This window comes from Bacillus sp. TH17 (assembly GCF_016651125.1).
GTDB classification, from domain to species: Bacteria; Bacillota; Bacilli; order Bacillales; family Bacillaceae_G; genus Bacillus_A; species Bacillus_A mycoides.
In genome coordinates, this window is the sequence record NZ_JAEKEN010000001.1 from 5,011,609 (window position 1) to 5,126,951 (window position 115,343).

At 37.3% G+C, this 115,343-nt stretch carries 104 protein-coding genes, 23 tRNA genes, 6 rRNA genes, 3 pseudogenes and 3 riboswitches; of the genes and pseudogenes, 104 read left to right on the top strand and 32 right to left on the bottom strand.

What is annotated here, in order from left to right:
* Positions 1 to 152: 152 nt before the first annotated feature.
* The 3 genes from JFT95_RS25850 (at position 153) to JFT95_RS25860 (ending at position 2,573) form a co-directional block, all read left to right on the top strand.
* Positions 153 to 581, top strand: a complete 429-nt coding sequence (locus tag JFT95_RS25850; protein WP_002029335.1) for a DUF2521 family protein — start codon at positions 153 to 155, stop codon at positions 579 to 581.
* Between the two features lie 66 nt (positions 582 to 647).
* A complete protein-coding gene (gene cwlD, locus JFT95_RS25855; protein ID WP_002009721.1) occupies positions 648 to 1,361 on the top strand; it encodes an N-acetylmuramoyl-L-alanine amidase CwlD in 714 nt (237 codons plus the stop codon).
* Between the two features lie 144 nt (positions 1,362 to 1,505).
* Positions 1,506 to 2,573 (top strand): Mrp/NBP35 family ATP-binding protein, encoded by a 1,068-nt coding sequence (locus JFT95_RS25860; RefSeq protein ID WP_002029334.1) that lies wholly within the window; start codon positions 1,506 to 1,508, stop codon positions 2,571 to 2,573.
* Positions 2,574 to 2,626: 53 nt separating this feature from the next.
* On the opposite strand, the gene gerD is transcribed toward JFT95_RS25860, so the two are convergent.
* A complete protein-coding gene (gerD, locus tag JFT95_RS25865; RefSeq protein ID WP_002009716.1) occupies positions 2,627 to 3,241 on the bottom strand; it encodes a spore germination lipoprotein GerD in 615 nt (204 codons plus the stop codon).
* Positions 3,242 to 3,380: 139 nt separating this feature from the next.
* Here gerD and kbaA point away from each other — a divergent pair, with 139 nt between their 5' ends.
* Entirely contained in the window at positions 3,381 to 3,992 is a 612-nt protein-coding gene (kbaA, locus tag JFT95_RS25870; protein WP_002124701.1) for a KinB signaling pathway activation protein KbaA, read from the top strand.
* Positions 3,993 to 4,116: 124 nt separating this feature from the next.
* Here kbaA and pdaB read toward each other — a convergent pair whose 3' ends face one another.
* Positions 4,117 to 4,881, bottom strand: a complete 765-nt coding sequence (gene pdaB / locus JFT95_RS25875) for a polysaccharide deacetylase family sporulation protein PdaB (RefSeq protein WP_002029332.1) — start codon at positions 4,879 to 4,881, stop codon at positions 4,117 to 4,119.
* A gap of 192 nt (positions 4,882 to 5,073) precedes the next feature.
* Here pdaB and JFT95_RS25880 point away from each other — a divergent pair, with 192 nt between their 5' ends.
* From JFT95_RS25880 to JFT95_RS25980, 22 genes and pseudogenes are all read left to right on the top strand, one after another.
* Entirely contained in the window at positions 5,074 to 5,292 is a 219-nt protein-coding gene (locus JFT95_RS25880) for a hypothetical protein (RefSeq protein WP_002139933.1), read from the top strand.
* 224 nt (positions 5,293 to 5,516) lie between these two features.
* Positions 5,517 to 7,068: ribosomal RNA gene (locus JFT95_RS25885) — 16S ribosomal RNA — on the top strand.
* A 146-nt stretch (positions 7,069 to 7,214) separates the two neighbouring features.
* A 23S ribosomal RNA gene (locus JFT95_RS25890) occupies positions 7,215 to 10,136 on the top strand.
* A gap of 91 nt (positions 10,137 to 10,227) precedes the next feature.
* Positions 10,228 to 10,343 (top strand): 5S ribosomal RNA (gene rrf, locus JFT95_RS25895).
* Together the 16S, 23S and 5S rRNA genes with 9 tRNA genes alongside form the textbook arrangement of a ribosomal RNA operon.
* 9 nt (positions 10,344 to 10,352) lie before the next feature.
* Positions 10,353 to 10,427 (top strand) — tRNA-Asn (locus JFT95_RS25900).
* A 4-nt stretch (positions 10,428 to 10,431) separates the two neighbouring features.
* Positions 10,432 to 10,504 (top strand) — tRNA-Thr (locus tag JFT95_RS25905).
* Positions 10,505 to 10,527: 23 nt separating this feature from the next.
* Positions 10,528 to 10,602, top strand: a tRNA-Glu gene (locus tag JFT95_RS25910).
* Between the two features lie 5 nt (positions 10,603 to 10,607).
* Positions 10,608 to 10,683: transfer RNA gene (locus JFT95_RS25915), tRNA-Val, on the top strand.
* 16 nt (positions 10,684 to 10,699) lie between these two features.
* Positions 10,700 to 10,783: transfer RNA gene (locus JFT95_RS25920), tRNA-Tyr, on the top strand.
* A gap of 65 nt (positions 10,784 to 10,848) precedes the next feature.
* Positions 10,849 to 10,923 (top strand) — tRNA-Gln (locus JFT95_RS25925).
* A gap of 5 nt (positions 10,924 to 10,928) precedes the next feature.
* A tRNA-Lys gene (locus JFT95_RS25930) sits at positions 10,929 to 11,004 on the top strand.
* Positions 11,005 to 11,009: 5 nt separating this feature from the next.
* Positions 11,010 to 11,081 (top strand) — tRNA-Gly (locus tag JFT95_RS25935).
* Positions 11,082 to 11,091: 10 nt separating this feature from the next.
* A tRNA-Ala gene (locus tag JFT95_RS25940) sits at positions 11,092 to 11,164 on the top strand.
* A gap of 124 nt (positions 11,165 to 11,288) precedes the next feature.
* Complete coding sequence (locus JFT95_RS25945; RefSeq protein ID WP_078185454.1) at positions 11,289 to 12,434, top strand: glycerate kinase; 1,146 nt, start codon at positions 11,289 to 11,291, stop codon at positions 12,432 to 12,434.
* Between the two features lie 270 nt (positions 12,435 to 12,704).
* Complete coding sequence (gene rocF, locus JFT95_RS25950) at positions 12,705 to 13,598, top strand: arginase (protein ID WP_002009861.1); 894 nt, start codon at positions 12,705 to 12,707, stop codon at positions 13,596 to 13,598.
* Between the two features lie 249 nt (positions 13,599 to 13,847).
* Positions 13,848 to 14,669: a diadenylate cyclase CdaA gene (gene cdaA, locus JFT95_RS25955; RefSeq protein ID WP_002191712.1), complete on the top strand. Its 822-nt coding sequence runs from the start codon at positions 13,848 to 13,850 to the stop codon at positions 14,667 to 14,669.
* Positions 14,662 to 16,161, top strand: a complete 1,500-nt coding sequence (locus tag JFT95_RS25960; RefSeq protein ID WP_201053521.1) for a CdaR family protein — start codon at positions 14,662 to 14,664, stop codon at positions 16,159 to 16,161. The genes cdaA and JFT95_RS25960 overlap by 8 nt, the downstream gene beginning before the upstream one ends.
* Positions 16,154 to 17,500, top strand: coding sequence for a phosphoglucosamine mutase (gene glmM, locus JFT95_RS25965; RefSeq protein ID WP_002091472.1), 1,347 nt, complete (start codon positions 16,154 to 16,156; stop codon positions 17,498 to 17,500). Before JFT95_RS25960 ends, glmM begins: the two co-directional genes overlap by 8 nt.
* Before the next feature lie 285 nt (positions 17,501 to 17,785).
* Positions 17,786 to 17,970 (top strand): annotated as a pseudogene (locus JFT95_RS30165) (hypothetical protein).
* Between the two features lie 12 nt (positions 17,971 to 17,982).
* Positions 17,983 to 19,785, top strand: a complete 1,803-nt coding sequence (gene glmS, locus JFT95_RS25970) for a glutamine--fructose-6-phosphate transaminase (isomerizing) (protein WP_063218217.1) — start codon at positions 17,983 to 17,985, stop codon at positions 19,783 to 19,785.
* A 111-nt stretch (positions 19,786 to 19,896) separates the two neighbouring features.
* Entirely contained in the window at positions 19,897 to 20,055 is a 159-nt protein-coding gene (locus JFT95_RS25975; protein WP_235610166.1) for a hypothetical protein, read from the top strand.
* Positions 20,056 to 20,202: 147 nt separating this feature from the next.
* Positions 20,203 to 22,176, top strand: coding sequence for a S9 family peptidase (locus JFT95_RS25980; protein WP_201053522.1), 1,974 nt, complete (start codon positions 20,203 to 20,205; stop codon positions 22,174 to 22,176).
* Positions 22,177 to 22,357: 181 nt separating this feature from the next.
* On the opposite strand, the gene JFT95_RS25985 is transcribed toward JFT95_RS25980, so the two are convergent.
* Both JFT95_RS25985 and JFT95_RS30245 read right to left on the bottom strand, forming a co-directional pair.
* On the bottom strand, positions 22,358 to 22,864 hold the full coding sequence (locus JFT95_RS25985) for a DoxX family membrane protein (protein WP_201053523.1): 507 nt from the start codon (positions 22,862 to 22,864) through the stop codon (positions 22,358 to 22,360).
* A 159-nt stretch (positions 22,865 to 23,023) separates the two neighbouring features.
* Positions 23,024 to 24,325 carry a DUF5068 domain-containing protein gene (locus JFT95_RS30245; protein ID WP_201053524.1) on the bottom strand — a complete coding sequence of 434 codons (1,302 nt, stop codon included), beginning with the start codon at positions 24,323 to 24,325 and terminating at the stop codon, positions 23,024 to 23,026.
* Between the two features lie 500 nt (positions 24,326 to 24,825).
* On the opposite strand from JFT95_RS30245, the gene JFT95_RS25995 reads away from it, so the two are divergent.
* Positions 24,826 to 25,602, top strand: coding sequence for an SDR family oxidoreductase (locus JFT95_RS25995; RefSeq protein ID WP_002124715.1), 777 nt, complete (start codon positions 24,826 to 24,828; stop codon positions 25,600 to 25,602).
* A 48-nt stretch (positions 25,603 to 25,650) separates the two neighbouring features.
* Here the strand turns inward: JFT95_RS25995 and JFT95_RS26000 are convergent, their stop codons facing one another.
* The 4 genes from JFT95_RS26000 to JFT95_RS26015 all read right to left on the bottom strand — a co-directional run bounded on the left by JFT95_RS26000 (position 25,651) and on the right by JFT95_RS26015 (position 29,101).
* Positions 25,651 to 26,319, bottom strand: coding sequence for a methionine ABC transporter permease (locus JFT95_RS26000; RefSeq protein WP_002124718.1), 669 nt, complete (start codon positions 26,317 to 26,319; stop codon positions 25,651 to 25,653).
* Complete coding sequence (locus tag JFT95_RS26005) at positions 26,294 to 27,334, bottom strand: methionine ABC transporter ATP-binding protein (RefSeq protein ID WP_002187533.1); 1,041 nt, start codon at positions 27,332 to 27,334, stop codon at positions 26,294 to 26,296. Before JFT95_RS26005 ends, JFT95_RS26000 begins: the two co-directional genes overlap by 26 nt.
* 12 nt (positions 27,335 to 27,346) lie before the next feature.
* The gene (locus JFT95_RS26010) at positions 27,347 to 28,159 is read right to left on the bottom strand and encodes a MetQ/NlpA family ABC transporter substrate-binding protein (protein ID WP_000756967.1); all 813 of its coding nucleotides are present in this window, start codon (positions 28,157 to 28,159) and stop codon (positions 27,347 to 27,349) included.
* 85 nt (positions 28,160 to 28,244) lie between these two features.
* Positions 28,245 to 28,358: riboswitch (SAM riboswitch) on the bottom strand.
* An 80-nt stretch (positions 28,359 to 28,438) separates the two neighbouring features.
* Positions 28,439 to 29,101, bottom strand: a complete 663-nt coding sequence (locus JFT95_RS26015; protein WP_201053527.1) for an NAD(P)-dependent alcohol dehydrogenase — start codon at positions 29,099 to 29,101, stop codon at positions 28,439 to 28,441.
* Between the two features lie 145 nt (positions 29,102 to 29,246).
* Here JFT95_RS26015 and JFT95_RS26020 point away from each other — a divergent pair, with 145 nt between their 5' ends.
* The 6 genes from JFT95_RS26020 to JFT95_RS26045 all read left to right on the top strand — a co-directional run bounded on the left by JFT95_RS26020 (position 29,247) and on the right by JFT95_RS26045 (position 36,030).
* Positions 29,247 to 30,011, top strand: coding sequence for a DUF6612 family protein (locus tag JFT95_RS26020; RefSeq protein ID WP_098168412.1), 765 nt, complete (start codon positions 29,247 to 29,249; stop codon positions 30,009 to 30,011).
* 112 nt (positions 30,012 to 30,123) lie between these two features.
* Positions 30,124 to 31,560 (top strand): FAD-binding oxidoreductase, encoded by a 1,437-nt coding sequence (locus tag JFT95_RS26025; RefSeq protein ID WP_201053529.1) that lies wholly within the window; start codon positions 30,124 to 30,126, stop codon positions 31,558 to 31,560.
* The gene (locus tag JFT95_RS26030; RefSeq protein ID WP_002091456.1) at positions 31,557 to 32,090 is read left to right on the top strand and encodes an MFS transporter; all 534 of its coding nucleotides are present in this window, start codon (positions 31,557 to 31,559) and stop codon (positions 32,088 to 32,090) included. Before JFT95_RS26025 ends, JFT95_RS26030 begins: the two co-directional genes overlap by 4 nt.
* A 90-nt stretch (positions 32,091 to 32,180) precedes the next feature.
* A complete protein-coding gene (locus JFT95_RS26035) occupies positions 32,181 to 33,899 on the top strand; it encodes a DUF3981 domain-containing protein (protein WP_033709756.1) in 1,719 nt (572 codons plus the stop codon).
* 117 nt (positions 33,900 to 34,016) lie between these two features.
* A complete protein-coding gene (locus JFT95_RS26040) occupies positions 34,017 to 35,276 on the top strand; it encodes a multidrug effflux MFS transporter (RefSeq protein WP_033716294.1) in 1,260 nt (419 codons plus the stop codon).
* 250 nt (positions 35,277 to 35,526) lie between these two features.
* The gene (locus JFT95_RS26045) at positions 35,527 to 36,030 is read left to right on the top strand and encodes a hypothetical protein (RefSeq protein WP_002140130.1); all 504 of its coding nucleotides are present in this window, start codon (positions 35,527 to 35,529) and stop codon (positions 36,028 to 36,030) included.
* Positions 36,031 to 36,048: 18 nt separating this feature from the next.
* On the opposite strand, the gene JFT95_RS26050 is transcribed toward JFT95_RS26045, so the two are convergent.
* On the bottom strand, positions 36,049 to 36,201 hold the full coding sequence (locus JFT95_RS26050) for a DUF3951 domain-containing protein (protein WP_002029357.1): 153 nt from the start codon (positions 36,199 to 36,201) through the stop codon (positions 36,049 to 36,051).
* 394 nt (positions 36,202 to 36,595) lie between these two features.
* Positions 36,596 to 36,701, top strand: a riboswitch (SAM riboswitch).
* Between the two features lie 137 nt (positions 36,702 to 36,838).
* Here JFT95_RS26050 and JFT95_RS26055 point away from each other — a divergent pair.
* Genes JFT95_RS26055 through JFT95_RS26075 form a run of 5 tightly spaced genes read left to right on the top strand, consistent with a single transcriptional unit; the run spans position 36,839 to position 42,138 of the window.
* Positions 36,839 to 37,756, top strand: a complete 918-nt coding sequence (locus JFT95_RS26055) for an ABC transporter permease (RefSeq protein WP_201053531.1) — start codon at positions 36,839 to 36,841, stop codon at positions 37,754 to 37,756.
* A 16-nt stretch (positions 37,757 to 37,772) separates the two neighbouring features.
* Positions 37,773 to 38,777, top strand: a complete 1,005-nt coding sequence (locus JFT95_RS26060) for an ABC transporter permease (protein ID WP_201053532.1) — start codon at positions 37,773 to 37,775, stop codon at positions 38,775 to 38,777.
* Positions 38,734 to 39,744: an ABC transporter ATP-binding protein gene (locus JFT95_RS26065; protein WP_201053533.1), complete on the top strand. Its 1,011-nt coding sequence runs from the start codon at positions 38,734 to 38,736 to the stop codon at positions 39,742 to 39,744. Before JFT95_RS26060 ends, JFT95_RS26065 begins: the two co-directional genes overlap by 44 nt.
* Positions 39,741 to 40,514: an ABC transporter ATP-binding protein gene (locus JFT95_RS26070; protein WP_201053534.1), complete on the top strand. Its 774-nt coding sequence runs from the start codon at positions 39,741 to 39,743 to the stop codon at positions 40,512 to 40,514. Before JFT95_RS26065 ends, JFT95_RS26070 begins: the two co-directional genes overlap by 4 nt.
* 13 nt (positions 40,515 to 40,527) lie before the next feature.
* Positions 40,528 to 42,138: a peptide ABC transporter substrate-binding protein gene (locus JFT95_RS26075; RefSeq protein ID WP_201053535.1), complete on the top strand. Its 1,611-nt coding sequence runs from the start codon at positions 40,528 to 40,530 to the stop codon at positions 42,136 to 42,138.
* Between the two features lie 24 nt (positions 42,139 to 42,162).
* Here the strand turns inward: JFT95_RS26075 and JFT95_RS26080 are convergent, their stop codons facing one another.
* Positions 42,163 to 42,630 (bottom strand): YusW family protein, encoded by a 468-nt coding sequence (locus JFT95_RS26080; protein ID WP_201053537.1) that lies wholly within the window; start codon positions 42,628 to 42,630, stop codon positions 42,163 to 42,165.
* 215 nt (positions 42,631 to 42,845) lie between these two features.
* Between JFT95_RS26080 and JFT95_RS30030 the strand changes: the two are divergent.
* Positions 42,846 to 43,058 (top strand): annotated as a pseudogene (locus tag JFT95_RS30030) (hypothetical protein).
* Positions 43,059 to 43,104: 46 nt separating this feature from the next.
* Here JFT95_RS30030 and JFT95_RS26085 read toward each other — a convergent pair.
* The 4 genes from JFT95_RS26085 to proC form a co-directional block, all read right to left on the bottom strand.
* Positions 43,105 to 44,745, bottom strand: coding sequence for a peptide ABC transporter substrate-binding protein (locus JFT95_RS26085; RefSeq protein WP_061674533.1), 1,641 nt, complete (start codon positions 44,743 to 44,745; stop codon positions 43,105 to 43,107).
* Between the two features lie 506 nt (positions 44,746 to 45,251).
* Positions 45,252 to 46,892, bottom strand: coding sequence for a peptide ABC transporter substrate-binding protein (locus JFT95_RS26090; RefSeq protein ID WP_201053538.1), 1,641 nt, complete (start codon positions 46,890 to 46,892; stop codon positions 45,252 to 45,254).
* Between the two features lie 135 nt (positions 46,893 to 47,027).
* Positions 47,028 to 47,132, bottom strand: a riboswitch (SAM riboswitch).
* A 148-nt stretch (positions 47,133 to 47,280) separates the two neighbouring features.
* Positions 47,281 to 48,114 (bottom strand): aldo/keto reductase, encoded by an 834-nt coding sequence (locus JFT95_RS26095; protein WP_201053539.1) that lies wholly within the window; start codon positions 48,112 to 48,114, stop codon positions 47,281 to 47,283.
* Between the two features lies 1 nt (position 48,115).
* On the bottom strand, positions 48,116 to 48,919 hold the full coding sequence (proC, locus tag JFT95_RS26100) for a pyrroline-5-carboxylate reductase (protein ID WP_002091431.1): 804 nt from the start codon (positions 48,917 to 48,919) through the stop codon (positions 48,116 to 48,118).
* 196 nt (positions 48,920 to 49,115) lie between these two features.
* On the opposite strand from proC, the gene pnuC reads away from it, so the two are divergent.
* A complete protein-coding gene (gene pnuC, locus JFT95_RS26105) occupies positions 49,116 to 49,766 on the top strand; it encodes a nicotinamide riboside transporter PnuC (protein ID WP_002091429.1) in 651 nt (216 codons plus the stop codon).
* A gap of 67 nt (positions 49,767 to 49,833) precedes the next feature.
* Here the strand turns inward: pnuC and JFT95_RS26110 are convergent, their stop codons facing one another.
* From JFT95_RS26110 to modA, 3 genes are all read right to left on the bottom strand, one after another.
* Entirely contained in the window at positions 49,834 to 50,685 is an 852-nt protein-coding gene (locus tag JFT95_RS26110) for a GRP family sugar transporter (RefSeq protein ID WP_002009926.1), read from the bottom strand.
* 297 nt (positions 50,686 to 50,982) lie between these two features.
* A complete protein-coding gene (modB, locus tag JFT95_RS26115; protein ID WP_002029397.1) occupies positions 50,983 to 51,657 on the bottom strand; it encodes a molybdate ABC transporter permease subunit in 675 nt (224 codons plus the stop codon).
* A 5-nt stretch (positions 51,658 to 51,662) separates the two neighbouring features.
* Complete coding sequence (gene modA, locus JFT95_RS26120) at positions 51,663 to 52,460, bottom strand: molybdate ABC transporter substrate-binding protein (protein WP_002140142.1); 798 nt, start codon at positions 52,458 to 52,460, stop codon at positions 51,663 to 51,665.
* A gap of 131 nt (positions 52,461 to 52,591) precedes the next feature.
* Between modA and JFT95_RS26125 the strand changes: the two genes are divergently transcribed.
* The gene (locus JFT95_RS26125; protein ID WP_088038182.1) at positions 52,592 to 53,539 is read left to right on the top strand and encodes a helix-turn-helix transcriptional regulator; all 948 of its coding nucleotides are present in this window, start codon (positions 52,592 to 52,594) and stop codon (positions 53,537 to 53,539) included.
* A gap of 65 nt (positions 53,540 to 53,604) precedes the next feature.
* Here JFT95_RS26125 and JFT95_RS26130 read toward each other — a convergent pair.
* Both JFT95_RS26130 and JFT95_RS26135 read right to left on the bottom strand, forming a co-directional pair.
* Positions 53,605 to 53,685: pseudogene (locus JFT95_RS26130) on the bottom strand (DUF3948 family protein); the annotation flags it as partial.
* Between the two features lie 427 nt (positions 53,686 to 54,112).
* Positions 54,113 to 54,979, bottom strand: coding sequence for a LysR family transcriptional regulator (locus JFT95_RS26135; protein WP_201053540.1), 867 nt, complete (start codon positions 54,977 to 54,979; stop codon positions 54,113 to 54,115).
* 127 nt (positions 54,980 to 55,106) lie between these two features.
* Between JFT95_RS26135 and JFT95_RS26140 the strand changes: the two genes are divergently transcribed.
* From JFT95_RS26140 to JFT95_RS26160, 5 genes are all read left to right on the top strand, one after another.
* The gene (locus tag JFT95_RS26140; protein ID WP_061689439.1) at positions 55,107 to 56,075 is read left to right on the top strand and encodes a DMT family transporter; all 969 of its coding nucleotides are present in this window, start codon (positions 55,107 to 55,109) and stop codon (positions 56,073 to 56,075) included.
* 21 nt (positions 56,076 to 56,096) lie between these two features.
* Positions 56,097 to 56,237: a YrzO family protein gene (locus tag JFT95_RS26145; RefSeq protein WP_002063481.1), complete on the top strand. Its 141-nt coding sequence runs from the start codon at positions 56,097 to 56,099 to the stop codon at positions 56,235 to 56,237.
* Between the two features lie 88 nt (positions 56,238 to 56,325).
* The gene (locus JFT95_RS26150; protein WP_002135468.1) at positions 56,326 to 56,622 is read left to right on the top strand and encodes a transposase; all 297 of its coding nucleotides are present in this window, start codon (positions 56,326 to 56,328) and stop codon (positions 56,620 to 56,622) included.
* 8 nt (positions 56,623 to 56,630) lie between these two features.
* Positions 56,631 to 56,993, top strand: coding sequence for an IS3 family transposase (locus JFT95_RS26155; protein ID WP_201052560.1), 363 nt, complete (start codon positions 56,631 to 56,633; stop codon positions 56,991 to 56,993).
* Positions 56,990 to 57,511, top strand: a complete 522-nt coding sequence (locus JFT95_RS26160; protein ID WP_201052561.1) for an IS3 family transposase — start codon at positions 56,990 to 56,992, stop codon at positions 57,509 to 57,511. The genes JFT95_RS26155 and JFT95_RS26160 overlap by 4 nt, the downstream gene beginning before the upstream one ends.
* 98 nt (positions 57,512 to 57,609) lie before the next feature.
* On the opposite strand, the gene JFT95_RS26165 is transcribed toward JFT95_RS26160, so the two are convergent.
* Entirely contained in the window at positions 57,610 to 57,705 is a 96-nt protein-coding gene (locus JFT95_RS26165) for a DUF3948 family protein (RefSeq protein ID WP_002124767.1), read from the bottom strand.
* Between the two features lie 336 nt (positions 57,706 to 58,041).
* Here JFT95_RS26165 and JFT95_RS26170 point away from each other — a divergent pair, with 336 nt between their 5' ends.
* Positions 58,042 to 58,647, top strand: a complete 606-nt coding sequence (locus JFT95_RS26170; RefSeq protein WP_002091412.1) for a lysophospholipid acyltransferase family protein — start codon at positions 58,042 to 58,044, stop codon at positions 58,645 to 58,647.
* A gap of 165 nt (positions 58,648 to 58,812) precedes the next feature.
* Here the strand turns inward: JFT95_RS26170 and JFT95_RS26175 are convergent, their stop codons facing one another.
* Positions 58,813 to 58,905: a DUF3948 family protein gene (locus tag JFT95_RS26175; protein WP_012260201.1), complete on the bottom strand. Its 93-nt coding sequence runs from the start codon at positions 58,903 to 58,905 to the stop codon at positions 58,813 to 58,815.
* A gap of 305 nt (positions 58,906 to 59,210) precedes the next feature.
* On the opposite strand from JFT95_RS26175, the gene JFT95_RS26180 reads away from it, so the two are divergent.
* From JFT95_RS26180 to JFT95_RS26200, 5 genes are all read left to right on the top strand, one after another.
* Positions 59,211 to 60,188: a LacI family DNA-binding transcriptional regulator gene (locus tag JFT95_RS26180; protein ID WP_201053541.1), complete on the top strand. Its 978-nt coding sequence runs from the start codon at positions 59,211 to 59,213 to the stop codon at positions 60,186 to 60,188.
* A 160-nt stretch (positions 60,189 to 60,348) separates the two neighbouring features.
* Positions 60,349 to 60,678, top strand: coding sequence for a PH domain-containing protein (locus JFT95_RS26185; RefSeq protein WP_002139893.1), 330 nt, complete (start codon positions 60,349 to 60,351; stop codon positions 60,676 to 60,678).
* A gap of 117 nt (positions 60,679 to 60,795) precedes the next feature.
* Positions 60,796 to 61,632 (top strand): YitT family protein, encoded by an 837-nt coding sequence (locus JFT95_RS26190; protein ID WP_002009911.1) that lies wholly within the window; start codon positions 60,796 to 60,798, stop codon positions 61,630 to 61,632.
* A gap of 249 nt (positions 61,633 to 61,881) precedes the next feature.
* The gene (locus tag JFT95_RS26195; RefSeq protein WP_002029403.1) at positions 61,882 to 62,238 is read left to right on the top strand and encodes a YxeA family protein; all 357 of its coding nucleotides are present in this window, start codon (positions 61,882 to 61,884) and stop codon (positions 62,236 to 62,238) included.
* Positions 62,239 to 62,983: 745 nt separating this feature from the next.
* On the top strand, positions 62,984 to 63,754 hold the full coding sequence (locus JFT95_RS26200; RefSeq protein WP_201053542.1) for a TatD family hydrolase: 771 nt from the start codon (positions 62,984 to 62,986) through the stop codon (positions 63,752 to 63,754).
* 32 nt (positions 63,755 to 63,786) lie between these two features.
* Here JFT95_RS26200 and JFT95_RS26205 read toward each other — a convergent pair whose 3' ends face one another.
* Positions 63,787 to 65,436 carry a DUF2334 domain-containing protein gene (locus JFT95_RS26205; RefSeq protein ID WP_061689749.1) on the bottom strand — a complete coding sequence of 550 codons (1,650 nt, stop codon included), beginning with the start codon at positions 65,434 to 65,436 and terminating at the stop codon, positions 63,787 to 63,789.
* A gap of 248 nt (positions 65,437 to 65,684) precedes the next feature.
* On the opposite strand from JFT95_RS26205, the gene JFT95_RS26210 reads away from it, so the two are divergent.
* Positions 65,685 to 66,218, top strand: coding sequence for a transglycosylase SLT domain-containing protein (locus tag JFT95_RS26210; protein ID WP_201053543.1), 534 nt, complete (start codon positions 65,685 to 65,687; stop codon positions 66,216 to 66,218).
* Between the two features lie 11 nt (positions 66,219 to 66,229).
* On the opposite strand, the gene JFT95_RS26215 is transcribed toward JFT95_RS26210, so the two are convergent.
* Together JFT95_RS26215 and JFT95_RS26220 are read right to left on the bottom strand one after the other, a co-directional pair.
* A complete protein-coding gene (locus JFT95_RS26215) occupies positions 66,230 to 67,024 on the bottom strand; it encodes a DUF4931 domain-containing protein (protein WP_201053545.1) in 795 nt (264 codons plus the stop codon).
* Between the two features lie 134 nt (positions 67,025 to 67,158).
* Complete coding sequence (locus JFT95_RS26220) at positions 67,159 to 67,287, bottom strand: hypothetical protein (protein WP_002029408.1); 129 nt, start codon at positions 67,285 to 67,287, stop codon at positions 67,159 to 67,161.
* Positions 67,288 to 67,707: 420 nt separating this feature from the next.
* Between JFT95_RS26220 and JFT95_RS30035 the strand changes: the two genes are divergently transcribed.
* Together JFT95_RS30035 and abc-f are read left to right on the top strand one after the other, a co-directional pair.
* A complete protein-coding gene (locus tag JFT95_RS30035) occupies positions 67,708 to 67,842 on the top strand; it encodes an RAxF-45 family protein (RefSeq protein ID WP_307838408.1) in 135 nt (44 codons plus the stop codon).
* 124 nt (positions 67,843 to 67,966) lie between these two features.
* Positions 67,967 to 69,853 carry a ribosomal protection-like ABC-F family protein gene (gene abc-f, locus JFT95_RS26225; protein WP_201053546.1) on the top strand — a complete coding sequence of 629 codons (1,887 nt, stop codon included), beginning with the start codon at positions 67,967 to 67,969 and terminating at the stop codon, positions 69,851 to 69,853.
* Positions 69,854 to 70,315: 462 nt separating this feature from the next.
* On the opposite strand, the gene JFT95_RS26230 is transcribed toward abc-f, so the two are convergent.
* Entirely contained in the window at positions 70,316 to 70,513 is a 198-nt protein-coding gene (locus tag JFT95_RS26230; RefSeq protein ID WP_000369259.1) for a hypothetical protein, read from the bottom strand.
* A 234-nt stretch (positions 70,514 to 70,747) separates the two neighbouring features.
* Here JFT95_RS26230 and JFT95_RS26235 point away from each other — a divergent pair, with 234 nt between their 5' ends.
* The 6 genes from JFT95_RS26235 (at position 70,748) to JFT95_RS26260 (ending at position 78,372) form a co-directional block, all read left to right on the top strand.
* Positions 70,748 to 72,451: an ABC transporter substrate-binding protein gene (locus JFT95_RS26235; RefSeq protein WP_201053547.1), complete on the top strand. Its 1,704-nt coding sequence runs from the start codon at positions 70,748 to 70,750 to the stop codon at positions 72,449 to 72,451.
* Positions 72,452 to 72,694: 243 nt separating this feature from the next.
* The gene (locus tag JFT95_RS26240; protein ID WP_201053548.1) at positions 72,695 to 74,422 is read left to right on the top strand and encodes an ABC transporter substrate-binding protein; all 1,728 of its coding nucleotides are present in this window, start codon (positions 72,695 to 72,697) and stop codon (positions 74,420 to 74,422) included.
* Positions 74,423 to 74,525: 103 nt separating this feature from the next.
* A complete protein-coding gene (locus JFT95_RS26245; RefSeq protein ID WP_002091399.1) occupies positions 74,526 to 75,482 on the top strand; it encodes an ABC transporter permease in 957 nt (318 codons plus the stop codon).
* A gap of 13 nt (positions 75,483 to 75,495) precedes the next feature.
* A complete protein-coding gene (gene opp4C, locus JFT95_RS26250; protein WP_000451066.1) occupies positions 75,496 to 76,419 on the top strand; it encodes an oligopeptide ABC transporter permease in 924 nt (307 codons plus the stop codon).
* Between the two features lie 10 nt (positions 76,420 to 76,429).
* Positions 76,430 to 77,410, top strand: coding sequence for an ABC transporter ATP-binding protein (locus JFT95_RS26255; RefSeq protein WP_002091396.1), 981 nt, complete (start codon positions 76,430 to 76,432; stop codon positions 77,408 to 77,410).
* The gene (locus JFT95_RS26260) at positions 77,407 to 78,372 is read left to right on the top strand and encodes an ABC transporter ATP-binding protein (protein ID WP_061689741.1); all 966 of its coding nucleotides are present in this window, start codon (positions 77,407 to 77,409) and stop codon (positions 78,370 to 78,372) included. Before JFT95_RS26255 ends, JFT95_RS26260 begins: the two co-directional genes overlap by 4 nt.
* A gap of 121 nt (positions 78,373 to 78,493) precedes the next feature.
* Here JFT95_RS26260 and JFT95_RS26265 read toward each other — a convergent pair whose 3' ends face one another.
* A complete protein-coding gene (locus JFT95_RS26265) occupies positions 78,494 to 79,366 on the bottom strand; it encodes a Cof-type HAD-IIB family hydrolase (protein WP_201053549.1) in 873 nt (290 codons plus the stop codon).
* Between the two features lie 464 nt (positions 79,367 to 79,830).
* On the opposite strand from JFT95_RS26265, the gene JFT95_RS26270 reads away from it, so the two are divergent.
* The 14 genes from JFT95_RS26270 (at position 79,831) to uvsE (ending at position 93,016) form a co-directional block, all read left to right on the top strand.
* Positions 79,831 to 79,950 (top strand): DUF3948 family protein, encoded by a 120-nt coding sequence (locus tag JFT95_RS26270; protein WP_002009865.1) that lies wholly within the window; start codon positions 79,831 to 79,833, stop codon positions 79,948 to 79,950.
* A 43-nt stretch (positions 79,951 to 79,993) separates the two neighbouring features.
* Positions 79,994 to 80,104 (top strand): DUF3948 family protein, encoded by a 111-nt coding sequence (locus tag JFT95_RS26275; RefSeq protein WP_001058534.1) that lies wholly within the window; start codon positions 79,994 to 79,996, stop codon positions 80,102 to 80,104.
* A gap of 35 nt (positions 80,105 to 80,139) precedes the next feature.
* Positions 80,140 to 80,256, top strand: coding sequence for a DUF3948 family protein (locus tag JFT95_RS26280; protein ID WP_000654250.1), 117 nt, complete (start codon positions 80,140 to 80,142; stop codon positions 80,254 to 80,256).
* Between the two features lie 35 nt (positions 80,257 to 80,291).
* Positions 80,292 to 80,408, top strand: a complete 117-nt coding sequence (locus JFT95_RS26285; protein WP_002029425.1) for a DUF3948 family protein — start codon at positions 80,292 to 80,294, stop codon at positions 80,406 to 80,408.
* A gap of 42 nt (positions 80,409 to 80,450) precedes the next feature.
* A complete protein-coding gene (locus JFT95_RS26290) occupies positions 80,451 to 80,561 on the top strand; it encodes a DUF3948 family protein (protein ID WP_001083697.1) in 111 nt (36 codons plus the stop codon).
* Positions 80,562 to 80,871: 310 nt separating this feature from the next.
* Positions 80,872 to 81,990 carry a 4-hydroxyphenylpyruvate dioxygenase gene (gene hppD, locus JFT95_RS26295; protein WP_002140158.1) on the top strand — a complete coding sequence of 373 codons (1,119 nt, stop codon included), beginning with the start codon at positions 80,872 to 80,874 and terminating at the stop codon, positions 81,988 to 81,990.
* Between the two features lie 66 nt (positions 81,991 to 82,056).
* On the top strand, positions 82,057 to 83,013 hold the full coding sequence (locus JFT95_RS26300) for a fumarylacetoacetate hydrolase family protein (RefSeq protein ID WP_201053551.1): 957 nt from the start codon (positions 82,057 to 82,059) through the stop codon (positions 83,011 to 83,013).
* Positions 82,979 to 84,151, top strand: a complete 1,173-nt coding sequence (locus JFT95_RS26305; RefSeq protein ID WP_201053553.1) for a homogentisate 1,2-dioxygenase — start codon at positions 82,979 to 82,981, stop codon at positions 84,149 to 84,151. The genes JFT95_RS26300 and JFT95_RS26305 overlap by 35 nt, the downstream gene beginning before the upstream one ends.
* 257 nt (positions 84,152 to 84,408) lie before the next feature.
* Positions 84,409 to 85,824, top strand: a complete 1,416-nt coding sequence (gene bcaP / locus JFT95_RS26310; protein WP_201053555.1) for a branched-chain amino acid transporter BcaP — start codon at positions 84,409 to 84,411, stop codon at positions 85,822 to 85,824.
* Between the two features lie 107 nt (positions 85,825 to 85,931).
* Entirely contained in the window at positions 85,932 to 87,206 is a 1,275-nt protein-coding gene (locus JFT95_RS26315; protein WP_201053557.1) for an MDR family MFS transporter, read from the top strand.
* A 300-nt stretch (positions 87,207 to 87,506) separates the two neighbouring features.
* Entirely contained in the window at positions 87,507 to 88,595 is a 1,089-nt protein-coding gene (locus JFT95_RS26320; protein WP_002009961.1) for a D-alanine--D-alanine ligase, read from the top strand.
* A gap of 60 nt (positions 88,596 to 88,655) precedes the next feature.
* Positions 88,656 to 90,032 (top strand): UDP-N-acetylmuramoyl-tripeptide--D-alanyl-D-alanine ligase, encoded by a 1,377-nt coding sequence (gene murF / locus JFT95_RS26325; RefSeq protein WP_201053559.1) that lies wholly within the window; start codon positions 88,656 to 88,658, stop codon positions 90,030 to 90,032.
* Positions 90,033 to 90,338: 306 nt separating this feature from the next.
* The gene (gene cshA, locus JFT95_RS26330; RefSeq protein WP_060751507.1) at positions 90,339 to 91,961 is read left to right on the top strand and encodes a degradosome RNA helicase CshA; all 1,623 of its coding nucleotides are present in this window, start codon (positions 90,339 to 90,341) and stop codon (positions 91,959 to 91,961) included.
* A gap of 92 nt (positions 91,962 to 92,053) precedes the next feature.
* The gene (gene uvsE / locus JFT95_RS26335) at positions 92,054 to 93,016 is read left to right on the top strand and encodes a UV DNA damage repair endonuclease UvsE (RefSeq protein WP_088038197.1); all 963 of its coding nucleotides are present in this window, start codon (positions 92,054 to 92,056) and stop codon (positions 93,014 to 93,016) included.
* Positions 93,017 to 93,181: 165 nt separating this feature from the next.
* On the opposite strand, the gene JFT95_RS26340 is transcribed toward uvsE, so the two are convergent.
* Entirely contained in the window at positions 93,182 to 93,730 is a 549-nt protein-coding gene (locus tag JFT95_RS26340; protein WP_002139859.1) for a rhomboid family intramembrane serine protease, read from the bottom strand.
* A gap of 91 nt (positions 93,731 to 93,821) precedes the next feature.
* On the opposite strand from JFT95_RS26340, the gene acpS reads away from it, so the two are divergent.
* The 6 genes from acpS to JFT95_RS26370 all read left to right on the top strand — a co-directional run bounded on the left by acpS (position 93,822) and on the right by JFT95_RS26370 (position 99,765).
* Complete coding sequence (acpS, locus tag JFT95_RS26345) at positions 93,822 to 94,181, top strand: holo-ACP synthase (RefSeq protein ID WP_002009969.1); 360 nt, start codon at positions 93,822 to 93,824, stop codon at positions 94,179 to 94,181.
* Positions 94,182 to 94,337: 156 nt separating this feature from the next.
* Positions 94,338 to 95,288 (top strand): LolA family protein, encoded by a 951-nt coding sequence (locus JFT95_RS26350; RefSeq protein WP_201053698.1) that lies wholly within the window; start codon positions 94,338 to 94,340, stop codon positions 95,286 to 95,288.
* A 117-nt stretch (positions 95,289 to 95,405) separates the two neighbouring features.
* Entirely contained in the window at positions 95,406 to 96,575 is a 1,170-nt protein-coding gene (gene alr / locus JFT95_RS26355) for an alanine racemase (RefSeq protein ID WP_061675821.1), read from the top strand.
* 311 nt (positions 96,576 to 96,886) lie between these two features.
* A complete protein-coding gene (locus JFT95_RS26360) occupies positions 96,887 to 97,174 on the top strand; it encodes an antitoxin EndoAI (protein ID WP_000004570.1) in 288 nt (95 codons plus the stop codon).
* 4 nt (positions 97,175 to 97,178) lie between these two features.
* Complete coding sequence (gene ndoA / locus JFT95_RS26365) at positions 97,179 to 97,529, top strand: type II toxin-antitoxin system endoribonuclease NdoA (RefSeq protein ID WP_000635965.1); 351 nt, start codon at positions 97,179 to 97,181, stop codon at positions 97,527 to 97,529.
* 67 nt (positions 97,530 to 97,596) lie between these two features.
* Positions 97,597 to 99,765, top strand: a complete 2,169-nt coding sequence (locus JFT95_RS26370) for a Tex family protein (RefSeq protein ID WP_201053699.1) — start codon at positions 97,597 to 97,599, stop codon at positions 99,763 to 99,765.
* 58 nt (positions 99,766 to 99,823) lie between these two features.
* Here JFT95_RS26370 and JFT95_RS26375 read toward each other — a convergent pair.
* Positions 99,824 to 101,178 (bottom strand): IS3 family transposase gene (locus tag JFT95_RS26375; RefSeq protein WP_157404958.1). Its coding sequence is split into 2 segments (ribosomal slippage): positions 99,824 to 100,725 and positions 100,725 to 101,178, totalling 1,356 coding nucleotides; the frame shifts between segments, so codons are not numbered across the junction.
* A gap of 65 nt (positions 101,179 to 101,243) precedes the next feature.
* Positions 101,244 to 101,360, bottom strand: coding sequence for a cortex morphogenetic protein CmpA (gene cmpA, locus JFT95_RS26380; RefSeq protein ID WP_001143642.1), 117 nt, complete (start codon positions 101,358 to 101,360; stop codon positions 101,244 to 101,246).
* Between the two features lie 210 nt (positions 101,361 to 101,570).
* Here cmpA and JFT95_RS26385 point away from each other — a divergent pair, with 210 nt between their 5' ends.
* From JFT95_RS26385 to tsaD, 22 genes are all read left to right on the top strand, one after another.
* The gene (locus tag JFT95_RS26385; RefSeq protein WP_016095131.1) at positions 101,571 to 102,026 is read left to right on the top strand and encodes a SprT family protein; all 456 of its coding nucleotides are present in this window, start codon (positions 101,571 to 101,573) and stop codon (positions 102,024 to 102,026) included.
* Between the two features lie 114 nt (positions 102,027 to 102,140).
* Positions 102,141 to 102,215, top strand: a tRNA-Asn gene (locus tag JFT95_RS26390).
* 3 nt (positions 102,216 to 102,218) lie between these two features.
* Positions 102,219 to 102,309 (top strand) — tRNA-Ser (locus JFT95_RS26395).
* 8 nt (positions 102,310 to 102,317) lie between these two features.
* A tRNA-Glu gene (locus JFT95_RS26400) sits at positions 102,318 to 102,392 on the top strand.
* A 4-nt stretch (positions 102,393 to 102,396) separates the two neighbouring features.
* A tRNA-Val gene (locus tag JFT95_RS26405) sits at positions 102,397 to 102,472 on the top strand.
* A 24-nt stretch (positions 102,473 to 102,496) separates the two neighbouring features.
* Positions 102,497 to 102,573: transfer RNA gene (locus JFT95_RS26410), tRNA-Met, on the top strand.
* 3 nt (positions 102,574 to 102,576) lie between these two features.
* Positions 102,577 to 102,652: transfer RNA gene (locus JFT95_RS26415), tRNA-Asp, on the top strand.
* 87 nt (positions 102,653 to 102,739) lie between these two features.
* Positions 102,740 to 102,814, top strand: a tRNA-Gln gene (locus JFT95_RS26420).
* 5 nt (positions 102,815 to 102,819) lie between these two features.
* Positions 102,820 to 102,892: transfer RNA gene (locus JFT95_RS26425), tRNA-Lys, on the top strand.
* A gap of 16 nt (positions 102,893 to 102,908) precedes the next feature.
* Positions 102,909 to 102,991 (top strand) — tRNA-Leu (locus tag JFT95_RS26430).
* Between the two features lie 96 nt (positions 102,992 to 103,087).
* Positions 103,088 to 103,164: transfer RNA gene (locus tag JFT95_RS26435), tRNA-Arg, on the top strand.
* Positions 103,165 to 103,167: 3 nt separating this feature from the next.
* A tRNA-Pro gene (locus JFT95_RS26440) sits at positions 103,168 to 103,244 on the top strand.
* Position 103,245: 1 nt separating this feature from the next.
* Positions 103,246 to 103,316 (top strand) — tRNA-Gly (locus JFT95_RS26445).
* 76 nt (positions 103,317 to 103,392) lie between these two features.
* Positions 103,393 to 104,944 (top strand): 16S ribosomal RNA (locus JFT95_RS26450).
* Positions 104,945 to 105,090: 146 nt separating this feature from the next.
* Positions 105,091 to 108,012: ribosomal RNA gene (locus JFT95_RS26455) — 23S ribosomal RNA — on the top strand.
* A 102-nt stretch (positions 108,013 to 108,114) separates the two neighbouring features.
* A 5S ribosomal RNA gene (gene rrf / locus JFT95_RS26460) occupies positions 108,115 to 108,230 on the top strand.
* Between the two features lie 12 nt (positions 108,231 to 108,242).
* Positions 108,243 to 108,319 (top strand) — tRNA-Met (locus JFT95_RS26465).
* Positions 108,320 to 108,322: 3 nt separating this feature from the next.
* Positions 108,323 to 108,398, top strand: a tRNA-Asp gene (locus JFT95_RS26470).
* Positions 108,399 to 108,572: 174 nt separating this feature from the next.
* Positions 108,573 to 109,046 (top strand): tRNA (adenosine(37)-N6)-threonylcarbamoyltransferase complex ATPase subunit type 1 TsaE, encoded by a 474-nt coding sequence (tsaE, locus tag JFT95_RS26475; protein WP_113938562.1) that lies wholly within the window; start codon positions 108,573 to 108,575, stop codon positions 109,044 to 109,046.
* Positions 109,027 to 109,719 (top strand): tRNA (adenosine(37)-N6)-threonylcarbamoyltransferase complex dimerization subunit type 1 TsaB, encoded by a 693-nt coding sequence (tsaB, locus tag JFT95_RS26480; RefSeq protein WP_060748956.1) that lies wholly within the window; start codon positions 109,027 to 109,029, stop codon positions 109,717 to 109,719. The genes tsaE and tsaB overlap by 20 nt, the downstream gene beginning before the upstream one ends.
* A 13-nt stretch (positions 109,720 to 109,732) precedes the next feature.
* Positions 109,733 to 110,176 carry a ribosomal protein S18-alanine N-acetyltransferase gene (gene rimI, locus JFT95_RS26485; protein WP_002063534.1) on the top strand — a complete coding sequence of 148 codons (444 nt, stop codon included), beginning with the start codon at positions 109,733 to 109,735 and terminating at the stop codon, positions 110,174 to 110,176.
* Positions 110,176 to 111,192 carry a tRNA (adenosine(37)-N6)-threonylcarbamoyltransferase complex transferase subunit TsaD gene (tsaD, locus tag JFT95_RS26490; protein ID WP_061675825.1) on the top strand — a complete coding sequence of 339 codons (1,017 nt, stop codon included), beginning with the start codon at positions 110,176 to 110,178 and terminating at the stop codon, positions 111,190 to 111,192. Before rimI ends, tsaD begins: the two co-directional genes overlap by 1 nt.
* A 412-nt stretch (positions 111,193 to 111,604) precedes the next feature.
* On the opposite strand, the gene JFT95_RS26495 is transcribed toward tsaD, so the two are convergent.
* On the bottom strand, positions 111,605 to 113,527 hold the full coding sequence (locus JFT95_RS26495; RefSeq protein WP_242487622.1) for an ABC-F family ATP-binding cassette domain-containing protein: 1,923 nt from the start codon (positions 113,525 to 113,527) through the stop codon (positions 111,605 to 111,607).
* A gap of 187 nt (positions 113,528 to 113,714) precedes the next feature.
* Here JFT95_RS26495 and JFT95_RS26500 point away from each other — a divergent pair, with 187 nt between their 5' ends.
* Positions 113,715 to 114,344 (top strand): redox-sensing transcriptional repressor Rex, encoded by a 630-nt coding sequence (locus JFT95_RS26500; protein WP_000372704.1) that lies wholly within the window; start codon positions 113,715 to 113,717, stop codon positions 114,342 to 114,344.
* A gap of 29 nt (positions 114,345 to 114,373) precedes the next feature.
* Here the strand turns inward: JFT95_RS26500 and JFT95_RS26505 are convergent, their stop codons facing one another.
* Together JFT95_RS26505 and JFT95_RS26510 are read right to left on the bottom strand one after the other, a co-directional pair.
* Positions 114,374 to 114,565 carry a YdiK family protein gene (locus JFT95_RS26505; RefSeq protein WP_001246201.1) on the bottom strand — a complete coding sequence of 64 codons (192 nt, stop codon included), beginning with the start codon at positions 114,563 to 114,565 and terminating at the stop codon, positions 114,374 to 114,376.
* Positions 114,562 to 115,311: a CPBP family intramembrane glutamic endopeptidase gene (locus tag JFT95_RS26510; RefSeq protein ID WP_044440795.1), complete on the bottom strand. Its 750-nt coding sequence runs from the start codon at positions 115,309 to 115,311 to the stop codon at positions 114,562 to 114,564. The genes JFT95_RS26505 and JFT95_RS26510 overlap by 4 nt, the downstream gene beginning before the upstream one ends.
* Between the last annotated feature and the right edge of the window lie 32 nt (positions 115,312 to 115,343).

A 115,343-nucleotide genomic window follows, 5' to 3' on the forward strand; every position in this document is an offset into this window, starting at 1 on the left:
CTACAAACCCCAACCATTTTGGTTGGGGTTTTTTTATGTTTAATTCTTCTTTTGTAATTTTTTTAGCTTGGAATATTTTAGTGCTACCGTCCTACGTATGCTTCTTCTTTAGAAGTTTAGACTAATACGTATTAGGGAGGTTTATAAGTACTATGAATGTCATTGTCAGCTTACAAGAAAAACAAAAAGAAAAGCAGTTAAAATACGAGCGGAAGATGCTGCGAGAATTATCATTAAAAACATTGCGTTTAAATATTCGTGATGCCTTTCAAATGCAAGAACTTCATCGTCAGTATGAAGATTATTGCATTGAACTAGGGATAGAATCTTATTTATTAGGAGCGAGATACAGTAAATTTGGTTATCATGGCGAATCATTCTTTGATGTGAAATATAGGGCTTTAGAAGAAGAACAACAATTAACTGAAACGTTATTTCAATTTTTAACGAGTATGACTATACGTGAAATTAAGTTGCAAGACGAGGAATTGCTTTTTGAATCTTGCCAGCAGTTTATCGGCTTGTGGTGGCAGGAAGGCTATGAAAAAGGCGAAAGAAGATATCGATTAAAGCTACACTAAGACAAGCATAAACTTTCCTCTTGTCCCATATAAGTAATTAGAGGGACTAGCTGGAGGAGGAAAGGTATGAAGAGAATTCGAATTATCTCTTTTGCGCTCGCTGCGGTTGTTTTGTTTTTTTTAGTTAAACAAGAATTTCAAATTACAAAATCGTGGCGAGCTTGGAATTTACCCTTATCAGGGAAAGTGATTGTACTAGATGCTGGGCATGGTGGGCCAGACGGAGGGGCTGTTGGTGGAAAGGATATTGTAGAAAAAGATATTACACTTGAGATTACAAAAAAGGTACAAGATTATTTACAAGAACAAGGTGCTTTAGTTATTTTAACGCGTGAAGGAGATTATGATTTAGCTAATAAAGATACAAAGTCATATAGTAGACGTAAAGCAGAGGATTTAAAAAAGCGTGTTGAGATCATTAATAAGCCTGATGTAGACTTTTTTGCGAGTATTCATTTAAATGCCCTAACTAGTAGTGGATCTAAGGGCGCACAAACGTTCTACTATCGTTCTTCGATTGAAAATGAACGGGCTGCGAAATTTATACAAGCTGAATTGAGAACAAGCTTAGAAAATACGAATCGTTCTGCTAAAACAATTCCTCACGTGTATTTATTGAAGTATGCCAAAACACCAGGTGCTTTAATTGAGGCTGGCTTTTTATCGAATGTGAATGAAAGATATATGTTAAATTCGGAGAAATACCAACAAAAAGTAGCTGCTGCAATATATCGTGGTATATTACGTTATTTTACGGAAAAAGGAAATCCTCCAGAATAAGGAGGATTTTTTCGAGTTTCTCTCGTTAACGAAGTTTTCCGAAAATATGTTATACTGGAAATGTAAACGCATTTATTTCAAAAATAAAGATAGATAAATTTAATTAACAATACGTTATTTTTCATACAGGGGGCTGGGCTAATTATGGTAACAAAAGAGCAGGTAGTGGAAGCATTGGAAGGGATTGTAGATCCGTTTATACATAAAACGTTAAAAGAAACAAATGCAATTAAAGAGGTGACAGTCAAGCCTGAGAAGGAACATGTAAGTGTTAAAATTGCAATTGTAAAGACGGGTACAGCGGAACAAATGCAGTTGCAGTCTGGAATTGTAAAGTTAGTAAAAGAACTTGGAGCAACAACAGTTGGACTTCGTTTTGCAGAATTTACAGAAGAGGAATTAGCTCAGTTTGCACCACCGCAAGAGGAAGAGAAAAGTGAATCCTTATTATCACCGAACTCAAATACAACATTTTTAGCAGTGGCAAGTGGAAAAGGTGGAGTAGGGAAATCAACTGTTTCTGTTAACCTTGCAATTGCTTTAGCTCGTTTAGGCAAAAAGGTTGGTATCATCGACGCGGATATTTACGGTTTTAGTGTACCGGATATGATGGGTATAGAAAAACGTCCAATCGTAAGAGGTGATAAGATAATACCAGTGGAGCGTCTAGGCGTGAAAGTAATCTCAATGGGATTCTTTGTAGAAGATAACGCACCTGTTATTTGGAGAGGACCGATGCTTGGGAAAATGTTAAATCACTTTTTCACAGAAGTAGAGTGGGGTGATTTAGATTACTTAGTATTGGACCTACCACCAGGTACGGGTGATGTTGCTTTAGATGTACATTCGATGTTGCCGGCTTGTAAAGAGATTATTGTAACAACGCCGCATCCAACAGCGGCATTTGTAGCAGCGCGCGCTGGAGCCATGGCTTTACGTACAGAACATAGTATTCTTGGTGTTGTTGAAAATATGGCGTATTTTGAAAGTAAAGCAACTGGTGAAAAAGAGTATGTGTTTGGAAGAGGTGGAGGAGATAAATTGGCTACGGAACTCCAAACGGATATACTTGGCCGAATTCCACTTCAACAACCTGATTGGAATAAAGAGGACTTTGCGCCGTCAGTATATGAAGATACACATACAACGGGTCTCATTTATCGTACGATAGCTGAGACAGTTATTGATAAAACAGCTGTCGCGCAAAACTAAAGTAGTAATGAGTGGACAATATATACATTGTCCACTCAGTGCTATAATTTTTATTATTGTTCTTTGTTCCCATCTTGAGAACCGCCTTCACCACCTGCGCCTTTCTTATCAGACCCGCCTTTTTCGGCTTTTTGTACACCTTTACTAATGATGTCAATCATCTTAGCTTGGAAGAGAGGACTTTCGGCAGTTTCAGTTAGTACTTGCTGTAAATATTGACGATATTCTTTACTCTTCATTGTTTGTAACATGATTTTCTCTACTTCAGGATTTTTCATAATCTCTATAACACCTGATTGGTATTCAGGATCTTTTAGTAAAGTTTTCATTAAGTTTGTTTGTTCTTTTCCCATACTTTTAGCAAATTTCGATGAGAACTCAGGGTCTTTAAAGAGCTTTTCCCAGAATTGTTGCCCTTTTTCAGATACCAGTGCATCTTCAATCGTTTTCTTTACTACTGTTTCATCTAGTATGAGTGCTTGTTTCATTTTTTCATCAGTTAATACATCTTGGATCGCTTTTTTTCCTTGATCGGTTTTTAAAATATCAACAATCATTTTTTTTGTTTGATCATAATCAAGTTCGGATTTTGCTTCTTTTTCTTGTGCACATGCCGCTAGTGCTATAAATAGAAAAGAAGAAATCAAAACGAGCAGCATCCGTTTCATAAGTTGGAGCTCCTTTCAGCAAAGTTCTCTTTTTTTAATATAAATCTCTTTAAGGAATTTATACATTAACATGGCTAGCTTTTTGAAATTGTCATTGTTACAATTTAATTAGAAATATAAGAATAATGGGGGATGTGTTGTGAATAGCCGCAAGTGGGTACGACTATTTTTTACGACGTTGTTTCTTGGTGGGATTAGCACAGTCTTTATTGGTTTTGTTTTAGAGTGGGACAAGTACGCTAAATTTTTTCAAAATTTCGACGGAAAAGAGATTTTAGCAATTTCCTTTTGGTTGATGGGCGTAGGGTTTATTTTTAGTGTTATAAGTCAAATGGGGTTCTTTGCGTATTTAACGATCCATCGTTTTGGATTAGGGATGTTTCGGTCATCTTCTTTATGGAATACAGTGCAACTGTTCTTTATTGCGTTCGTATTATTTGATTTCGTTTATCTAAGGTCAGTACTTGTTGCAAATGGGGAAGTTTCATTAGGGAATAACATACTTGTTGCTGGGATGTTATTTGTGTTTGGGGCAATTGTCGCTTATATAAAGAGTAAAGAAACGAATAAAAAAGCATTTGTTCCCGCTCTGTTCTTTATGGTTGTTGTAACAATTCTTGAATGGGTACCAGCGCTCCGGATTAATGATACAGATTGGTTATATTTAATGGTGATACCACTTTTATTATGTAATTCATATCAGTTACTTGTATTGCATCGTTTAATTGGACAAAAGAGTAAGTCAGCTTAATGAGGAGAGTGGATTTTTAATTATCCAGATTCTTATCGTCTGTAAATGCTAGGATAAAAAAGCTCTGCTATCTTAACAAAAGATAGCAGAGCTTTTTATGTGTGAAGAACCGTGTAGAAAGGAACTACTTAATATCTTCACTTTTTGTACTTGTGTTGGAAATAAGTTGTGATACAGATGTTTGTTCATATCCGTCGCTCTTTAATTTTTGTAAGAGTAATGGTAAAGCCTTATTTGTTTGAAGGGCAGAATCAGAAGCATGTAATAAGACGATATCTCCACCCTTTAAATTGCTAGAGACTGTGGAAATGATTTTATTTACGCCGGGATTTTTCCAGTCATTTGAATTGTTACTCCAATGAACGATGGTGTATCCGAGTGATTCCGCTATTTTAAGAGTTGTTTTGTTAAAATCGCCACTAGGTGGACGTAATAGCTTGACTTGTTTTACGCCAAGTTTCGTAAAAACATCTTGTGCCCGCAAAAGATCTCGTCGTATTTCATTTGCTTCTAGTGAAGTGTAGGATGTGTAATTATAGCCCATACTACCAATCTCATGTCCATCTTTCATGATGCGTTCGACAATATCAGGGTGTCTTTCAGCCCATGCAGCAGAGAGAAAGAAGGTTGCATTCTTAATTTCTCTTTCTTTGAGTGTATTAAGGATTGGAATAGCTTTTTTGTCCCCCCAGCTAATGTCAAACGTGAATGCAACTTGTTTTTTTGCAGTGTCCCCTTTGTAAATCACTTTAGGGCCAGTAGCAGTTGAAAAAGCAGATTCATGTGAATATGTTTTTAAAAAGAGTAGCCATGCTGTAAATAAGGAAAGTACGACTATTAAGCTAATGTGTTTAAATGTTCTTTTACTCGTAATAAAAAAGAAAAACATAATATTACGCCCCTTTGTCCAATCCTTTTCAGTTACATATATGCTTTAAATTTAAAAAAGAGAACAAGGGATTAATATCGTAAGTGGTGGATATAATGAGTGATAGAATTTTGTTTTTGGTGATACATTATTGATAATTGAAAATGAGTGGGGCGTTTATCGGTACACGTAAGGAGTTATTGAGGTGATAATTTGCTTGGGATTATGTTGACGAAGGAAGAGAAAAAAGAAATGGAATACATACTGAAGAGAGAGTTAGAGGAACTTTTATTTGATTTTGAAGATGAGCGTATACATAGCGTTGTAAAAAAGGCGATGGAAGAAAGGTATAAAATCATTTTTTGTTTATTTCGGAGAGTTGCTAATAGGGAAGAATGTATTCGTTATGTAAGAAAAAGAATTTTTTATTAAAAAGTGTTGACGCTAAGAGTAAGGATATGATAAATTAATAAACGTCGCTGATGCAGAAACGCAGAAAACGACAAAAAAGAAATTAAAAAACTTAGTTGACATCGAAAAATGAAGATGTTAACATAAGGAAGTCGCAAATGAGCGACTAAGTAGTTCTTTGAAAACTGAACGAAACAAACAACGTGAACGTCAATTTTTATTTTTAGATGCTAGACAAACTAACTTTATTGGAGAGTTTGATCCTGGCTCAGGATGAACGCTGGCGGCGTGCCTAATACATGCAAGTCGAGCGAATGGATTAAGAGCTTGCTCTTATGAAGTTAGCGGCGGACGGGTGAGTAACACGTGGGTAACCTACCCATAAGACTGGGATAACTCCGGGAAACCGGGGCTAATACCGGATAATATTTTGAACTGCATAGTTCGAAATTGAAAGGCGGCTTCGGCTGTCACTTATGGATGGACCCGCGTCGCATTAGCTAGTTGGTGAGGTAACGGCTCACCAAGGCGACGATGCGTAGCCGACCTGAGAGGGTGATCGGCCACACTGGGACTGAGACACGGCCCAGACTCCTACGGGAGGCAGCAGTAGGGAATCTTCCGCAATGGACGAAAGTCTGACGGAGCAACGCCGCGTGAGTGATGAAGGCTTTCGGGTCGTAAAACTCTGTTGTTAGGGAAGAACAAGTGCTAGTTGAATAAGCTGGCACCTTGACGGTACCTAACCAGAAAGCCACGGCTAACTACGTGCCAGCAGCCGCGGTAATACGTAGGTGGCAAGCGTTATCCGGAATTATTGGGCGTAAAGCGCGCGCAGGTGGTTTCTTAAGTCTGATGTGAAAGCCCACGGCTCAACCGTGGAGGGTCATTGGAAACTGGGAGACTTGAGTGCAGAAGAGGAAAGTGGAATTCCATGTGTAGCGGTGAAATGCGTAGAGATATGGAGGAACACCAGTGGCGAAGGCGACTTTCTGGTCTGTAACTGACACTGAGGCGCGAAAGCGTGGGGAGCAAACAGGATTAGATACCCTGGTAGTCCACGCCGTAAACGATGAGTGCTAAGTGTTAGAGGGTTTCCGCCCTTTAGTGCTGAAGTTAACGCATTAAGCACTCCGCCTGGGGAGTACGGCCGCAAGGCTGAAACTCAAAGGAATTGACGGGGGCCCGCACAAGCGGTGGAGCATGTGGTTTAATTCGAAGCAACGCGAAGAACCTTACCAGGTCTTGACATCCTCTGAAAACTCTAGAGATAGAGCTTCTCCTTCGGGAGCAGAGTGACAGGTGGTGCATGGTTGTCGTCAGCTCGTGTCGTGAGATGTTGGGTTAAGTCCCGCAACGAGCGCAACCCTTGATCTTAGTTGCCATCATTAAGTTGGGCACTCTAAGGTGACTGCCGGTGACAAACCGGAGGAAGGTGGGGATGACGTCAAATCATCATGCCCCTTATGACCTGGGCTACACACGTGCTACAATGGACGGTACAAAGAGCTGCAAGACCGCGAGGTGGAGCTAATCTCATAAAACCGTTCTCAGTTCGGATTGTAGGCTGCAACTCGCCTACATGAAGCTGGAATCGCTAGTAATCGCGGATCAGCATGCCGCGGTGAATACGTTCCCGGGCCTTGTACACACCGCCCGTCACACCACGAGAGTTTGTAACACCCGAAGTCGGTGGGGTAACCTTTATGGAGCCAGCCGCCTAAGGTGGGACAGATGATTGGGGTGAAGTCGTAACAAGGTAGCCGTATCGGAAGGTGCGGCTGGATCACCTCCTTTCTATGGAGAATTGATGAACGCAGTTCATCAATAAACGTTGACTTGTTTTGTTTCGTTCAGTTTTGAGAGAACTATCTCTCAAGTTTAAATGTATGTTCTTTGAAAACTAGATAACAGTGTAGCTCATATTTTTTTAATTTTAGTTTGGTTAAGTTAGAAAGGGCGCACGGTGGATGCCTTGACACTAGGAGTCGATGAAGGACGGGACTAACGCCGATATGCTTCGGGGAGCTGTAAGTAAGCTTTGATCCGAAGATTTCCGAATGGGGAAACCCACTATACGTAATGGTATGGTATCCTTACCTGAATACATAGGGTATGGAAGACAGACCCAGGGAACTGAAACATCTAAGTACCTGGAGGAAGAGAAAGCAAATGCGATTTCCTGAGTAGCGGCGAGCGAAACGGAATCTAGCCCAAACCAAGAGGCTTGCCTCTTGGGGTTGTAGGACATTCTATACGGAGTTACAAAGGAACGAGGTAGACGAAGCGACCTGGAAAGGTCCGTCACAGAGGGTAATAACCCCGTAGTCGAAACTTCGTTCTCTCTTGAATGTATCCTGAGTACGGCGGAACACGTGAAATTCCGTCGGAATCTGGGAGGACCATCTCCCAAGGCTAAATACTCCCTAGTGATCGATAGTGAACCAGTACCGTGAGGGAAAGGTGAAAAGCACCCCGGAAGGGGAGTGAAAGAGATCCTGAAACCGTGTGCCTACAAATAGTCAGAGCCCGTTAATGGGTGATGGCGTGCCTTTTGTAGAATGAACCGGCGAGTTACGATCCCGTGCGAGGTTAAGCTGAAGAGGCGGAGCCGCAGCGAAAGCGAGTCTGAATAGGGCGTTTAGTACGTGGTCGTAGACCCGAAACCAGGTGATCTACCCATGTCCAGGGTGAAGTTCAGGTAACACTGAATGGAGGCCCGAACCCACGCACGTTGAAAAGTGCGGGGATGAGGTGTGGGTAGCGGAGAAATTCCAATCGAACCTGGAGATAGCTGGTTCTCCCCGAAATAGCTTTAGGGCTAGCCTTAAGTGTAAGAGTCTTGGAGGTAGAGCACTGATTGAACTAGGGGTCCTCATCGGATTACCGAATTCAGTCAAACTCCGAATGCCAATGACTTATCCTTAGGAGTCAGACTGCGAGTGATAAGATCCGTAGTCAAGAGGGAAACAGCCCAGATCGCCAGCTAAGGTCCCAAAGTGTGTATTAAGTGGAAAAGGATGTGGAGTTGCTTAGACAACTAGGATGTTGGCTCAGAAGCAGCCACCATTTAAAGAGTGCGTAATAGCTCACTAGTCGAGTGACTCTGCGCCGAAAATGTACCGGGGCTAAATACACCACCGAAGCTGCGAATTGATACCAATGGTATCAGTGGTAGGGGAGCGTTCTAAGTGCAGTGAAGTCAGACCGGAAGGACTGGTGGAGCGCTTAGAAGTGAGAATGCCGGTATGAGTAGCGAAAGACGGGTGAGAATCCCGTCCACCGAATGCCTAAGGTTTCCTGAGGAAGGCTCGTCCGCTCAGGGTTAGTCAGGACCTAAGCCGAGGCCGACAGGCGTAGGCGATGGACAACAGGTTGATATTCCTGTACCACCTCTTTATCGTTTGAGCAATGGAGGGACGCAGAAGGATAGAAGAAGCGTGCGATTGGTTGTGCACGTCCAAGCAGTTAGGCTGATAAGTAGGCAAATCCGCTTATCGTGAAGGCTGAGCTGTGATGGGGAAGCTCCTTATGGAGCGAAGTCTTTGATTCCCCGCTGCCAAGAAAAGCTTCTAGCGAGATAAAAGGTGCCTGTACCGCAAACCGACACAGGTAGGCGAGGAGAGAATCCTAAGGTGTGCGAGAGAACTCTGGTTAAGGAACTCGGCAAAATGACCCCGTAACTTCGGGAGAAGGGGTGCTTTCTTAACGGAAAGCCGCAGTGAATAGGCCCAAGCGACTGTTTAGCAAAAACACAGGTCTCTGCGAAGCCGTAAGGCGAAGTATAGGGGCTGACACCTGCCCGGTGCTGGAAGGTTAAGGAGAGGGGTTAGCGTAAGCGAAGCTCTGAACTGAAGCCCCAGTAAACGGCGGCCGTAACTATAACGGTCCTAAGGTAGCGAAATTCCTTGTCGGGTAAGTTCCGACCCGCACGAAAGGTGTAACGATTTGGGCACTGTCTCAACCAGAGACTCGGTGAAATTATAGTACCTGTGAAGATGCAGGTTACCCGCGACAGGACGGAAAGACCCCGTGGAGCTTTACTGTAGCCTGATATTGAATTTTGGTACAGTTTGTACAGGATAGGCGGGAGCCATTGAAACCGGAGCGCTAGCTTCGGTGGAGGCGCTGGTGGGATACCGCCCTGACTGTATTGAAATTCTAACCTACGGGTCTTATCGACCCGGGAGACAGTGTCAGGTGGGCAGTTTGACTGGGGCGGTCGCCTCCTAAAGTGTAACGGAGGCGCCCAAAGGTTCCCTCAGAATGGTTGGAAATCATTCGTAGAGTGCAAAGGCATAAGGGAGCTTGACTGCGAGACCTACAAGTCGAGCAGGGACGAAAGTCGGGCTTAGTGATCCGGTGGTTCCGCATGGAAGGGCCATCGCTCAACGGATAAAAGCTACCCCGGGGATAACAGGCTTATCTCCCCCAAGAGTCCACATCGACGGGGAGGTTTGGCACCTCGATGTCGGCTCATCGCATCCTGGGGCTGTAGTCGGTCCCAAGGGTTGGGCTGTTCGCCCATTAAAGCGGTACGCGAGCTGGGTTCAGAACGTCGTGAGACAGTTCGGTCCCTATCCGTCGTGGGCGCAGGAAATTTGAGAGGAGCTGTCCTTAGTACGAGAGGACCGGGATGGACGCACCGCTGGTGTACCAGTTGTTCTGCCAAGGGCATAGCTGGGTAGCTATGTGCGGAAGGGATAAGTGCTGAAAGCATCTAAGCATGAAGCCCCCCTCAAGATGAGATTTCCCATAGCGTAAGCTAGTAAGATCCCTGAAAGATGATCAGGTTGATAGGTTCGAGGTGGAAGCATGGTGACATGTGGAGCTGACGAATACTAATAGATCGAGGACTTAACCATATAATATGAAGCTAATGTTATCTAGTTTTGAAGGAATATATATTTAAAATTCCTTTGGACATTCTCAAAAGAATGTGTATAATGATAAAAGTCTGGTAATGATGGCAGAGAGGTCACACCCGTTCCCATACCGAACACGGAAGTTAAGCTCTCTAGCGCCGATGGTAGTTGGGACCTTGTCCCTGTGAGAGTAGGACGTTGCCAGGCTTATATTATTCCGCAGTAGCTCAGCGGTAGAGCTATCGGCTGTTAACCGATCGGTCGTAGGTTCGATTCCTACCTGCGGAGCCATTATGCTTCCATAGCTCAGCTGGTAGAGTACTTCCATGGTAAGGAAGAGGTCACCGGTTCAAGCCCGGTTGGAAGCTTGGGAAAAGTTTTGTTTTTTTTTGGCCCGTTGGTCAAGTGGTTAAGACACCGCCCTTTCACGGCGGTAACACGGGTTCGAATCCCGTACGGGTCACCACTTTTGGAGGATTAGCTCAGCTGGGAGAGCACCTGCCTTACAAGCAGGGGGTCGGCGGTTCGATCCCGTCATCCTCCACCATATATTTTTAAATGTCGGAGGGGTAGCGAAGTGGCTAAACGCGGCGGACTGTAAATCCGCTCCTTTGGGTTCGGCAGTTCGAATCTGCCCCCCTCCACCATTTTCTTTAAAATAACCTGAGAGGGTTTATTTTTTTGAAAAGATAACCATACTAGTAAATATTAATGGGCTATAGCCAAGCGGTAAGGCAACGGACTTTGACTCCGTCATGCGCTGGTTCGAATCCAGCTAGCCCAGCCATTTACGAGCCATTAGCTCAGTTGGTAGAGCATCTGACTTTTAATCAGAGGGTCGAAGGTTCGAATCCTTCATGGCTCACCATTTTCGCGGAAGTAGTTCAGTGGTAGAATACAACCTTGCCAAGGTTGGGGTCGCGGGTTCGAATCCCGTCTTCCGCTTAATTACTAAGGGGCCTTAGCTCAGCTGGGAGAGCGCCTGCCTTGCACGCAGGAGGTCAGCGGTTCGATCCCGCTAGGCTCCATATAAATAGGAAAAGCTTACATCAAATGATGTAAGCTTTTTTTGTGTTTAAATTCCACTCAAAAAGGAAACTTTTCCGTATATCGTTTAAAATGAAAAAAGGGATTGAATAAGGGGGGATAATTATGAAAGTTGTCATTGCATCGGATTCATATAAAGAAAGCCTGAAAGCTATAGAGGTATGTGAAGCTATTGAAAGGGGCTTTGCAGCAGTTTTTCCTAAAGCAGAGTACGTTAAAGTACCAATTGGAGATGGAGGTGAAGGAACGGTCGAATCTCTTGTTGGTGCTACAATGGGGGGAATTATATCACTTAATGTGACAGGGCCGCTTGGGGAGAGTGTGCAAGCCTATTATGGTATGTCTAAGGATAAGGAGACAGCATTTATTGAAATGGCGGCAGCATCAGGATTACAACACGTTCCAATTGAAAAGAGAAACCCACTTATTACAACGACAAAAGGGACAGGTGAACTGATATTACATGCATTAGATCAAGGAGCTAAACACATTATTTTAGGGCTTGGAGGAAGTGCTACAAATGATGGTGGGGCAGGTATGTTGTCTGCTTTAGGCGTAGAGTTTATTAATAGGAAAGGTGAAGTAATTGAGCCCTCTGGAGGAACATTACATTTGATTACTGCTCTTAACCTTTCTCGTATGGATACACGTTTGAAGGATATAAAGCTAGAAGCAGCATGTGATGTCGACAATCCATTAGTTGGACCAAAGGGAGCATCTTTTGTATTTGGGAGACAAAAGGGTGCGAATGTAGAGATGATGAAAGAGCTAGACGGGAATTTAAAACATTATGCTAATATACTTAAACAGTACGTATCTTTTGATGTGTCCCTAATACCTGGTGCAGGGGCAGCTGGAGGAATGGGAGCCGCTGTCGTTGCAGTATTAAAGGGACAGCTAAGAAAAGGGATTGAAATTGTATTAGATTATATAAATTTTGATAAGTGTATAGAGGGTGCCGATCTTATTGTAACTGGTGAGGGAAGGATAGATGAACAAACAGCTTATGGAAAAGCTCCTGTTGGTGTCGCGAAGCGGGCGAAATGTCGTCATATTCCTGTAATTGCTATTGGTGGATCTGTATCCTCGAATTATACGACTGTTTACGAAAAGGGAATTGATGCAGTGTTTAGTATTACGGCTAGCCCAATGACATTAGAAGAAGCATATAAAGCGGCAGAAGAGAATATCGAAATGACAGCAAAAAATATTGCAGCAGTGTGGAAACTAGCATCAGAAAAACGCTTCTAAGTGTAGAAGTGTTTTTTAAATTCAGTTATTTGAGGATATTTTGTGTAATTCTAGGTATTGATGGAGAAAGGCACGGATAAAAATATTAGCTGATAGAAAAGTTAGTTGGTTCATTAAGTTAACTTTATACATAGAATAGTTTAAAAATCGGGAATCCAACGTAAATATAAGTGAATAAAATGTATATCCATGCAGAAAAATGTCGAGTTGAGTCAGACTATATAAAAGATTTAAAATATTTAGTGAAGGCATAAAAGGGGGATACTATCTATGAAAAAAGAAATCTCAGTTATTGGAGTTCCAATGGATTTAGGACAGATGCGTCGCGGGGTTGATATGGGACCAAGCGCGATCCGTTATGCAGGGGTAGTTGAAAGAATTGAACAAATTGGATATGACGTAAAAGATATGGGAGATATATGTATAGAGAGAGAAAAAGAAGTAGATGAAAATACAAAGTTACGAAACCTTACTCAAGTTGCAACTGTATGTAATGAACTAGCGACTAAGGTTGATCATATTATAGAAGAAGGCCGTTTTCCACTTGTATTAGGCGGTGATCATAGTATTGCTATTGGTACGCTAGCTGGTGTGGCGAAACATTATAAAAATTTAGGTGTTATTTGGTATGATGCACACGGTGATTTAAATACAGAAGAAACATCACCATCTGGAAATATTCACGGTATGTCACTTGCTGCAAGTTTAGGTTATGGACATTCTTCACTTGTAGATTTATACGGGGCATACCCGAAAGTAAAAAAAGAGAACGTTGTAATTATAGGTGCACGTGCATTAGATGAAGGGGAAAAAGACTTTATTCGTAATGAAGGCATTAAAGTATTTTCAATGCATGAAATTGATCGTATGGGTATGACGGCTGTTATGGAAGAAACAATTGCTTACTTATCTCATACTGACGGTGTTCATTTATCATTAGATTTAGATGGTCTTGATCCTCATGATGCACCAGGAGTTGGGACGCCTGTAATTGGTGGTTTATCGTATCGTGAAAGCCACCTAGCGATGGAAATGTTAGCAGAAGCTGATATTGTTACATCTGCTGAATTTGTTGAAGTAAATACGATTTTAGATGAGAGAAATAGAACAGCAACAACAGCGGTTGCTTTAATGGGTTCTTTATTCGGTGAAAAACTAAAATAAATGTAAGAAAAGCAACTGAGAAGTTGCTTTTTTTATTTGAAAATAGGCGTATAATAATGACTTATATTATACTGTAGGATAAGAAAGTTTGACATCTTACCAATTTAAGCTAAAGGGGGGGCGTTTGTAATTGTCGTTTGGTTCATGTATGGTATAATTAACTAGTTGTTGGAAATACATACAGATAGAGCATAAAATAATATTTCAATATATGGATAGAATTGCTCGTAAGTAGGAGGAAGGGTTAGCATGCCTTTTGAAGATACGACCATTTTGAAATATCTTAGTACGGCATTAGATATTGCTGTTGTATGGTTTATTATATATAAGCTAATTCTTATAATTCGGGGCACGAAGGCTGTGCAACTTTTAAAAGGTATTACAGTTATTATTGTCGTCCGGATGATTAGTATTTTACTTGAATTGCATACGCTATATTGGCTAACGGAACAAGTATTAACGTGGGGATTTTTAGCCGTTATTATTATCTTCCAGCCAGAATTGAGAAGAGCACTTGAGCAGCTAGGACGGGGTAGCTTATTTTCGCGTGTGGGAACTCACGAGGACGATGAACCTGAAATTGTTGCAACAGCGATAGCGAAAGCAACGGAATATATGGGAAAACGTAGAATTGGTGCACTAATTACTTTGTCAAAAGAGACTGGGGTGGATGATTATGTAGAAACGGGTATTCCGCTAAATGCAAATGTGTCATCGGAATTACTCATTAATATTTTTATCCCTAATACCCCTCTTCATGATGGAGCAGTAATTATGCAGGGAAGTACAATTAAAGCAGCAGCATGTTACCTTCCGTTATCAGAAAGCCCATTTATTTCTAAGGAGTTAGGAACTAGGCATCGCGCTGCAATGGGAGTTAGTGAAGTCACTGATAGTATTACAGTAGTTGTGTCGGAAGAAACAGGCCAAATTTCTTTAACGAAAAACGGGAAGTTACATCGTGATTTGAAGACAGAACAGCTGAAGGACATGTTGTTAGCAGAATTTAGTGGGAATGAAAAAACGACTTCTTCGTCTTTATGGAATTGGAGGAGAAAGCGTCATGGATAAGTTAATGGAGAATCATTGGTTTTTAAAAGGAATCTCATTACTATTGGCGTGTATGCTTTTCATGTCAGCAACTTTAACTGAAAAAAATACGACATCGAGTATATTACCTTTCGTAAATGAAACGAAAGAAACATTAACTGATTATCCTATTACCCTGAAGTATGATGAAGAGAAATATATTGTAAGTGGTATTCCATCAGGTGGAGTCAAGGTGAAGTTGGAAGGTCCAAAATCAGCAGTTGCTACAGCAAAAGCAAAAAAACAATTTGATATACCAGTTGATTTGAGAGATAGCGAAAAAGGGACTTATGAAGTTTCTTTGAAAACGAATGGGCTTCCAGATGATGTGAAAGGAACAGTTCAGCCATCAACAATTAAAATTACTCTACATGAAAAAGCGAGAAAATACGTTCATGTAGACTTAAAATTATCAAATGAGGATCAAATGCCAGCGGGTTCTACTCTCGAAAAATCAAACATTAAACCTGATACTGTTGAGGTAGTTGGGACGAAAGAAGAAATTGAAAGTATTTCATCTGCTAAGGCGTATATTGATTTAAAAGGTGTTAATAAAACTGTTACAAAAACAGCCGAAGTTACATTATACAATAAAGAAGGAAAACGTTTAAATGTAAGAACGAGTCCATCTAAAATTAGTGTAACATTGAATGTGGCGACGCAAGCTACGGCCAATAATACTGAAAAAACTGTTCCTGTGACGTATACGAAAAAGGGGAGTTTGCCAGAAGGATTGACTGTTACAAATATTAGCGTTGAGCCAAGAGAAGTAACGATAGCAGGTCCAAAAGACATTTTGGATAATATACAATCTATAGAGGGGGTCGAGGTAGATTTTAGTCAATTGACGGATTCTACAACATTCGATGCCTCTGTTTTATTGCCAAAAGGTGTAACAAGTGCAAAACCAAATCAAGTGAAGGTTTCCGTAGGGGTACAAAAGGTAAAACAAACGAAAAGTAAAACTATTGATGGTATCCCGATTCAAAAAAGTGGAATTCCGAATGATGTTACTGCGCAGCTACTTTCGCCACAAGATGGAAAGATAAGCGTTGATATTTCAGGAGAAGCAAGTATAGTAGATAAAATAACAGCTGCTCAAATAACAGCGGCGATTAATCTGCAAAATGTATCTCCGGGGACGAAAGATGTTTCTATTCAAGTGAGTGGTCCTGGTAATATTTCGATAGAAGCAAAACAAAAAAGTGCTAAAGTCACAATTGTGAAGAAAGAAAAGCCGGATAAAGAAGTACAGGGTAATATTGAACAACCAGATTCAAAAAACAATCAAGAAAATCAAACTGAAAAACCAAAAAATCCTGAACCAGATCCAGAAAAGGATCAGGAAAAAGATAAAGAAAAAGAAAAAGACAAAGACAAAGAAAAAGACAAAGAAAATGGCCAAGAACCAAGCCAAGAACCAACAGTAGATAATCAAAAAGAGCACGAAAAAGGAGCGAATAATAATGGGTAAATATTTTGGTACAGACGGAGTACGTGGGGTTGCAAATAAGGAATTAACACCTGAATTAGCTTTTAAAATAGGACGTTTTGGCGGCTATGTATTAACAAAAGATACAGATCGTCCAAAAGTAATTATTGGCCGTGATACACGTGTATCTGGACATATGCTAGAAGGAGCTTTAGTAGCAGGCCTATTATCAACTGGAGCGGAAGTAATGCGCCTTGGTGTTATTTCTACACCAGGTGTGGCTTATTTAACAAAAGCTTTAGGGGCGCAAGCAGGTGTTATGATCTCTGCATCTCATAACCCAGTACAAGATAATGGAATTAAGTTCTTCGGTTCAGATGGATTTAAATTAACAGATGAGCAAGAAGCAGAAATTGAAGCGTTATTAGACAAAGAAGTTGATGAGCTACCACGTCCAACAGGTACTAACCTTGGACAAGTGAGTGATTACTTTGAAGGTGGACAAAAATATTTACAATACATTAAACAAACTGTAGAGGAAGATTTCTCTGGTTTACATATTGCTTTAGATTGTGCACATGGTGCTACATCTTCTTTAGCTCCATATTTATTTGCAGATTTAGAAGCTGATATTTCAACAATGGGAACTTCACCGAACGGTATGAATATTAACGCTGGAGTAGGTTCTACGCATCCAGAAGTGTTAGCTGAATTAGTAAAAGAAAAAGGTGCTGACATTGGTCTTGCTTTTGATGGTGACGGAGACCGTTTAATCGCAGTAGACGAAAAAGGAAACATCGTTGATGGCGATCAAATTATGTTTATTTGCGCGAAGTATATGAAAGAAACTGGTCAATTGAAACATAATACAGTTGTTTCAACAGTTATGAGTAACTTAGGTTTCTACAAAGCGCTTGAAGCAAACGGTATTACAAGTGATAAAACAGCAGTTGGTGATCGCTACGTAATGGAAGAGATGAAACGTGGTGGATATAACCTGGGCGGAGAACAATCAGGTCATATTATCTTACTTGATTACATTACAACTGGTGATGGAATGTTAAGTGCACTTCAACTTGTAAACATCATGAAAATGACGAAAAAGCCATTATCTGAGCTTGCAGGTGAGATGACAAAATTCCCACAATTACTAGTAAACGTTCGTGTAACAGATAAAAAACTAGCATTAGAAAATGAGAAAATTAAAGAAATTATTCGTGTTGTAGAGGAAGAAATGAATGGAGACGGTCGTATTCTTGTTCGTCCATCTGGAACAGAACCACTTATTCGTGTAATGGCAGAAGCACCGACACAAGAAATTTGTGATGGGTATGTACATCGTATTGTAGAAGTTGTGAAAGCTGAAGTTGGCGTTGAATAATTAGCTGGTTTTATTTAAAAGGAGCACAAAAAGTGCTCCTTTTTCATATGTTTTATAGACAATGAAAAAAATTTCATTGACGATTTATATTGTTTGTTATACGATGGTCTTGTTCTTTTTCTCAAAGGAAATATTGTAAATTATAAAAGCGCCAGAACTACAAGTAGTGTAGTTGACGAGGTGGAGTTTATCGAGATTTCGGCGGATGACTCCCGGTTGTTCATCACAACCGCAATCTTTTACTTAAAACATTAAGGTGACTTAGTGGACAAAGGTGAAAGTGTGATGAGAGAAAAGGAACGGATGAATACTAGCTGTATAAGTATATACGGACTTTAACCCAATCGAGAGGAAGGTGAAAGCCGTTACAAGCTTACAGGGCTAGCAATATGTAATCCGTTTTTTTAATATAAATAAATGGTATCGGACTATGTCGTTACATGTTCGCAAAGCAGTGTAAGCATTTGTAACGGCGACTAAACATGTGTGGAATCGTAGGATTTATTGGAGAGCAAGATGCAAAGGAAATTTTATTAAAAGGTTTAGAAAAGCTAGAATATCGCGGATATGATTCAGCAGGTATTGCAGTACAAGCAGAGAACGGTGTTGTTGTATACAAAGAAAAAGGCCGTATTGCAAAACTTCGCGAAGTCGTAGAAGAGAACGTAGCAGCAAGCGTGGGAATCGGTCACACACGCTGGGCTACACACGGTGTTCCAAGCAAACTAAACGCGCATCCGCATCAAAGTACATCAAAACGCTTTACACTAGTTCATAACGGTGTAATTGAAAACTATGAGTTAGTGAAAAAGGAATATTTACAAGATGTAACGTTCGTAAGTGAAACAGATACAGAAATTATCGTGCAACTTATGGAACAACAAGTGAGCACAGGACTAAGTGTAGAAGAAGCGTTCCGTAATACGCTATCTCTTTTACATGGCTCTTATGCAATCGGATTACTTGATGCTGAAAATCCAAACATGATTTATGTTGCTAAAAACAAAAGCCCGCTATTAGTAGGTGCTGGTGATAACTTTAATGTTATTGCAAGCGACGCTATGGCGATGTTACAAGTTACAGATCAATTTATCGAGTTAATGGATAAAGAAATGGTAATCGTAACAAAAGAAAGCATTACAATTAAAAACTTACAAGGTGAAACGATTGAACGTGCACCGTTTACAGCGGAATTAGACGCAAGTGATATTGAAAAAGGAACGTATCCTCATTTCATGCTAAAAGAAATCGACGAGCAACCACTTGTAATCCGTAATATTATTCAAAAGTACCAAGATGAAAATGGGGAAATTGAATTAGATCAAGATATCCGTAACGCAATTTTAGATAGCGATCGCATTTACATCATTGCATGTGGAACAAGTTATCATGCAGGTCTTGTTGGAAAGCAATTCATTGAGAAATTTGCGAAAGTACCAGTTGAAGTACATGTAGCAAGTGAATTCTCTTACAACATGCCATTATTAACAGAAAGACCATTCTTCATTTACATTTCACAAAGTGGTGAAACAGCTGATAGCCGTGCAGTACTTGTGCAAACAAATGAAATGGGTCATAAAGCATTAACAATTACAAACGTACCTGGTTCTACGCTTTCTCGTGAAGCTGATTATACACTTCCGTTATATGCGGGACCAGAAATCGCAGTTGCATCGACGAAAGCATACACAGCACAGCTTGCAGTACTTTCAATCTTAGCGGCTGACATTGCAAAAGCAAAAGGTGAGGTTCTTGATTTCGATTTAACACATGAATTAGGACTTGTAGCAAATGCAATGGTAGTACTTTGTGATCAAAAAGAAGAGATGGACGCATTAGCAAAACAATTTTTAGCAACAACGCGTAACTGCTTCTTCATCGGACGTAGCGTAGACTTCTTCGTAGGTTTAGAAGGTGCGTTAAAACTAAAAGAAATCTCTTACATCCAGGCAGAAGGATTTGCTGGAGGAGAATTAAAACACGGTACAATTGCCTTAATCGAAAACGGTACACCAGTTATCGCACTTGCTACACAAGAGCACGTAAACCTTGGAATTCGTGGTAACGTGAAAGAAGTAGTAGCACGCGGAGCTAACCCATGTATCATCTCAATGAAAGGCTTAGAAATGGAAGGTGACAGCTTCGTATTACCAGCTGTACACGAAGCACTAGCACCGCTAGTAGCAGTTATTCCATTCCAACTTATCTCATACTACGCAGCGCTTCACCGCGAATGTGACGTTGATAAGCCACGTAACTTAGCTAAGTCTGTTACTGTTGAGTAGGAGATTGGTAGAGTAACTAGATTATTGTAAATTTAAAATAAAGTCACGACGTTTATAAAAAAGTTGTGAAGCTTTGCCCCTTTGGATATGATTATCTAAAGGGGCATTTTTGTGTCGAAAAAAAGAACATCTAAAATCGATAAGTGGATTAAAGAGGGGCAAGGAACTGGCAGTGGGAGAGATTATCAGCCTTGTCTTGAAATTCAAGATGATCCCTCATTAGATCGGTCAGTGGGATTTGAAAAGTATAAAAACCGGCAGACAGCATGAGGTTTTATCGGATTTGGGACGGAACTACTTTTATTTAACTGAATTTTCTGTTGTTATTTCAGATATTCGTTGATGGAAAAAAACACTGATTAAAGTTTCACTTTATTGAACAAATTAGATTACTAGACATTACAAGGGGGTTTATTAATGAAGGTGAAAGAAAAAACATATTTAAGTATAGAAGAGATTATTTCATTACCAACCTTATCAGGTGCAAATATAAGTGATGACGGCAAAAACGTAGCATTTGTTAAGAAGACAGCTAACTGGAAAGACAATACATATAGGAATCATGTATGGATATATGAAAAAGATAAGAAGCAGAGTTACCTATTAACAACTGGGGATATAGATAGTATACACCCATTATGGTCCCCAGATTCTAGGGATATCGCATACCTTAGCCCAGTTGGTGACGGAGATAATAAGAAAAATCAAATCTTTGTTAAGTCAATAGATGGTTATAGTGAGTTACAAATTACTGATGAGAAAGAAGGGGTCAGTACATTCAAATGGGAGCCTACTGGTAAAGGTTTTTATTATGTTGCACAGTCAAAAGAATGTGAGGAAATAAAGAAACGTAAGGAACTATATGGGGATTTTCAACATATAGGTAAGGAACATCAGAATAATTGTTTATATTACATTGAAATAGAAAAAGTGATACAAAATGATAAAGGGGAACGCGAGATTAGCGGTGTTTATCAATTAACTGATGGTAAGGATTTTCATATCCATGAATTTGATATTTCAAATGATGGGAAAAAGGCTGTATTTATGGCTACACCAAGCTCAAATATGGGAGATTATATGAATGGTGATCTATATATATTAGATATTGAAGCTGGAGAACTACAAAAGATGAATATAGATAAGTTGTTAGGAGGGAGCGTCTGCTTTTCCCCTGAGGGCAGCAAAATATGTTACTCAGCAAGCATAAGAGAGAAGGATTACTATAGAAACCATATACAAGAAAGTACATTAGAGATATATGATATGAATACTGGAGAGGTAATTCAGCCTCTAACAAACTTTGATAGTACGGTTATGCCATTACAGTGGACAGCTAAAGGAATTTTAATTAGATGGCAGGATAAAACGAATTATCTTATTGGGTTGCTATGTGAGGATGGCACTGTAGAAATGTTAAGTGAAAACGTAGATGGCTTTATAATGGATGCCTCTATAACAAGGGATGGACATCATATATCCTATAGTAAGGCTATAACAAATGAAACCTTTGAAATCTATTTAGACGATAAAAAAATAACGGATGAAAATAGCTTTTTTAAAGGAAAGCTGAAAAGTAACAGGGAAATAATCTCATGGAAAAGTAGTGATGGTCTTGAAATAGAGGGTGTTTTATCAACCCCAGTAGATTTTGATGCCAACAAAAAATATCCTTTATTAGTAGTAATCCATGGTGGTCCGGCTTGGGCATCCTTCCCAATATTTTCAGATTGTTTTAATGAAAAATATCCTATTGAGCAGTTTATCGAAAAAGGCTTTATCGTTTTAGAACCAAACTACAGGGGAAGTTCTGGTTATGGTAATGAATTCTTAAAAGCAAACTATAGAAAACAGGGGATTGCTGACTACGAGGATGTTATATCTGGAGTGGATAAACTAGTTGAAAAAGGGATTGCAGATAAAAATAGAGTAGGGGTTATGGGATGGAGTAACGGGGGATATATATCAGCTTTCTGTTCTACATATAGTGATAGATTTAAAGCTATCTCAGTTGGGGGCGGAATCACTAACTGGGGTACCCATTATGTAAATACAGATATCCCTTACTTTATTAGAATGTATTTAGGAAATACTCCATGGAATGATCCAGAGATATATAAGAAAACATCACCAATGACATATATTAAATCAGCCTGTACGCCCACTTTAATCCAACATGGCGAAAAGGATGCAAGAATTCCAACTCTAAACGCACATGAACTATATGAAGGATTAAGGGACATGGAAGTTGATACAGAATTAATTATATTTATAGGAATGGCATATAGCCCTGATCAGCCGGGAATGAATGTAGCTATTATGAAACAGAATCTGATGTGGTTTTCACACTATATTCTTGGGGAAAGTATGAAAGGTTTTAGGGTTTTATAATGGCTTGTTTTAGTCTTTAAGCTTTTTAGATGCTTGAAATAAAGTCGTACACATTTATCCGGTTATATATGATTGAGTTTAACATTTCGGATAAGGCAAACTGTGAAATATTTTGGTGTAAATAAGAAAAGAGCCTGAATGTAGGCTCTTTTCTTATTTATATTTAAAAGATGAACTGTTCTTATGCAGTTTTACTTAATTTATATGCTTCACGGTTATTTTTTTTGAAAAGTTTTGGGAAAACATAACCATCTAATCCAATACGTCCAGCATTCTGTCCTGTAACTAAAATGAACATAGTTAAAATAAGTAGGTTTGGGTTTACACTAACAGTTCCGCTTAATAAAAATGAAAGGTTCATTATGATGCCGAAAAATGCAGCTGTTTTTGTTAATCCACCTAAAATCAAACCTAGTCCTACTAAAATTTCTCCCCATTGAACTAAAAAGCTAAATAGGTCTGCGTTTGGAAGAACAAAATGTTGAAGAAAATCTGCCCACCAACCTTGTACTGCAGGGTGGTCACCTGATGCTTGAGCGATAGCTCCTTTTAGAAAACCACTTGCATCAAAAGACTGTCCAAAAACTTTTCCTATTCCAGCAGCGAGCCATGCATATCCTATGTAAAGTCGTAAAAATAATAATATGAAAGTAGCGCGTTTATCAGTTCTTAAAAAATTGATAACCATTGAAATCCCTCCAATGTATTGTATTTACATGTTTATTATATATCCATTGTGAATAAATTCACAATGGATAAAGTGTGAACAAAAATGGTGTTTTTATAAAATAAAAAAGGCATATAACAATCATATGTTATATGCCTTTTCTATTATATGTTTAGTAATCTATTTAGGTAATGTAAATTTAGCTTTTTTACCCTGTGAAATATCTTTTGCTTCTTTATTTCTCATAGGTCCTAACTCAATCTCGAAGCTTTTGTCTTTCAAAATCTTTTCATACTGCTCTTGGTCTAAAATATATACTTGCAGCAATTCTCCAGATGTTCCAGTTTTAACTGCAGCGTTATAGTCGTAATTTAATAGCATACCTTCATTAATCGTATATTGTGTACCATCATTCACTCTTAATGTAGAGCTTATAGGAGATAGTGAAACGTCTTGAGCATCTTTGTTATCAAGCTTGAATTTTACTGTTAACAGAACAAGACCGTTTTTAAAATTTGCAAAGCGTGGAGCTTCGACGGAATTTGGTGTGAATTGAGTGAATTGGTATCCGTCTAATGTAACATTAACAGCGCCTAATTCTTGGCTGTTATTAATACTTGATTTCTCTTTTAACATTTTTTTATCGCCCATGTTATTAGCTGTAGCTTTATCTTGGTAGAAAGTGTTATCTGTTGCAACCTTTTCAGCACCTTGTTTGTTTAAACTTAATGAAAAGCTTCCAGGACTTCCGATTGGAGCATCAAATTTTCCTTTATTAGCTTGTGCAGTTGGGACTGTGACTGAGACCGTTGAGAGATTTGAAATTTTTGCTAGATCATCTTTTCCGAATGGATAAGCGATATAACCAGAAATAGTTTCTCCTGCTTTTACTAAGTAATCATTCGTTGGAGCAAGCTTAGTTGGTAGCTGATCTTCTGTTGGAATTAAATCTCTATAGTTACTATATGCTTTCTGAGCACCAGTAAATGACATGTCCAATGCTGGCATATAATAAATATCTTTAGCTGAACTATTTTTTACGCTGTAGTTCACAAGAATAACTCCGCCCTCTGTTTGACGATTAAACGGAATGTCGAAGTTTGTATGGAATCCATTTAATTCAACTAATGTATAACCATTCATTGTTACTGAAACATCTTCAGCTTTATAGACTTGTGGTTCCTTATTTTCAAAAAGAACTTTTGTTTTACCACCTGTTTCTTTTTCCATATAGGAAATCAGCTTAGAGTAATCGCTTGAGCTAGTAGCTGTATTTTCAGGCTTTTTATCTTCAGCTTTTTTATCTTCGGATTTTTTTTCTTCAGGTTTATTTTCTTTCGTTGTATCCGTTTTTTCTGTTTTGTTTTCTTGCGTTACATCTTCTTTTTGTTCTTTATTTGTCGTATCGCTTTGACCACAGCCAGTTATTACAAAAGCTGCTACGATTAGTGTAGAAAATAAAGAAAGTAATTTTTTTGACATGTTTCTTCCCCCTATTTGTTTAAAACCAGTTGGGTCTGTATAATCAGACCCTTTATATCTCTCACATTAGCCCCACGTTTTATTATAAGAAAGTGAACCAGTATTTACCAGTGTTTTTCTGATTGTTTTTATTATTTTGATATCTTAATGGTTATTTTTAATAGAAACATAGTTAAAGCTTATATAGGTAATTACAATATTTTTCCGCCAAAAGAGAGAGAAGATTATCTTTTCTATTTTAAATATTGAATCTTTTTGTTAGAGTAAATAATAGAGATATATTGAAAGGGGACAAAGACTCGATATGTGGATGAACTTGTAATGATTAGAAATTAGATAGATGAATTTTTCTCTCATAAGTGAGGGTTTATTTAGCTATCTGTAAATCATTCAAGGACTGCATATTTAGCTTGTACATCCCCTTTGTAAGGGTAGATGCCTATGTGGGGAAATTTATATCTCTTATATAAAATATGCGTCCTTTAAACTTGGAGGAGTATATGATGAATCAATTGAAAAATAAAGTAGCTGTTGTTACAGGTGTTAGTCGTCTAGACGGTATAGGAGCAGCTATTTGCACGGAGTTAGCAGAGGCTGGATACGATATATTTTTTACGTATTGGACAGAATACGATAAAGAGATGCCTTGGGGCGTTGATAAAAATGAACAAATACAATTAAAAGAAAAGTTGATACAAAACGGTGTCAAAGTATCGAGCATGGAGTTAGATCTAACTCAGAATGATGCATCAAATCAGCTTATAAATAAAGTTACTGAACAATTAGGGTACCCGCATATATTAATTAATAATGCAGCATATTCTACAAATAATGATTTCTCTAATTTGACTGCTGAAGAACTAGATAAGCACTACATGGTAAATGTTCGTGCGACTACATTGTTAAGTAGTCAATTTGCCCAAGGTTTTGATAAGAAATCTGGTGGTAGAATTGTGAATATGACGTCGGGACAATTTAAAGGACCTATGGCAGGAGAATTAGCGTATGCAACAACGAAGGGAGCAATTGACGCTCTTACTAGTACGTTGTCAGCGGAAGTGGCCCATTTAGGGATAACAGTGAATGCAATTAATCCAGGTCCAACTAGTACAGGATGGATGACTGAGGAGATAAAGCAAGGATTAAGACCGATGTTTCCTTTCGGCAGAATTGGTGAGCCAAAGGATGCAGCAAGGCTTATTAAGTTTTTAGTGAGCGAAGAAGCCGAATGGATTACAGGGCAAGTTATTCATTCAGAAGGTGGATTTAAGAGATAATTTTATAATTAAAAAGAAGGTATCTCATTTCAATGAGATACCTTCTTTTTAATCTTTCTTCAATCTTCGTGCAACACCATTCCCTAAAGACTGTAATCCTTGAACGAGGATAATCAAAATAAAGACGGTTGCATACATTACTTCAGGTTCGTAGCGTAAATGTCCGAATCGATATGCTAAATCACCAAGGCCGCCAGCACCGACAAGTCCAGCCATTGCTGTTGCACCGATTAAGCCGATCGTTGCGATTGTTAATCCAAGTACGAGAGACGGGCGAGCTTCTTTAACCATAACGTGCCAAATGATTTTTAAAGTAGAGACTCCCATTGCTTGATATGCTTCAATGACACCGCGATCCACTTCTAATAAAGCAGTTTCCATTAAACGGGCAATGTAAGGGGCTGTGAAGACAACAAGTGGTACGATAACACCTTGCACGCCAATGGACGTTCCCATTAGAAACTTTGTAAAAGGTAAAATGAAGAATAATAGAATGATAAACGGAAGAGAACGAATGATATTAATAACTGTATTAAGAATAGGATAGATAATTTTATTTTCTCGCTGTCCACCAGGTCTCGTTAAAACAAGTGTGACACCGAGTGGTAATGCAATAAGAATAGAGATAAGTAGTGAAATAGATGTCATTTGAAATGTTTGAATTGTTGCTTCCCATATTACGTTACCCCACTCATCCAAAAAGGACTTGTTTCCCATAATCTGTTCTACCTCCTTCTACGATGATCCCTTGTTCTTGTAAAAATGATAAGGCACGGTGTACTTCACTTTTTTCACCTTGCATATGAACGATCAGTTTTCCATATGCCTCATGTTTTAACTGTGTAATATTGCCTGATAAAATATTAGGATATACGTGGAAACGTTTTGTAGCGACAGCTAACGCTGGTTCTCCTGAAGCGGTTCCTATAAATGAAAGTGTTACGATTTCCCCGGTGCTTTGTAGTTCTTTCTGTACCTCTTCTGGAATTTTAGCTGCAAACGCGCTATTTACAAATTTCTTCGTTGTTACATGTTGTGGATTTGTAAAAATGTCCTTCACTGTTCCACTTTCAACGACAGATCCATGTTCCATTACAGCAACTTGGTCACAAATACGCTGGATGACATTCATTTCGTGTGTAATTAGCAAAATCGTAATTCCGATTTCTTCGTTGATCTTTAATAATAAATCAAGAATAGAATCGGTCGTTTCCGGATCTAATGCGCTCGTTGCTTCATCACTTAATAAAACTTCAGGCTCATGAGATAGTGCGCGAGCGATCGCTACACGTTGTTTTTGACCACCAGATAATTCACTTGGGTAGGCATCTTTTTTATTAAAGAGATCAACAATGCGTAAATACTTTTCTACCCTTTTTTCAATTTCATTTTTGGGAAGACCAGATAGACGTAAGGGTAGTGCGATATTTTCATAAACGGTAACGGTTTTAAGTAAATTGAATCCTTGAAAAATCATGCCGATCTTTTTTCTCGCCTTTGCGAGTTCTTTTGTCGATAAGGTTGTTAACTCTTGTTCATTTACAATGATATCTCCTGTCGTTGGTTTTTCTAATAAATTTACACAACGGATTAATGTACTTTTACCAGCGCCACTATATCCGATGATTCCAAATACTTCGCCCTTTTTTACTTTAAGGGAAGTTGATTTAAGAGCCTCAACATTCCCTTTTTTTGTTGTAAATACTTTGGAGACATTTTTTAATTCAATCATTATAGTCAGCTCCTACCAAGACGGTAAAACAGAACCATCGAATTTTTTCTCAATGAAATCTTTTACTTCTTTAGATTGATAAGCTTTCTTTAATTTATTAACAACAGCATCATCTTTATTTTCAGTACGAACAACGACCCAATTCACATATGGTGAATCTTTTCCTTCGCGGAAAATAGAATCTTTCGCTGGGCTTAATTTTGCACCTAATGCAAAGTTTGTATTAATTGCAGCTGCCTTTACTTCACTTAGTTGTGTTGGTAATTGAGATGCCTCTAATTCAACAATCTTTAAATTTTTCGGGTTTTCAATTACATCTTTTGCAGTCGCTTTTTCTGTAGCTTTTGGATCAACCTTTAAAACACCTGCTTTTTCAAATAGCTTTAAAGCACGAAGCTCATTTGTTGGATCATTTGGGACAGCGATTGCATCGCCCTCTTTTAATTCTTTTACATCTTTTAAGCTTTTAGAATATACACCCATAGGGAATGTTACTGTGGAAAATACTTCAGTTAATTTCATGTTGCGTTCAGCTTTAAATACGTCTAAATAAGATTTAGTTTGATAGCTATTTACATCGAGGCTTTTTTCATCTAAAGATACGTTTGGTGCTACATAATCATTAAATACCTTTACATCAATTTCGAGACCATCTTTTGCTGCCACTTCTTTTACCTTTTCAAAAATTTGTTCATGCGGTCCGCCTGTTACACCGACAGTAATCTTTTTCTCATCTAATGCTTTTACCTCTTTATCAGAATTAGCACCACACGCACCTAACAATAATACAGCTCCGCTTACAATACTTAATAATACCTTTTTCATCTATAATTCCCCCTTAATATACGTTCCAAAATAAAAAGCACCTCTCAAAAATAAGAGAGGTGCCGAATAGACGAAATGGGTTCCTCTCTTATCTTCCAAAACGAAAATTGTTCTGCAGGAATTAGCACCTTAGCTTATACGTTCTAAGCTCGGTTGCCGGGCATCATCGGGCCAGTCCCTCCGCCACTCTTGATAAGAGTATGTGTATGTAGTTTTTAAATATGGTACTAATAGTAAATCTTACAAAAAGAATTGTCAATATTATTTTCTGAATATATTTTATTTTAAGGTAATCGAAACGTTCCCTTTTTTATGTCCCTTTTCCACATACATATGAGCTTCAGCAATTTCTTCTAATCGGTAAGTTCTATCAATAACGGGCTTTAGTTTTTCCGTTTCGACTAGTTTTTTTAATAGAATCATATCCTCTTTACTTACCTTGGCCATCATTCCATTAACAGATACATATTTTCCATTGGGTGTTAATGTATTTGTACAAAGGGATTTTTTATACTTCCCAACTGCATCAAATATAATATCGTAGCATTTGCCTTGCTTAGTAAAATCTTCTTTCGTATAATCAATTACTTTATCAGCTCCTAAAGATTGCACGAGTTCAAAATTTGAATTACTACAAACAGCCGTAACGGTCGCGCCGAAATATTTAGCAAGTTGTACAGCAGCTGTTCCTACTTCCTCGATTTCACCGGATAACTCTACGCCGAGTACAGGTTTTCTCGGTTTTCTGAAACCTAATATGATCCGCATAGGAATCCAAAATAAGAGGGGGGTATTAAAGCCGCGTATTCTACAATCTCCAGTCGTTACACTTGTTGCGTGAATTTTAATTAATACTTCGTTCTTTTTAGGTGTAGGTTTCTCTATATTTTGAAGCTGAAGAACGTTAGGTGGTCCATACTGTGTGCAAATGATCGCCTTCATAATGACCTCCTGAAATGAGTTGTTGTTATTTACATCATATTTAAAACCTTCATTAAACATGTCGCTATATAGCGAATAAAGATTAAAAATTATATAGATTTCGTAGGAAAAGAGGTGATATTATTTTGAGAAAGGGGGCGACATTATGAAAAAAACTATTTTTATTTCAAGTTTAGTGCTTGCAATCAGTCTGGGGGTAGGGTGTAGCAATGAGAAAACAACAAAGACTGATGAACCGAAAAAAGAAGCCATGCAAAAAGAAAAGGAATTAGCAGCGAAGGATGTTTTCAAGAAAACGAACGAAGCTTTTAAAAATGAAGAAAATGTAACGATGACATATGATGTAGGGATAAAAGCTGAGGGAACAGAGATGGATATATTAAAGGCTAAGATGCAATTAGAGCCAAAGACAAAGAATTCTCGTTCTGAAATGAATATTTCTGGTACAGATGTTGTAGTGTATACTGTGGATGGTAAAGTTGCTGGTGAGGTGAAAAACCCTAATACAGGAGAAGTTATAACCGTACCAGAGGAGCAATTAAACGCTGGTGGAATGAAAGCGACTCAAGATATTATAGATAATTTAGAAGTACCAGCAGTAGTTTTAGATAAAATGAAGATGGAGAAAAGCGGAGATAAATATAAACTGAAATTTACATTAAAAGGGCAAGAAACAGAAAGTATGTTAACTAGCATGGATGAAACGCAGAAGAAAATGTTACAAGCACAAAATGCGAAGATAGAAGAAGTGGATGCAGAATATATCATTACAAAAGATTTTAAATATGAATCAGCGAAGATAGATATGATTATGAGTAGTAATGGTAAGGATAAGGCACACATTATTACGAATGCAAAATATACATCGTACGAAAAGTTTGACCCAATACAATTGCCGGCAGCAAAGTAACAGTTTTGATCAGGGGGGACCTAAAATAAGGTGCCCTCTCTTTTTTATACTTTCTTCTTAGGAAAATAGGTACAATATGAAGAGGGAAAACTGTGGAAGAGGAGAGTGTCATTTGAAAAAAAGAAAGATAGCGGTGGTCATTGTAGCTTATACAGTGTTGCTTGCGACATCTATAAATACATATAAAGAGCAACTAGAACATCCTATTATGAGCGATGTAGGAAAGTTGCTTCCAACGAAAATTAAACGTGTTGAAAATGCTGATGATGAACGTTCATTAAAACAGTTAGTGCAAGATGCAAATGTTTCTGGAGAGAAGATTTCTATTGCAGGTATGCAACATAGCCAAGGCGGACAGACGTATTATCCGAACGGTACGATGCTTGATATGAAAGGATATAATGAAATATTAGAATTCGATCCGGAGAAGAAGAGGATTAGGGTGCAAAGCGGTGTCACATGGAATGACATTCAAAAGAAAATCAATCCATATGGTCTTGCAGTTCAAGTGATGCAATCTCAAAATATTTTTACTGTTGGTGGTTCATTAAGTGTAAATGTACATGGGCGTGATATTCGTCATGAAGCATTGATTGATACAGTAGAGTCGTTCAGATTGTTAATGGCAGATGGTACGGTGCGTAATGTAAATAGAGAAGAAAATGCTGACTTGTTTCCATATGTAATTGGGGGATATGGATTGTTTGGTGTAATTTTAGATGTGACGCTACAGTTAACAAACGATGAATTGTATGAAACGCATACGAAAGTACTAGATTATAAAGAATACTCTTCATACTTTAAGAATAAAGTGCGAAGGGATGAGAATATACGTATGCATTTAGCACGTATTTCTGTTGCCCCAAATTCATTTTTAAAAGAAATGTATGTAACAGATTATGTACTGGCAGAAGATCAACAGAAGCTGGGAGAGTACAGCAAATTAAAAGAAGAAAATATTATAGCTGCACCGAAATTTTTACTTGGGTTATCACGTTATAGTGACTGGGGAAAGGGCGCATTTTGGGATATACAAAGAAGTTATTTTGAACGTACAGATGGTAAGTACGAAACTCGAAATAACGTAATGAGATCTGATAGTGCTTTTATGGAATACGATAATCCAAACTTGACCGAAGTTTTACAAGAGTACTTTGTACCGATAGATGGTTTTGCAGCGTATATAGATGATTTGCGAAGCGTTTTAAATGAAGAGGAATTAAACCTTCTTAACATTACAATCCGCTATGTAGAAAAGAATGAGAATGCGGTGCTATCTTATGCGAAAGATGATATGTTTGCGCTTGTGCTTCTAATTAATCAAGGGCGTTCTGAAGATGAAATAAAGAAAACAAAAGTGGTCATTCAAAAGATGATTGATGTTACGTTAAAGCATAATGGAAGTTATTATTTACCGTATTATTCTTATCCGGAAAAGGAGCAACTAAAGAAAGCGTATCCTCGCATAGAAGAATTCCTTCAGAAGAAGAAGGAAGTAGACCCAGAGGAAAGGTTTGTGAATTTATTTTATAAGGAGTATAGCAAATGACATATAGAAGATTTGTAGCCTCACAAAGCATTATTATGATGGCAGGTAGTATGGTATTTCCTTTTTATATACTATTGCTTCGAAATGTAGGAAATAGTTTCTCGCAATTTGGCTGGGCGTACGGCTTATTTGCCTTAACTTCAGCTCTAGTATATCCGTTAGTTGGAAGAATCTCTGATAGGGTAGGTGATAGAAAGTTATTAATTATATACGCATGGTCCATGGCTATATTAATGCTTTTTTTCCCTATTGCAACAGAAGTTTGGCATGTATACATTCTCCAAATTTTAATGGGTATTTTAGGTGCTGTGCAGCGTAATACGGAGAAGACATCGTTAGCACGAAAGGTAGCGCATAAGGAAGCTGGTTACGAAATTGGAAAATACCATGTATGGACATCAATTGGGGGCGGAGTAGCTATAATTGCAACTGGTTACCTAGTGGATTTCTTTACGATAGGGACTATTTTTTACATTGCTTCAGTTTTATATGTAGTTAGTGGATTTGTATTAAGCCGCGGTGATAAGTAATTTAAAGTATTTCCATTCCCATTTTTACCTGATTACCCTTTATTTGTTATACTTATGGAGAAGACAAAAGAAAAGGGGACATTGCCTTTGATGAAATTTATAGTTTTAGCTATTCTCACTTTGTTTTTGATTCCATGGACTAGAAGCGGTAATAAAATTCGCGCGGTGGATAAAGGAGGAAATGAGAAAGTTGTAAAGGGTAAGAAATCATCTATTTTAGTTATTCCTGTTTTATTTTGGATAGGTATTGCAATCTATGAATATTTCTGGCTAATTGATGATCGAGCAGATTCTATTCTTACTCATTATTCTGTTGCAGTAGCGATTTTAATTGGGCTTGTTTTATTCTCACAAGAGCAGGTAGGGAAATTAGAAGGTACGTTAAAGGGACTTCTAATGTTTGTTTTACTCGCAAGTTACGGCTATTTTGGTTATTTGCACGATATAGTAATCACGCAAAAAAAATATGATTCTGTTGTGAAGATCGAGAAAGATATTTCAGAGCCATTTACTGAAAATGATCAGCCGTTTACAGTGCCGCCAAAGACAGCGGAGAATAAGATGAAAAAAGTATTTGGGGATATTCCGAAAGTAGCTTATTTTGAGCTAGGGGAATTAACGCCACAAATGGTAAATGGTGAGGCTTTATATGTAGCACCAATTGAAGTTTCAGGATTTTTTAAAGCACGTAAAGCTGAGACAATTCCAGGGTACGTAACGATGTCAGGTACGAATCCTGATGCGGAAGCGAAACTGCACCTTGGTTATAAAATGAAATATGTGCCAAGCATGTTTTTCGGTAATAAATTAGAACGTGTCGTTCGAAAAGCAGAGCCAGATTTAGTTTTTAAAGGGAAACCAAAATTTGAAGTTGATGATAAAGGGAAACCGTATTATACAATGACGTATGGTGAATTTATTTCAGGAAGATCTGGATTTGAAGTAGAGGGTGTTGTAGTAGTAGACGCACAAACAGGTGAAGTGAAAAGATACGACAAAGGAAAGGCACCTAAATTCGTTGATGGCGTATTAAATCACGAGACTGCATCTACATTAAATACGTATTTCGGTAAATATATTCACGGATTTTGGAATACAAAATTCTCACAAACGGATATGAAGATTCCGACTGAGTGGGGAACGAAAGAAGGAGTTACACCAATCTTCGGTAAGGATGGAACGTTATATTATTTTACTGATTTCACCTCTCCGAAAGAAGGAGTAGATTCTGCACTAGGCTATTCGCTTATTGATGCGCGTACAGGTAAGTTGTATTACTATAATGGAAAAGAAGTAAAGGGAATTATGGACGGTTCGGCTGCTACAGAAGTAGTTGATAATTCCTTTAAGAGAGAGAAATGGCATGGAACAATGCCGGTTATTTATAACGTATATGGTAAACCTTCTTGGATTGTACCTGTTATTGATGACGGAGGATTAGTACGTGCTCATACTGTCATATATGCTTCTAATGCAAAAGTGTTTGCAACAGGTTCAACGCAAAAAGAAGCACTTGAGAATTATAAAAATGCGCTGAGCGGAAGTGGTGATTCATTTAGACCGACTTCAAATGGGAAAGAAGCGCAAAAAGAAGGTACTGTACAACGTGTGTATAAAGAAAAATCAGGTGAAAATACGATTGTGTACGTACTATTAGAAAACGAGCAAAAAGTATTCATGGTACCGGCGAAGAAATTCCCATATGCAATGTTTACAGAAGTAGGAGATCCAATTCAAATCACATATTTAGACACAGGAGAAATGATGGCATCTGTATCTAAATTTACAAATAGTAATTTGAAAAAGTAAAGCGATAGAGATTCTATCGCTTTTTTTACATTATTAAACAGGAAAATACGGTATACTTGACGTATATTCATGTTGTAACTATAATTGTTACGATTAAGTGTTTATATGAAAGGGTGAATGGAAAAAGTGAATGGAGTTAATCACGAAATATATAAACCTGTAAAGACAAACAGGTTATGGATGATTCTTGTATTAGGGACACTTACGGCAATTGGGCCATTATCTATTGATATGTATTTGCCTTCTTTACCAAAGTTAACGGATGATTTACAAACGGGTGCATCCCTCGCGCAGCTTACATTAACTGCTTGTCTGCTTGGGCTTTCAGTAGGGCAGTTATTTATTGGTTCAATTAGTGACATTTACGGAAGACGCAAACCTCTTATTATCGCTCTTATTATTTATGTTGCTTCTTCTTTACTTTGTGCTGTTGCACCATCGATTTGGAGTTTAGTGCTTTTACGTTTCTTACAAGGTGCTTCAGGATCTGCTGGTATCGTTATATCACGTGCAATGGTACGTGATATGTATTCAGGTTCTGAAATGACGAAGTTTTTCTCACTGCTTATGTTAGTAAACGGAGCAGCGCCTATTTTGGCACCGATTATTGGAGGGCAATTATTACAGTTCACATCATGGCGCGGCGTTTTTATCGTTCTTGGAGCAATTAGTGTATTCATGCTAATATCAGCTACTTTCGTATTACGTGAAACATTACCTCCTGAAGAAAGAGAGACAGGTGGATTATCAGGAACGCTTGCAACATACGGAAAGCTTCTGAAAGATCGTTTATTTATGGGGTATGCATTGTCGCAAGGATTAGTAACAGCTGCAATGTTTGCTTATATTTCTGGTTCACCGTTTGTGTTGCAGAACATATACGGAGCATCACCACAGCAATTTAGCTTATTCTTTGCGATTAACGGTATCGGTATTATTATTGCTAGTCAGGTTACGGGCCGTTTAGCAGGGAAAGTGAATGAGAAAACGTTATTCGTTTCCGGTATTATTATTGCAGCTATTGGTGGTCTATCTTTATTACTGACAATCTTACTAGGAATAGGTTTAATCGGTGTTTTATGCTCGCTATTTCTTGTTGTATCAAGTGTTGGGGTTGTATCAACAACCGGCTTCTCGTTAGCGATGAGAAATCAAAAACAAGCAGCAGGAACAGCATCAGCTTTACTAGGTTTATTACAGTTCATTTCAGGAGCACTTGTTGCACCATTAGTAGGTATTGGCGGAAGCAATACCGCATTACCGATGGGGGTTGTGATAGCTCTTTGTGAAATTGGTGCTGTATTATGTTATCTATTTATGGCCAGAAGAAGTGAAAAGCAGTTTGAACTGCAACAAAGACAAAATTTAGAGGCTTAATTTATAAAAAAGAGCTGATTCAAACATGTGTTGAATCAGCTCTTTTTTCATTTCTTTGAAATAACTTATACAGTGTTGTAAGGTGATGTAAAAGTTATTTGCATAAAGTGACGATACTGTGACAAAAATGTTGGTGTGTATATTAAGATCTCGTCTTAAGTGTAAAAAGTAGGGTGTTCTCGGTATAATAACAAGTGGAGATAAAAGAAACTATAATGAGTAATAGCTGTAGATAAAAGGAGAAGAAGAGATGAAGAAGGTTTTGGGTATTGCTGTAATGGGAAGTATGCTCCTTCTAGCAGGGTGTAATGGAAATAAAGATACGAAAGAACCGAAAGAAAAGGTAGAGCAATCTACTGAGCAAACAGAAGAGATGAAAGAATACCGTGCAGTACATGAAAAATACGATATGAAAATGAATAAAGAAATTAATAAAGCACTACAGTTATTTGAAGTGGCAAAAGAAAAGGGCGGTAAGGAAATAACTAGTGCTAAATATAAAGAAGACGTGCGAACGGTAACAACGGGCATGTTAGAAGATATTGATCATATGCGTAAAGAAATTCGTGTGCCGAAGTCGAAAGAGGATGAACATGAACTATATGTTGGTTTCTTAAATGAAGCAGAACAAGCGATGAAAAAATTACAGAAGTTAGCTAAAGAAGAAGATTCATCGTTGATTCGTGATATAGAAGTTAATTTTTCAACAGCATCGACATACTATAAACGCTTTCAAACAGAGGCGAAAAAATAACCTTGCGCATGCGCAAGGTTATTTTTTCTTTTTACCATCTCCGTCTTCATCCTCGGATACTAATACCTTCTGTTCTTCGTGAAATTCTGAAATTGTTTGGCCAGTAATATTATCGAATGGAGTGTAAAAAGAAGTGATGCTTTTCTTTTTAATGAAGAGTTTATCCCGCATTAACGGGCAGTAAGACCCCCACCTCAAAGTTCAGTGAAAGCAAAGAAGTTAGGTAGGGGATCAACTGCCCGTAAAAGCCCGATTGGTTCAACTAATAATCAGTGGGGGATGAACAAAACCCCCACTGATTAAAGTTTCACTTTATAGAAGCCGATGATGACAAGTACAAGTATTACGATTGTTAATGGTAATCCTATAGTAGCAAGAAGTAAGGGATCCATCTTATAACGCCTTTAATACAATTTCTTTTTATTATAAGCGAAAGATTGTAATTTCAATAACTAATATAACATAAAACTGATTTTTCTAAATATATCCAATTTGATTGACTTTTCATTTTTTCAGAATTATAATTCAAAATATACAATTTGAACCAAATAATAATATAGCAATTTACTTATCCAGAGAGGTAGAGGGACTGGCCCTATGACACCTCAGCAGCGGGTTCTGTAACAGGAACACCGTGCTAATTCCAGCAAGCAAGTCTTGAAAGATAAGTGATGGGCCTTCGTTTATTAAGCCTTGATCTTATTTTTTAAGATCAAGGCTTTTTGTGTTTTAAGAAGTAGAGAAGGAGTAATGGCAACAAATATGCCAATAAAACAAAGTAAATTCATCTGTTTAGGGGGTTATTGAAGTGTATGTTATTAAAAAACTATCGGTTATGGTATTCACGCTATGGGTCATTACGACATTAACATTTTTAATTATGCATATTATTCCAGGTGATCCGTTTTCATCAGATGCGAAAATCTTTCCTGAAGAAGTAATACAAAACATGAGAGCGAAGTATCACCTTGATGAACCGTTATGGAATCAGTATGTTGCTTATTTGGATGGGGTAGTTCATTTTGATTTTGGCGAATCTGTTCAATCGACAGGTCAAGGTGTATCGGAAATTATAACAACTGGTTTTGGACCATCGGCAATTATTGGTTTACAAGCACTTGTTATTTCATTGTTAGTCGGAATTGCCGCAGGTACATTTGCCGCGCTATATCATGGGAAAGTGATTGATTATAGTGTGAGCTTGCTTGCGATTCTCGGTATTTCTATTCCTAGTTTTATTTTAGCACCACTATTTATACAAGTATTCGCCATACAATTTGAATTACTACCAGTGGCGTCTTGGGGAACATTTGAGCATACTGTATTACCCTCCTTCGCATTAGCGTTAGGACCAATCGCAGTTATTACAAGATTTGTTCGCTCTAATATGATTGAAGTGTTGCAGAGTGATTATATTAAGCTAGCGAGAGCGAAAGGTATACCAATTAAGAAAATCATTATAAGACATGCTCTTCGAAATGCGATTGTTCCGGTACTTACATTTGTTGGCCCATTAATGGCTGGACTTTTAACAGGGACTTTCGTTATTGAAAAAATCTTTTCAATTCCTGGTTTAGGAAAATATTTTGTAGACAGTATTTTCAACCGAGATTATCCGGTGATTATGGGAACAACCATTTTCTATAGTGCGCTATTAATTGTATGTATTTTTATTACAGATATCATTCATCGTATTGTTGATCCGCGCATTCGTTCTATTACGTAAGGAGGGTGATGTTTAAATGGGGGCTTATGAAATTAATGACCAGTTATTAACGAATGAAGAGAAAAAAGAATTAACGATAAATAAAGATCAGCAAACGATTAGCCGGAAAAAGGAAGTGTTTCGCAAGTTTATATCAAACCCTATAGCAGTTTTAGGGGCAGTGACGTTATTACTAATTATTGTTTTCTCGCTTATTGGCGAAAGTTTAACGCCATTTACTGCGAGTGAACAAGTAAAAGAAGCAACTAATTTACCGCCTAGTAGTGAGCATTGGTTCGGAACAGACGATTTAGGGAGAGATATTTGGGCGCGTACTTGGGCTGGTGGGAAAATTTCATTAACAGTTGGATTGGTAGCAGCAGCTCTTGATATAGGGCTTGGTGTACTTATCGGTGGCTTTAGTGGATATGTGAGAGGACGTAATCGTCTTGGAACGTTAATTGATGAGTGGATTATAAGAGGGATTGAAGTGTTATACGGTATCCCGTATTTACTGATTGTTATTTTACTATTAATCATTATGAAACCAGGACTTTTTACAATTATTATAGCTCTTGCGTTAACGGGATGGATTGGCATGGCACGTCTCATTCGGGCGCAAGTACTTTCATTGAAACAAAGAGAATTTGTTATTGCAGCAGAGCGATTAGGTACATCTCATATGAAAATTATATATGGGCATTTAATTCCAAACTTAACAGGGATTATTATCGTCAATTTATCATTCACAATTCCAGCAGCTATTTTCTCAGAATCATTTTTAAGTTTTATCGGACTTGGAGTACAATCACCAGCAGCGAGCTGGGGCACGATGACAAACGATGCACTCGGGACATTACTAAGCGGAGAGTGGTGGCAACTTTTCTTCCCGGCAATCATGATTGCATTCATCATGTTCGCATTTAATGCGATTGGTGATGGTTTGCAAGATGCGATTGATCCGAAAATCGTAAAACGTAATCGAAAGGAGAAAAAATATGGCACAAATCTTATCTTTAGAAAACGTAACGTTGGCCGTTGAAAAAGAGAATAGTAAGCAAGCAATTGTGAAGCATGTTTCCTTTTCTATTAACGAAGGTGAAATAGTTGCACTTGTCGGAGAAAGTGGTTCAGGGAAAAGTGTTACAGCACAATCAATTATCGGCTTAAATCAAGAATCGATTCATATTGATGATGGAAATATATCTTTCCAATCAGAGGAATTAACGGATTTACAAGAATCAGAATGGAATCAAATTCGCGGGAAAGATATTTCCTTTATCTTTCAAGACCCGCTTTCATCTTTAAATCCGACGATGAAGGTTGGAAGACAAATTACAGAAGTAATTGCGCAGCATGAAAAGAAATCGAAAAAAGAGGCAAAAGAAATTGCAATTAACTTACTAAATGATTTAGGGATACATGAAGCAGAGAAACGCTTTGAACAATACCCGTATCAGTTGAGCGGAGGTATGAGGCAGCGTATTTGTTTAGCAATTGCATTTGCTTGTCACCCGAAGCTCGTTATTGCAGATGAACCTACAACAGCATTAGATGTAACGATTCAAAAGCAAATTATGGAGTTGTTAAAAGAAAGAAAGGAAAAACAAAATACGAGTATTTTATTAATTACACATGATTTGGCACTTGTACGTGAAGTAGCTGACCGAGTAGTAGTTATGTACGGGGGACGTGTTGTTGAAAAAGGAACGATACAAGAAGTAATTGGCTCACCTAAGCACCCTTACACAAAAAGTTTATTGCAAGCAATTCCGAATATGGATGATTCAGAAAAGGTACTTAGAGCAATTGAGGGAACAACACCTTCAATTGAAACGTTAAATAGTTTTGGATGCCCGTTTGTGAATCGTTGTCCTGTAGCGATAAAAGAATGTATTCATCGCTTCCCAGAGAGAACAACATATTCTGAGGAGCATAGTTCACATTGCTGGCAGCATATTCTGGAGCATAATAAAGCGAAATCAAAAGAGAGGGTGAATGCCTCATGACGACAGATTTAATTACTGTAAAGCAAGTAACGAAAACGTATGGAAGTAAAAATAAAGAAATCGCAGCGTTAAAAGGTATATCACTTTCTATCCCAAAAGGAACAACGCTTGGCATTATTGGAGAAAGTGGTTCTGGAAAGACAACACTTGGTAAGCTCATAGCTGGGATCGAGCGTCCAACGTTTGGTGAAATTGATTATAACGGTCAAGTTGTTCACAAGCTGAAGTCAGCTCATAAGCGGGATTTCTTGCAGAAAGTACAGTTCATTTTTCAAGATTCCACAGCTGCATTAAATCCGCGCTGGAAAGTACGCGATATTGTAACAGAAGGCTATATTTCATTCGGTTTAGGCGATAAAGGATTGAAAGATAAGGTCGCAGGTGATGCACTAGAGCGTGTTGGATTAGATAGACGATATATTGATCGTTATCCCCACGAATTTAGCGGTGGACAACGTCAACGTATTGCCATTGCAAGAGCGCTATTATGTGAGCCAGAAGTATTAATCCTTGATGAACCAATTTCAGCATTAGATGTTTCACTGCAAATCCAAATTGTACATTTGCTGCAAAAGATTCAAAAGGAACAAGGCTATACATATTTATTTATCGCACATGATTTACCGATGGTTCACTATTTATGTGAAAAAGTGGCTGTCTTATACAAAGGAGAACTTGTTGAATTTGGAAATACGGACGAAGTATTCCGTAATCCACAACATTCTTATACAAAAACATTATTAGCATCAACACCAAAAATTTCAGGTTAAAGGAGAATGTAGGATGAAGAAGTTTTTATTATTTGTCATTATGACTGTTTTAGCAATAACTTCTGTTGCTTGTGGTAAGAAAGAGACGCAAAAGGCGAGTGCTGGTAAGGGAGAAGGGGATCGATTAGTAACGAATATTAGCAGTGATCCGTATACCCTTGATTCTGCTATTGCGACAGATAGCACGTCAGGTTATGTAATTGGACAGTTGTTTTCAAGTTTATATACGCAAGATAGTGATGGGAAATATCAAAATGAATTGGCAGAGAAAGAAGAAGTAAATGCGGATGGAACTGAATATACAATTCATTTAAAGAAAGATATTAAATGGTCAGATGGCTCTTCTATTACAGCAAATGATTTTGAGTTCGCATGGAAGCGATTATTAAACCCGAAAACAGGTTCTATGAATGCGACAGAAATGTACTTTATTAAAGGAGCAGAGGCATATAATACTGGAAAAGGTGAAGAAGGACAAGTTGGTATTCAAGTCGTTGATCCTCAAACATTAAAGGTAACACTTGAGCACCCAGTTGCTTCTATTAAACAAAAATTAGCAAGTTCATTATTTATTCCATTATCTAAAAAATCAATTGATGATAATAATAAATTAAAAACAGATCCAAAAGAGTTAATTACGAACGGACCATTCACGTTAAAAGAATGGAAGCATAACCAAGCAATTACAGTACAAAAAAATAAAGAATACTATGATAAAAAGGTAACATTAAAAGAAATTGAGTTTCGTATTATTCCAGACTCTAAAACAGCGTATCAATTATTTAAATCAAAAGAATTAGATTTACTAAGTGGTTTACCACAAGAGATGATTGAGAAAGAAAAAGAAAATAAAGAATATAAACGTGTTGCAGGATTTTCATCTTATATTTATTCGTTTAACGTAGAAAAAGAGCCGTTTACAAATGCAAAAGTACGTAAGGCATTTTCATTAGCGGTTGATCGTAAGTTTATCGTTGAAAAACTGTATAAAAATAATGCACAAGAAGCATATGCTTTTGTTCCAGAAGGGGCAAAAACACAAGGTGGTCGTGATTTCCGTAAAGAAAAAGGCGATTACGTAAAATTTGATTCAGCAGAAGCGAAAAAATTATTAGAAGAGGGCATGAAAGAGCAAGGTTGGTCTACATTACCTGAAGTAACATTAAAATTCACTACAGATACACAACATAAAAAAGTAGCAGAAGCAATGCAAGAAATGTTTAAGAAAAATCTTGGTGTAGATATTAAATTAGAAAATAAAGAGTGGAAGAGTTACATCGACACATATAAGCAAAGTGATTTCCAATTAGCTTATATGGGATGGGGCGGCTCTCTATTAGACCCAATTACTAAACTAGATTTATATGCAGGCGATGGTCCAAACAACTATGCAAAATGGCATAATAAAGAATTTGATGCATTAATCAAAGAAGCAGAAGTTGAACAAAACGAAGATAAGCGTTTTGACTTATTGCATAAAGCAGAAGATATTATGTTTGATGATACACCATTAATCCCAATTATTTTCCCAAGCTCTTCATATTTACAAAAATCATCAGTATCTGGCGTCCAATTCATTATCGGTTCTAGTCCAGAACTAAGATACGTAAAAATTAAAAAATAAAGAAGTAGGCAACCGCCTACTTCTTTATTTTATTTCTCTTTTATATTCTTTTTTCGTTCCATCAGAGAAGACAACTTCTAAATCGAATTTTTGGTAGTCTTTATCAAGTTTGAACACGTTTACTACTTGATCGATTACTTCTTGGTCAGGAGTATCTTTATCAAATTTTAATTCTTGTAGAAGTGGGCTTAATTTTGTAATAGCCTCGTCGCCTGTGAACTTTACATCTGTTTTATGGTCTTCAATCTTTGCTTCCATTTTCTTGTCCGCTGCTACATTTTTATAATCAGCTTCGTAGTCTTTCTTCGTATCTTGATAGTCTGCTTTTAAATCAAATTCATTAAAGTTTAGTTTTAAATCTGCAGGAGCCTCATTTTTTGCTTCTTCAGTCGTTTTCTTATTAGAAGTTGTATCTTCTTTTGCAGGAGCTTTACATCCTGTTAATGCAGGTACTAGCATAAGAGCTAATAAAATTGATAGTAAAATTCTCATTATAAATTCCTCCTTATGTAACTTCTTTCTATACAAGTTTTTCCTAATTTTATGTAATTATGTATAAACCTAATAAATTATTTCCTTAAGGGGGACACACATGCGTATTAATTAAATTGAAAGTAATTTGTATGTATATGGGGATTTTTAAAAAATATCTTTGCGCTTTCTAATCATTAACACAAATAAGCACCGCTGTATTTGGAAATGCAGTGATGCCTTCTAAAACATATTAAACAATCGGTGGATTATTTCCCACAACATATGCAGCGAATGGTTATTAAACAATAATATTTGGTGGAGTTAATTTAGCGGAAAATATTATTTCATTATTACTTATTATACTAGTTACACAATTGGTAGCGGGAATCACTATAGGTATAAAAGTGATAGTAAAGAGGGGAAGTTCTGTAGTTAAAGAAGCATAAAGTAAAAAAGGTATCCTTCGTGGGATACCTTTTTTACTAGTGTTTATTATTTTGCAACTTCTGTCCACTTGTAGTTAAATTCACCGCCGAAGTCAGTTGTTACAAGTCCTTTAATGAAAGAGCGTTGTAAGTAAGAGCGACCTTGTTGGTATAAAGGAGCGACAGCACCATCTTGTAATAAGATTTTTTCAGCTTGCTTCATTGCTTCCCAGCGACCTTTTTCATCACCAGCTAAATCAGTTTTTACTTTACGAATAAGCTCGTCGTACTCTTTGTTAGAGTATTTATCGAAGTTATAAGCACTATCTGTTGTGAATAGATCTAAGAATGTAATAGGATCCGCGAAGTCAGGGCCCCAGCCATCGATTCCAATTTCGTAATCACCACTTAATAGTAGTTTTAACTGTTGTTTACGTGGTTGAGGTTTTAAATTCACTGTTAATCCATCTAGATTCTTTTCTAATTCACCTTTTAAATATTCACCAGTTTTCTTAGCTAAAGCATTATCACTTGTTAATAGTTCAATTGTTACTTTGTCAGTACCAAGTTCTTGTTTCGCTTTTTTCCAGTTTTCTTTTGCAGATTTCACATCATCTTTGACTAGATTTCCATTCTCTTTACGGAAGTCATTACCGTCTGGACTTTTTGCGAATTTCGCAGGAACCATTCCTTCTGCTGGGATTGCACCGTTATTTAAAATTGTTTCTACGTACGCTTTTTTATTCATTGCTTCGTTAATAGCGAGGCGTGCATGTTGATTTTTTAATACTGCATTTTTCTGATTTAGTCGTAAGAATTGGATACCGACTTCAGCGCGTTCCTTGAAGTTGGAATCGTTCTTATACTTATCAACAAACTCCGCAGTTAAAGCAACACGATCAATTTGTCCTGAATCATATAAGTTAACTTCTGTAGATTTATCTTTAACGACATTGAAGTTGATTTCTTCTAGTTTTACAGTTTTAGCATCCCAATAGTTAGGGTTCTTCTTCAATTGGAAGCTTTGTTCATGTTTCCAGTTATCTAATGTGAAAGCACCATTGTAAATTAAATGATTTGTTTCTAAACCGTATTTATCGCCTTGAGATTTTAAATACTCTTCATTGATTGGTAAGAATGTTGCAAATGTCGTTAAGCTTAAGAAGTAGGGAACAGGGCGGTCCAGTTGTACTTCTAAAGTTTTATCGTCAAGAGCTTTAACGCCTAATTGATCGATTGCTACTTCTTTTTGGTTTATTTGTTTCGCATTTTTTATATCAAAGAATAAGAATGCATATTCAGCTGCTGTTTCAGGGTTTACGGCACGTTGCCAAGCGAAGACAAAGTCTTTTGCTGTAACAGGAGTACCGTTTGACCATTTTGAATCACGAAGATGGAAAGTATACTTTGTTTTATCCGGACTAATGTCAACCGATTCAGCAACACCAGGGATCGGTTTATTATCTTCTCCTATTGCATACAAACCTTCAAAAACATTTCTCATTACGTTCATGGATTCCCCATCCGTCGCCTTTGCAACATCCATTGTTGGAATTTCTGAAGCAAATGATAAGTTGATCGCTTGTTTATCAGGTGCTTTATCGTTCGCTTTTGCTCCGCCTGCATTATCTTTATTTCCCCCGCAAGCAGTTAGTAGTAGACTTGCCCCTAAAACAGATGCAACAACAGGTACAACTTTTTTCTTCATTGTTCTTTCCTCCCTAAATGTGTTGTTCGTAACGTCATAATGTCCATGTCTTGAAGTGTAGCTATAGAAGGAGAGAAAACCTATTATAAATATGTGTATATAGGTAATCAGGTGTTCTATATGTATATACATGTTGAACTATAATCTATCGTTATATGTTTCAACTTAGTAGACATTACATTTTGATGGTAAAATATTTTGTTTCTTTGATTATTTAGAATATTAACACTGGAAAGAACTATATGTCAATAATAAAAAGTGGAGTGTTAATTTTTTTGGAATAATATATTGAAAAAGCAGATTTCCTCATAGTAGGGAATCTGCTTTTAATATACTTTGCTAAAAAAACAATGGGTGTGGGTGGGAACACAATGATCTAAGTTGCATTTTATCCCGCATTAACGGGCAGTAAGATCCTCACCTCAAAATTCAGTGAAAGCAAAGAAGTTAGGGGGGATCAACTGCCCGTAAAAGCCCGATTGGTGAGGGCTGATTAAAGTTTCACTTTATTTTTCAATTTTTGCCCATTTGAAGTTTAATTGACCTGCAAAGTCTACTTGCACAATGCCTTTCACATAAGAACGCTCTAAATAAGATTCTCCTTTTTGGTAAAGAGGAGCGATAACAGAGTCCTTAAATAAGATTTTTTCTGATGCTAGTAACGCTTCCCAGCGAGCTTTTTCATCACCAGCCAAAGTAGTTTTAACTTTTTCAATTGTGTCATCAAACTCTTTATTAGAGTAATGATCTAAATTGTAAGGGTTATTCGTCGTAAATAGTTCAAGGAATGTAATTGGATCAGCAAAGTCAGGGCTCCAACCGTCAATTCCAATCTCGTAGTCACCTTTTAATAAGAGTGAAACTTGTTGTTTACGTGGTTGCGGTTTTATATTTACCGTTAAGCCATCTAAATTCTTTTCTAGTTGTCCTTTTAGAAACTCACCAGTTTTCTTCTCAAGGTCACCATCACTTGTTAATAATTCTAATGTTATCTTTTCAGAACCAAGTTCTTTTTTTGCTTTCTTCCATAATTCTTGTGCAGATGTTGTATCAACTTTTGTTAAATCGCCGTTTGCAGTACGGAAGTCTTTTCCATCAGGACCTTTTGCAAAGTTTTTCGGCACGAGACTAAAGGTTGGTGTAGAGCCATCATTTAATAACGTATTTACAAAAGATTTTCGATCAATTGTTTGATCGATTGCTTGGCGTGCAGAAACGTTTTGAAGTACTTTGTTTTGCTGATTCATACGTAAAAACTGTACCCCTACGTTCGGACGTTCTTTAAAGTTAGCATCCTTTTTATATTTATCAACGAAGTCAGATGTTAGTTTTATACGGTCTAATTGTTTGGATTCGAATAAATTTACTTCTGTTGATTTCTCTTTCACAACGTTGAAATTGATTTCTTCGAGTTTGACATTATCTTTATCCCAATAGGTAGGGTTTTTCTTAAATTTAAAGCTTTGTTCATGCTTCCAATCGCTTAGTGTAAAAGCTCCGTTGTACAAGGTTTTGTTATCTTCTAAAGCGTACTTATCACCTTGTGCTTTAAAGAATTCCTCGTTGATTGGTAGAAATGTTGGGAACGCCGTTAAGCTAATAAAATACGGAACAGGGCGCTCTAATTCTACTTCAAACGTATGGTCATCAACTGCTTTTATACCAAGTTGATCGGATGGGAGTTCTTTGCTATTAATTTTTTTAGCATTTTTAATATCCAGGAATAAAAAAGCATATTCAGAAGCTGTTGCTGGATCGACAGCTCTTTGCCAAGCGAAGACAAAATCTTTCGCTGTTACAGGTGTGCCGTTCGACCATTTTGAATCTCGTAAATGGAATGTGTATTTCGTTTTATCAGCACTTACTTCATGAGATTTCGCAACGCCAGGAACAGGTTTATTACCTTCACCAAGATTGTATAAACCTTCAAATACGTTTCTCATTACTTGACCAGAATCAGTATCTGTAGCACGAGCCGTATCCATTGTTCGAATCTCAGTAGGTGAAGATAAGTTTAAAACTTGCTTACTAGGTGCCTCATCTTTTGCATTTGCTCCGCTCGCTTCGTTTTTATAACTACCGCAACCAGATAATAAAATACTTACTCCTACAACTGATGCAATACCGGGTACAAACTTCTTTTTCATTTGATTTTCCTCCTAAATAGTTAATAAGATTGGATGATGATGAGGGAAATGAAAAACAAAAAATCCCTCTTTTCGTATTGAGAAAGAGGGATTTTTACGTACAAGTTATGCACCCGTATATAAACGAAGTCCCTCATTCTATCTTTCAAGCACAAAGCTTGCAGGAAGTGGCACAGTATTCAAAATGAACCTGCTGCCGAGGTTTCAAAGGGCCAGTCCCTCCACCTCTCTTGATACAATGAGAATAAATTTTATTAATTTTTGTGTTTCTTTGATAATTCAAAATCTTACACCTTAGATAATGAAGTGTCAATCAAACGGAATATAGTTCAAATTTTCAGTTTTATTAAAAATAAAAAAACCACTGCATATGGCAGTGGTTTCCCTACTAGAAGTTAAAGTTATCTGGATCTGGACCAACGCGATGATTTTCATTTAAAGCTTGAATTGCTTTCATATCATCCGAGCTTAATTCAAAGTCAAAGATGTTTGCATTTTCAATAATGCGGTGTTCTTTAATAGACTTAGGGATTGTTACAACTTCATTTTGTAGATCCCAACGTAAAATAACTTGTGCAGTCGATTTATTATATTTCGTAGCGATTTCTTGTAATGTTGGGTGATTAAGTAGCTGCCCCTGCATTAATGGTGACCAAGCTTCAAGCTGGATGTTATGTTCTTTACAGAAGGCATGTAATTCTTCTTGTGCTAAACGTGGGTGGTATTCCACTTGGTTAACCATTGGTTTAATTTCTGCAATTTCAAATACGTCTTGCAAATGGTGAATTTGGAAATTACTCACACCGATAGCACGAACACGACCATCTTTATAAAGCTGCTCTAAAGCTTTCCATGATTCAGTGTATTTTCCTTTTACAGGCCAATGTACTAAATATAGATCTAAATATTCTAGACCTAATTTTTCTAATGTAGTTTCAAATGCTTGTAGTGTTGACTCGTAACCTTGATCACTATTCCACACTTTTGAAGTGATGAATAACTCTTCACGAGGAATACCAGATTCTTGAATTGCCTGTCCAACGCCTTCTTCGTTTTTATATATCGCAGCAGTATCGATACTACGGTATCCATTTTTTATAGCTGCTTTTACAGAATCAATTACTTCTGTACCATCTTCAACTTTAAAAACACCCAAGCCGAACCAAGGCATTTTCACGCCGTTATGTAATGTTGTATAGTCGTTTAAACTTGTTAAAGTCATATTAATTCCCCCTAGCTTTTTTATTGGTCGCTTCAACTGCTTGTTGAATGACTTCTGAAAAATTATTTTCATATAGAACTTTTAAGCCTTCAGCCGTTGAACCTCCTGGTGTTGTTACTTGTTCGCGGAGCATAGCTGGATCCTGATTTTGCTGGAGCATAGCGGCAGAGCCAGCAATCATTTGAATGACAAGGTGTTTTGCTGTTTCCTCATCAATACCATAGCTTTTCGTTGCTTCAATTAAACCTTCAGCAAAGTGATAGAGAAAAGCGGGTGCACTACCAGTAACTGCGGTAAGTTGGTGAACTTCCTCTTCGGTACAAAACTGTGAGGTACCGATACCTTTTAAAAGAAGTTGTAACGTTTCTTGATGTGTTTCATCTACAGAATGTCCCGTCGTATATAAGGAGATAGACTTTCCTATCCCAGCAGCTGTATTTGGCATAATCCAAGCAACAGGTGTCCCTTGGGGAAGTCTTTCTTCTAGATAAGATGGTCCGATTCCGGCAGCAACTGTCACGACAAATTGATTAGTTAGAAGAGGGGATAGATCCGCTAATAGCTGTTCATGTGCGACAGGCGGCATTGCTAAAACGATTGTATCTACAGATTTAATATGCTGTTTCCAATCTGTTGTAATCGATAGATCATATTGAGTTTGTAATTGCGTTAGTTTTTCTATGTTACTTCGGTTGGAAACAATAATTTCTTCGATGTATTCTTTACTTGTTGTAAGTAGTCCAGCAAATATAGCTTCTGCCATACGACCGGCACCAATAAATAAAATTCGATGTTTATTAGGCATATCCTTTATTCCTTTCTGATGAGAATATGTTATAAAAAACGATAACATTTTTAAGAGAATTTTGTAAAAAGAAACGGCTTATCGTAAGTGGAATAGATGAGTGGGGAGTTTTACAGGAGAAAATTTATAGTAAGTATAAGAGTTATTTCTTATACTGTTGATAGGGAGTTTATTACATATCTGGGGAGAGATAAATATGGTTAGAAGTCCACTTTTTTTACTCATTTCTAGTATTATTTGCATATTAGTTGGGTTCTATATCCGATCAAGTTATATTGAAATTTTCGCATCGGTTATGGGGATTATTAATGTTTGGTTACTTGCAAGGGAAAAGGTATCAAACTTTTTATTTGGGATGATTACAGTTGCGGTATTTCTGTATATTTTCACTACACAAGGCTTATACGCAATGGCAGTATTAGCAGCCTTCCAATTTATATTTAATGTGTACGGTTGGTATTACTGGATTGCGCGTAGTGGGGAGGAGAAGGTAAAACCGACAGTCCGCTTAGATTTGAAAGGATGGATTATTTATATACTTTTTATTTTAGTTGCTTGGATTGGTTGGGGATATTATCAAGTCCGTTATTTAGAATCGACAAGTCCATATTTAGATGCTTTAAACGCTGTATTAGGATTAGTAGCTCAATTTATGCTGAGCCGAAAAATCTTAGAAAATTGGCATTTATGGATTTTGTATAACATAGTTAGCATTGTGATTTATATTTCAACGGGATTATACGTCATGTTAGTATTAGCTATTATTAATCTATTTTTATGTATCGATGGCTTGCTAGAATGGAAGAAAAACCATAAAGAGCGAGAACGTGTAAATAATTATATTTAGAAAGTAATTGTAATCAAAAAACCCCCTGAAGCATATACGTTTCAGGGGGTTTAAATATAGTGTGAATTTATGCTTTTGTCATACCAAGCAATACAGCGCCGCCGATAATTAAAACACTACCTAGAGCAATAAAGATCAATTGACGTTTTGTTTTCTTTTCACCTAAGAAGACAATCGCACCGAATGTTGAGATAACGATTCCAGTTTGAGATAATGGGAAGCTTGTCGCTACTCCGACACGTGGTAATGAAAGAAGTAAGAATAAGTTTCCTGTTCCCCAAAGTAAACCAGATACAGCATTACGAATTGCATATTTGTTAAATGGTTTATGTTTAGACGTCAGTACAACCGCACCAACGAACATACCAACTGCCTGTGGTAAAATAGCAGACCAACCATCAATGTTATACCAACGAATAATAATTACATATACAAGATAACCGAAAGTAGAAACAATTAAAGTAAGAAGTCCCTTTTTCAATTGTCCTGGTGGCTGTGCATTTTCTTTATCATCTAGTGATGTGAATACTACACCAACTACGATTAATAGGATTGCAATCGTTCCCAGAACAATCGTTGTAGTAGTAGTCCACTCACGAAAAGCGATAACTCCAAAGATAGAAGTTGCAACAAGTTGCATACCAGTAGAAATAGTTACAGTAGTTGAAACACCTAGTTTTTCAACTGTTTTTAATTGGTTTACTTGTCCTAAAGCCCAGAATAAACCTGAAATAAAGCCAACAATCAAGACTGTCATTGTTAAAGTTGGTTGAGTAAATACATACATAGTTGTTGCGAAGAATAGAGCACCGATTGTCATACCTACCGTTTGGCTATATGCACCACCGCCCATTTTTACGCTTACTAATAAGATGTTTCCCCATGCGATTGCAGGAAGAAGCGCTAATAAAATGTCCATTACAAGACTCCCTTCGGTTTTCTATACCAATATAATTACATATCGTTCTAACGATCGGTAATGCCCCACTAATAGAGTAGAAGATTACCGATCGCTAAAACAGGATGAAGAATTTACGATATAAATGCGTTTTCATTTCTTCATTTTTTGAAACACTTTCATATAATAACAGGAAATTACCTATTTTAGAAAGTGAATTCAAATAAAATGTATATTTAAATAAGGGGAAAAATTCAGTTATTAATCAAATCATTTTATTTTTCGGGAAATAAAAAGCAACTTTTGTCGAAAGTTGCTTTAAGAAGTAGTAATTCTTCTATTAATGAGTTGAATGCATAGTAAGAATAGAAGGGACATACTAATCGTTATGATTACAAGCGTCCAAGCTAGTTGCATATTACTCGCATCAATAGCCATATAAATCGCCGTTGGAATCGTCTGAGTTTTGCCAGGTATATTTCCTGCAAACATTAAAGTTGCACCAAATTCACCGAGTGCGCGAACAAAGCTTAAAATCATACCGCTAAGTAGTGCGGGGAATGCAAGTGGGAGTGTAACATGTAGAAAAACTTGATATTCACTTGCACCAAGATCGCGCGCGCCATCTTCAATTTGTACATTTGCGATAGAAAATCCTGTTTTTGCTGATTGGTACATGAGCGGAAATGCAACGACTGTAGAAGCAATGATAGCAGCAGTAGATGTAAACATAATGGACTGCTGAAATAATGATTCAATCCACTTTCCAATGGGACTGTTATTTCCAAAAATGATAATTAGAAAAAAGCCGATAACAGTTGGTGGAAGCACCATTGGTAATAAGAAAATAGTTTCTAGTAGTACTTTATATCGCCACGAGGAGCGCGCTAATGCTCGTCCAATAATCGTTCCTAAGATCGTAACGATTATTGTGGCGCACGCAGCTACTCGCAAGGATAGAAAGACAGGTGACAAAATTGCATCAAAGCTCATAGCGATTATGGCAGGATTGTAAATCCATATTTCTTAAAGATAGATTGTGCATCTTTTGATTGTAAATACTCATAGAATGAAGTCGCCTCTTTCTTATGCTTAGATTCCTTTATAACACCTAAAGGATAGTGGATTGGCTCATGAGAATTAGCTGCTACCGCTTCTACAATTTTTACCTTGTCTGAAACGAGAGCGTCTGTTTTATATACAATACCAGCATCAACATTACCTGTTTCTACATATGTTAACACTTGGCGAACATCTTTTGTAAATACGATTTTATTTTGAACGTCATTCCAAAGATTTTCATATGTGAGAGAAGCTTTTGCATATTTTCCTGCAGGTACAGATTCGGGTGTACCAAGTGCGATTTTCTTGATTTTCTCATCCTTTAAATCTTGAAGTTTTGTAAGAGCACTATCTTTTGGAATGACTAGAACTAGTTCATTTCCAAGAAGGTTTTTCCCTTCTTTTTCATTAATAAATCCTTTTTTAACAAGAGTTTGGAATTTATCCTCTGCTGCAGAGAAGAATAAATCAGCAGGTGCACCTTGCTCAATTTGTTGTTGAAGTGCACCAGAAGCACCGAAGTTAAAAGAAAGTTGAATAGTTGGTTCTTTCTCTTTATATTGCTTTTCAATTTCTTTTAATGCATCTTGTAAACTTGCAGCAGCTGATATAGTCAGCTCCACTGATTCTCCCTCTTTAGCAGCTGACTTTTCTTCACTTGAACAAGCTACACTGAATATAAGAAGAAAAGAAAGTATAAGTACCCCAATGGATCGTAAAGTAAATTTGTTCATAAAAAATCTCCCTTCGTTTACTAAATTAATTATAACTAATTATAACTAATTATAACTAGTTATAATTAGTTATAATTTGAACGATATAGTTGTTTTTAAAAACTAGGAGAAATATTCTTTTCTTTGTTACAATGAGGGAAGAAAGTGAGGAATCGTCTATGGATCATCATTCCTACACAACGGAAGAAGTAGCAAAGCGATTAAAAGTATCAAAATTAACTGTATACGACCTAATTAAAAAAGGAGAACTTCCTTCTTATAGGGTTGGTAGACAAATGCGCATTGATGCAGCTGATTTAGAACAATATATAAAGCAAATGAAAACAGGGAAGGTACAATTTACTCCTGTAAAGAAGGACGAAATTAGTAGTTCGAATACACGTATCATTAGTGGTCAAGAACTAACGTTAGATATGTTGGCAAAGCATATAGAAAATCGATTGCCAAATTCTAATATATTGAGAGCGTATCAAGGTAGTTTAACGAGTTTAGTGAAGATGTACCAAGGAGAAGGAAGCGTCGTTAGTTTACACTTATTTGATGGTGAAACGGGTACATATAATGTTCCTTACGTAAAACGTATTTTAGTTGGACAACCATATATTATGATGAATTTATTAGCAAGAAATGTTGGGTTTTATGTGCAAAAAGGGAATCCACAAAATATAAAAACATGGGCTGATTTAGCTCAGTCATCTATACGATTTGTAAATCGAGAAAAAGGTTCTGGTATTAGAGTGTTAGTGGATGAGCAATTGCGAATTCAAAAATTAAGTAAAGAAGATATTAACGGGTATGAATGGGAAGAATCGAATCACCTTGGCGTTGCCTCGCAAGTCGCGAATGGAAAAGCTGATATTGGGGTAGGATCAGAAAAGTTTTCCCAAATTGTGAACGTAGACTTTATTCCAATAATGAAAGAACAGTATGATTTAGTACTTCTGAAGAATAAAGAAAATGATGAACTTATTGAGGTTATAAAAGGAATTTTGCAATCTGAAGAGTTTCACAATGAATTAAAAGCAATTGGTGGATATGATATAAGCAAAACAGGCCAAATTATATATGAAACAAACTAAAAAGCTGCTTGTCTATAAGACGAGCAGCCTTTTCTATATATAAAGGGGTTGGGGGAAACAAAGTGTTAAATAAGACTTTGAGCAAGTGCATAAATGAATGCAGTAAGAAGAGTAGCTCCACTTGCAAGTCCGATAAAGTGAAACTTTAATCAGTGAGGGCGGGGTATCCCTCGCTGATTATTAGCCCTCACCAATCGGGCTTTTACGGGCAGTTGATCCCAAACCTAACTTCTTTGATTTCGCTGAATTTTGAAGTGGGAGTCTTACTGCCCGTTAATGCGGGATAAAGTCTGATTTGTTGAAAGTAATGTTGTTCATTATAATCTCTCCTTATTTGTTTAATGTAGTTGCGACTGCTTTTGCATCGACAAGTGCGGATAGCACCATGCCCATTGTATTGAAAAATTTGTTTGATTTCATTTTGTTCATCATGCGTATCCGCTCCTTTTCGAATTGTTGTTGCTCTGCTTTCTGTCTTAATTATATGAAATATAGCAGCCTGCAACTATCGAATTGGCTTACGTAAGACTTACACTTTTGTAAGAAAAAAAGACATTCGTGTAAGAATGTCCTTCAAAGCATATTGATATGATGGTGCTCTTTAATTGTTTTTAAAAAGCTGCGCATCGAATTGGTCATGTAACTATCTTTACGGCGTATGAAAACAGTTGAAATACTGCCGTATTTCTCCGGAATTGGATGGCAGTGGACTTTACCTGCTGTAGAAAGGTGCTGCACCGCAGACTGGGGGACGAGTGTAATCCCAAGACCGAGCGCTACGCTATTTAATATAGTTTCTAATATGTTAAATTCCATAATTCTTTTTGGTAGCAAACCTTCATCTTTAAGCCATCGTTCAAGTTTGGAACGGTATCCACATCCTTGATTAAAAACGAGTAGGGGCGTCGTAGTGAATTCTTCTATATGAAAAGCTTTATTTTGTGTAACAAGCATTAATTTCTCAGTACTAACATCGTATTGTTCAATTAGTGGATGTTTAATAGGACCTGATATAAAGGCGCCATCTAATTGATGATCAAGTACTTCTCTAATAAGTTCTTCCGTTAGACCGGCTTGTAATGATAAATCGACATTTGGATAGCTTTTATAGTAAGAAGACAAGATGGTAGGTAATGTACTGACTGTTTCGACTGTACCGATTTTTAATATACCAGATGGTGTTTCACTATCTAAAAACACTTGTTTTAGCTCTTCAACATCTTGCAAAATTTTATGAACGTAAACGAGCATTTTTCTTCCTTCAGCTGTTAAAGTCATGCCTCGCTTATGACGGTAAAAGAGAGGTGTTTTCAGCTCGCTTTCTAATTGTTTAATACGTGCGGTTACATTTGATTGTACGTAATTTAATTCCTTTGCTGCGCCGCTTACACTACCGCGGTCGGCAACGCTCTGGAAGATTTGTAAGTCTCGTAATTCCATTTTATGCTCCTCCTTGATGTTAACTATCATTATAAATGATAGTTAACATCATTTTGAATCATTTTACGTGATATATTTTTTCTTTTACAATTCTCTTTGTGCAAATAGAAAGAAGCGGGGGATTGTGGTGAGAAAAGGTCAAATGATAATAGGTGCTTTGGCATGTTTAATTGCAAGTATGTCATGGGGAGCGATGTTTCCGGTTGCTGATCATGCTCTAGAATACATAGATCCATTTTATTTTTCGTTTATTCGTTATGGTGCGGTAGCAATTGTATTGATTGTATTATTGCTAATGAAAGAAGGAAAGAAGGCATTTCGCTTAGAAGGAAGAGGGAAGTTACTCGTCTTTTTTGGAACAATGGCTTTTACCGTATATAATGTATTAATTTTTCTAGGACAAATGTTAATGGGAAAATCAGGTGTAATGGTAGCTTCTATTATGGAGGCGCTTATGCCAATGATTTCAATTTGTATTTTATGGGGATATAAAAATATAAAGCCGAAGAAATATATGATAACGAGCATGATTATTGCGTTTGTAGGGGCTGTATTTGTTATTACGAAAGGTGATATGAGTTTCTTTTTAACATTGAAAGATAACATGTTTTCACTAGTATTTATATTTGTTGGTGTTGTAGGATGGGTTATTTATACGATGGGTGGTCAAACGTGTAGCGATTGGTCAACATTACGTTATTCAACATTAACTTGTATATTTGGGACAGCAGTTACAGGAATTATAACTATAATCATTACGTCACTTGGATATGTATCTGTTCCAAGTATGGAAACGATTTCTATTGTGAAGTATGATTTGTTATTTATGATGACATTACCAGGTATTGTAGCGCTACTTGCTTGGAACTACGGTGTGAAAATCTTATCATCCATTAATGGTATTTTATTTATTAACTTTGTGCCAATTACTACTTTAGTTATTATGATGATGCAAGGATATAAAATAACGACATTTGATGTATTAGGAACATTATTTGTTATTGCAGCGCTTATTCGTAATAATGTTTGTCAGAGAAAAGAAGAAAATATAAATAAACAAATTTTGCAAGAAAAGCAATTGCGTCAAGCTGTTTAATAGGCAACTGGAGGATTTTATATGTTAGAAAGTTTATTGTTTTTCTTTGCTGCTGGAGTTGCCTGCGAGCTTGCAGCAATTAATCGAAACGGTCGTAAAAATATAAAACAACAAGCTGAACTGATACAGCTTTTAAAAGACTTGAAGGAAAGAAAAAATTAAAAAGACGACCGGGCATTGATATGATCCCCTTATAGTAGACAGGAAAAAGAAAGCACATTAACCTGTTTACTATGGAGGGGATTTTTTCATGGGAAAAATTAGAGTCACTTACGATGTAGAATTTAAGAAACAAGCTATAGATTTATACTTAAAAGAAGGCATGAGCTATAAAACCATTGCGAAAGAATTAGGTATTCATCACTCGGTTGTAAGTCGTTGGGTGAAACACTTTGAAGCTGAAGGAATCAAAGGACTAGAAGAAAAACGCGGTAAAGCGAAAGGACCAGGTTTAGGTAGACCAAGGGTTAGACCCGAAGATCCTGAAGCTAAGATCAGACGATTAGAAGCGGAAAATGAAATGTTAAAAAAGCTCTTAGGGATGTAAAAGGAGGAATGAAAGTCGTATCCAAAATAAAAAAATTCGAAGTCATCCATGAAATGACAAAAACAGGTTATACAGTGACCATTCTATGCGATATTGCTGGTGTAACCAGAAGTGGATACTACAAATGGCTAAAACGGCATACGACGCCTTCTAAAAAACAATCAGAGGATATCGAAATTAAGAAAAAGATATTGGAGTGTCATAAAAAATTAAGAGGAATTTATGGATATAGAAGAATACAAGTGTGGCTGAAAGCCACATATAACCTTCATTTGAACCATAAGCACATCCAAAGATTGATGAGTGAACTAGGTATCAAAGCCGTAATTAGGAAAAAACGACCTTATTACGGAAAAAAGAAGCTTATGTGATTTCAGAGAACCATCTAAATAGGGAGTTTCAGGCTTCAAAACCGAATGAGAAATGGGTAACCGATATTACCTATTTGATTTTCAATGGACAGCGCTTGTACTTATCCGCTATTAAGGATTTATACAATAATGAAATTGTTGCCTATGAAACCAGTCGTAGAAACGACTTAAAGCTTGTGTTAGATACGCTTAAAAAGGCAAAGAAAAAACGAAATGTGAAGGGAATCCTCTTACATAGTGATCAAGGATCCCAGTATACATCTCGTCAATATAATCAATTACTTAAAAAATATCAGATGAAGGCAAGTATGTCTCGAAGAGGCAACTGTTGGGATAATGCTTGTATGGAAAACTTCTTCAGTCACTTTAAGGCAGAGTGTTTTCATTTATACTCCTTCCGTAAAGCGAATGAGGTCAAACTTGCCGTGCGTAAATATATGCACTTTTATAATCATCAAAGATTTCAAAAGAAATTAAATAACCTGAGTCCATATAAATATAGAACTCAGGTTGCTTAGTTGCGCTTTTTAAATACTGTCTACTTGACAGGGGTCACTGCACATAGACGGTCGTCTTTTTAATTATTATTTATATAAAGGGGAAAGGGGACACAAAGTTATATAAGCGTAGCAGCGTAAATGAAAGCAGTAAGAAGAATCGAGCCGCTAGCTAGTCCTAAAAAATCTAATTTATTAAAAGTCATGTTATTCATTATAAATTCTCCTTACTTGTTTAATATAGAAGCAACAGCTTTTGCATCGATAAGAGCGGAGAATACCATGCACATTGTATTTAAGAAATTGTTCGTATTCATTTTGTTCATCATATAGATCCGCTCCTTTTCAAATGGTTGTTGTTACTTTCTGACTTAATTGTATAAGATAGTGGAGGGAACCACTATCGAATTAGCTTACAAGAAAATTACACTTTTGTAAGAATTGAAATTTAACAATAAATACTTATTTTTATTACCAACTCCTAAAACTTAGTGTTATAATCGTTGTAAGAAAATAATTATACTTCGGATATTCAGAAAGGAACGAAACAAATGTATAAACCAATTACATTTTCGTTGAAATATATATTTAAAATGGCTGGGAAGGTAGAAGTACAAGGGAGAGAGAAATTACCGGAAGATGGCCCTTACGTTGTTGCGTGTACACATACAAGTTTTATGGATGTTTTAATGTTAGCGGCAGGAATGTACCCAACCCAAATTCATTACATGGCAAAAAAAGAATTGTTTGAAGGGAAATTTAAAAATTGGTTTTTTAAAAATGTAAATGCATTCCCTGTAGACCGTGCGAATCCAGGGCCAAGCACATTAAAAATCCCATCACGTTTATTAAAAGAAGGAAAAGTAGTAGGGATTTTCCCGAGTGGGACGAGGTCATCAGAAGACGTTTCACTAAAGGCTGGGGCTGTTACGATTGCAATGCGTTCTAACGTTCCGTTAATACCGGCAGCTTATGTTGGTCCATCAAGTATAAAAGAATTGATAAAAGGAAAAAAAGCGCGATTAGTTTTTGGAGACCCAATTCAAATCGATGCTGAAGAACAAATAGACCGAAAAACGGCTATGAAAATGATGACAGATGAATTAAATGCAAAGTTTGAAGAACTAAAGGAAGTTTTGCAGCCAAATCAAAAATAAGAAAAGACGATCGTGCATAGACGGTCGTCTTTTCTATTATTAGTTGAACCAATCGGGCTTTTACAGGCAGTTGATCTCCCGCCTAACTTCCTCGCATTCGCCGAATTCTGAGGTGGGAGTCTTACTGCCCGTTAAAGCGGGATAAAGGGGAAAGGGGACACGAAGTTATAGTGTAGCAGCGTAAATGAAAGCAGTAAGAAGAACCGTGCCGCTAGCTAGTCCTAAAAAATCTAATTTATTAAAAGTGATGTTGTTCATAATGTATTCTCCTTACTTGTTTAATGTAGAAGCAACAGCTTTTGCATCGATAAGAGCGGAAAATACCAAGCTCATTGTATTTAAGAAATTGTTCATTTTCATTTTGTTCATCATATAGATCCGCTCCTTTTCAAATGGTTGTTGCCCTGTTTCTGACTTAATTATATGAAATGTTGCGGAGAGTCACTATCGAATTAGCTTACAGGGAAATTACACTTTTGTAAGAAAAACGAATGAAAGTGTCATGATGAGAAGATTTGACATATGTTCATGTGATTCATTAAGTTAAAAGTAGAGGTGAGTGTATGGCTAATATTAAAGATATTGCAAAGATGGCTGGGGTTTCAGTTACAACTGTTTCGAGGGTATTAAATGATCATCCATATGTAAGTGAAGAAAAAAGGAAAGTTGTTTTAGAAATAGTTGAGAAATTGAATTACTCGCAAAATGCAAATGCTGTTCATTTATCAAAAGGGAAGACGAATATTGTTGGCGTGATTTTACCTTATATTAATCATCCGTCTTTTGATGCGATGGTGGGTGGAATGATGGAAGTTGCGTTAGCTCACAACTATCGAGTGCTTCTTTGTCAAACGAACTACAATAAAAAAGAAGAAATGAAAAGTTTACATATGTTGAAAACAAAGCAACTAGACGGTCTTATCATTTGTTCTCGTGCTAATGAGTGGGAAACTATAGAGCCTTATGCAGCGTATGGGGCGGTTATTGCTTGTGAGGATAATGATATTGAAAGCATATCGAGTGTATATACAGATCATTTTAATGCCTTTCAATTAGGGATGAGTTACCTTATTGAAAAAGGTTATAAGAAGATTGGATATTGTACGGGAAGAAAGTTAGGGCCAAGTAGTAAGAAACGTTTTGATGCTTATAAACAACAGCTACAATTAATAGGTGAAGAAGTGATGGAAGATCGGATTTTCACAGAATGCTTTACGTTAGAAGATGGTGTAAGAGTTGCACATCAATTCAAGGAGATGGAGAATCCTCCTGAAGCATTAATAGTGGCAGGAGATGAGGTCGCTATTGGGATCATGACAGAAGTTAAAAAATTAGGTATTGAAGTTCCTGAGGATTTAGCGATTATTGGTTTTGATAATCAACCGATTTCTCAAGTTTTACAACTGACAACCATTGACCAAAATTTAAAGGGAATAGGTAAGACGGCTTTTGAAATGTTTTATAGGCAAGTAAGTGGTGAGAGTTCTAAACAAGAAAAGATGGAAATTCCATATAAACTTGTAGAACGCTCGACGGTTTAGTATTTATCCGTTATGTGTATAATCACATAACGGATTATTTTTTGAAATGTCTTTGACAGGAAACGCGTTTCATACTTTATAAAAGAGTTACACCGGTCTGTAATAATCCATGGATTCTTTTCAAGTGTTAAAACAATGAATAGAATTTGGAGGGATATGCATGAATGAGCTTTTATTAAGTATGAAAAAATATGTAGAGGATGACGAAAAGATTTTAGCGTTTGTCGTAGGGATATTTGAAAAGGATGACTTTACTTTATGTTATCAACATGGGATTTTTGTTGCCACTACTAGACGTCTTCTATTTTACGGGAAATTTCCGTGCTATCCTGCGATATTTGAAGAGTATTCGTATTTGCATATAGATGACATAGATTTCCGTCCATATTTCGAATGTACTTGTAATCGTGAAACCATTAGAGCTAAGTATATTCAGAGTGGGAATGTGGAGCGCTTTGTCCGTACAGTTAGAGCGAATATGAATAATTAATCACCCCTTTGTTTAAACATAATATCTTGGTCTTTGTGAGGGGAAATGCGGAATAAAAACAACTTCTAAACCTCTAGGAGATAGTGATACAATGTCAAATGGGGGGAGGTATGAACTATGGTTAATCAACGTATAAAGGAAATAACACTAATTACAATTGGTTCATTATTATTCGCAATTGGTATTAATTACTTTGCAATTCCAAACCGTTTATCAGAGGGTGGAATTATTGGTTTAACAGTTGTTACGTACTATTTATTTGATTGGTCACCGGGAATTGTGAATTTTGGTTTGAATGCAATTTTATTAGCTGTAGGTTATAAATTTTTTGATAAGAAAACGATGGTTTACACAATTATAGGTATTGTGGAAACATCTTTGTTTTTATATGTTACAGAACATATCGAATATCAAGTAAATAGTGATACGTTACTAGCAGCTTTATTTGCTGGTGTATTTGTAGGTATCGGATTAGGCTGTATGTTCAAAGCTGGAGGTACATCAGGAGGATCGGCAATTTTAGCTCGACTAGCAAATCAATATTTAGGTTGGAGCGTTGGTAAAGGCGTACTTATTATTGATATCGTTGTAATTGCTGGCTCTGTATTTATAATAGGACAAGAAAAGGCAATGTATACACTTGTAGCTGTATTTGTCGGAGCGAAAGTGATTGATTTCATCGTGGAAGGTATGGATACAAAAACAGCTGTTACGATTATTTCGAATCAACCAGACTTAATTCGAGAGACTATTACGAAAAACATGACGCGCGGTGTCACTGTATTAGAAGGACGCGGCGGATATACTGGTAAAAATAAAGAAGTTTTATATATCGTTATTAATAAACAAGAGCTTGTTAAGTTAAAGCAAGTTATTAGTAGAGTTGATGAAGATGCCTTCGTTGTCATTCACGATGTGCGTGATGTACTTGGTGGTGGCTTTAAAGCAAGCTAAAAGGTGAACGAGAAAATTCGTTCATCTTTTTTTATCCCGCATTAACGGGCAGTAGAATTACCACCTCAAAATTCAGCTGGAGCAAAGAAGTTAGGTGGGAGATCAACTGCCCGTAAACCCCCACTGATTAAAGTTTCACTTTATTCTTACAAAAATGTAAGGGTAATGTAATGGGATTGAATGGTAGATTAAATTCCTGCTCTTTAGAATGGATGTATAAGTATCCTGCAGAGGAGGAAGATCAGTATTATGAAGAAAAAAATAATTACTACTGTAATAGCTATGGTAGTGATAGTAGTAGTATTACTACCTACGAAACTTGGACCAGTTATTGATAAATATAATCCGCTTTATACGACGAAAGAATACTATACAATTGTGGATGCGATTGGTCAGCATGTCGGTGATGAATGGTATGAATATGAATTTATTGCATTTGATGAACGTGGAAGAGAACAAAAAATAAAGAAGACTGTTAAGCATATGTTAAAGAGAGATGAAGCATTAAAGGTGTACGCAAAAGGACGCTACGGCGAGGCAATTGAAGAAATTGAAGCTGTAAATATTCCTATTAATGCGAAGAGTAAACTTTTAACGATGAGATAGCGAATTATACCCCCGCCTATTTTTTGTCGAAAATAAAAATACTAGGTAGGGGTATTTTAGGTTCGTGAAAAAGCCTTAGTCCATATGGACTAAGGCTTTTCTTATTATATAAAGGGGAAGGGGGTACGTTGTAGTAGCATGAGTGAAAGGTATAAGAAGAGTCGGCTACTAGCAATGTAATTTGGTTATGTGAGTGTTCTTCTTATTTGGCTTACTTTCTAACTTTATTGTACGAAATATAGGTAAGGGAAACTATCGAATTACATTACACATAGCTTACAAACATGTAAGCCTTCTGTAATGTAATTCGATGGTTAAAATATAGTAAATTTCATATAGTGTAACTAGAAAGTCTCACTGTATCACTTTCTGTTTGTAATGTTAATGAAGAATGAAAAACCAACTAATTTTTAATAGCCCTCATCTCTATTTAGATGAGGCTCTTTTTCAAACCTTACAACATTGTAAGGTTTACGTAAGTTAATTCGATAGTAAATTTGTCATATTTTTTGCATAATAGATACAAATAGATAAAAAATAATTAGGGATATATTAAGAAGGGAGAAAACTGGGATGCGTAAAGAAGAAGTAGTGAAGTTTCCAATTAAAGATTTCTGTAGCTACTTTACTGTTGCCGTAGTATGTATTGGATTATTTGATATAATAACAAATTTAATTGTTAACTAATATAGATGATAAAACAAGAAGGAAGACCCTTTCTTGTTTTTTTTATGGGGGCATAAAGATGAAATTGATTGATAGTCATATACATGTTGATCAATATGAGAATGAAGAGAAAAGTAGATTATTTATAGATGTGGAAAACAGTAAAGAGATACAAGGGCTTATTGCAGTATCTATGAATTATCAATCATGTCTAGAAACTTTATCTTTAGCAAAGCGATATCCTTTTGTACATCCAGCAATAGGTTTTCATCCGGAGCAGCCGATTCATAAAGAGGAATGTGAGCAAATTTATAAATTAATTGAAGATCATGTAGAGGAAATCGTTGCGATTGGTGAAGTGGGCTTGCCATATTATTTAAGGAAAGAAGATGAAAATATTGCTATTGATCCATACATAGCGGTGTTAAAAAAGTTTGTGGAACTAGCTAGTAAATACGATTTACCAATTATATTGCATGCGGTTTATGAAGATACTGACACTGTATGTGGTTTACTTGAAGAATATAAAGTTTCGCGTGCACACTTTCATTGGTTTAAAGGAAGTGAAGAGACAATGAAACGGATGATGAGGAACGGTTATTATATTTCTATCACACCGGATGTTTTACATAAGGAGACAATTAGAAAAATAGTTTCGTATTATCCGCTTGAATATATGATGGTAGAAACAGATGGGCCGTGGGAATTTCAGAAGGATACGATGACACATCCTTATATGATAAAAGATGTATTACAAGAAATCAGTATAATAAAAAAAATATCAGTAGAGAAAGTTACTGAGCAAATATATGCGAATACGGTGCGATTTTATAAAGTTAGTGAGTCATAAAAAAACACCAAGCATCTCGCTTGGTGTTTTTTTTATGACTCTAATTTTTTCGCACGTCTTAATAATAAAAGAAAGACAATTATAATGAACCCAATTATAAGGAAGAACCCATATTGTTTTATATAATCAATTATGTCATTCGCACTTGTTGGTTTTTCAATGTGAATGCCTTCTTTATTAGTAGTAATATGAATATCTTTCATTTTTACTTCATTCATGTCTTTTTGTAAATCAATCCACTCTATGTTTGGAATACTTTCTAGTTCTTTTAATACTTCTTTTAATGGTTCAACGCCCAAGTAAGGATGATAAAATGCACCGATAATTCCATCAGATAGTTTAGTGATAGATAAAGCACGTTCTTTCATTTTTGCTATAGCTTGTGGCTTACCTTCTTCAATAAAGCCAACAGTTTCAGGAATTAATTTCATCCCATGTAAAAATGACGGTGTACTTATATAAGCCGGTGAGTGCATTGATTTCCAAGTTGTATCGTTTAGTTGTATTTGTCCTACATAAGTTGAAAAATATTGTGATAGTATTTCATATCCTTTTTGAGACATTGTATAGTGCGGAGCTTCAAAGGCAACTGGATATAATTTAGCTTCTACAAGCTCTGTAATCCCTTTTTCAATATGATCTTTAATATATTTTTCTTCGAAGGCTTTCCCGTTTTTTACGTATTTATTATAGTCTTCTGTAGACTGAAAATCTTTTTTTGTTTTTGATTTTTCATGGTTTGGTTGGCGAATTGGTTGATCTGTTTTTACATCCCAAAATTCAAAACCTTCGCCAGTTTCACTATCATAAAATTGATGTGTGTAACCATGCATAACGATAGAGCCACCATTATCTTGCATAAAGTGTAAAACATCGATTAATTCAGAGTTATCCTTTAAATGTACTGTTTTTCCTGTGTCTGGATCTTTGTAAACAGGGATAACGGTAATCATATAAGGGAGCTTTTTCTCTTTTAGTAATTCAGCGATTTCTTTTAATTGCTTTACATCTACAGCTGGATGAACGTCTTCAAGACGTAAATAAGCTGAAGTTTTATTTGTTTCAGGTATTTGTCCGAAATAAGAAAATAACATTTCACCGACGTAATGAGACATCCAATCGAAAAGGTTTGGAGTTGCAACATAATAGGATGTTCCTTGCTGAATGATTAACGGATGAGTTCCATCAGCACTCAAGGCGTAAGCAAGAGTTGTTCCTTTTGTTTCAATTTTCTTCATTAAGCGTTCTTCATGTAATTCATTTTTTAACTGGTTAGTCGGATATTCTATAGTGTGAATTCGTATATCGGTTTCTTTCGAGGTAATGAAAGAAAAACGATTAGATAATTGTTCAACATTTTGTCCTAAAACTAATATGGGACCTGAGAAGTTTTCTAGAAATTGTTTTGCTGCAATAGAAAAATCTTCTTTTTTCTCTCCGATATAAACAATATGTGTATAAGAAGATGATTCAGTACTTTCCTTTATTTCCTTTAAGCTTTTTACTGTTATATCTTTTGTAAAGTGCCCTAACTGAGTATTAAGGATTTGTACATTGTTTGTAATTTTGTTGTCTTCTGTACTATACAAAACGAGTACTTTTGATTTTGATGATGTTTGTGCAGAGGTATGTATAGGAATGAGTAGTAAAATGCTGAAAAAGATTAGTAGAGTTCTTTTCATTTATTTATGCTCCTATTCTATATATGGAATTCAATTTACAATTATATACAAGAAATAAGTTATAGTCCATGTGAGTTACATTTTTGCACGTATTTACCATATGTTTTTTCGCAAAATCGGTCTAAAGCATGATGATAATATGTATAGTAATTTGCTATGATTGAAAGGTAAGAGAATGATAGAGTGTTGGTAATTGTAAAAGAAAGGCTGAAAGGGGACAAATTTCAGCGGAGAAAGAGGTAGAGGTAGTGAAGAAATTCTTTGTAGGATTTTTAGTTGTTCTTGGAGTGTATTTATATTTCCAAGGAAAGTCTGAAGGAATGGGTAAGCTAATGAATGAGACAAGCTATGTTGATTCAGAAGAAGCAAGACAGATGAAACAAATCATTATAGAGGAAGCAAAGAAAGTAAACCTTCCGGAATGGATACCTCTTACAATTGCCGAACACGAAAGTAGGTTAAATCCAAGAAGTGTTGGAGATAACGGAACTTCACTCGGATTGTTTCAATTACACCGCGGTGGTGGGCTTGCGCCAGATCATTTAACTGATGAAGAGCTGAAAGATCCACGTACAAATGCGCAAATTGCAATGCCGCATTTAATGAAAGGTTATAAGCGCGGGGTGCAAAAAGGTTTGACTGATTTTGCATTACTGAAATATATAGCGAATACATCTGGATGGCCAGGGAATTTAGGACCGGAGTGGACGGATAACAATATGAAGTATAACATCGGATTAGAGGATGTATACTATCGAAATAAAGGTGTAATCAAAGAGTAGGTTTTCTATACCTACTCTGTTTTTTTGTGAATAATTTTGTCTTCGTGCTTCATGAAATACTGCGCTAGTTGTATTTTCACCTCTTCTAGTTTTGTAGAAACTTGTGGTATTTTATATCCTACATACAACGGTGAAACGACAAACCTAGGAACAACCTTACAAATGATTTTTCCATTTAGATGATAGAAGAATAAGTTATAACTACTACATCCTTTATGGAAATCTGTCAGTATGTAACGTACAGTTTGCTGAATATAATTTGCCATTTCATCTATAAATGCAATATCTTCAATGACTATGTTAAATTCAGTAAAGCCAATAATAGGACGCTTTGAAATGTTGAGTTCAATGCGTTCATTTTTTTGAACAATTACCCCTTGGAAATTTGCTTCCTCAATATTTTCAAGATAGTCTACATGTTTCATTCCGATAATTTGCATATGTGCATGATGCAAACTTCCGCCTGAAAATGAACCATGATTTTTGTATAAAATCACAGAAGTGAATTCTTCATTTTCCTGTAAGTTTAACCAATGGAGAATAGAGAAGCGAATTAGTTTTCTCATATGTTCTTCTGTATATGTTGCGATATGGTCTTCGCAATTATCTGTTTCGATTAGCACGGTTTGAAAGGTATCCTGTAATGTAGGGAATTTATTTTTTAACCAAATAATAGAGCCCTCAGTTGCTAAAATATCCGTTAAATTTTCTCTGTCACAAAAAGGACATGCAGTGTTTCTGTTCCGAATACTTTCTGGTTTTTGTTTACCAATATCGTTTAAAAAATATAGTTGTTGTGTATCCATTTGTATTTATGCCCCTTTAAAATATATGTAAAATCCCGCTTAATACATTCGGGAAAAGGAGAAGGAAATCCTTTAAAGGGAATAGGGAAAAATAAAAGACAAGATATCCTCATTGCAATAGGGTACCTTGTCTTTTATTTTTTCTTTAATAGTGTGTATGGATAATATAGAGCATTTTCATTTTGTTTCTTTTTTCTATTTTTTATTGTGTATAAGGCAATTGCTGTACTTGCGATTACAATAATGGCTTTCTTCATATTCATATACCCCTTTTTATTGTTGGTTTAATTCTTGGCTAACTGCTTTCGCATCAACTAAAGCATGTAAGATCATTTTTACCATGTTCATCATAGTTCTTTCCTCCCTTTTATAGTTCGTTTAGTTCTTTTACAACTGCTTGTCCGTTCACTAATACCTCAAAGATTGCTTTTACGATTTCTTTCATCATGATTGTTTCCTCCTTGTTTTTGTCTCTCTTGTTTACATCTTTATTGTATAGGGAGGTATCTTTTCGTACTATCGCTTTCCATTACGTGAACATAACAGTTTTGTAAGATTTGATGTCACTTATTGAAATGTTTAGTCTATCTTTATTATTTTCAGAAAAATGACTATTCAAACATAAATCGGGGAAGTATAATAAAGAAGTAAGTATTAAATTCCGTACGAAAGGAGTGAATGAGATGAAATGTTCTTTAGCTACGCGCGCAAAATTTTTAGATTATATCTATATTTGTCGTGCGATTTTTCATGATGTAGTTGTTAACGGGATACGTATGCCCTTTTTTAACAATTGCATGGTAGCTATTGAACGATAGAAGTCTCTTCACCCATTTTTGATAAACGTGTGAAAAGGGAGCTATTTGGCTTCCTTTTTCTATGACAAAAACCATGGGGAATGTTTCTTTCCCATGGTTTTTTATATTGAAAGGAGTACGGAAAATGACAATTTGTAGTGTAAATAATGTAAAGAAATCTTTTGGTGGAAACATCATATTTGAAAATATATCGCTTGAAATAAAGAATGGAGAACGTATTGGATTAGTTGGTCGTAACGGTAGTGGGAAGACAACTATCTTTCAGCTTTTAACAGGAATTGAGGGTTTGGATGCAGGGGCTATTCATGTGAAGAAAGGTACGCGCATTGGTCATGTAGCACAAATTCCAAAATTTAATAATGAAATGAATGTATATGATGTATTAAGCTCCGCTTTTAAAAAGGAAAAAGAGTTGGAGATAGAAATGCATGCTTTAGAAAAAAATATGGCGGAAGAACAGGAATCATCTGCTTTACAAAAATTGATGGAGAGATACGGAGTAATTCAAGAAAGGTACGCGTTTCTCGGTGGTTATGAAATAGAAGCGAATATTATGAAGGTAGCAAATGGTCTACAGGTGACGGAACTATTTCCAAGATCATTTATGGAGTTAAGTGGTGGAGAACAAACAAAAGTAAGCCTTGCGTATATGCTATTGCAGAAACCAGATCTACTTTTGTTAGATGAACCAACAAATCATTTGGACTTATTTGCAGTCGAGTGGTTAGAGCAATTTCTAAAAGAATATACAGGAACAGTTATGGTCATTTCGCATGATCGCTATTTCCTTGATGAAGTTGTAACGAAAATTTTTGATTTAGAAGATGGAGAAATTCACGTATATCATACGAACTATTCACAGTTTGTTGCGGAAAAGGAAGAAAGGCTGCTTCAAGAATTTCAAGCGTATCAAGAACAGCAAAAGAAAATAAAGAAAATGAAAGAAGCAATTAAGCGTCTACGTGAATGGGCAAATCAAGCGAATCCGCCGAATGAAGGATTGCATAAGAGAGCCAGAAATATGGAACGTGCATTAGAGCGCATAGAGAAACTAAAGAGACCCATTTTGGATAGAAAACAGATGGGACTTCAGTTTGAAGGGCAAGAGAGAAGCGGGAAAGATGTTGTTGTAATGAAAGAAGTGAGTAAAGGATTTGATGAACGATCTTTATTCGAGAAAGTAAATTTGCATATTCGTTTTCAGGAGCGCGCAGCTATCGTTGGACGTAATGGTACAGGAAAGACTACGTTATTAAAACTATTACTAAAAGAAATGCAGCAAGATGCTGGAGAAATTCGGATTGGTAGTAGTGTGAAAATCGGTTATTTATCGCAACATGCGTACGGGAATATGAAGAACAATGTATTGGAAGCTTTCAGAGATTGCGTGGCTGTAACAGAGGGAGAAGCAAGACATATATTAGCTCGTTTCTTATTTTATGGTCCAGCTGTTTTTAAGAAAGTAACACAACTTAGCGGTGGAGAAAAAATGAGGTTAAGGCTCGCGCAACTTATGTATCAAGATGTTAACTTTCTTATTTTAGATGAACCGACGAATCATCTTGATATTGAATCAAGGGAAGTTTTAGAGGAGGCCCTTGAACAATATAACGGGACGATTTTAGCTGTTTCACATGATCGTTATTTCTTAAATAAATTGTTTGAAAAGACATATTGGATTGATGAGCACAAATTATTTGAGTTTGCAGGGAACTATGCATGGGCTCGTCAAAAGTGGGAAGAAAAAATTGAGAAACAGGTAATAAAACAGAAGCAGCAACAGCAAGGGAATAAAGCGTTAGAAGTAATGCCTATAAAAAAGAAGAAGTCTAGGGATTTAGAGGCAGTTGAAAACGAGTTAATGCATATAGAAGAAGATATATATGCAATCGAATGTAAAATGGAAAATGTAGTTGATGTTGAAATGCTTGAACAATTATATGAAGAAAAAACGAAAAAAGAGTTTTTACGAGCGGAGTTATATAATGAGTTAGAGAATATTGTGGAGTAAAAAGTAGAAAGCTAATTCCTTTCAGTTTTGCTGAAGGGATTAGCTTTCTTTTTTATCCCGCTATTTGCGGGGCAGTAAGACTCCCACCTCAAAATTAGGTTGGAGCAAAGAAGTTAGGTGGGAGCCCTGCTGCCCGTAAACACCCGATTGGTGAGGGTTAATAATCGGTGGGGGATGAACAAAACCCCCACTGATTAAAGTTTAACTTTATAATAATATTTTACGTAAGGGATAAATAAAAAATGTGTTTCACGTGAAACAGTAATTTTGATAAATTTATGTTACGCAATTTTCATCCAGCAGAAATTCCATATCGAAATTGAAGAACTGGTAAAGAGAAAAATAAATGTTATCAAAAGCTTTTTCAATAATAGTAATTACAGAAGTGTAGGCTAATTATTTCCCGAGACATAAGTATGCGTGATAGAGACTCATGGTTGAAAGTAAAAAAAGAAAGCAGAGTTACAGCTTTACGCGCTGAACTCTGCTTTCTTTTTGTGTGGTATCTTCCCTCGTTGAAATTATAATAGCGATCCCGAGCATAATAAAAAAAGCTAAAAAGAGGACGAACTTTGGGAAGAAAGGGAATAGTAATAACGCCCCGACTATCATGATTGTTAATAATACATAGTGCAGGACATATTGGAATAGGTTGTCCATATTTTCGCCCCCTTCTTGGTAGTTAATTGTTATTATTCTATGCGGGACTATTAGGTAATAGAAGGTGTTTTTTATTTTTTGAAAGACATCAATTAGCAAGGATTGACATAACTAGTGAAAAGGAATAATCTTGAAATTAATTCATACTATTTTTATATGATAAATAAGGATAGTTACAGAAAGGATCTTTATGTTACTACTTAATTAGAAAACAGGAAAGTAAGGGTGAGAATTATGCGAAAGGTTTTTAAAGGGTTACTTGTTACGTTTCTTAGTACATCGGTTTTATTAGCAGGATGTGCTCAAGAAGAGACAAGTACAAATGAAGCAACAAAGATGCCGAAAGTAAAAGATGAGTTTATTAAAGCGAGTGACAAAGCAAAAAGTCCAGCAAAGGCAAAAGAAAGAAAGGATACCTTTGTAGTGGGAATGCCGAGCCCTGGCGGGATATTCCTTCCGCATTTTATGGAAAATGGGTGGGATGGTAATATAACACAAGCTATCTTTGCTCCTCTCGTTGGATTGGATAAGGAGGGGAAACCAATTCCAATTCTAGCGAAGAAATGGGATATTTCGGAGGATCAGCTTACATATACGTTTCATTTGAAAGATGATTTAAAGTTTAGTGATGGTTCACCGTTAACAGCGGATGACGTAGCATTTACATTAACTTTACTACATGATCCAACTTATAGTGGTGCAACGGACATAAGCCAAACAGCAATAAAGGGTGGGCAAGCATATAAAGAAGGAAAGGCTACATCTATTGAGGGGATTCAAGTCATCGATCCGAAAACAATTACGATTACAACTGAAAAGGTAAATGCCCAAACATTATCGTTAATTGGTGGAGAAGTTATATCAAAAGCTTATTACGGTAAAGAATATAAGCAAGGGAATTTAGAGTATTTAAAAGAGTTATATGGAAAACCGATGGGAGCAGGAGTTTATAAACTAGATAAATATATTCCAGGTCAAGAAGTTCGTTTTGTAGCAAATGAAAATTATTTTGAAGGTAAACCGAAGATTGAGCACTTTATTTATAAAATTACAAAAGGTGATACGAAGCTGCAACAATTTCAAGCGGGCGAAGTAGATTATGATGGCTTCACGACAAATGCGGAGACGATTGAACAATTAAAAGAGTTAGGCTTTGCTAATGTTAATGTGTATACGGGAAGTTCATACGGTTACATTAAAATGAATTATAAGAAGTCATACTTTAAAGATAAACGTGTACGCCAAGCGTTTATTTATGGATTAGAGCGTCAAAAGGTCATTGATACATATTTCCAAGGATACGCTTCACTCGTTAATGTACCAATTACACCAGTTTCGTGGGCGTATACAGAAGAAGGAATCAATAAATACGAATATAATTTAGAAAAGGCGAAGAAATTGCTCGATGAAGCTGGGTGGAAAGCTGGATCAGATGGTATTCGTGAAAAAGATGGCCAAAAATTGAAGGTAAGTTATTTTGCTTCTTCTGCAAGTAAAATCAATGATGTGATGATCCCCGTTATGAAGGAGGATTATAAAAAGATTGGGGTAGATTTCAATCCTGAATACATGGACTTTAATACGATGATTTCCAAGGTAATTAAAGGAGATTATGATTTAGCGATGGTCTCCACACCGATGATTGATGATCCGAGCGGAACAATTGAGGAGTTTGTTTCGACAAGTAAGCGTAATTATGATGGATATCATAATCCGAAAGTAGATGAATTAGCTAAGCAGGCATTAGAAACATTGGATATTGAAAAACGAAAAGAAATCTATAAAAAACTATATCAAGAGTTAAGTGAAGATCCACCTGTTATTTTCTTAAACAATAGTAAAGTCGTGTCTGCACATAATGCACGAATTCAAGGATTACAAGAAGATAATTATAATGGTATTTTGTTAAGTTTACCTAAATTGAATATTGCTCAATAATTTTCGGGGAATTATCGAAATATTTATATAGAAATAATTGACAAAATATACTGAAAGATATAAGCTAATAACCATAAAGTCTACCGGAAAGGTCGGAATAAGATTGTTACCCCTCAAAAACAACTATTTTTTTATAACTAAAACCGACTTTTCCGATTGGTTATAAAATGTTGCTGTGGGAGGCATACATTAGGCAAGCAGTTCATAAGGTGTAATTATTAAAAAAAAGTTAGGGTGGGGACAATGAAGAAAAAGACAAAAAAATGGGCTGGTGTATTTTCGGTATTACTGAGTAGTTCGCTTGTGTTATCTGCTTGTGGGGGACAGGAGGATACGGCTTCTACAGAACCAGTAAAACAGCAAGATTTAAAAAATATAAAAGTTGAAAATATTGCTGCGACAGATAAGACGAAAGTACCAGATAAAGCGAAGAATAGAAAAGATACGTTAGTAGTGGGTATTAGTAAACCGGGAGGCGTATTTTTACCATATTTCCAACAAAATGGTTGGGATGGAAACGTCACTTCAGTTATTTTTGCATCTCTTGTATCTACAGATAAACAAGGAAAACCAACTCCAGAATTAGCTGAGAAGTGGGATATTTCCTCTGATCAGTTAACATATACATTCCATTTACGTAAAGATTTGAAATTTAGCGATGGTTCACCATTAACAGCAGATGATGTAGCGTTCACATTGACGCTTTTACATGATAAGGCATATGAGGGTGACAAAGACATTTCTCAATATGCTGTTAAAGGTGGTAAAGAATATAAAGAAGGAAAAGCAACTTCTATTGAAGGAATTCAAGTTGTTGATCCACAGACAATTAAAATTACAACTGAAAAAGTTAATTCACAGGCACTAACAGCCTTAGGTGGAGAGGTATTATCAAAAGCTTATTATGGAAAAGATTACAAACAAAATACAAGCTTAAATTACTTAAAAGCGTTATATGAAAAACCGATAGCTGCGGGTCCATATAAATTTGAAAAGTATATCCCAGGGCAAGAAGTGCGATTTGTAGCAAATGAAAATTATTATGCGGGTAAACCCAAAATTCCAAACTTCATTTATAAAATTACTTCTGGTGATACGAAGCTTCAATTATTCCAAACAGGTGAGGTTGACTACACTGGCCTAGGTACTGGTGACGAAGTTCTTGAACAGGCTAAGGCTTTAGAATTTGCAAATATCCAAATCGAAACAGCAGCGTCATTTAGCTATATTTATATGAATAATAATAAGCCGTACTTAAAGGATAAAAAGGTTCGTCAAGCACTTATTTACGGATTAGATCGTAAAAAATATGTTGATACAGCATTGAAAGGATACGGTACGGTAGCTAATGTACCAATTCATCCAACTTCTTGGGCTTATACGGAAGAAGGAGTTAATAAATATGAATACGACAAAGAAAAAGCGAAAAAATTATTAGATGAAGCAGGATGGAAAGTTGGTTCGGATGGAATTCGTGAAAAAGATGGTCAAAAATTAAAGCTTTCTTATTTCGGCCCAAGTTCGGCTAAAGATAGCGATTTATTAATTCCGATTGCAAAAGAGAATTATAAAGAAATAGGTGTAGAATTTAACCCTGAATTTATGGACTTTAATACTATGCTTTCGAAGGTAAACAAAGGTGATTATGATTTAGCTTCTGTTTCGACACCAATTACAAGTGATCCGAGTGAAACAGCTGGTGAATATTTGTCGGGTGTCAATGAGAAGAGTCTTGGTTATAAAAATGCAAAAGTAGATGAGTTAATTCAAAAGGGTATTGAAACGGTAGATATTGAAAAACGTAAACCAATCTATAAAGAACTGTATAAAGAATTAAGTGATGATCCACCAGTAATTCTATTAAACTATCGTAGAACAATTACTGGTTATAACGGGAATATAAAAGGAATTGACCCTGAAAAATACAATAGTATTAGTGCAAACTTACCAGCTCTATCTATCGAAAAATAACGAGAAGAATGTATAAGTAGAAGACATTTTTTCATTCGGCAAGTAGTGTGCCGCTTTGAAAAAATGTTCTTCTATTTTAAGCATAAGATTGGAGAGAAAAAGGGTGAAAACATATATCATTCGTAGGCTGTTACAAATGATTCCTACACTGTTGGGGACATCGATTATTATCTTCTTCCTGTTCGCACTTCTTCCAGGAGATTATATTGATTCAAACCCGAAGATTACACCGGAAAGAGCAGCTGAACTTAGGGAATTGTATGGATTGAATAAACCAATTGTTGAGCGATATTTTCACTGGCTAGGTAATGCATTGCAGGGGGACTTTGGTTTTTCTCTTCAATATCAAGAATCTGTAACGTCATTATTAAATAAATTTATATGGAATTCGTTTATTGTTGCGATTATTGCATTGTTCTTTATTTGGCTAATTGCACTTATTATCGGTGTATTTTCAGCGACAAAGCAACATTCTTTATTCGATAAGCTTGTAACAATTGGTGTATTTGCAGCGATGTCATTTCCTTCATTCTTTATCGGTTTGTTTTTAATTAAAGTGTTTGCGGTTGACTTTAAGCTGTTACCGATAGGCGGGATGATTGATGTTGGGAGTAATTCAACTGGGCTTGCTTACGGAATAGAAGTTGCAAAGCATATGGTTTTACCCGTATTTATTTTAACTCTTCTTGGAGTTGGCTCATTAACTCGTTATTTTAGAACGAGTATGTTAGAGGTTGTACGGCAAGATTACATTCGAACGGCTAGAGCAAAAGGTTTAAAGGAGAAGACCGTTATTTATAAACATGCATTAAAAAATGCAATTTTGCCGGCTATTACATTGCTTGCATTTGAATTACCAGGGCTGTTTTCAGGGGCAATTATTATAGAACAAATTTTCAACTGGCCAGGTATCGGTAATATTCAATTAGAAGCATTAAATTTTCGTGATTATACGGTATTAATGGCATTTACGATGTTTCTTTCGTGTTTGACAATTGTTTCAAACTTTTTAGCGGATATTGTATATGCAGTTGTTGATCCACGTATTCGGTTGAAGTAAGGGGGGGAAAGAGATGGAAACTGTTACAGCAACTACGGAAAAAAAAGAAAAAAAGAAAAGAAGGAATGAATCATCGCCGTGGAGGCAAGCTTTTAAAAGGATAAAGAAAAATAAAATGGCACTTATAGGATTTTACGCATTAGTTTTTATGTTTTTATTTTGTTTTATTGGTCCATTCTTTTCACCGTATGCATCAGGAAAAATACAAGTTACGCTAATTAACAAACCACCTAGTTTTTCTCATTGGCTTGGCACAGATCAATTAGGAAGAGACATTTTAACGAGGCTTATGCAAGCAGGACGGATTTCATTAACAATTGGCTTAGCCTCAATGGTGTTATCCGTTATACTAGGTGCTTTATTAGGAGCGATTGCAGGTTTCTACCGTGGTATCGTCGATAATATTATAATGCGTCTTGCGGATATTTTAATGTCGATGCCAGGATTACCGTTACTTATTATAATGGGAGCTATTTTATCAGAATGGAAAGTACCATCTGATTATCGTCTTTATGTCATTATGATCATTTTAAGTTTAGTAGGTTGGCCAGGACTTGCACGCCTCGTACGAGGTCAAATTTTATCGCTGCGAGAACAATCGTTTATGCAAGCTGCTGATGTACTCGGGATAAACGATTACCGGAAAATTGTATATCATTTAATCCCAAATGTTCTGCCGATATTAATTGTTGTATCCACATTAGGTGTTGCAGGTTCTATTTTAGGAGAGTCTGCACTAAGTTACCTAGGACTTGGCGTTGTCCCGCCTACACCATCGTGGGGAAATATGATTAGTGCAGCAAACTCATTAATCGATTTCCAAAAGCGTCCGTGGTTATGGATCCCGCCTGGTTTTGCAATCTTTATAACAGTTGTATCAATTAATATACTTGGCGATGCACTTCGTGATGCATTAGATCCAAAGATGAAGCGGTAGGTGAGAAAGCATGAGTAGAGCGGTAGTAGAGCTAAAGGATTTACAAACACACTTTCAGACGGAAGAAGGTACAGTAAAGGCTGTCAATCATGTTAGCTTTTCAGTTCGAGAAGGTGAAACAGTTTGTGTAGTAGGCGAATCAGGTTGCGGGAAAAGTGTAACGGCTTTATCTATTATGGGACTTATTGCTGAATCTGGCGGCATCGTTGGTGGTGACATTCTTTATGAAGGAAAAAGTCTTTTAGGAATGAAAGAGAAAGAACTTCGTAGTTTAAGAGGAAATGATATCGCGATGATTTTCCAGGAACCGATGACATCACTTAATCCGGTCTTTACTGTTGGAGAGCAAATTGTTGAGACGTTAAGAGAGCATGAACTACTTAGCAAAAACGAAGCATACAAAAAAGCAATTGAATTAATTCGTAAAGTTGGTATTGCTCGTGCTGATGAAATTGTCCATTCTTATCCGCACGAATTAAGCGGTGGTATGTTACAACGTATTATGATTGCTATTGCACTTAGTTGTAATCCAAAGTTATTAATTGCAGATGAACCGACAACAGCTCTAGACGTTACGATTCAAGCGCAAATATTAGACTTACTAAGACAAGTAAAAGAGGAATTTAAAACGTCCATTTTATTAATTACACATGATCTAGGTGTTGTAGCGGAAATGGCCGATTATGTTGTCGTTATGTATGGCGGGAAAGTTATTGAAGAGGCACCGGTACTAGAAATATTTCAAAATCCGAAACATCCATATACGCAAGGGTTGCTAAAATCAAAACCAGTAATGGGGAAACGAACAGATAAACTTTATTCTATTCCAGGGCAAGTTCCAAATTTAGTTGGCTTAGATGAGTTTTGCTACTTTAGTGGTCGCTGTGAACATTGCATGGAAATATGCAAAAATGAAGCGCCAAATCTTAATGTGCATGACGAGGATCATAAAGTAGCTTGTTGGTTATATGAGGAGCGTGCTGGGCAATGAGTGAACCATTATTAGAAGTGAAGAACTTAAAAACGTATTTTCCAATTAAGGGCGGCGTATTTAGTAGAACGATTGGACATGTGAAAGCGGTAGATGGGGTAAGCTTTACAATTGATAAAGGAGAAGTGTTTGGCCTTGTAGGAGAGTCTGGAAGTGGGAAAACGACGATAGGAAAAACAATTCTCCGTCTCGTTCAAAAAACAGAAGGTGAAGTGAAATTTAAAGGTCAAGATGTTCATGCTTTATCAAAAGAAGAGCTGAGAAAGCATCGTCCTAATATGCAGCTCGTTTTTCAAGATCCATTTAGCTCATTAAATCCAAGAATGAGAATTGGAGAAGCGCTTGGTGAGCCAATGTTGGCTCACGGACTAGCGACGAAAGAAAATGTCCGTGAAAAGGTGATAGAAGTATTGGAGTTATGTGGTTTAGCGCCGTATCATATTGACAGGTACCCTCATGAGTTTTCCGGTGGGCAACGTCAACGTATCGTTATTGCAAGGGCAATGGTATTAGATCCAGAATTTATTGTGGCTGATGAGCCTGTTGCGGCATTAGATGTATCTATTCAAGCGCAAATCATTAATTTGTTTAGTGAATTACAGGAGAAAAAGGGATTATCCTATTTATTCATTTCACATGATTTAAGTGTTGTGGAGCACTTATGTACGAAAATTGGAATTATGTATTTAGGAACTATTGTGGAAACAGCATCACGTGATGAGTTATTTGCGAATCCGCTTCATCCATATACAAAAGCATTGTTATCAGCAGTGCCAATACCGGATCCAACGGTTAAGCGAGAACGGATTATTCTAGAAGGGGATATTCCAAGTCCTGCAAATCCACCATCAGGTTGCCGTTTTCATACACGTTGCCCCGTTGCTACAGATATTTGTAAAACGAATGTACCAGAATTCCGTAATGTGGGTGAAGATCATTTTGTTGCTTGTCATCATGTGTAAAAGAAAAGGACTCTTTCAAAATGTGAAAGAGTCCTTTTTTTACCCCGCATTAACTGCCCGTAAAAGCCCGATTGGTTCAACTAATAATCAGAGGAACCCCGCCTCTGATTAAAGTTTCACTTTATTTACTAGATGAAGTTTGTTTCAATACAAATTGCTCGATTGCATGAGCAACACCATGTTCATTGTTTGTTAATGTTACAACGTCACATAGTTTTTTGACATCTTCTTCGGCATTTCCCATTGCAACTGATAAGCCAGCTACTTGTAACATTGGCACATCATTAAAGTTATCGCCGATTGCAACAGTATCTTCAATTGATATATTGAAATAAGCTGCCATTTCTTGCAAACCATTGCCTTTATGGCCATGCTTATCCATAATTTCTACATTAGTAGGAGCTGATGCCGTAACTGAAATATCCGTATCTTCTTGTAAAGTTTGCAATAGCTGCGAACGATGAGCAGCATTAAATGTCAAAATAAAGAATTTAGATATTTCTAATTCTGGATTATTTACGACATCTTCGATTTTTTGGAAATCAGTAATTAAGTTTGATTTCTTTTGTTTTTCTGTAATTCTTTCAAGTTCCTCAAGTGTAACATCTAGTGTATGCTTGTTTTCTTCGAATGCCTGCATAACTTGATCTTGCCATGTATAAGGAGAGTAAACCCCTTTATTTGTGTACAACTTATATGGAAAACCTTCAGATTCTAGTAATTTTGCAAGCTTGTATACTTTATCATTTTGTAAACAACGCGAGTTAATTACTTTTCCGTCTACATAAACAATTGCCCCATTGCTTGCTCCAACTGGAAGAGATAGTTTATATTCTTCCAATAATTTCAAAGCATCCTCTTTCGCGCGGCCAGAACAAATCATTACAATATGACCAGCCTCTTTTGCGGTTTGGATAGCTTGTAAGTTCTCTTTGGAGATTTCAAGATTAGATGATAGTAGTGTACCATCCATATCTAGTGCGATTAATTTCAAAATGACCACCTCTTTGTTTCCATTATACATAGTTATATAGAGGAAACATATAAACTTATCTTGGAAAGATAGTATTTTATCCCGCATTAATTTCTAGTAAAAGTGCGATTGGTGAGGGGAATAATTAGTAGGGAATGGAACTCTCGTTGATTAAAGTTTCACTTTGGTTGTTAACAAAATAGAGACGAATAATATTATATTTCGCTTTATGACCTTAATGTTACACTAGTGTTACAAATGTGATTGTAGTAGAAAACGCATTAAAACAAGGTTTTTGAGTGTTTATTTAAAAAAACGTAAAAAAAGTGTAATAAAATTTACGTAATTATATTGCAACGTAATAATAGTTATGTTACATTAGTGTTACAAACGTTACGTAATTAATTTCAATGTAACGTTAACATGAAAACTATGAACTAATCGTTTCTTAGTAATTACATATAGATAACTTATAAAAAAGGAGAATGAATGATATGAACAACGAGCAAGTATTAAACGTAACAAAAGGTGACTTCTTAGGATCAGCAAGCGGAGCAGTAGTATTAACAGCATTAATCGTATTTCTATCAAGCGTATTAGTATAATAGAAGTTTTGTAACAAAAATAAGAGAAGGGAGAATGAAAATTATGAACAACGAGCAAGTATTACAAGTAACAAAAGGTGACTTCGTAGGATCAGCAAGTGGAGCGGTAGTATTAACAGCATTAATCGTATTTCTATCAAGCGTATTAGTATAATAGAAGTTTTGTAACAAAAGATAAATGAAGGGAGAATGAAAGATATGAAAGAGCAAGTATTACAAGTAACAAAAGGTGACTTCGTAGGATCAGCAAGTGGAGCGGTAGTATTAACAGCATTAATCGTATTTCTATCAAGCGTATTAGTATAATAGAAGTTTTGTAACAAAAGATAAATGAAGGGAGAATGAAAGATATGAAAGAGCAAGTATTACAAGTAACAAAAGGTGATTTCTTAGGATCAGCAAGCGGAGCAGTAGTATTAACAGCATTAATCGTATTTCTATCAAGCGTATTAGTATAATAAAAGTTTTAAATTGTACAAAATGAAAGGAGAATGAGGAATATGAACAGTGAACAAGTGTTACAAGTAACAAAAACAGATTTATTAGGATCATTAGGCGGAGCGGTAATATTAACATCATTTATTCTATTCCTTGCAAATATATTAGTATGAAAAATATAAATACAATCATTCAAAAAAAATAAAGACTCTAACGTATTAGTAAGTAGTTAATATGTTGGAGTCTTTTTTGTTTTCCTCTCATATATACCTTCAAGTATTAATATTTTCCCCTTACTTTAAAGAGAAAAAAGTCGAATTTTATATGTAAGAAAAAAAGAGGAATTTGACAGAAGAGATAGAAAATTTTAAAGGTCGGAAATTGTTAGCTTGCTAACTAATTTCTATTAATTGATGTTGGAAGCGCTTTCGGTTGGTTTTAAGTATGGACCATTTAATCTATTTACAGGGGGATGAAGATATTATGAAACAAAAATCTATGGATACGCTAGCTGCACAAATGGAGGACTTTTTTCCGGTACGTGATGTAGATCATTTGGAATTTTACGTAGGGAATGCAAAGCAATCAAGTTATTATCTTGCGAGAGCGTTTGGATTCAAAATTGTAGCTTATTCTGGATTAGAAACAGGAAACCGTGAAAAGGTATCTTATGTTCTTGTGCAAAAAAATATGCGTTTTGTTGTGTCTGGAGCTTTAAGTAGTGATAGTCGTATTGCAGAGTTTGTAAAGACTCATGGTGATGGAGTGAAAGATGTGGCTTTACTTGTTGATGATGTTGATAAAGCATACTCTGAAGCTGTAAAACGTGGCGCTGTTGCGATTGCTCCTCCTGAAGAGTTAACAGATGAGGAAGGTACCTTGAAGAAAGCGGTTATTGGTACGTATGGTGATACAATTCATACGCTTGTAGAGCGTAAAAATTATAAAGGAACATTCATGCCAGGATTTCAAAAGGTAGAGTTCAATATTCCATTTGAAGAATCCGGTTTAATTGCTGTAGACCATGTAGTTGGTAACGTTGAGAAAATGGAAGAGTGGGTTAGTTATTACGAGAATGTTATGGGCTTTAAACAAATGATCCATTTCGACGATGACGATATTAGTACAGAGTATTCGGCATTAATGTCAAAAGTTATGACGAATGGAAGCCGTATTAAGTTTCCAATTAATGAACCAGCAGACGGAAAAAGAAAGTCACAAATTCAAGAATATCTAGAGTTCTATAACGGAGCGGGTGTACAGCATCTTGCTTTATTAACAAGTGACATTGTAAAAACAATTGAAGTGCTTCGTGCGAATGGCGTGGAGTTTTTAGATACGCCAGATACGTATTACGATGAGTTAACTGCACGAGTGGGGAAAATTGATGAAGAAATTGATAGATTAAAAGAATTGAAGATTCTAGTAGACCGTGACGAAGAAGGTTATTTATTACAAATCTTTACGAAACCAATTGTAGATCGTCCAACTCTATTTATTGAAATCATCCAACGTAAAGGTTCTCGTGGATTTGGCGAAGGGAACTTTAAAGCGTTATTCGAATCAATTGAAAGAGAACAAGAGCGTCGCGGAAATTTATAAAATTTGTATCCACCAGCAAGAGTTCCTTTGTTGGTGGAAATTTCATTTTCATAGGGAGGAATCAAGATGAAATTTGTTACATTTCGTCTCCCATCGAAAGAAATGCGAGCTGGATGGCTTGAAGGTGACAAAGTAATCGATATGAATCTTGCAAGTAATGGACAATTACCTTCTTCTATGCTCGCCTTTTTAGAGAAAGCAGATGAGTATGTAGAAGTATTGCGTAATATTAAGAATCCTGAAAAGGGTATATATTCCTTAGAGGAAGTTCAATTAGCAGCGGCAATTCCTAATCCGAGTAGCATTCGAGATTTTTATGCATTTGAGCAGCATGTAAAAACAGCCCGCGGGAGAAGAGGGCTAGATGTTGTACCTGAATGGTATGATATCCCGGTTTTTTATTTTACGAACCACCGTGCTGTTATTGGGCCAGATGATTTTGTTATTGGTCCGAAGAAGTCTAAAAAGCTTGATTATGAGTTAGAGATTGCTTGCGTAATTGGGAAAGAAGGACGAAACATTTCTCGTGAACAAGCAGAGGAATATATTTTTGGTTACTGCATTATGAACGACTGGAGTGCAAGGGATTTACAAGCAACAGAAATGAAAGTGGGACTCGGTCCAGCGAAAGGAAAAGATTTTGCAACTTCATTAGGAGCGTATCTCGTTACGAAAGAGGAATTAGACGTTTATCGTAACGGTGATCGTTATGATTTAGAGATGACTGCTCATGTAAATGGAAAGATATTATCAAAGGGAAACTTCCAAGATATTTACTATACATTTGCTGAAATGATTGAACGTGCTTCGGAAGACGTTACGTTATATCCAGGAGATGTGATTGGTTCTGGGACAGTAGGAACAGGATGTATTTTAGAACTTGGTACAGAAGAGTGGCTACAAGATGGAGATGTTGTAGAGTTGTCGATTACTGGTTTAGGTACGTTACGTAATACGGTCAAAAAAGACATGAAAGCAGGTGATGGGCATGTTTTATCGTCACATGGGGGAGCTACCTCATAAACGACATGTACAATTTCGTAAAAAAGATGGATCGCTTTATCGTGAGCAGGTAATGGGGACAAAAGGTTTCTCTGGTACCCAGTCTATTTTGTATCATCATTATATGCCAACAGAAGTAGGGCACGCGACATTATCACATTCTTGTCAGTTACAGTATGAAGAGGATGCCCTTCTTGCTCATCGCCACTTCCGTACGAAAGAAAATAAAAAAACTGGTGATGCAGTAAGCGGAAGAAACTTTATGCTTGGGAATGAGGATTTATTAATTGGAGTAGTGAGTCCAACAGAAAAAATGGATTATTTTTACCGTAATGGTGATGGCGATGAAATGTTATTTGTTCATTATGGAACAGGAAAAATTGAAACGATGTTTGGAACGATTCACTATAGAAAAGGTGATTATGTAACAATTCCAATTGGAACGATTTATCGTGTTATTCCAGATGAGGGAGAGACTAAGTTTCTTGTTGTAGAGGCAAATAGCCAAATTACAACACCAAGTCGCTATCGCAATGAATATGGGCAATTGTTAGAACATAGTCCGTTTTGTGAAAGGGATATTCGTGGCCCGGAAAAATTGGAGACATATGATGATAAAGGTGAGTTTGTCGCAATGACAAAGTCGAGAGGTTATATGCACAAGCATGTGTTAGGGCACCATCCGTTAGATGTTGTTGGGTGGGATGGTTATTTATATCCGTGGGTCTTTAATGTGGAGGATTTTGAGCCAATTACAGGTCGTATTCATCAGCCACCACCAGTACATCAAACATTCGAAGGGCATAATTTCGTCATTTGCTCTTTCGTACCGCGTTTATACGATTATCATCCAGAATCTATTCCGGCACCATATTATCATAGTAATGTGAATAGTGATGAAGTACTGTACTATGTAGAAGGTAACTTTATGAGCCGAAAAGGTGTAGAAGAAGGTTCTATTACGCTTCATCCAAGCGGGATCCCGCATGGGCCACATCCAGGGAAAACAGAAGCGAGTATAGGGAAGAAAGAGACACTTGAACTGGCTGTTATGATAGATACATTCCGTCCGCTTCGTATTGTAAAACAAGCACATGAGACGGAAGATGAAAAATATATGTATAGCTGGATTGAAGAGGGTTCATATACTGTGAAATAAGTAAAAAGAGGCATGCTCACTACGGGAGCATGCCTCTTTTATGGAATCGATATGTATAATAATACCAAAAAAGTTATGAAAATATATATAGATATGATTGTCTGAATCTTTTTATCGAAAGGATGATAAGAGTATAGTATGTATCTCGATAGTTTTCTGTTTATTTCGACAAAAGTATTGACTAAAAAACATGCCGTGGGTAAAATGAGGAAAGTAAATTAAATTTTCAGAAAACTAAAATCATGGAGGAGCACAGTATGAAGCAAATTTTTCAAAAGAAGCCGATTTCAACGTTACTGCAAGAAAGTAAACAAAAGACATTATCGAGAACGTTAGGGGCACTTGATTTAACAATGCTTGGAATCGGAGCAATTGTTGGAACTGGTATTTTTGTTCTTACTGGCGTTGTAGCAGCGAAACATTCTGGACCAGCTATTATATTATCATTTGCTATAGCTGCATTAGCTTGTGCCTTTGCTGCATTTTGTTACGCTGAATTTGCTTCTTCAGTTCCTGTCTCAGGGAGTGTTTACACGTACACGTATGCGACGATGGGAGAAGTATTTGCATTCTTAATTGGATGGGATTTAATGCTCGAGTATTTATTAGCCACATCTGCTGTAGCCAATGGATGGTCAGCGTATTTGCAATCGTTATTAAAGGGATTTGGGATTCATATTCCCACCATTCTCTCCTCGGCCCCTGGTACTGGAAAGGGTGGAATAATTGATTTACCTGCAGTTCTAATTATTCTAGTTATGACGGTTCTTTTATCTAGAGGTGTTCGTGAAAGTGCACGTGTAAATAATATAATGGTATTTATTAAACTAGCAGTTGTTCTCATTTTTATCTTCGCCGGATTTAATTATGTAAAACCTGAAAATTGGACACCTTTTATGCCATTTGGGTTAGATGGTGTAATGGCTGGAGCAGCTACAGTTTTCTTCGCATTCATTGGATTTGATGCTGTATCAACAGCCGCAGAAGAAGTGAAGCGCCCACAACGCGATTTGCCGATTGGAATTATTGCATCGTTACTAGTTTGTACGGTTCTGTACATTGTTGTTTCACTTATTTTGACAGGGATTGTTCCATACGGTCAGTTGAATATATCAGATCCAGTTGCTTTCGCACTTCAATTTATTGGACAAGATAGTTTGGCGGGAGTGATATCAGTAGGAGCAATTACAGGAATTACAACTGTAATGCTAGTTATGATGTATGGGCAAGTTCGTGTTTCATATGCAATGAGCAGAGATGGATTGTTACCGAAGCGTCTTGCTAAAGTTCATCCGAAATTTAAAACGCCATTTTTAAATACATGGGCAACAGGTATTATTGCAGCACTTATTTCAGGATTAATAGATTTAAATGTTTTAGCACATCTTGTAAATATGGGAACTTTGTCAGCATTTGCACTTGTAGCTGTTGCTGTCATTGTGATGAGACGAACTCATCCTGATTTACCAAGGGCGTTTAAGGCGCCGCTCGTACCATTTTTACCAGCATTAACAGTTATCTTTTGCTTATATTTGATGCTTCAATTATCAGCGACAGCTTGGATTAGTTTTGGTGTTTGGATGGTTATCGGTATAGTAGTTTATTTCGCCTATAGTAGAAAGCGTAGTGTTTTAAATAATAGTAAAAAAGAAGAAGATGTAGCAAATTTATAAATGGAAAAATCCATTCTAATTCTGTTAGGATGGATTTTTATTTTGAAAATTTACATTTTTCTGAATGTATTATAAGATAATTGTTGGCGAACTAAAGGGGTGAAAATGTGAAAAATACATGGCGTGAGCTAAGAGAGATGGATCGTAACGTATGGATTCGATTTATCGGTGAGACTTTGAACGGAATTGCGATGATGATGTTAATGCCTTTTTTTGCACTATATTTAAAAGATAAGGTAGATTCTTTATTACAAGTTGGGATTATTATGGCGCTTTCTCCAATTGCTGCAAGCTTTGGCTCGCTTATAGGCGGAAGAATAGCTGATATATATGGAAGAAAGCCAATTATGATATTTTCAATGGCGAGTAATGCGTTATTAATGCTCGGTTTTTTATTTATCGAAGGATTTATTCCATACGCTATTTTATCTATTTTTTTAGGGTTAAGTAATTCTTTATTTCATCCAGCAGCATCAGCGATGGTTGCAGATGTGACGGCGCCAGAAAAAAGAACAGAAGCATATGGTTTATTGCGAATGGGACACAATATTGGTGCTGCAATTGGACCGATAATGGGAGCATCGGTAGTTGTTTTATCAAAGAACCTCGTGTTTATTATTGCTTCATCCGCTATGTTGTTTTATGCGCTACTAGTGTTAGTACTTATTAAAGAAACAATGCCAAAAATTACGGATATGACGGAAAAAAGTAAAGAGCAGGAATCCGGAGCAGTTTGGAAAATTTTAATGAGAGATAAGGCGTTAATGATTTATTTGTTAGCGGGGATCATTATTTCTATGGGGTTTTCTCAAACAGAAGGCATGTTACCGCTTCACTTTGATAACGAAATGAAGGATATTATTGGAGTCAACAATCCATACCCATATTTAATGGCATTAAATGGTCTATTAGTTGTTTTATTTCAATTTCAAATTTCAAAATGGGCGACAGATAAACCTGTTGGAAAGACGATGTTATACGGTGCGTGTTTGTTCGGAATTGGTTTGTTTTTTATAGGATGGTTACCGAAGTGGTTTGGAGAATATGATACAAATGCTACAATTATTTTAATGACGTTAATGTTTGTTTATGCCATATATACGTTAGGCGAGATGATTATGTCACCTGTACAGATGACGTTTGTAGCGAATTTGGCCCCTGAGCATTTGAGAGGAACCTATATGGGGGCGGCGAGTTTGCAGTGGATTACAGGAAGTGCATTCGGTCCACTTCTTGGTGGTTTTTTATTGGATCGTTTGCTTGGTCACTACTTATTTACAATTTTAAGTGTAGGGTGTGTAGTTGCAGGCTTTGTATATGTTTCTTTAGATCGTCTTGTTGAGCAGAGGCAAAAAGATACGCCTACAAAACAGTCTTCTTAATAAAATGAAACTTTAATCAGTGTTTTTTCATTCTCCACAAATGGTAGGGTAATATAGATGACATACACACAAAGTGGATTTCTACATATTTTAGGTACATAACTAGATTAGATAGCAATTTTGCTCTAAAGTTTAATTTTGTTTAGGTGTGTAGAAATTAAAGAGAAAAAGTGTAGAAAACCAATAAGTGGTGTCTTTTAATTATTTGTGGAAGTTACATTTTATTTCAAATAGGAACTACCTATTTTTATAAAAAGTGCTAAAATAGAAAAATGAAAACAATTGGTTAGGGTGATTTCAGTGACAAAAATTAAATTAGGTTTATTATACGGTGGAAAATCAGCTGAGCATCAAGTTTCGTTACAAACGGCTCTTGCTGCTATTAAAGCATTAAATCAAGATAAATTCGAGATTCATCCAATTTATATTACAGAACAAGGCCAATGGATGCGTGGAGAGCGTATTGAAGGCGAAGTAACAAATGTTGAGGCATTACAAATGAGTGGGGAAGAGAATACAATTTCTCCTGTATCATTAAGTACAGAAATTATCCCAACGGCAACTTCTAAACAAGAAGATGCAATTGATGTTATTTTCCCATTATTACATGGACCGAATGGCGAAGATGGAACAGTACAAGGGTTATTAGAATTACTAAACATTCCATATGTAGGTAACGGTGTATTAGCATCATCTGCTGGTATGGATAAAGTTGTTATGAAAAATATCTTTGCAGAAGCTGGATTGAAACAAGCGAAATATGCATCTTTCATTCGTAGCGCATGGGAAAAAGATCGTGAAACAGCGTATGAAAAAGTAGAAGAAGTATTAGGATATCCTTGCTTCGTAAAACCAGCAAACCTTGGTTCAAGTGTTGGTATTAATAAGTGTAACGATCGTGAAGAGCTTGAGAATGCATTCGAAGAGGCATTCCAATTTGATCGTAAAATTATTGTAGAAGAAAATATTGTAGGTCGTGAAGTAGAAGTTGGTGTATTAGGTAATGATGAGCCGAAATGTTCAGTTGTAGGTGAAATTGTACCGAAAAAAGATTTTTATGATTACAAATCGAAATACATCGATGGTGATACAGCGTTAATTATTCCAGCTGAAATGACAGAAGAAGAGTCTAATGTAATTAAGCGAGATGCAATTATCGCATTCCAATCATTAGATGGTTCGGGCTTAACACGAGCTGATTTCTTCTTAACGAAAGATGGAGAAGTATATATTAACGAAGTAAACACAATGCCAGGATTCACGCCGTTTAGTATGTTCCCTCTATTATGGCAACATACAGGGTTACCGTATCCGGAATTAATTGAAGAGCTAATTCGCTTAGCGATTGAGCGTCACGAAGAAAAACAAAAAATTAAATATACAATCTAACAAAAAAGGAGGAAGCACTATTCGAAGGAATAGTGCTTCCTCTATGTAAGGAGTGTTTTCATGATAAACCGAACGTTAAAACAAGTAGAGCAGATGATAAATGGTACTGGATTAGCAGAGCAGTATGAGGGAATTACTATACAAGGAGTGTCTATTGATACGAGGAAAATTGAAAATGGAAATTTATATGTTCCAATTCAAGGTGAACGTTTCGATGGACATGCTTTTGTAGACAAAGCTGTTGAAAATGGGGCGATTGCTACATTATGGATGAAAGATGTAGAAAACCCACCTGAAAATCTTCCGGTTATTTTTGTAGAAGATACACTAGCAGCATTGCAAATGTTAGCGAAAAACTATCGTGATCAATTGGATGTAAAAGTTATTGGCGTAACGGGTAGTAATGGTAAAACATCTACGAAAGATATTGTAACAAGTATTCTTGGGACTAAATTTAAAGTTCAAAAAACAGAAGGTAATTTCAACAACCACATCGGTTTACCTCTTACTATTTTAAATTTAGAGGAAAATACAGAAGTAGCTGTATTAGAAATGGGCATGTCAAGCCGAGGAGAAATTGAATTTCTATCTAAGTTAGCTCGTCCTAATGCAGCTATTATTACGAACATTGGTGAGGCGCACTTAATGGATTTAGGCTCTCGTGAGGCGATTGCTGAAGCGAAGTTAGAAATTGTTACAGGTTTACAAAAGGGTGGCGTGTTCGTATATAATGGAGATGAGCCGCTATTAACGAATCGTGTTCCAGAAATGAATTTAGCAGCTGAAAAAGTTACATTTGGTGATGCGAGAGCAAATGATTACTATCCAACTACTGTAACATTGCAGGCTACTGGGACACACTTTAAGATGAACAGGGATGAAACTTTGTCATTCTATTTGCCAGTACTAGGAAAGCATAATGTATATAATACGCTTGCTTCAATGGCAATTGCAAAACATTTTGGTGTAACGTGGGAAGAAATGAAACAAGGTTTAGTAACACTTCAAATGACAGGTATGCGTATGGAAATTGTAAAAACAGATAGTGGTTTAACAATTATCAATGATGCTTATAATGCTAGTCCAACAGCTATGGAAGCTGCGTTCCACCTAATGAATGGTTTAGATGGATTTGCTAAAAAAATTGTTGTGCTTGGTGATATGTTAGAACTTGGAAATCAAGAAGTGCAATTTCATTATGAAGTAGGTAAATTAATTGATCCAGCAAAAATTTCATATGTATTCACATATGGTAAATTAGGGGCTCAAATTGCTGAAGGTGCAAAAATTAATTTCCCTAAAGACCGTGTAAAAGCGTATGATAGTAAAGAAGAGTTAATAAAAGAGTTGCAAGCAGTAGTCGGTACGAAAGATGTTGTATTAGTAAAAGCATCTCGCGGCATGAAATTAGAAGAAGTAATTACGATGTTGAAATAATTGGTGTATATAAATAGGGATGATAGCCACGAAAATAGTGGAAACTTATAATAAGCGCTTACAGTAAACGATAAAAAAATAAAAGTAAAGAAAAAAGCTCTGAATATGAAATAAGGTAACAGTTGGGGTTTGCTTTTTACACCTACAAAACTTATAATTGATAAAGTGTAATAACGTTTAGAAGTATTTTCGTGAAGAATATACGCCCGGTTATATACGTAAGTATTCAGGAAAATGGCTTTTCCGCAAGTTCGGAAAACGCCTTTTTTTAAATGATAAGTATAGGATAGAAAAGGAGAAGTAACATTGACAACATTTCGAGAACTAGGATTAAGTGAGTCTTTACTACAATCTGTTGAAAGTATGGGCTTTGAAGAGGCTACGCCGATTCAAGCTGAAACAATTCCACATGCATTGCAAGGTAAGGATATTATTGGGCAAGCGCAAACAGGTACAGGGAAAACAGCAGCATTCGGATTACCACTATTAGATAAAGTGGATACAAATAAAGAAGCAGTTCAAGGTATTGTTATCGCGCCAACGCGTGAATTAGCAATTCAAGTTGGAGAAGAGCTATACAAAATTGGTAAACATAAACGTGTTCGTATTCTACCAATTTATGGTGGTCAAGATATTAACCGCCAAATTCGTGCTCTAAAAAAACACCCACACATTATTGTAGGTACGCCGGGTCGTATTTTAGATCATATCAACCGTAAAACACTTCGCTTACAAAACGTAGAGACTGTTGTTCTTGACGAAGCGGATGAAATGTTAAACATGGGCTTCATTGAAGATATTGAAGCGATTTTAACAGATGTGCCAGAAACACATCAAACATTATTATTCTCAGCGACAATGCCAGATCCAATCCGTCGTATTGCTGAGCGTTTCATGACTGAGCCTCAACACATTAAAGTAAAAGCAAAAGAAGTAACAATGCCAAACATTCAGCAGTTCTATTTAGAAGTGCAAGAAAAGAAAAAGTTTGACGTGTTAACACGCTTACTAGATATTCAATCTCCAGAGCTTGCAATCATATTCGGTCGTACAAAGCGTCGTGTTGATGAATTATCAGAAGCATTAAACTTACGTGGTTATGCAGCAGAAGGTATTCACGGTGACTTAACACAAGCGAAGCGTATGTCTGTATTACGTAAATTTAAAGAAGGTACTATTGAAGTTCTTGTTGCAACAGACGTTGCTGCACGTGGTCTTGATATTTCAGGCGTAACACACGTATACAACTTCGATATCCCACAAGATCCAGAATCATACGTTCACCGTATCGGTCGTACTGGCCGTGCTGGTAAAAAAGGTATTGCAATGTTATTTGTAACACCACGTGAATCAGGACAATTAAAAAATATCGAGCGTACAACAAAACGTAAAGTTGATCGTATGGACGCACCGACACTTGACGAGGCGTTAGAAGGTCAACAACGTTTAATCGCTGAAAAACTTCAAAGCACAATTGAAAATGATAACTTATCATACTACAAGCGTATTGCAGAAGAAATGTTAGAAGAGAATGATTCTGTAACAGTAGTAGCTGCTGCTTTGAAAATGATGACAAAAGAGCCGGATACAACTCCGATCGCTTTAACATCAGAACCACCAGTTGTTTCAAGAGGTGGCGGTGGCGGTTCTAAAAAACGCGGTGGTAACGGAAGTGGATACCGTGATGGTAACCGTGATCGTAATCGTAGTCGTGATGGACGCGGCGGTGGCGATGGTCGTAACCGTGATCGCAATCGTGATGGACGTGGAAGCGGAAGTGGCGATGGTCGTAACCGTGATCGTAATCGTGATGGCGGTAGCCGTGATGCTGGTAGCCGTGATGGCAACCGTGGTCGTAAAGGTGAAGGTCGCCCTGGATCTTCAAATGGACGCGGCGAAAGAAAACATCATAGCCGTCCACAAGCTTAATAAAAAAGAGAATGCCCTTTGCTGGCATTCTCTTTTTTTATTTCTGTAATTGTGCATACTACATAGTAACTCGTATAGAAATGAGGTGCTATATGCTTGTAAGACTTGGGTATGTTGCGATGAGTGTACATTTGAAGAATGCTTCTCCATCTCAAACGATGACGTATGCACAGTTTCAGCGGATTGATGATCGAGAGGCTGCGATTCGTAAACTTGAAAGAATCGCTAATTCGAATTTGGAAAATTGCTTACGGTTATTAAAACATAATAAAGGGCATGATATATCTTTCTTTCGACTTAGTTCCAAGCTTATTCCTTTAGCGAATCATGAGGAGTTGTTAGATTGGAACTATATTCGTCCGTTAAAAGAAAATCTGAAAGAATTAGGTGAATATGCAATTCGTATGAATATGCGAATTGACTTCCATCCAGATCACTTTGTTGTACTAAATTCACCTGAGGAGAGTGTTCTCAAACAATCTGTAAAGACATTGCAGATGCACAAAAAATTGTTAAAGGGTATGGGAATTGAACATAAGCAACGATGTGTATTACATGTGGGAGGAGGTTATAAAGATAAGGAGCTTGCATTAGAACGCTTTATAGAAAATTGGTCAACTGTTCCAAGAGGTATTCAAGAGATGATTATATTAGAAAATGATGACACGACCTTTTCTTTAGAAGAAACATTGTATTTAGGTGAGAAATTAGACATTCCAGTCGTGTTTGATTTGCACCATCATATGATGAATAATGACCAGGAAGATTGGCATGAAGATTGGGCGCGTGTTGTACATACGTGGGAATCGTCTTTGTTACCGGTTAAAATGCACATCTCCAGTCCTAGAGATGGAAAAAACCCGAGAGCACATGCAGATTTTATTGATGTAGATACTTTCTTATCTTTTTTGAAAAAGATAAAGGGGAGTGTTCCGCGAATTGATTGTATGATTGAGGCGAAGAAAAAGGACGAGTCTTTATTTCAACTAATGAGAGAGTTAAGTAAACAAACAGATGTGGAAATTATCGATGGTGCGAGCTTCTATATTAAATAAGCTCTGCGCCATCGTTTTTTTTTGTCCCGCATTAACGGGCAGTAAGACTCCCGCCTCAAAATTCGGCGAATGCGAGGGAGTTAGGTGGGAGATCAACTGCCCGTAAAAGCCCGATTGGTTCAACTAATAATCAGTGGGGGATGGAACCCCCCACTGATTAAAGTTTCACTTTATTAAAAAAGGGGTGCACATGCCGCCGATGATCAGTCCTGTTAAATGGCTTATAGGATTGGCAGAGGGATTAAAGAAAGTAAATAGTAGTAATATAAGTATCATTATTGAAAAAATAGCGATGTCTCTTGGTTTTGAAGAACGATATCGACTATACAATAAAAATAATTGGGCGCCTAGTAATCCGAAAATACCACCAGATGCTCCGGCGTGAATATATTCAAGAGGCATAATAATATAAGAAGAAATATTCCCGAGAATGCCAGAAAGGAAAAAAATAATGATGAAAGAAAAGTGTCCTAGTTGTTTTTCGATGGAAGAACCAAATACGAATAAACAAATACTATTAGAAAGGAAATGTTGTAAGTCTACGTGTACAAGTAAGGAAGTTATGACACGCCACCATTCTCCTTTAGCGATATATTCATTGTAGGCTGCCAGGTGAAAGAGGGAAAAGTCGCTCAATATAATCATGACTAATTGTATAAGAAGTAAAGAAATGATAATCGGTTGTAAGGAAATGCGAGTGGATGGTATTAGCATGTTGTTAGTATCACTCCTTTTGCATCAGAAAGATTCCTGTTATTCTTACAATATGAATGAAGAAAGCTAAATAGAAGAAGGGGATTTTGAAATGATTGTAGGGATTGGAATCGATATTATTGAGTTAAATCGAATTGAAAAAATGCTAGATGGAAAGCTTAAATTTATGGAACGTATTTTAACTGAAAGAGAACGTGGTGTTGCCGAGGGGCTGAAAGGAAGTCGTCTTACAGAATTTGTAGCTGGAAGATTTGCAGCAAAAGAGGCGTATTCTAAAGCGGTAGGGACCGGTATCGGGAAAGAAGTGAGTTTTTTAGATATTGAAGTAAGGAATGATGATAGAGGTAAGCCGATTATCATTACAAATACAGAGCATATTGTTCATTTATCAATTAGTCATAGTAAAGAATTTGCCGTTGCTCAAGTTGTTTTGGAAAGCTCGTCACGCTAGTCTGCATATTTTATATCTTTGTCTCATATATTTGAGGTAGCGATAAGGAAGGCATATCTTCCATTCATTTATAGGGGCAAAGGGGCTGAAGTGATGAAAAGGCGTCTGTTTTTAGTTCTTGTCGGTTTATTGACCGTTTTTGTGTTGGCGGGTTGTATGGAAAAGAAACAGGAAGATGTTGTGAGAGATTTAGAAACGAAAGTTAAAAGTATGAAGAGTTATCAAGCTGAAGCGAAATTATCTATTAAAACAGGAAATGAACCTCAAGAGTACAATGTAGAAATTTGGCATAAAGAACCTTCGTATTATCGTGTGAATTTGCAGAATGCGAAAAAGGATCAGAGTCAAATTATTTTAAGGAATGATGAAGGTGTATTTGTATTAACACCGGCACTTAATAAGAGTTTCCGTTTTCAAAGTGATTGGCCGCAAAATAGTAGCCAGGCTTATTTATATGAATCACTTGTAAGAGATATTTTGCAAGATAAGAAAAATCTCTCTTTCGAGAAAACGGATAAGTATTATGTGTTTAAAACAAAAACAAATTATCAACATCAAAATATGTTACCGAAACAAGAAATTAAGCTGAATAAAAGTGATTTAACACCAGTTTCTGTGAAACTGATGGATAATGATCAAAATGTCCTTGTAAAAGTAGATTTCACTAAAGTAAAGTTTGATGCAAAGTTTGATAAAGGTGCATTTGATACGAAACAAAATATGTCTAGAGCACAAGTGGATGTTCAGACGGCAGCGAAAGAAGACAAACCGTTTGCTATTTTGTATCCACGTGATACACCGCAAGGTATGACTTTGAAAGAGGAAGAAGAGTTGAAGACAGACAGTGGCAAGCGTGCAATACTCACATACACTGGAGGTAAGAAATCCTTTACTTTAATACAAGAAAAGTCAAAAGTTGCAGAGGCCTCATCGGCGGTAAGTGTAAGTGGAGAGCCGGTTGATCTTGGTTTCACGATTGGTGCATTGACGAAAGACTCTGTAACGTGGTCACATAACGGAGTAGAATATATGCTCGTGTCTAAAGGTTTAGAGCCGAATGAGTTGTTGATGGTTGCTCGTTCGGTTACAGCGAAGCAGGTGAAGTAAACTTCTTAGACGTGGTGATATATGTGCACCACGTCTTTTCTTAGTTTGAAGGTGGATTTCATAAAAGAAGCATATAAAAGAATAAGCTTCGCATATCGTGTATAAGGAAGTGTATTTATGGAAGAAGCACCGTTTTACCGTGACACGTGGGTGGAAGTGGATTTAGATGCGATCTATAACAATGTTACGCATATTAAAGAGTTCATTCCAAGTGATGTAGAAATTTTTGCTGTAGTTAAAGCGAATGCATATGGGCACGATTATGTACCAGTGGCTAAAACCGCATTAGAAGCAGGGGCAACAAGATTAGCAGTTGCTTTTTTAGATGAAGCTTTAGTGCTTCGGAGGGCTGGTATTACTGCACCGATTTTAGTATTAGGTCCTTCCCCTCCTCGTGATGTAAATGTTGCTGCTGAAAATGATGTAGCATTAACTGTTTTTCAAAAAGAATGGGTAGAAGACGCGATAAAGCTCTGGGATGGTTCATCAATAATGAAATTCCATATTAATTTTGATAGTGGTATGGGGAGAATTGGAATACGCGAACGCAAAGAATTAAAGGGGTTCTTAAAGAGTTTAGAAGGCGCGCCATTTTTGGAGTTAGAAGGAGTATATACACATTTTGCAACATCCGATGAGGTTGAGACTTCTTACTTTGATAAGCAATATAATACGTTCTTGCAGCAGTTACGTTGGTTGAAAGAATTTGGAGTGAACCCTAAATTTGTCCATACAGCCAATAGTGCTGCAACGTTAAGATTTCAAGGGATTACATTTAATGCAGTGCGAATTGGTATTGCGATGTATGGACTATCCCCATCTGTAGAAATACGTCCTTTTTTACCGTTTAAATTGGAACCGGCGTTGTCACTTCATACGAAAGTTGCTCATATTAAGCAAGTGATTAAAGGGGATGGGATTAGTTATAATGTCACATACCGAACGAGAACCGAAGAATGGATTGCGACAGTTGCGATTGGGTATGCAGATGGCTGGCTTAGAAGATTGCAAGGGTTTAAGGTACTTGTAAACGGTGAAAGAGTACCGATTGTAGGGCGAGTGACAATGGATCAATTCATGATACATCTTCCTTGTGAAGTGCCACTTGGTACGAAAGTTACACTCATTGGGAGACAAGGTGATGAGTATATTAGTGCTACCGAGGTTGCTGAATATTCCGGGACTATTAATTATGAAATTATTGCAACGATAAGCTTCCGTGTACCGAGAATATTTATACGACACGGTAAAGTTGTAGAAGTAATCAATTATTTGAACGATATATAGAAGAAGGTATTATTACTCAGCATCTCGTGATTTGGAGGAGTTTCACTAATAAAGAATAGGCTCTTTTTCGCTGGGGAGCTTCTTTTTATACTTGTTATTAATATAAGTTGCAATGAAATATTACTGAAGGATTGCTTTATTTCTTGTTTGAAAGAGATAAAAAGTAAAAGAAGATGAATGTTTTATTTATGAATTGGAAAACATAAGCAAGGAATAAGGAAGTCTTTGCAACAGGCTCCATACAATGGTATTATTACAATAGGTGTCATATATATATTTGGGTGTGTAGTTGACGGTGGAGGTGTATTTTTGTGTCCGAATCAAGTGTAACTACTGAAATCGTGGTTCGGTTACCAAAGCAAATGGTAACGGAATTGGACGGAATTGGAAAACAAGAGAATAAGAATCGCCATGAACTAATTTGCCAGGCAACACAACTGTTATTGCGTCAACATAAGACGAAGAAACGCTACCAACATGAATCAATGCGACGTGGGTACATTGAAATGGGAAAAATTAATCTTGGTATTGCATCTGAAGCTTTCTTAGCAGAGTATGAAGCAGCTCATACAGTAGAACGCTTAGTTAGCGGGGGGTAATATTTTGATTGTAAAACGCGGCGACGTGTATTTTGCAGACCTTTCCCCAGTTGTTGGTTCTGAGCAAGGAGGCGTTCGTCCGGTTCTTGTCATTCAAAATGACATCGGAAATCGTTTTAGTCCGACTGTGATTGTAGCGGCTATTACTGCACAGATTCAAAAAGCGAAATTACCCACTCATGTGGAAATTGATGCGAAAAAGTACGGTTTTGAGAGGGATTCTGTTATTTTACTTGAGCAGATTCGAACAATCGATAAGCAACGCTTAACGGACAAAATCACTCATTTGGATGAAGTGATGATGAGTCGTGTAGATGAAGCGTTACAAATTAGTTTAGGACTAATAGATTTTTAAATCGGCAGTTTAAGTTGCTCTCTTTACAGGGCAACTTTTTTTATTATAGAGGAGGTTACGGTTGGATATGGAAATGGTAGATAATCGACAAGGGTTAATGAAAATGTTAGTGAAAGAATTAGGCTTTACAGAAAAGCAAGTTCGTCATGTTATTCAATTAACAGAAGAAGGTAACACAGTTCCATTTATCGCTCGTTACCGAAAAGAATGGACAGGGTCTCTTGATGAGGTGCAAATTCGTGCAATCTTAGAAAGATGGCAATATATGATGCAACTAGAAGATAGGAAAGAAGAGGTTCTTCGTCTTATTGGTGAAAAGGGTAAACTAACCGAAGAGTTGCGTTGTCATATTGTTGCTGCAACAAAACTTCAAGAAGTAGAAGACTTATATCGTCCATATAAAGAAAAAAGAAGAACGAAAGCTACAATTGCTAAAGAAAAGGGATTAGAACCGTTAGCTGAGTGGCTATTATTATATAAAAAAGAAAATCCAGCAGAGAAGGCTATGGAATTTGTTAATGCAGAAAAGGAAGTGGCGTCTGCAGAAGATGCGTTGCAAGGTGCGCAAGATATTATTGCGGAACTTGTTTCGGATAATGCGGCATATCGTAGTTGGATTCGCAATACTACTTTCCGAAAAGGGATTATGTCTTCATCTGTAAAAGATAAAGAAAAAGATGAAAAGAATATATATGAAATGTATTATGGCTATGAAGAACCGTTGCAAAAAGTAGTGCCGCATCGTGTACTAGCTATGAATCGTGGTGAAAAGGAAGACGTATTAAGAGTTTCTGTTATCACGCCAATTGAAGAAATTCTTCAGTTTTTACATAAAAAAATGATTCTTGATGAAGCTTCTAAAAGTGCGCATTATGTACAATTAGCGATGGAAGATGGATATAAGCGATTAATTCAACCTTCAATAGAAAGAGAAATTCGTAAAGAATTAATGGAAACGGCCGAAGAACAAGCGATTCATATTTTCTCTGAGAATTTACGTAATTTATTATTACAACCTCCGATGAAAGGGAAAGTTGTGTTAGCGGTAGATCCAGCATATAGAACCGGTTGTAAATTAGCTGTAGTAGATGATACAGGAAAAGTTCTTCACATAGATGTTATTTATCCGCATCCGCCTGCTCGTAAATATGAGGATGCAAAAACGAAAATTATTTCAATTATAGATAAATATGAAGTTGAAATGATAGCGATTGGAAATGGTACAGCTTCGAGGGAAACGGAAGAATTTATAGTAGATGTATTACAAAATGTAGAGCGAGATGTATTTTACATTATTGTAAATGAAGCGGGTGCTAGTGTGTACTCAGCATCTGATGTAGCTCGCGAGGAGTTTCCAAATTTACAGGTTGAAGAAAGAAGTGCTGTTTCAATTGGGAGACGTCTACAAGATCCGCTTGCAGAGCTTGTGAAAATTGACCCTAAATCTGTTGGAGTGGGGCAATATCAACATGATGTATCTCAAAAGCGATTAAATGAATCATTAACATTCGTAGTAGAGACGGCAGTTAACCGAGTTGGTGTTAATGTAAATACAGCTTCAGTTGCATTGTTGCAATATGTTTCGGGGTTATCAAAAACAGTTGCGAAAAATATTGTAGCTAAGCGTGAGGAAGATGGGAAATTCACGAAGCGTACTGAATTAAAGAAAATCCCACGTTTAGGTGCAAAAACATATGAACAATGTATCGGGTTTTTACGTATATTAGAAGGAGCGAATCCGTTAGATCGCACAGGGATTCATCCAGAACAATATAAAAATGTTGAATTGCTATTGAAGAGCTTAGGGTTATCAAAGAATGATGTGGGGAAACCAAACTTGCAAAAGAGTTTCGAAGGAGTAGATATTTCTAAATTATCTCAAGAGACGGAGATTGGTGAGCCGACATTAGTTGATATTATGGATGCTTTAATTAGCCCGGAGCGAGATATGAGGGATGAGTTGCCAAAGCCACTTTTGAAAAAGGGGATTTTAAAATTAGAAGATTTAAAGCGTGGTATGGAATTAGAGGGAACGATCCGCAATGTTGTTGATTTCGGTGCCTTTGTTGATATTGGTGTGAAGCAAGATGGTTTAGTGCATATTTCTAAACTAAGCAAACAATTTGTAAAGCATCCATTAGATATTGTATCCGTGGGACAAATTGTAAAGGTATGGGTAGATGATATTGATACGAAAAAAGGTCGTGTTGCATTATCAATGTTACCGATTGAATAGTAAGAAAAGAGAGCAGATGAAATGAAGTGACCCCTAAAAGTTAGACACGGTTATTTCATTAGGCTACTTGATCCAAATGAGTCCGGTATTGTACCGGGCTCATTTTTAATTTTGCCTTAATCCGTTTCTTATTATAATAATCTATATATTTTTCTAATTCTATTTTAAAATGCTCTATGCATTCAAATTCTTTTATATAGAGGAACTCCGACTTCATAATCCCAAAGAAATTCTCTATTACTGCGTTGTCGTAACAGTTTCCTTTTCGAGACATACTCTGTACGATAGCTCTTGATTCAAGTGTACGGACGTACTGTCTCATTTGATAATGCCATCCTTGATCCGAATGCATCAGTAGCTGGTGGTTTTCAGGTAAACGTTCTAATGCTTTCTCTAACATCTCTGAAACAAGTGAATACGCCGGTCTAGAACCAATTGTATAGGTAATAATCTCACCATTATACAAGTCTAATACAGGTGATACATACAGTTTTTCTCCAAATAATTTAAACTCTGTGATGTCTGTTACCCATTTTTGATTCGGTGCATCTGCATAAAAATTACGCTCTAAAATATTGGGTGCAATTTTACCGACTTTCCCTTTGTAGGATTTATATTTCTTCATACGCACAACACACTTTAATCCAAGCTCTTTCATAATACGTTGCACCTTTTTATGATTCACTTTCTGACCACGATTCGCTAACTCATCACGAATGCGACGGTAGCCATAACGACCTTCATTCTCCTCATAAATCACTTTAATCTCAGCTTTCAAATCGGCATCTACATCTGGGCGATTCATTTTCTTTACTAAATCATAATACGTGCTTCGTGGAATAGTAGCTAACTCGACGAGTGCCTTCACCGAATATTTATGCCTTAATTCATAGACTACTTGCGCTTTGTCTTGTTTAGTGACTTTTCCTTGTTTTGAACTAAGGCATTCAACTTTTTTAAGTACTCATTTTCCATTTCAAGCTGTTTAATACGTGCTTCAAGTGCTTCGACTGACCCTTCAGCTAAAGCTTGTTTTACTTGTTTATTTGACTCTTTTTTCATGGATGGACGCCCCTTTTTTTTAGATTGAAGGGCATCAATTCCTTGTGTTTCGAGTTGTTTTTTCCAAACAGAAATCGTTGAAGGGGCAGGAATGTTAAAGATAGCTGCCGTCTCAAATAAGGACATACCGTTTTCAATCATAAAGTTTAGTACGTCTAGTTTAAATTGTTGTGTGTAATTTGTACATCGTTTTAGAAAAGCTTCCACACCATTCTGCTTATATTGGTTTACCCAATTCAAAATGATTGTGCCACTTATACCGATCGCTCTACCCATTTCTCGATAACTTTCATTTCCGTTCAAATAACGTAGAACGATTTGTATTTTTTCATCAGCTGTAAATTTAGCCATAGAAAAACTGCACCTCCAATTGTTAGACTGTGTCTAACAATTGGGGTGCAGTTCAGTTTAATTGATTATGAGCTTTGATGTATTTTACTATAATAAAACCAGCATTCATTTAGTAACTTGATTTGATACCGGTTTTTCTCAAAATATGCACGTTGCATTTGTTTCTTTAGCCACGTGGGCATAGGAATCCCTCCTTGTTTAATCCTGCTCTCAAAAAAAGTAGCTCCTTTTAGCTAAAGTAACTTTGATGAGAGGTTGGTGAGTGGATTTCTAGCGATGCTGCATTTTTAGAAATCACGCTTCTTGAATGAGGATGGGTATATGTACTATTTACTATATGTATAAGAAGGGAGAAAAGTGTGGAAATATTTTTTAGTTTAGGAGGAATGAGAATGGATGAGCAAGAAATTCAGCGGTTAGTGGAAGAGGTATCGTTACAATGCTTTGGAATGCCGTTTTTACATAAAGCGATGTTTAATAGTAGGTTACGTACAACTGGTGGGCGTTATCTATTGAAGAATCATAATATAGAATTGAATTATCGATATTACGAAGTATATGGAAAAGAAGAGTTAGTCGGGATTGTTAAACATGAACTTTGTCATTATCACTTACATATCACAGGAAAAGGGTATAAGCATCGAGATAGAGATTTTCGTGAGTTATTAAAGAAAGTAGGTGCACCACGTTTTTGTAAACGAATGATTAGTGAGGAGGAAACGAGAGTTTCTATGTATGAATGTATGGGGTGTTCTTTTCAATATGTAAGAAGACGTCAAATAAATACACAAAGATATGTATGTGGAAAGTGTAAAGGACAACTAAAACTGGTAGTGAAAACATCTTGACAGTGAAAACGCAATCCAGTATATTATAAACATGTCACGTTTGCGCAAGATGTTGTGAAAAAACTTCTTGACTTACGATGAGAATTTTTATAAGATACAAATTGTCTTCATTATTCCGCAGTAGCTCAGTGGTAGAGCTATCGGCTGTTAACCGATCGGTCGTAGGTTCGAGTCCTACCTGCGGAGCCATACAGAGAAGTACCCAAGTGGCTCAAGGGGCTCCCCTGCTAAGGGAGTAGATCGCTAACGCGGTGCGAGGGTTCGAATCCCTTCTTCTCTGCCATACATATTGGCCCGTTGGTCAAGTGGTTAAGACACCGCCCTTTCACGGCGGTAACACGGGTTCGAATCCCGTACGGGTCACCACTTCGGAGGATTAGCTCAGCTGGGAGAGCACCTGCCTTACAAGCAGGGGGTCGGCGGTTCGATCCCGTCATCCTCCACCATATAAATTATATAAATAATATTATCGCGGGGTGGAGCAGTACGGTAGCTCGTCGGGCTCATAACCCGAAGGTCGCAGGTTCAAATCCTGTCCCCGCAACCAAATGGTCCCGTGGTGTAGTGGTTAACATGCCTGCCTGTCACGCAGGAGATCGCCGGTTCGACCCCGGTCGGGACCGCCATTTTAACTTCTGCTATATAGCAGTTGTTTTTTATTGGACATTATGGTAAAATAACATTTGTCTTTGAAAAGAAGATAACTATTTCGATGGGCTATAGCCAAGCGGTAAGGCAACGGACTTTGACTCCGTCATGCGCTGGTTCGAATCCAGCTAGCCCAGCCATTTACGAGCCATTAGCTCAGTTGGTAGAGCATCTGACTTTTAATCAGAGGGTCGAAGGTTCGAATCCTTCATGGCTCACTTTTGTTTTTTCCGCGCGGTCGTGGCGGAACGGCAGACGCGCTAGGTTGAGGGCCTAGTGGGGGAAACCCCGTGGAGGTTCAAGTCCTCTCGGCCGCATCAAAAAATCTTTTAAAAAGTACTTGCATTTGAAAATGTAGTATGGTAAGATAATTGAGTCGCCAAAATACAACGACGAAAAAACATCATGAATAAGCGCCCGTAGCTCAATTGGATAGAGCGTTTGACTACGGATCAAGAGGTTAGGGGTTCGACTCCTCTCGGGCGCGCCATAACGGGAAGTGGCTCAGCTTGGTAGAGCACCTGGTTTGGGACCAGGGGGTCGCAGGTTCAAATCCTGTCTTCCCGACCACGCGGGTGTAGTTTAGTGGTAAAACAAGAGCCTTCCAAGCTCTGGTCGAGAGTTCGATTCTCTTCACCCGCTTTTAGTTCTTTGAAAACTGAACGAAACAAACAACGTGAACGTCAATTTTTATTTTTAGATGCTAGACAAACTAACTTTATTGGAGAGTTTGATCCTGGCTCAGGATGAACGCTGGCGGCGTGCCTAATACATGCAAGTCGAGCGAATGGATTAAGAGCTTGCTCTTATGAAGTTAGCGGCGGACGGGTGAGTAACACGTGGGTAACCTACCCATAAGACTGGGATAACTCCGGGAAACCGGGGCTAATACCGGATAATATTTTGAACTGCATAGTTCGAAATTGAAAGGCGGCTTCGGCTGTCACTTATGGATGGACCCGCGTCGCATTAGCTAGTTGGTGAGGTAACGGCTCACCAAGGCGACGATGCGTAGCCGACCTGAGAGGGTGATCGGCCACACTGGGACTGAGACACGGCCCAGACTCCTACGGGAGGCAGCAGTAGGGAATCTTCCGCAATGGACGAAAGTCTGACGGAGCAACGCCGCGTGAGTGATGAAGGCTTTCGGGTCGTAAAACTCTGTTGTTAGGGAAGAACAAGTGCTAGTTGAATAAGCTGGCACCTTGACGGTACCTAACCAGAAAGCCACGGCTAACTACGTGCCAGCAGCCGCGGTAATACGTAGGTGGCAAGCGTTATCCGGAATTATTGGGCGTAAAGCGCGCGCAGGTGGTTTCTTAAGTCTGATGTGAAAGCCCACGGCTCAACCGTGGAGGGTCATTGGAAACTGGGAGACTTGAGTGCAGAAGAGGAAAGTGGAATTCCATGTGTAGCGGTGAAATGCGTAGAGATATGGAGGAACACCAGTGGCGAAGGCGACTTTCTGGTCTGTAACTGACACTGAGGCGCGAAAGCGTGGGGAGCAAACAGGATTAGATACCCTGGTAGTCCACGCCGTAAACGATGAGTGCTAAGTGTTAGAGGGTTTCCGCCCTTTAGTGCTGAAGTTAACGCATTAAGCACTCCGCCTGGGGAGTACGGCCGCAAGGCTGAAACTCAAAGGAATTGACGGGGGCCCGCACAAGCGGTGGAGCATGTGGTTTAATTCGAAGCAACGCGAAGAACCTTACCAGGTCTTGACATCCTCTGAAAACTCTAGAGATAGAGCTTCTCCTTCGGGAGCAGAGTGACAGGTGGTGCATGGTTGTCGTCAGCTCGTGTCGTGAGATGTTGGGTTAAGTCCCGCAACGAGCGCAACCCTTGATCTTAGTTGCCATCATTAAGTTGGGCACTCTAAGGTGACTGCCGGTGACAAACCGGAGGAAGGTGGGGATGACGTCAAATCATCATGCCCCTTATGACCTGGGCTACACACGTGCTACAATGGACGGTACAAAGAGCTGCAAGACCGCGAGGTGGAGCTAATCTCATAAAACCGTTCTCAGTTCGGATTGTAGGCTGCAACTCGCCTACATGAAGCTGGAATCGCTAGTAATCGCGGATCAGCATGCCGCGGTGAATACGTTCCCGGGCCTTGTACACACCGCCCGTCACACCACGAGAGTTTGTAACACCCGAAGTCGGTGGGGTAACCTTTATGGAGCCAGCCGCCTAAGGTGGGACAGATGATTGGGGTGAAGTCGTAACAAGGTAGCCGTATCGGAAGGTGCGGCTGGATCACCTCCTTTCTATGGAGAATTGATGAACGCAGTTCATCAATAAACGTTGACTTGTTTTGTTTCGTTCAGTTTTGAGAGAACTATCTCTCAAGTTTAAATGTATGTTCTTTGAAAACTAGATAACAGTGTAGCTCATATTTTTTTAATTTTAGTTTGGTTAAGTTAGAAAGGGCGCACGGTGGATGCCTTGACACTAGGAGTCGATGAAGGACGGGACTAACGCCGATATGCTTCGGGGAGCTGTAAGTAAGCTTTGATCCGAAGATTTCCGAATGGGGAAACCCACTATACGTAATGGTATGGTATCCTTACCTGAATACATAGGGTATGGAAGACAGACCCAGGGAACTGAAACATCTAAGTACCTGGAGGAAGAGAAAGCAAATGCGATTTCCTGAGTAGCGGCGAGCGAAACGGAATCTAGCCCAAACCAAGAGGCTTGCCTCTTGGGGTTGTAGGACATTCTATACGGAGTTACAAAGGAACGAGGTAGACGAAGCGACCTGGAAAGGTCCGTCACAGAGGGTAATAACCCCGTAGTCGAAACTTCGTTCTCTCTTGAATGTATCCTGAGTACGGCGGAACACGTGAAATTCCGTCGGAATCTGGGAGGACCATCTCCCAAGGCTAAATACTCCCTAGTGATCGATAGTGAACCAGTACCGTGAGGGAAAGGTGAAAAGCACCCCGGAAGGGGAGTGAAAGAGATCCTGAAACCGTGTGCCTACAAATAGTCAGAGCCCGTTAATGGGTGATGGCGTGCCTTTTGTAGAATGAACCGGCGAGTTACGATCCCGTGCGAGGTTAAGTTGAAGAGACGGAGCCGCAGCGAAAGCGAGTCTGAATAGGGCGTTTAGTACGTGGTCGTAGACCCGAAACCAGGTGATCTACCCATGTCCAGGGTGAAGTTCAGGTAACACTGAATGGAGGCCCGAACCCACGCACGTTGAAAAGTGCGGGGATGAGGTGTGGGTAGCGGAGAAATTCCAATCGAACCTGGAGATAGCTGGTTCTCCCCGAAATAGCTTTAGGGCTAGCCTTAAGTGTAAGAGTCTTGGAGGTAGAGCACTGATTGAACTAGGGGTCCTCATCGGATTACCGAATTCAGTCAAACTCCGAATGCCAATGACTTATCCTTAGGAGTCAGACTGCGAGTGATAAGATCCGTAGTCAAGAGGGAAACAGCCCAGATCGCCAGCTAAGGTCCCAAAGTGTGTATTAAGTGGAAAAGGATGTGGAGTTGCTTAGACAACTAGGATGTTGGCTCAGAAGCAGCCACCATTTAAAGAGTGCGTAATAGCTCACTAGTCGAGTGACTCTGCGCCGAAAATGTACCGGGGCTAAATACACCACCGAAGCTGCGAATTGATACCAATGGTATCAGTGGTAGGGGAGCGTTCTAAGTGCAGTGAAGTCAGACCGGAAGGACTGGTGGAGCGCTTAGAAGTGAGAATGCCGGTATGAGTAGCGAAAGACGGGTGAGAATCCCGTCCACCGAATGCCTAAGGTTTCCTGAGGAAGGCTCGTCCGCTCAGGGTTAGTCAGGACCTAAGCCGAGGCCGACAGGCGTAGGCGATGGACAACAGGTTGATATTCCTGTACCACCTCTTTATCGTTTGAGCAATGGAGGGACGCAGAAGGATAGAAGAAGCGTGCGATTGGTTGTGCACGTCCAAGCAGTTAGGCTGATAAGTAGGCAAATCCGCTTATCGTGAAGGCTGAGCTGTGATGGGGAAGCTCCTTATGGAGCGAAGTCTTTGATTCCCCGCTGCCAAGAAAAGCTTCTAGCGAGATAAAAGGTGCCTGTACCGCAAACCGACACAGGTAGGCGAGGAGAGAATCCTAAGGTGTGCGAGAGAACTCTGGTTAAGGAACTCGGCAAAATGACCCCGTAACTTCGGGAGAAGGGGTGCTTTCTTAACGGAAAGCCGCAGTGAATAGGCCCAAGCGACTGTTTAGCAAAAACACAGGTCTCTGCGAAGCCGTAAGGCGAAGTATAGGGGCTGACACCTGCCCGGTGCTGGAAGGTTAAGGAGAGGGGTTAGCGTAAGCGAAGCTCTGAACTGAAGCCCCAGTAAACGGCGGCCGTAACTATAACGGTCCTAAGGTAGCGAAATTCCTTGTCGGGTAAGTTCCGACCCGCACGAAAGGTGTAACGATTTGGGCACTGTCTCAACCAGAGACTCGGTGAAATTATAGTACCTGTGAAGATGCAGGTTACCCGCGACAGGACGGAAAGACCCCGTGGAGCTTTACTGTAGCCTGATATTGAATTTTGGTACAGTTTGTACAGGATAGGCGGGAGCCATTGAAACCGGAGCGCTAGCTTCGGTGGAGGCGCTGGTGGGATACCGCCCTGACTGTATTGAAATTCTAACCTACGGGTCTTATCGACCCGGGAGACAGTGTCAGGTGGGCAGTTTGACTGGGGCGGTCGCCTCCTAAAGTGTAACGGAGGCGCCCAAAGGTTCCCTCAGAATGGTTGGAAATCATTCGTAGAGTGCAAAGGCATAAGGGAGCTTGACTGCGAGACCTACAAGTCGAGCAGGGACGAAAGTCGGGCTTAGTGATCCGGTGGTTCCGCATGGAAGGGCCATCGCTCAACGGATAAAAGCTACCCCGGGGATAACAGGCTTATCTCCCCCAAGAGTCCACATCGACGGGGAGGTTTGGCACCTCGATGTCGGCTCATCGCATCCTGGGGCTGTAGTCGGTCCCAAGGGTTGGGCTGTTCGCCCATTAAAGCGGTACGCGAGCTGGGTTCAGAACGTCGTGAGACAGTTCGGTCCCTATCCGTCGTGGGCGCAGGAAATTTGAGAGGAGCTGTCCTTAGTACGAGAGGACCGGGATGGACGCACCGCTGGTGTACCAGTTGTTCTGCCAAGGGCATAGCTGGGTAGCTATGTGCGGAAGGGATAAGTGCTGAAAGCATCTAAGCATGAAGCCCCCCTCAAGATGAGATTTCCCATAGCGTAAGCTAGTAAGATCCCTGAAAGATGATCAGGTTGATAGGTTCGAGGTGGAAGCATGGTGACATGTGGAGCTGACGAATACTAATAGATCGAGGACTTAACCATATAATATGAAGCTAATGTTATCTAGTTTTGAGAGAATATAAAAAACTTATTGACTTTAAATGTCGAATGAGTTATGATGATTCTTGTCTTAAATGAATATAGTCTGGTAATGATGGCAGAGAGGTCACACCCGTTCCCATACCGAACACGGAAGTTAAGCTCTCTAGCGCCGATGGTAGTTGGGACCTTGTCCCTGTGAGAGTAGGACGTTGCCAGGCTATTTATATCATCGCGGGGTGGAGCAGTACGGTAGCTCGTCGGGCTCATAACCCGAAGGTCGCAGGTTCAAATCCTGTCCCCGCAACCAAATGGTCCCGTGGTGTAGTGGTTAACATGCCTGCCTGTCACGCAGGAGATCGCCGGTTCGACCCCGGTCGGGACCGCCATTTTATATAAAGAAAAGAACGAAACAAGTTGTTTCGTATTTTTTTATTTGTTTTAACAAAAAACTAATAAAGACAGTCAAACTATCCTTAGGAAAACTCCTAAGGACTTTTTTATATATTTAAAACCTGTATAATAAAGAGCAGAGAACATTGTGAGTAAAGTAGGTGAAGTCTGTGAGTAAATATGAAATGACAACAAAATCTTCCGAAGAAACCCAGCGATTATCAGAAAAATTAGGGAGACTTGTAAAAGAAAAAGATGTAATTATTTTAGAAGGTGATCTTGGAGCTGGCAAAACGACTTTTACGAAAGGACTAGCAAAAGGTCTTGGAGTGAAAAGAGTCGTAAATAGTCCTACCTTCAATATTATTAAAGAATATAAAGGAAGATTACCGCTATATCATATGGATGTGTATCGTTTAGCGGAAAGTGAAGAAGATTTAGGATTTGATGAGTATTTCTATGGTGAAGGGATCACAGTAGTAGAATGGGCTCATTTAATAGAAGCATATTTACCGAATGAGAAGTTGCAAATTAGTTTATTCCATGCTGGAGATGATACAAGAAAAATTGTACTTGAGCCAATTGGAGATCGCTATATTAGATTATGTGAGGAGCTATTACAAGATGAAAGTACTAGCAATTGATACTTCAAATTACGTAATGGGTGTATCCCTTATTGAGGAAGGGAACGTGATTGGGGAAATCATTACAAATTTAACAAAAAACCATTCTGTACGTCTTATGCCAGCTGTAGAGAAACTGTTAAAAGAATGTGGTGTAAAACCGAAAGAATTGACTAAAATTGTTGTAGCAGCTGGACCGGGATCATATACAGGTGTTCGTATAGGTGTGACAGCGGCAAAAACATTAGCTTGGTCACTTCAAATACCAATTGTAGGTGTATCAAGTTTGGAAGTGGTGGCTGCAAATGGTACTAATTTTAATGGACTAATTTGTCCTTTATTTGATGGCCGACGTGGTCAAATTTACACGGGGTTATATACATATGAAGGAGAGCGTATAACTTCAATAGAAGAAGACCGAATTATTCTTATTGTTGACTGGTTGCAAATGTTAAAAGATAAAGAACGGCCTGTTTTATTTATTGGTAACGATGTTAAATTGCATAAAGAAACAATTGTAGAATATTTAGGTGATCAAGCTGTATTTGCTCCGTTCACTAAGAATAACCCAAGACCAAGTGAATTAGCATTTTTAGGATTACAAAAAGAAGAACAAGACGTGCATACGTTTGTTCCTAGCTATCTTCGTTTAGCTGAAGCTGAAACAAAATGGTTAGAAAGTCAAAAACAATAGGGGCCTACAGAAGATGGATATGATATTTAGAAAGATGGCACTTGATGATATTGCTCAAATTGTAGCTATTGAAGAAGCATCTTTTTCAACCCCTTGGACTGCAGATGCCTTTCACCGTGAATTAGAGGTGAATGAGCATGCACATTATGTCGTGCTAGAAAAAGATGGTCTCGTAATTGGATACTGTGGATTGTGGATAATTATTGATGAATCACATGTAACAAATATAGCTATCCTACCGGAATACAGAGGTCAAAAGCTAGGGGATGCCTTATTGAAAGAAGTCATTTCCGAAGCGAAAGGGTTAGGAGTAAAAACAATGACACTTGAAGTACGCATGTCAAATGAAGTAGCAAAGCAGTTATACAGAAAATATGGATTTCAAAATGGTGGGATTCGTAAACGATACTATGCAGACAATCAGGAAGATGGTCTTGTAATGTGGGTGAATATATAATGGAAAAAAATATAATTATACTTGGTATTGAAACAAGCTGTGATGAAACAGCTGTAGCAGTTGTTAAAAATGGAACGGAAATCATTGCGAATGTCGTTGCATCACAAATTGAAAGTCATAAGCGTTTTGGCGGAGTTGTACCAGAGATTGCATCCCGTCATCATGTAGAAGAAATTACAGTTGTGTTAGAAGAAGCTTTAAAAGAAGCGAATATCACTTTTGAGGATATTGATGCAATTGCTGTAACAGAAGGCCCAGGTTTAGTCGGAGCACTTTTAATAGGTGTAAATGCAGCGAAAGCTGTGGCTTTTGCTCATGATATCCCTCTAGTTGGTGTTCATCATATTGCTGGTCATATTTATGCGAATCGTTTAATAAAAGAAGTACAATTCCCGTTACTATCGCTTGTTGTATCCGGTGGACATACGGAGCTTGTTTATATGAAAGAACATGGTTCATTTGAAGTGATTGGTGAAACGCGAGATGATGCGGCAGGAGAAGCTTACGATAAAGTAGCTCGTACATTATCAATGCCTTATCCAGGTGGTCCTCATATTGATCGCCTTGCGCATGAAGGAAAACCAACAATTGATTTGCCTCGTGCGTGGCTAGAACCTGATTCGTATGATTTCAGCTTTAGTGGATTGAAATCAGCAGTTATCAACACTGTGCATAACGCAAAACAGCGCGGTATAGAAATTGCACCAGAAGATTTAGCAGCAAGTTTCCAAGAAAGTGTAATAGATGTACTTGTAACGAAAGCGTCTCGTGCAGCAGATGCTTACAATGTAAAACAAGTGCTTCTTGCTGGTGGAGTAGCTGCTAATAAAGGGCTTCGTGCACGTTTAGCAGCAGAATTTGCACAAAAAGAAAATATAGAGCTAATTATTCCTCCTCTATCTTTATGCACAGATAATGCAGCGATGATTGCGGCTGCAGGTACAATTGCATACGAACAAGGAAAACGCGCTACATTAGCTTTAAATGCAAATCCAGGATTAGATATTGAAGCATAGTTATACACAAAATTAACCACAGCCTGTGGATAAGACCCATATTATCTGTTGATAATATGGGTTTTTTTGTGTACATAAAATGTGTATAACTTTTTATTCAGTTGTGGATAATGTGGAAAAGTTATTTGGAAGTTTATATTATAAAGGTGGATATGTGTATAACCTTGTGGATAACATAGAGGAAGTCTGACCTTTGAAGAAATTCTTTTTTGGGAAATAAAAAACAAGGAGATGCCAAAAAAAAATTTAAAACATCCTCCACTTATTATATAAGGTGCTACTATTGTCAATCCTTGTCGAATTGTTTGTATAATTTCATTTACTATGGTATTGATTCTAAAACAGAAAATAAAAAGGAGGTCATCTCGTCAAAAAGCCCGACTTATGAGACAGCCTCCTCTTTTAAATTCTCTTATATATGCAGTTCTTCCCATTCTGCCATACAAGCTTCAAGCTGTTCTTGCAGTGTTTGCTTTTTAGTTGTAATTTCACTAGCCTTTTCATAATCTGCATATATTTCTGGTAAGCAAAGCTGATCTTCTAACGTAGTAATTTCTTCTTCTAAGCCTACGATATTTTGTTCCAGTTCTTCAATTTTTCGAGTACGTTGACGCTCTAGCTGTTTACGTTCTTTTTCTTCGAGATAATTTAATTTTTCTTGTGCTACCACTTTTTGAACAGGTACTTCATCTTCTTGCTCTAGTTCCGCACGTTCAATCATTTCATTTTTCTTTTCAACGTAATAATCGTAATCACCTAAATATTCTTGTGCACCTTCTGTTGATAACTCAACAACGGTTGTCGTTACGCGATTAATAAAGTAGCGGTCATGTGAGACGAATAGAAGAGTACCTGGGTAATCAATTAAAGCATTCTCCAAAATCTCTTTACTATTTAAATCAAGATGGTTTGTTGGCTCATCGAGAATTAATAAATTGGATTTTTGCATCATAAGTTTTGCAAGAGCTAGTCGAGCCTTTTGTCCACCACTAAGAGAAGATACTGGTTTGAGTACATCATCCCCTGTGAATAAAAAGTTGCCTAGTATAGTGCGAATTTCTTTTTCAGGCTGCAGGGGATATTCATCCCATAATTCATTTAAAACTCGCTTCGAAGATGTTAAGTTGGCTTGTTCTTGATCATAATAACCAACAGATACACTTGAGCCGAAAGCAACGTTTCCATGTAATAGCTGTAACTTATTCACAATGGATTTTAATAATGTAGATTTTCCAATTCCGTTTGGCCCAACTAAGGCAACACTGTCACCGCGAGTTAAGCGCATATTTACATGTTCAATAATCGGTTCCTGATAATAGCCAATAGTTGCATCTTTCACTTGTAAAACATCATTTCCACTTTGTTTTTCAATATCGAAGTGGAAGGAAGCTGATTTAGAATCGCCTAATGGTCTAGTTAATACTTCCATTCTGTCTAATTGTTTACGGCGACTTTGAGCGCGTTTTGTCGTAGATGCACGAGCTATATTTTTTTGTACAAAGTCTTCCAGTTTAGAAATTTCATCTTGTTGTTTTTCATAACGCTTCATTTCTTGCTCGTATAGAGCTGATTTTGAGTCTAAATATTTACTGTAGTTACCAACAAATCGTCGGCTTTCCTTATTAGAAATTTCGTATACTTGTGTAACAAGTTTATCTAAGAAATAACGGTCATGGGAAACGATTAAAATAGCGCCAGGATAGCCTTGTAAATATTGTTCAAGCCATGTTAGTGTCTCAATATCCAAATGGTTTGTAGGTTCGTCTAAAATAAGTAAGTCTGGTCTAGTTAATAATAATTTCCCGAGAGCTAATCGAGTCTTTTGTCCACCACTTAATGTGGAAATTTTCGTCTGATGCGTTTCAACTGGGAAGCCAAGACCGCTTAAAATTGAGCGTATATCCGCTTCGTACTGATAGCCGCCTTGATCTTTATAATCTAATTGTAATTGGTCATAATCAGCTAATAATTTCTCATATATAGCCGCATTTGAAAAGTTTTCTTCTTTTCCCATCTCTTGCTCTAGCCTTCGAAGTTTTGTCTCCATCTGCTGCAAGTGTGTAAAGACGGTTAACATTTCATCCCAAATTGTTAAAGATGTTTCTAATCCGGTATTTTGAGCTAAATACCCCATTGAGACATCTTTCGGTTTTATAATTTCACCACCATCATGAGATAACTCGCCAGCTATTATTTTTAATAATGTAGATTTTCCAGCTCCATTTCGTCCGACTAATGCGATACGATCTTTTGTTTGTACTTCCAATTTTATGTTTGCAAGAATCGTTTCTGCACCGTATAATTTCGAAAGCCCATTCACTTGTAATAATATCAATGTTTTCACCTCAAATAATTTCTTAACTTTGCCATGTTTATATTTCTCAATCATACTAAAAATAGTGTATAGTTTAAAATAAAGAGAGAATACTTCTTCTCTTTATTATACAAGGAAATTCATGAGTACTAAACTTCTGTATTTGATTCAAGTATAAGAATAAAGATAGGAAGAGAGGAGAGGTTATATGGATCAGCAAAAAATTCCACAGGCCACTGCCAAACGATTGCCTCTATACTATCGATTTATCCAAAACTTATCTCTTTCTGGTAAGCAACGTGTTTCATCAGCCGAATTGAGTGAAGCGGTAAAGGTTGATTCCGCAACTATTCGAAGAGATTTTTCGTATTTTGGAGCGTTAGGGAAAAAAGGATATGGATATAACGTAAATTATTTATTATCATTTTTCCGTGAAACACTCGACCAAGATGATATAACACGCGTGGCACTTATTGGAGTAGGTAATTTAGGGACCGCTTTCTTACATTATAATTTCACGAAAAACAATAATACAAAAATTGAAATGGCGTTTGATGTTAGTGAAGAGAAAGTTGGAACAGAAATCGGAGGCATTCCTGTATATCATTTGGATGAATTAGAAGAACGTTTATCAACTGATATACAAGTGGCAATATTAACGGTACCCGCTACAGTAGCGCAATCTGTGGCAGATAGATTGGCAGAAACGAACGTGCATGGTATTTTAAATTTCACACCAGCACGCTTAAATGTGTCAGAGAATATAAGGATTCATCACATTGATTTAGCTGTAGAGTTACAAACACTTGTTTACTTTTTGAAGAATTATCCACAATAAAACGCAGAGGAGATGACCTCTGCGTTTTATTATTGTTTTTTCTTTGTGAATTTAACTAAGATAAGGCGAAGTGCCAAATTAAAATCAATTGTTGCCATAACTGCAAATAGTATTGTCCACATATTCCAGATTGTATCTGTTACGTTCGTAATGGCGAAGCGTGTAAAGATACATCCAAGAAGAAAGTACAATGCAGCCATGAACAATGGTGAGTTTCTCATACTAAAAATCCTCCGATAAAGCCTTGCATTTTTTCAGCTTCTTTAATCATTTCTTGAATTTGCTCATTACTTACTACAACTTGAGCAACTGCAACTAATGTATTCATTGCAACATGAGCTGCAATAGGAACTATAATTCGTTTCGTTTTTACGTATAAAAAGGCGAATACGAGCCCCATAGAAGTGTATACCAATAAGTGAGTAAAATCAAAATGAATCGCCGCGAATACAAGTGAACTAATAATAGCGGCAATAAAGAAGTTAAACTTCTTATAAAGTGTACCGAATAAAATTTTTCTAAATACGATTTCTTCCAAAATAGGTCCTATTATAGATATGACAATAAGGAACCAAGGTGTCGTTCTTGCGATGTCCATAAGTCTTGCTGTATTTTCAGATCCCGGTGTAATCCCTAATAAACGCATTTCAATCATACCGGCAATGCTTTGTGAGAACAGCGCTAAGAAGAAACCAATAAAAATCCACCCAATTGTAGCTGGAACAGTAGAGCGCATTTTATCTAAATGCCTGTCACGAATGTCTGTTCTGAGTAACCAAAGTACAACGCATAATGCAATGAAAAAGCTAATGATAGCCCAATGACCAGTTATGAGCTGAAGTTTTTCATCTCTAGTAAATCCCCTATTATCGTATAGTCCAGTTTTCAGGAGAAGCGGTAACCCGGCAATGCCTGATAACTGCATTAAAATGTATGTAACGATAATCCACCAATATTGTTTCTTCAAATGGTTTAACCATCCTTTCTAACGCTAGTGTA

Coding starts and splice junctions, on each gene's coding strand:
- JFT95_RS25850 (WP_002029335.1), top strand. CDS start 153: ATGAATGTCATTGTCAGCTTACAAGAAAAACAAAAAGAAAAGCAGTTA.
- cwlD (WP_002009721.1), top strand. CDS start 648: ATGAAGAGAATTCGAATTATCTCTTTTGCGCTCGCTGCGGTTGTTTTG.
- JFT95_RS25860 (WP_002029334.1), top strand. CDS start 1,506: ATGGTAACAAAAGAGCAGGTAGTGGAAGCATTGGAAGGGATTGTAGAT.
- gerD (WP_002009716.1), bottom strand. CDS start 3,241: ATGAAACGGATGCTGCTCGTTTTGATTTCTTCTTTTCTATTTATAGCA.
- pdaB (WP_002029332.1), bottom strand. CDS start 4,881: ATGTTTTTCTTTTTTATTACGAGTAAAAGAACATTTAAACACATTAGC.
- JFT95_RS25945 (WP_078185454.1), top strand. CDS start 11,289: ATGAAAGTTGTCATTGCATCGGATTCATATAAAGAAAGCCTGAAAGCT.
- rocF (WP_002009861.1), top strand. CDS start 12,705: ATGAAAAAAGAAATCTCAGTTATTGGAGTTCCAATGGATTTAGGACAG.
- cdaA (WP_002191712.1), top strand. CDS start 13,848: ATGCCTTTTGAAGATACGACCATTTTGAAATATCTTAGTACGGCATTA.
- JFT95_RS25960 (WP_201053521.1), top strand. CDS start 14,662: ATGGATAAGTTAATGGAGAATCATTGGTTTTTAAAAGGAATCTCATTA.
- glmM (WP_002091472.1), top strand. CDS start 16,154: ATGGGTAAATATTTTGGTACAGACGGAGTACGTGGGGTTGCAAATAAG.
- glmS (WP_063218217.1), top strand. CDS start 17,983: ATGTGTGGAATCGTAGGATTTATTGGAGAGCAAGATGCAAAGGAAATT.
- JFT95_RS25980 (WP_201053522.1), top strand. CDS start 20,203: ATGAAGGTGAAAGAAAAAACATATTTAAGTATAGAAGAGATTATTTCA.
- JFT95_RS25985 (WP_201053523.1), bottom strand. CDS start 22,864: ATGGTTATCAATTTTTTAAGAACTGATAAACGCGCTACTTTCATATTA.
- JFT95_RS30245 (WP_201053524.1), bottom strand. CDS start 24,325: ATGTCAAAAAAATTACTTTCTTTATTTTCTACACTAATCGTAGCAGCT.
- JFT95_RS25995 (WP_002124715.1), top strand. CDS start 24,826: ATGATGAATCAATTGAAAAATAAAGTAGCTGTTGTTACAGGTGTTAGT.
- JFT95_RS26000 (WP_002124718.1), bottom strand. CDS start 26,319: ATGGGAAACAAGTCCTTTTTGGATGAGTGGGGTAACGTAATATGGGAA.
- JFT95_RS26005 (WP_002187533.1), bottom strand. CDS start 27,334: ATGATTGAATTAAAAAATGTCTCCAAAGTATTTACAACAAAAAAAGGG.
- JFT95_RS26010 (WP_000756967.1), bottom strand. CDS start 28,159: ATGAAAAAGGTATTATTAAGTATTGTAAGCGGAGCTGTATTATTGTTA.
- JFT95_RS26015 (WP_201053527.1), bottom strand. CDS start 29,101: ATGAAGGCGATCATTTGCACACAGTATGGACCACCTAACGTTCTTCAG.
- JFT95_RS26020 (WP_098168412.1), top strand. CDS start 29,247: ATGAAAAAAACTATTTTTATTTCAAGTTTAGTGCTTGCAATCAGTCTG.
- JFT95_RS26030 (WP_002091456.1), top strand. CDS start 31,557: ATGACATATAGAAGATTTGTAGCCTCACAAAGCATTATTATGATGGCA.
- JFT95_RS26035 (WP_033709756.1), top strand. CDS start 32,181: ATGAAATTTATAGTTTTAGCTATTCTCACTTTGTTTTTGATTCCATGG.
- JFT95_RS26040 (WP_033716294.1), top strand. CDS start 34,017: ATGGAAAAAGTGAATGGAGTTAATCACGAAATATATAAACCTGTAAAG.
- JFT95_RS26045 (WP_002140130.1), top strand. CDS start 35,527: ATGAAGAAGGTTTTGGGTATTGCTGTAATGGGAAGTATGCTCCTTCTA.
- JFT95_RS26050 (WP_002029357.1), bottom strand. CDS start 36,201: ATGCGGGATAAACTCTTCATTAAAAAGAAAAGCATCACTTCTTTTTAC.
- JFT95_RS26060 (WP_201053532.1), top strand. CDS start 37,773: ATGGGGGCTTATGAAATTAATGACCAGTTATTAACGAATGAAGAGAAA.
- JFT95_RS26065 (WP_201053533.1), top strand. CDS start 38,734: ATGGCACAAATCTTATCTTTAGAAAACGTAACGTTGGCCGTTGAAAAA.
- JFT95_RS26070 (WP_201053534.1), top strand. CDS start 39,741: ATGACGACAGATTTAATTACTGTAAAGCAAGTAACGAAAACGTATGGA.
- JFT95_RS26075 (WP_201053535.1), top strand. CDS start 40,528: ATGAAGAAGTTTTTATTATTTGTCATTATGACTGTTTTAGCAATAACT.
- JFT95_RS26080 (WP_201053537.1), bottom strand. CDS start 42,630: ATGAGAATTTTACTATCAATTTTATTAGCTCTTATGCTAGTACCTGCA.
- JFT95_RS26085 (WP_061674533.1), bottom strand. CDS start 44,745: ATGAAGAAAAAAGTTGTACCTGTTGTTGCATCTGTTTTAGGGGCAAGT.
- JFT95_RS26090 (WP_201053538.1), bottom strand. CDS start 46,892: ATGAAAAAGAAGTTTGTACCCGGTATTGCATCAGTTGTAGGAGTAAGT.
- JFT95_RS26095 (WP_201053539.1), bottom strand. CDS start 48,114: ATGACTTTAACAAGTTTAAACGACTATACAACATTACATAACGGCGTG.
- proC (WP_002091431.1), bottom strand. CDS start 48,919: ATGCCTAATAAACATCGAATTTTATTTATTGGTGCCGGTCGTATGGCA.
- pnuC (WP_002091429.1), top strand. CDS start 49,116: ATGGTTAGAAGTCCACTTTTTTTACTCATTTCTAGTATTATTTGCATA.
- JFT95_RS26110 (WP_002009926.1), bottom strand. CDS start 50,685: ATGGACATTTTATTAGCGCTTCTTCCTGCAATCGCATGGGGAAACATC.
- modB (WP_002029397.1), bottom strand. CDS start 51,657: ATGAGCTTTGATGCAATTTTGTCACCTGTCTTTCTATCCTTGCGAGTA.
- modA (WP_002140142.1), bottom strand. CDS start 52,460: ATGAACAAATTTACTTTACGATCCATTGGGGTACTTATACTTTCTTTT.
- JFT95_RS26125 (WP_088038182.1), top strand. CDS start 52,592: ATGAGGGAAGAAAGTGAGGAATCGTCTATGGATCATCATTCCTACACA.
- JFT95_RS26135 (WP_201053540.1), bottom strand. CDS start 54,979: ATGGAATTACGAGACTTACAAATCTTCCAGAGCGTTGCCGACCGCGGT.
- JFT95_RS26145 (WP_002063481.1), top strand. CDS start 56,097: ATGTTAGAAAGTTTATTGTTTTTCTTTGCTGCTGGAGTTGCCTGCGAG.
- JFT95_RS26150 (WP_002135468.1), top strand. CDS start 56,326: ATGGGAAAAATTAGAGTCACTTACGATGTAGAATTTAAGAAACAAGCT.
- JFT95_RS26155 (WP_201052560.1), top strand. CDS start 56,631: ATGAAAGTCGTATCCAAAATAAAAAAATTCGAAGTCATCCATGAAATG.
- JFT95_RS26165 (WP_002124767.1), bottom strand. CDS start 57,705: ATGAATAACATGACTTTTAATAAATTAGATTTTTTAGGACTAGCTAGC.
- JFT95_RS26170 (WP_002091412.1), top strand. CDS start 58,042: ATGTATAAACCAATTACATTTTCGTTGAAATATATATTTAAAATGGCT.
- JFT95_RS26175 (WP_012260201.1), bottom strand. CDS start 58,905: ATGAACAACATCACTTTTAATAAATTAGATTTTTTAGGACTAGCTAGC.
- JFT95_RS26180 (WP_201053541.1), top strand. CDS start 59,211: ATGGCTAATATTAAAGATATTGCAAAGATGGCTGGGGTTTCAGTTACA.
- JFT95_RS26185 (WP_002139893.1), top strand. CDS start 60,349: ATGAATGAGCTTTTATTAAGTATGAAAAAATATGTAGAGGATGACGAA.
- JFT95_RS26190 (WP_002009911.1), top strand. CDS start 60,796: ATGGTTAATCAACGTATAAAGGAAATAACACTAATTACAATTGGTTCA.
- JFT95_RS26195 (WP_002029403.1), top strand. CDS start 61,882: ATGAAGAAAAAAATAATTACTACTGTAATAGCTATGGTAGTGATAGTA.
- JFT95_RS26200 (WP_201053542.1), top strand. CDS start 62,984: ATGAAATTGATTGATAGTCATATACATGTTGATCAATATGAGAATGAA.
- JFT95_RS26205 (WP_061689749.1), bottom strand. CDS start 65,436: ATGAAAAGAACTCTACTAATCTTTTTCAGCATTTTACTACTCATTCCT.
- JFT95_RS26215 (WP_201053545.1), bottom strand. CDS start 67,024: ATGGATACACAACAACTATATTTTTTAAACGATATTGGTAAACAAAAA.
- JFT95_RS26220 (WP_002029408.1), bottom strand. CDS start 67,287: ATGAATATGAAGAAAGCCATTATTGTAATCGCAAGTACAGCAATTGCC.
- JFT95_RS30035 (WP_307838408.1), top strand. CDS start 67,708: ATGAAATGTTCTTTAGCTACGCGCGCAAAATTTTTAGATTATATCTAT.
- abc-f (WP_201053546.1), top strand. CDS start 67,967: ATGACAATTTGTAGTGTAAATAATGTAAAGAAATCTTTTGGTGGAAAC.
- JFT95_RS26230 (WP_000369259.1), bottom strand. CDS start 70,513: ATGGACAACCTATTCCAATATGTCCTGCACTATGTATTATTAACAATC.
- JFT95_RS26235 (WP_201053547.1), top strand. CDS start 70,748: ATGCGAAAGGTTTTTAAAGGGTTACTTGTTACGTTTCTTAGTACATCG.
- JFT95_RS26240 (WP_201053548.1), top strand. CDS start 72,695: ATGAAGAAAAAGACAAAAAAATGGGCTGGTGTATTTTCGGTATTACTG.
- opp4C (WP_000451066.1), top strand. CDS start 75,496: ATGGAAACTGTTACAGCAACTACGGAAAAAAAAGAAAAAAAGAAAAGA.
- JFT95_RS26255 (WP_002091396.1), top strand. CDS start 76,430: ATGAGTAGAGCGGTAGTAGAGCTAAAGGATTTACAAACACACTTTCAG.
- JFT95_RS26260 (WP_061689741.1), top strand. CDS start 77,407: ATGAGTGAACCATTATTAGAAGTGAAGAACTTAAAAACGTATTTTCCA.
- JFT95_RS26270 (WP_002009865.1), top strand. CDS start 79,831: ATGAATGATATGAACAACGAGCAAGTATTAAACGTAACAAAAGGTGAC.
- JFT95_RS26275 (WP_001058534.1), top strand. CDS start 79,994: ATGAACAACGAGCAAGTATTACAAGTAACAAAAGGTGACTTCGTAGGA.
- JFT95_RS26280 (WP_000654250.1), top strand. CDS start 80,140: ATGAAAGATATGAAAGAGCAAGTATTACAAGTAACAAAAGGTGACTTC.
- JFT95_RS26285 (WP_002029425.1), top strand. CDS start 80,292: ATGAAAGATATGAAAGAGCAAGTATTACAAGTAACAAAAGGTGATTTC.
- JFT95_RS26290 (WP_001083697.1), top strand. CDS start 80,451: ATGAACAGTGAACAAGTGTTACAAGTAACAAAAACAGATTTATTAGGA.
- hppD (WP_002140158.1), top strand. CDS start 80,872: ATGAAACAAAAATCTATGGATACGCTAGCTGCACAAATGGAGGACTTT.
- JFT95_RS26300 (WP_201053551.1), top strand. CDS start 82,057: ATGAAATTTGTTACATTTCGTCTCCCATCGAAAGAAATGCGAGCTGGA.
- JFT95_RS26305 (WP_201053553.1), top strand. CDS start 82,979: ATGTTTTATCGTCACATGGGGGAGCTACCTCATAAACGACATGTACAA.
- bcaP (WP_201053555.1), top strand. CDS start 84,409: ATGAAGCAAATTTTTCAAAAGAAGCCGATTTCAACGTTACTGCAAGAA.
- murF (WP_201053559.1), top strand. CDS start 88,656: ATGATAAACCGAACGTTAAAACAAGTAGAGCAGATGATAAATGGTACT.
- uvsE (WP_088038197.1), top strand. CDS start 92,054: ATGCTTGTAAGACTTGGGTATGTTGCGATGAGTGTACATTTGAAGAAT.
- JFT95_RS26340 (WP_002139859.1), bottom strand. CDS start 93,730: ATGCTAATACCATCCACTCGCATTTCCTTACAACCGATTATCATTTCT.
- acpS (WP_002009969.1), top strand. CDS start 93,822: ATGATTGTAGGGATTGGAATCGATATTATTGAGTTAAATCGAATTGAA.
- JFT95_RS26350 (WP_201053698.1), top strand. CDS start 94,338: ATGGAAAAGAAACAGGAAGATGTTGTGAGAGATTTAGAAACGAAAGTT.
- alr (WP_061675821.1), top strand. CDS start 95,406: ATGGAAGAAGCACCGTTTTACCGTGACACGTGGGTGGAAGTGGATTTA.
- JFT95_RS26370 (WP_201053699.1), top strand. CDS start 97,597: ATGGAAATGGTAGATAATCGACAAGGGTTAATGAAAATGTTAGTGAAA.
- cmpA (WP_001143642.1), bottom strand. CDS start 101,360: ATGCCCACGTGGCTAAAGAAACAAATGCAACGTGCATATTTTGAGAAA.
- JFT95_RS26385 (WP_016095131.1), top strand. CDS start 101,571: ATGGATGAGCAAGAAATTCAGCGGTTAGTGGAAGAGGTATCGTTACAA.
- tsaB (WP_060748956.1), top strand. CDS start 109,027: ATGAAAGTACTAGCAATTGATACTTCAAATTACGTAATGGGTGTATCC.
- rimI (WP_002063534.1), top strand. CDS start 109,733: ATGGATATGATATTTAGAAAGATGGCACTTGATGATATTGCTCAAATT.
- tsaD (WP_061675825.1), top strand. CDS start 110,176: ATGGAAAAAAATATAATTATACTTGGTATTGAAACAAGCTGTGATGAA.
- JFT95_RS26500 (WP_000372704.1), top strand. CDS start 113,715: ATGGATCAGCAAAAAATTCCACAGGCCACTGCCAAACGATTGCCTCTA.
- JFT95_RS26505 (WP_001246201.1), bottom strand. CDS start 114,565: ATGAGAAACTCACCATTGTTCATGGCTGCATTGTACTTTCTTCTTGGA.